The organism is Nocardia pseudovaccinii NBRC 100343 (assembly GCF_001613225.1).
Taxonomy (GTDB): Bacteria; Actinomycetota; Actinomycetes; order Mycobacteriales; family Mycobacteriaceae; genus Nocardia; species Nocardia pseudovaccinii.
Map to the genome: position 1 here is coordinate 1 of NZ_BDBY01000121.1, position 114225 is coordinate 114225.

Below are 114225 nucleotides of genomic sequence, written 5' to 3' on the forward strand. Positions count from 1 at the left end.
ACCCTGCGACGCACCCGAGATCAGGAGCACCTTTCCCGCTAGTAGCCCCTCGGGAATTATTGCCGACCATTCGCTGTACACCGACGCCTCCGAATTGCGTGCTTCCTACTGCGTGATCCTCGCCACGCTGACTATCGGTTACCAATGTAGACTATGTTGTCAAGTACGACCCATGAGGTGAGCAGCTCCGTGGCGGGCCAGGCTCCCTACGTTCTTGAATTCAAGGACGTGACCTGTGGTTATACGAAACGAAACCCGCCCACTCAGCCCGCTGGTCATCGCCGTCGTCAACGCGGCCGGCTCCGGCTGATTTGGACTCGTCCCGGGTGATCGACTGAGTACGGGTCGCGCCGCGAGGACATACGATCTGGGCCACACTGCGCCCCGGGTTCGTTTTTAACTGTCGGTACGCAACGCTGAACCGCCACTAGTAGTACTTTGTTAGGTTGGTCACGGAGGGGTGTGTCAGCTCGAGTTCTGGCGGGATTCTCGAGACCATGCTGGGGTGGATACCGCGGCGTTGTCGGATGTCGATGAGCAGCTCGATTCCTTTGCGGACGAGGTGTTTTCGTCGTTGAGTCGTAAGGATCGGGTGGCGACGGCGGGAGTGTATGTGCGTGGGCTGATGTTGGAGGGCAAGCGCAAGTCGATGCAGCCGATGGCCGAGCGGCTCGGGGTGGACCACCAGCGGTTGCAGCAGTTCGTCACCACCTCGCCGTGGGATGTGGTCCCGGTTCGGAAAGTGTTGTCCCGCAAGGCATGTGATCTGATCGAGCCGCATGCGTGGGCTGTGGACGACACCGGGTTCGCCAAGGACGGCGATGCGTCGCCGTGCGTGGCGCGGCAGTATTCGGGCACGCTGGGCAAGGTCGGCAACTGCCAGGTCGCCGTCAGCGTGCACGCGGTGACCGATGCCGCGTCGTGCCCTCTGAACTGGCGGTTGTTCGTGCCCGAGAGCTGGGACGACCGCTGCGCCAGCGACCCTGCAACCGCCGCGTCAACCACCGAGCGCCGCGCCAAGGCCGCGATCCCCGGCGATGAGCGCTACCGCCCGAAATGGGAGATGGCGCTCGAGTCCATCGACGAACTGATCGCATGGGGCCGGTCTCGGCCGCCGGTCATGGTGGCCGACGCCGGCTACGGGCAGACCGCCGAGTTCCGCCAGGGCCTGACCGACCGTGACCTGCCCTATGTCGTCGCAGTGCCCGCCACCACGACCGCCCGCCCCGGGCATGCCGTGCCCGAGACCCCGCCCTACGGCGGCCGTGGCCCGCGTCCCAAACCCCGCTACCGCACACCGCATTCCACCGTCAAACAGCTCGTGCTCGACGCCGGGGAACATCAGCTGCAGCACCTGACCTGGCGCCACGGTACCCGCACCAGCCCGCACAACCCCACCGCAGCCATGACCTCACGATTCCTGACGCTGCGCATCCGGCCCGCAAGCCGCTGGCTGACCCCCGCCGCCGACGGCGCCATCCCGCAGCAGTGGCTACTGGCCGAATGGCCCGACGGCGCAACCGAACCCACCGACTACTGGCTGTCCACCCTCCCGGCCGACACCCCCATCGAAGAACTCGTCCGGCTCGCGAAGATCCGCTGGCGCATCGAACACGACTACCGCGAACTCAAACACGCTCTCGGCCTGGACCACTTCGAAGGCCGCTCCTGGCTCGGCTGGCACCACCACGCCACCCTCGTCACCGCCGCCCACCTGTTCCTCACCACCCTGCGACTCACCGGCCCAAAAGCCGGTGGGCAGGGCTGACCCTCTACGGCATCCTCCGCAAAATCCAACGCGCACTAGCCATCTGGATCGGCACCTGCCCGCTCTGCCACCCACACCTTCCCGACCTAACAAAGTCCTACTAGGACGCTGCTGAATAACGTGGCGTGTTGACCCCGGTCCTTTGGGCCGGGGTCAACGAGGATGGTGGGGTGCAAGGTGAGGGCAAGTCGGATCCGGAGTTGATGGATGCGGCGGCGTTGGTGGGGCATCTGGTTCCGGCGGGCAGTGTGTTCGCGTCCCTGGCTGAGCATCGCCGGGAGGTGTTCCCGGCGGTGATGTTCGAGGATCTGTTCCCGTCGCGGACGGGGCGGCCGAGTCTGCCGTGCGAGGTCGCCGCGTCGGTGCTGGTGTTGCAGGCGCTGCACGACCTGTCCGACCGTGAGACGGTGGCCGCGGTGCGGTGCGACCTGCGGTGGAAGGTTGCGTGCGGGCTGGCGTTGGATAACGGGGGCTTCGATCCGTCGACGTTGACGTATTGGCGGCGGCGGTTGGCGAACTCGGACAGTCCGAACCGGATCTTCGATGCGGTCCGTGTGGTGGTTTCCGAAACCGGTGTGCTGCAAGGTAAGACGCGACGAGCCCTGGATTCGGTGGTCCTCGACGCCGCGGTCGCCACCGGAGGACACCGTCACCCAGTTGATCGCCGCGATCCGCCGGGTCCGCCGCGAGGTGCCCGGCGCTGCGAGCATTGTCGCTGAACTGTGCACGGCCCATGACTACGACGATCCCGGCAAGCCAGCCATCGCGTGGGACGATAAGCCCGCCCGCGAAGCGTTGGTGTCGGCACTGGTCAACGACGCGACGCCGGTAGTTAATGCGTTGTCGGGCAACGAGTTCGACGAGGAAGCCCGCGACAAGGCCGAGCAGGCGTTGGCGTTGCTGGCGTTGATCGCCGGACAGGACGTCGAACCCGCCGAGGGCTCCGACGGAACGGATGGACGCTGGCGTATCGCCCGCAAGGTCGCCAAGGACCGGGTGATCTCGGTGGTCGACCCCGACACCCGCCATGTCCACAAGTCCGTGGCTTCCCGTCAGGATGGCTACAAGGCCCACCTCGCCGTCGAACCCGACACCGGCCTGGTCACCGCCGCCCGGCTCACCAAGGGCACCGGAACCGACAACCACGAAGCCACCGTCGCCGGATCATTGCTCGACACCGACACCGCTCTACGGGAAGTGCGAGAAGTATTGGGCGACAGCGCATACGGCACCGGAGAGTTCCGTGCCGACCTGGCACGACGCGAACTCACCGCAGTCATCAAACCACTGCCGCTGCGTCCGGCGGTCGAGGGCGGGGTCACCATGGACGACTTCCTAGTCGACGAAGTCGCCGGGTCGGTGACCTGCCCGAACGGTGTCACCAAACACATCACCGCCAAACGTGCGGTGACCTTCGGGGTCGCATGCCGCAACTGCCCGCTGCGCACCCGCTGCACCACCAGCGAACAGGGCCGAATCCTGCGCCTGCACGAACATGACGCCCTACTCCGTCAAGCCCGCCACCACTGGCGCAGCGACCCGGACCTGCGCGCCACCTACCGACAACACCGACCGATGGTCGAACGCAGCATCTCCTGGCTCATCGGTCCCAAGGGCCGCTGCCGCAAACTGCGCTACCGCGGCATCGACGCCAGTAACCAGTGGCTGCACCGCCGCGCTGCCGCTCTCAACCTGCGCCGCCTGCTCAACCTCGGCCTCACCCGGACCGCCGGCACCTGGGCCATCGCCTGAACCGAGGCGATGGCCCACCAGCAGACACCACCGCCCATCACACTCACACGATTCCAGGGGATCCGCTGCGCAACAGCGGAACCCCGGAATCAACCTTATTCAGCAGCGTCCTAGCCCCAATGCCGCTCAGTTTGGTTCCGCTGCCCGGTTATCAACCGAGCAGCAGCTGGCAGTACCGCACGAAGTCGTGGGTGCGGCCAGAATCGGTGCGCGCCAAGACTTTGCAGTGACACGCTAGCCGGGTCGCCACGGCAGGAGTACCAGCGCGCCGCCCAGGACCCATTTGCGGTCGGCGACGATATTCGATCCGGCATTCCCGGCCACCGCATCACCCCCGCGAGCTCGCCGGCGCCGGTAGATCCATGGTCGTTCCACAACCGAGCGGGTGGTAACCGAAGGTCTACTTGTACGTCGCGGCGCACGTTCCTTGTCCGAGTGCGCGATCGCGATCTGCGCGTCCAGGGCGATCATGAGCGGATGGTCGGAGTCGATCCCGTCGGGACACTGCACACCCTCCACCGACCACGCCACAGCTGGGGGCCAACGCAGGTCGTATGGCGGACAGGGCTTTCGGTACATCCGAGGCCAGCGCGACGATCGCGCGTGACACTGGAGGATCCGTACTTGACCGGCGATCCGCAAGACGCTTATTGTCAACATAGTTATCTACGTCGACCAAGTGGAGGATGTCGTGGGGACACTAGATGGCAAGGTCGCCTTCATCACCGGCGCTGGGCGCGGACAAGGTCGCGCCCACGCCGTGCGCCTAGCCGAGGAGGGTGCCGACATCATCGCAGTCGACATCTGCCGTGACATTCCGTCGATGGACTATCCCAACGCCTCTAACGACGATCTGACCGAGACCGTCAAACTCGTCGAGAGCACGGGACGACGGATCGTCGCACGCGAAGGTGACGTTCGTGACAGGTCAGCGATGGAGACGATTGTCGCCGACGGTGTCGCGGCGTTCGGGCGTCTCGACATCGTCATCGCCAACGCAGGAATAGTCCGGCTTTCGAAAGGCGGTGATGACCAGCAGGTGTTCCGGGACATCATCGATGTCAACCTGATCGGCGCGTGGAATACGGTCGAGGCGGCCATTCCTCATCTCATCGAGGGTGGTCGCGGGGGCTCCATCGTAATCACGAGTTCCAGTTCTGGCTTGCGAGGTACCGGTTCGGATGCGACGGGAGCCCAGGCTTATACCGCGTCCAAGCGCGGACTCGTGGGCCTGATGCAGGTCTGGGCGAATCTACTTGCTAGTCACTCGATTCGGGTGAATACGATTCATCCGACCGGTGTCGCCACCGGGATGGTGCTCAATGAGGCCATGGCGGCGTTGTTCGCCGCCAACGACCCCGGGCTGGCGACGATGCAGAACGCCCTGCCCATCCAGATGCTGCAGCCTGAAGACATTGCCAACGCGGTGGCGTTCCTGGTGTCTGACGAGGCTCATTTCATCACCGGCACCACTTGGCCGCTGGATGCCGGCTTCACCGTGCGCTGAGCCACGAGTGAACGGAATCCAAACCGTGGTGACCAAGATGCAGCGTCATTGAGCCAAACTATGCACTGGCCAGGACGCACCGCACGGGCCGTCGAAGTCGAACACAAGGCGCACTCGAACCGACCTCGCACCAGACCACCGACCGGCGGCGGTTGCTGTTGCGCCTTGCCGACCTGATCGAACGGCACCGCGAGGATTTCACGATGTTCGCACGACAGTTGTATTTCGTTGTCTGGTAATCATCTTCGCTGGCGGCCGAGCTGGCAGACGTGTGCCTGGTGGTCTCTGCACAGACGTAGTGCGGAATTCTCAATCGGTCTTCGAGGCCCTCTGTCCTAGCCTGCCGGTCCAGGCGGACGTGGGGTGATCACGATGTCGATTCGCTGGATCTGACACGCGCTGTTGAAGGCAAATGTTTCGTCGACCGCTGCGGTGGTCAACGGTACCGGCGCAGCTGGTGTACGCAGTGCGTAGTCGGCGTCGTACTGCACCCGCACCGTGCGTGCGTCGGTGTTTTGGGTCCAGGAGTGCACACGCTCATCGGTGATCGTGGTGAGGCCGGTCTGTGATGCTCCTTCGATTTCGCGGCCATCTACGCGGATGCCGTTGATCGTACGGTAGGAGTCGGGTGCGAACGGAATGTCTCCTGCCAGGCCGCGATCGGTGTGCGCCTCGAGGTAGAGATGGGCGACAGCCGCCTGCTGTTGTGCAGCGCACGGTGGGGTCTCGGCCTCGGCCGAGGTCGCGGTGCTGACGCCGGCGATCGTGCTCGCAAGGACAGCGACGATGATGCAGCCTTGCTCGGGCCTGATGAGAGCAGACATCAGATGGTGTCCTCCTTCAAGATGGTGTCCATGTTGTGCTCGGCGAGCGCCGCGATCGTCATGGACGGGTTACAGGCGCCGCTGTATCCCGGGATCAGGGCCCCGTCCATCACATAGAGCCCCTTTTGCCCCAGCACGCGGCCTGCGGTATCGCAGACGGAGCCGATGGCGGCTCCACCGAGGGGGTGATAGGTGGTGGTATCGAGTGTGTTGGTGTCGAGCAGCACAGATCCTGCGCCGACGATATTTTGCAGCCTTGCTTGAATGGCTGCGGTGACGGCGGCGTCGTCGCCCTGGCTCCAATGCAGCACCGCGTCGTCGATATCGTTGTCGTATACGAAACGGCCTGCGGGCGTGCCGATTCCGAACCCGATCAGACTGGTGGTTCGAATATCGACCGGGAACGGGACGTTGCCGTTGATGAGGGTGATCGGCCCCTGTGGGTTGTCCCAGTCGGCCACCGCAACCGACGCCGGCCCGCCCTGCTCGGCACCGGGGGATTCGCCGGATGTGGTCCAGGAGAAGATGCGGTCGCCATTGTTGCCCCACCGCGTTCCGACATCCTCGGGCAGGTCCGGGATCAGTCCCTTGGCGTGGGCTTTCACCAGCAAGCGGCTTGTGCCGGCCGAGCCCGCACCGAGAAAAAGTGCGTCGGTGGTGATTTCTTTACGGGTGCGCACGTCTCCATCAGTGGTGATCTCGTCGACGAAGACTCGCCATGCACCATCCGCGGTGCGTGCGATGTCGCGCACGGCGTGCAGGATCGCCACCTCCACGTGGCCGGAGTTCTCGGCTTCCGCAATGTAGGTCTTGTCCACGGTGTTCTTTCCGGGGCTGTTGGCTCCGTAGAGAATGTCTCCGTTGGAAAAAGAAGGCGGGAGTTCGCCACGAAGTTCCTTGCGCACATAGTCCCAGTCGACTGGAAGCGGCACTCGCCACGGCTGCATTCCCGCCGCGCGGATCGCGTCGGCCCAGATCCGAGAGCCCTTGTATTGCGGGGTGTTGAGGATGTCGTCAGGGATTCCGCTGGGTTTCAGTACCCGTGCGACGCGTGGGTAGTACTCCCGATCGAAGGCATCGAAATCGAGACCCGATGGCATCGACATAGTGAACAGCCGTTCGTTGGGCTGAATGGTGGTGCCACCGTAGACCAGCGAGCCGCCGCCGACGCCGGCGCCGCACAGGATGTCGATTCCCTGACCACGGACCCGATCCAAGATTCCGGTGAAAGGCTTCCACCGAGTGGGAGGCGATCCGGTGAACACCGGCTCGGGAGACAACCACGCAGCGCGGCGGTCGGGGTGAGTGTAGTGCGGGAAGGTGTCGGTCCCAGGTCCCACAGTCCAGCGGATTCCGCGTTCCAGAACCAGCGTGTCGATCCCGGCGCGACCCAGCCGTGCGGCCGTGACACCGCCCCCGAAACCGGTGCCGATCACGACCGCGCGGCGCCGGTCCTGAACCGCGGGCACAGTCGGCGCCGCGGTCGCCATCCCCGGACGACCGGCCAGTCCCGCAGCGATCACCGTCGCGGCGGCTTTGAACGCCGTGCGTCTGGACAGCTGCCGACTCGAGCCAGTGGTTGCGGGGTCGTCGGTCGGGCCGTCCGCGAGCTTCACCATCGATGCATCCTTCGTCTCACCGCCTGGGCCGCCGATGGGGTCGCCAGCGAAAACACGGCGACCGAGTAGCTCACCGGCGCTGGTGGTGCGCATGGGTTGGCTCACGGTGATCGGACGTTTTCGCGGGTCCCGACTCTCCGTCGAGGAGCCGCTCAGGTTTAGTCAACAACGTTGGCGTAATTCTGCACACTCGGAGCGATTCAGTCAACGTCGTTGGCAATATATGCTCTCTGCGAGACTGGAGTCATGGAACCGACTACGAGCGCCCCCCGCCGCGGCCCTGGACGTCCGCGTTCCTCTAGTACGCCGGATGCCATTCGCCGCGCTGCAGCGGCGTTATTCGCAGAACGCGGCTTCACAGGCACGTCGGTGCGTGATATCGCGACCCGGGCCGGAAGCGATCCGGCTGTGGTCATCCGCCACTTCGGCACCAAGGAGAAGTTATTTCTCGAGGTGGTTCCGGTCGCCCCCCACTTCCGCGCCTTGACCGAGGGGCCATTGGAAACCCTCGGTCGATCGATCCTCGACAGACTCGTCGGAAGTGGCGACTCGACCCTGCGGGTCCTGGCGACCGCGCTCGGCGCCCTCGACCGGCCCGAAGTTCACCACTATCTGGAACAGACCACTGTTCGCAACATTGTCGAACCCCTGGCGGCCCGCTTGTCCGGGCCCCGGGCAGGCCTACGTGCGTACTTGGTCGCCGCCCAGATCGGGGGGCTCCTACTCGCGGTCGACCTGTTCGCCTCGGCCCCTGTCGAACTGGCCGATGCCGAGGCGCTGGACTGCTACGCCGAGGCGATCCAGGCTCTGATCGACGATCCGGCGGCCGACCGAGCGTGAGTATTCATCGCAGCGATTCGGCCTAACGCAGCGGTCCGGCTCAGCAGAGGAGCCGCTCCAGGCGGACACCCGGGGTGCGATCAGGAAGCCTTTCCCGTTTGACAGACTTGCTCACCGAAAAATAGGTATACCCCCTGTCACTCGACCGTCGCTGAACAGACCAGGGCGGGCGAGAGTGGTGCGACATCCATCAGCATCATGTCGCGGAGGTTTCAGTGTCGGAGTACGAACGACATTCAGCCAACACCGGTGAGGATCGTCTACCGTGCGCGGAAAATACATTGATGATCCAGCGTTGCGGAGATTGCGACAAACTTTTCGCACCGCTCGCCGCCGGATGTTCCTCCTGCGCAACCGACGAGCTCGAGTGGGTGAGCTCGTCAGGACTCGGATACATTATTTCGTGGCGAGTGGTGGAACGCGCTTCAATCAGCATAAAGGGCGAGTCCGGCCAATTGACTATTGCCATCGTCGAACTCGACGATGGCCCGTGGCTCTATACCGCTATCGAGGGGCAGGTGCCCTTGCTGCCGAGTCGACCGGTACGAGTTCGCTTCGTGCGGCGCCCTGGGAAGGACGGCTTCCCTGTTTTTGCGCCCGACGCCGATGCAGGAAGGTGAGCCGCCACGGGTCGTCGGCTTCCATGGACCAACGACGGATCAGGCAGGGCGAGCAGAAGACTAGGCCATCCCGTGAGCTGTAACCTCGGTCAGCGCGTCGCCAGGATTTGAGGGATGACGCCACCGGCACGAAGCCATTCATTCTCGGTCGCGGTGTCGACACGGGTGTGACCTTTCGCCGTGTGGACAATTTTCTCACCGCGGCGGGCAATCACTGTAACCTCTGCGTTGACAGTCCGGGCGGGGTTCAGACCGAGTATGTCGAATTGGTCGGCGTCGATTTCGCTCAGGCCACCGCACTCGATGGGCAGAATCCCCATCGCCACCAGGTTGGTGCGGTGGATTCGTTCGAAGCCGGCCGCGATTACCGCTTTGATCCCGAGCAGTCGGGTCACCTTGGCTGCCCAGTCGCGGGCTGACCCAGCTCCGTAGGACTGGCCTGCCACGATCACAGTTGCTACACCGCGGCGGCGGTATTCGGCGGCTGCGGCATGCACCGGCATCGCTTCTCCGTCGGGCAGCAGGCGTGTCCAGCCACCGTCGCGATCGATGAGTTTGTTGCGCAACCGTGGGTTGGCGAATCCGCCGCGCAGCATGACGTCGTGGTTGAGTCGACGCGAGCTGTAAGTACCGAGTTCGGTTGCGGGGACGCCGCTTTGGTGCAGCCATGCTCCTGCCGCCGACATCGGAGAGATGCGCGAAACCGGCGAGATGTGGTCGGTGGTGATGTCGTCGCCGAGTATGAGTAAGGGACGAGCACGGAGAATGTCGCCGGTGACGACGGGGCGGCACAGCGGTGCGTCGGCGAACGGCGGTCGGCGGATCGTGCCGGTATCACCTTGCCAGGTATAGCGGGGGCCGGCCGGGTAGGGAATCTCATCCCAGTGGTGTTGCGCTCGCGACGTCAAGTCCGGGTCGCGGGTTGGTTGGTGCCCGAAGTCGCGGATTGTGGAATCGATGTCTTGTTGGCTGGGCCAGATATCGGAGAGCATGACCGGTTCCCCGTTGTCGCCGAGGCCGAGAGGTTCGCGATCCAGGTCGATCGTGGTGCGGCCGGCGATGGCGAATGCCACCACGAGCGGTGGCGAAGCGAGGTAGGCGTCGGTCACGTCGGGATGAATGCGGCCAGGAAAATTTCTGTTGCCCGACAAAACTGCCGACGTTCGGATTTCCCGGCTCTGAATGGCACGAGTGACTTCTGGTGACAGCGGTCCGGAATTCCCCATGCATGTCCCGCAGCCAAAGCCCGCAATATGGAAGCCGAACCTGTCGAGGTGCCCCTGGAGATCGCTGCCACTCAACAGTTCCGCTGTGCTGCGCGAGCCCGGGGTAAATGAGGTCTTCGTCCATTTCGCGGTCGTCAACCCGCGAGCGGCGGCATTGCGCGCGAGTAGACCCGCAGCGGCGATAGCTCGCGGATTGGACGTGTTGGTGCAACTGGTAATCGCCGCGATGACCACAGCTCCTTCGGCGGGCATACCTACGCCGACATTGACGTCGCGGCGCCCGAGAGCGGCGATCGGGCCTACTTGATGAGGCCGGCTGGGGCCCGCTATGACGCGCTCTACTGTGCCGAGGTCGAATTCGATGACATCGTCGTAGTCGGGTTCGGAGCTGTACAGCATCCCTTGCGCCGAAAGGTAAGCCTCGACCGGTTGGTGAGGGCGTCCGGTCGTTGCCAAATAGTCGAGAGTGCGGTGATCGGCCGGAAAAAAGCCCATGGTGGAGCCATATTCCGGTGCCATATTCGCGATCGTTGCACGGTCGGGCACCGATAGGCTCGACAAGGCGGGGCCGTAGAACTCCACTATTCGTTGCACAACGCCGTACTCGCGAAGCAGTGCCGTAAGAGTCAGAGCGATGTCGGTAGCGAGAACACCGGGACGGACGGTACCTGTGAGGCGGACACCGACGACTTCCGGAATCCGCAGAAGGATCGGTTCACCGAGAGCGGCGGCTGTCGCTTCGATCCCGCCGACTCCCCATCCGACGACGGAGAGGCCATTGATCATCGTTGTGTGACTGTCGGTCCCGACGACGGTGTCGAAAGCTGCCAGCGGAGCATCGGAAATGACATCCGCGAGCGTTTCCAAGTTCAGTTGGTGGCAAATCCCGACACCCGGTGGCACCACTCTCAGTTGTGGGAATCGCTGCTGCGCCCATCGCAGGAACTGATAGCGGTCCGCATGGCGTCGGTATTCGCGTTTCAGGTTGGCCGCTGCGGCTGTCGGGGTGGACCAGGCGTCCAATTCGAGTGCGTGGTCGACAACGAGGTCCATGCGTCGCTGCGGTGCGACCGAATCCGCATCCCGGCCTAGTTCCTCCGCGCGTTCGGCGAGGGTAACCATGTCGGCGAGCACCGGCAGTCCAGAAGCATCCTGCAGCAGAACACGCTGAGGAAAGAAGGGCACCGAAACAGCGGTGTCGCGAGCGACCAGAGCACGCACATGGTCCGCGGTCACCGTGCTGCTGTTCTCATGCCGCAGAACGTTTTCCACGAGCACTCGAGTCGCGTATGGCAGCTGCTGCAACGGACCGGCCCCCGCTTGCTCGGCGGCCGGAAGGCTGAAGTAGCTGCGGCCGTCCGGTAGTACACGCATCGCGGCGAAGGTATCGACCGTCACGAACGCGGTACCTCTCGTTCGGGGTGCCCCCCGTAGGCCGGCAGCAACCGCCGCGGGATCGGGCCTTTGATCCGACGGCCCGATTGCAACTCTTCCCACGAATGAGCAAGGATGCCAACGGATCTCGACAATATGAAAAGGCCACGCCCCAGCTCCGGTGGGAAACCCAGTTCGCAATACACCACCGCGGTGGCACCGTCGATATTCATCGGTACGGGTCTGGACCGTCCTTGGGCCAGTTGACGTTCGAGTTCCTCGGCGATCGCAAGGTAGCGCCCTTCGACCACACCACGCGAGGCGTGCTCGGCAACGGCCTGCAGCAGGGGATCGCGACGCGGATCCCGTGGATGGAAGCGATGGCCGAATCCGGGTACATGTCGGCCGGTGCGGCGAAGTTCGGCCAGTGACCGCGCGACAGCATCCTTCATCCCGACGCTGTCGGAGGCGGAATCGATCGATTCGAGCAGATGCATAGATTGCTGGCCGGCGCCACCGTGCACGTCGCCGAGCATTCCGACGCCGGTGGACACCGCGCCTTGGAGTCCCACTCCGCACGTCGCGGCCATGCGGGCAGCCGCAATCGACGGAGCCTGCGGACCGTGGTCCACCGCAGCGACCAAAGCTTTCTCGAGCAGGCTGGCCTGATCTCGACTAGGCAGTTCGCCGCGCACCATCAGCCAGATGGTGCGGACGAATCCGGCGCGGTCGATCAGATCTTGCACCGGATAGCCGCGCAAGCGAATGAGGCCGGGTTCGATGTCGGATATATCGGTCGACCACCAATCCACCACATCATCAATGGCGGTATCTTGCATTGCCTGTCGGCGCGCTGGGGTCATACCGCACCCTCCTGGCTCAGTCGTGTGATGTCGCTGTGGCTGTAGCCCAATTCGGCGAGGACCTCGGTGGTATGTTCGCCGAGCCTGGGCGGTCGTCCGCTCGGCGCCACTGCGGCGCCGTCGACTCGGGTCGGCGCGCCGAGTATCCGGAATTGGCGTCCGTCTTCGGCTGGGGAAGGGACTGCGGTGACGAGTTCGCGGTGGGCGATCTGCGCGGAGGAAAGCGCCTGTGGCACCGAGATAACCGGCGCGGCCGGTACGCCGGTATCGAGGAGGATCTCGTCCCATTCGGCGGCGGTCTTCTCTTTCAAAGAGCGTTCCAGCTCTGCCCGCAACTCCTCGCGATTGCGTTTGCGGTCCTCACGTCGCTGGAACCGAGGATCATCGATCAACTCCCCGCGGCCGAGCACCTGACACAGCGTTTCGTACTGTTCTTGTTTGTTCGCCGCAATATTCAGCTCGCCGTCGGCAGTCTCGAAGGTTCCCGATGGAGCGGAGGTGATGTTCTCGTTCGCCATCGGTTCGGGGGTACCTCCGGCGATGAGATGGTCCGACACGACCCACCCCATCGAGGTGACGGCCGCATCGAGCATGGAGGTGTCGAGGTAGGCCCCTTGCCCGGTACGGTGCTGGCGCACCAGTGCTGCGGCGATCGCGAACGCGGCAGCGAGCCCACCGAAGCTGTCACAGACCGGATACCCGACCCGCAGCGGCGCGGTTTCCTTGGTACCCGTGACGCTCATGATGCCCGATAGTCCTTGAATTACCTGGTCGTAGGCGGGTCTTGTGCGCATCGGCCCGGTGGCGCCGAAGCCGGAGACGGCGCAATAGATCAGGGCGGGGTTGATCTCCCGTAGCCTGTCCCAGCTGAATCCAAGTCGCTCGAGGACGCCAGGTCGGAAGTTCTCCACCAAGACATCTGCTGTCGCGACCATCTTGGCGAAAACTTCTGCGCCACCGGCTGTTTTGAGGTTGATGGTGATGGATTTCTTGCCAGCGTTCTGAGCCAGGAACGACACGCCGAGCCCATCGGCGGACAGTGCTGGGTCAGCGCCGAGTTGACGCGCGAGGTCTCCCGTGCCGGGAGTCTCGATCTTCACGACATCGGCGCCCATCAGAGCGAGTTGATAGCCGGCGAACGGACCGGCGAGAACGTTTGTCAGATCTAGCACTCGCACACCGTCGAGGAGGTTGGCGGTCACAGGAACACCTCCACCGGCCCCAGGCCGTTCTCGCTGACTTGGCGGGCCGCAGCAATGACGGCATCGACGTAATGCGCGACACGTTCGGCACTGAATCGAGAGGTGGGACCGCTGATCGACATCGCGGCGATGACTCGGCCGTCCGGCCCCAGGATCGGCGCGGCTACAGCGGACGCTCCCAGTTCGCGTTCACCGTGAGTGACGGCATAGCCCGCGTCGCGGACGGCGTCGATCTCCTGCTCGAGTTCTTCCCTCGTCCGGTCCGAATGATGCTCGGCGACATCATGCAGTACACCTTCGGGCGCATCGATGAGCAGTATCTTCGCGGAGGCTCCTGTCGCCAGCGGATAGGGCACACCCACTTCCACCACACTGCGGACGGTCGCTGTCCCCTCGATCTGCGCTACTGCGACACGGTTGATGCCCTGCCGGATGTAGATGTTGACAGTTTCGCCGTAGGCGTCCACAAGGCTCGACATAGCCTTCTTAGCTTGTTCACCAACTTCCCACAATGAATCGGCGAGCTTCACCCAGCGCAGAAATCCGGGCCCCGGGCCGTAGGTGGAGTCGCTGCGTCCAACGATCAACCCGAGCGATTCGAGGGTGGCCAGCAGACGTACCACTGTGGTCTTGGGCAGTTCTGTCGACGCGACGATCTCGCGGAGCTGCCTGCTCGGATGGTGCTCGTCGAATAGTTCCAGCACCTCGACAGCGCGCGCGATGCTGCGCACGGCGCCGTCAACCCGCGTCGCCGCGGTCGCAGTCTCAACCATGAGGCCCACTCTAGACCGCTTAGCGGTTTTCTGAAACCGCATAGTGGGTTGACAGGTTGGAGTGCACATGTTTCGCTGGTCACGTACCGAACCGCATAGCGGAACTCGCAAACCGCTCAATGGTGCGCTCGGATTCAGAAAGGGAGTTTCGTGAGCGATAGCGCGCGACGTCAGCAAGCCGACCTGATCGTGGTCGGGTGTGGGGCAGGTGGCCTCGCCACGGCTACCCAATTCCTCCAGTCGTCCCCCGGCGGGCGCGTGATCGTTCTCGAGCGAACAGGCGAGGGTCAACGCGGAGGCAACACAGCGTGGACCGGCGCTTTCTTCCGACTCGAGCCCGACGGTTCGCCAGCGGCGGACTTCACCGAACGCATGCACAGCCTAAGCGAGGGCAAGACCGAATCAGCGATCATCGACCGCCTCGCGGGTGCCGCCCAGTCCGCTGTACAGTGGCTCGCTCAAAACGGAGTGGCAACAAAAACAGACCACACCTATTTCCTGACCTCGCAGGGCCCACGCTTGATGCCTGAGGGTGGAGGTGCGGCCATCGTGGAAAGGCTAGCGGTCCGAGTTCTCGAGCTGGGTGGCGAAATCCGATACAACACCACCGCGCAACTTCTCGAACGCGACGAGAGGGGTGCGGTTACCGCTGTCGTGGCCGAAGACGGGACGCGATACGAGGCGCCCACCGTCGTGCTCGCGTGCGGCGGATTCGAAGGTAGCCCAGATCTGCTCGACCGGCATCTCGGCGAGAACGGGCACGAACTCACCCCCATCGCACCGGGAGGCCGATCCAACCGAGGTGAGGGAATCACCATGGGGACAGCCGTAGGGGCTGCCACCGACGGCCAGTTCGAACGGTTCCATGGCGAGCCTGTCGATGCCCGCACCTCGGCCCCGGAAGCGCTGGTGATGGTCTATCCTTTCGGAATCCTTGTCGATCACCGCGGCCGCCGCTTCCTCGACGAAGGATCCGACACACCCGACAACACCTTCGAGTCGGTGGCCTACCATATCTGGCGCGATGCCGATCAATTCGCCTACGTCATCGCGGATCAGAGGCTGATGCGACAGAACATCGCACGCGCGGTGCTGACAGACCGGGCCCCGGAGTCCGCTGACACAATCGCCCAGCTGGCCGAGCGACTCGGCATCGACGCTCAGGCACTGGTCTCGACGGTCGAGCAGTACAACAAAGCAGCAGAACCCGGGCCCCTGGATGTCACCCGACTGGACGGCGTCGCAACCAAGGGACTCGAACCGCCGAAATCCAACTGGGCGCGGCCGTTGGATGAACCACCGTATGTCGCTTGGCCGGTTCGATGCGCGATCACTTTCACCTTCGGTGGCCTGAAAACCAACGAAGACGCGGAAGTAATCGATCGATTGGGTGTCCCAATCCCCGGCCTCTACGCGGTCGGCGAGGTCGCCGGCATCTATCACCACAAATACCCCGGAGCGACCTCGGTACTACGTGCCCTCGTGTTCGGACGTATAGCAGGCGAAGCGGCCGCTAGTCGAGCTAGCTACACCACCTCGACCTCCTGATCCCATAGTGAAATTCCCGTCGCGCGAATCCGAGAACAGGAGAAGCAAACTCTGATGACCACACTCGAGAGCTACCAGATGCTCATCGACGGCCAATGGCGCGCTGCCTCCGATGGGGGCAGCTTCGCCTCGATCAATCCATTCGATGCCAAGGCGTGGGCCCACGTGCCGGCCGCAACATCCACAGATGTGGACGACGCGGTAAAGGCGGCCCGGCGAGCCTTCGAGGACGGCCCGTGGTCGCAGTCGACTCCCCTGCACCGAGCTACTTTGCTACGGCGTCTGGGCGACCTGATCAAAGACAACGCAGACGAACTCGCTCGAATCCAGATTCTCGAGAACGGCAAGCTGATCCGCGAAGTAGCCGGTCAGACCAACGCACTGGCGAACCATTGTTACTTCTTCGCCGGTGCCGCCGAAGCGCCTCTCGGGGAAACGCTGGCCACTAGCGTACCCAATATGCAGGCCTTCACTGTTCGTGAGCCGATCGGCGTCGTTGCCGCCATCACGCCATGGAACAGCCCCTTGGCACTGCTGTTGTGGAAGCTGTGCCCCGCATTGGCCGCAGGCAACACCGTCGTCATCAAGCCATCGGAAGTCACGCCTGTGTCCACTCTGGTGCTGGCGCGACTGTTCCACGAAGCCGGCTTTCCGGACGGAGTCGTCAACGTCGTCACCGGAGCTGGACCGGTCGGTGCAGAGCTCAGCGCCCACCCCGGGGTCGACAAAATCGCTTTCACCGGATCCACCGCAGTCGGCAAGAAGATCGCGGCCACCGCCGCAGAACGACTGGCCAGAGTCTCGCTGGAACTCGGTGGAAAATCACCGAACATCGTGTTTCCCGACGCCGACCTGCCCGTGGCGGTACGTGGCGTCATCTCCGGGATCTTCGCCGCGACCGGACAAACCTGCATGGCCGGATCCCGCGTGCTCGTGCATACCGACATCTACGACGAGTTCGTCCAAGCGCTGGCTGAACGCACCCGGCAAATCAAACTCGGTAATCCGCTGGACCCGGAAACCGAGATGGGCACCGTCGCCTGCCAGGCCCAGTACGATAAAGTGCTGTCCTACATCGAGGTAGCCAAATCCGAAGGCGCGCGCCTTGTCACCGGTGGCTCCCGGCCCGAGGATCCCGACCTGGCCGACGGCCTGTTCGTCCAGCCGACAGTCTTCAGCGACGTCACCAACGACATGCGCATCGCACGCGAAGAGGTATTCGGGCCGGTTGCTGTCGTCATCCGATTCGCAGACGAAGATGATGCCGTATCGATCGCCAACGACACAGCCTTCGGTCTCGCAGCCGGTGTCTGGACCCGCGACATCGCCCGCGCACACCGCATGATTCGCCGGCTGCGCGCAGGAACTGTGTGGATCAACAATTACCGCAAGACCAACCATGTCGCCCCATTCGGTGGCTTCAAGGAAAGCGGGATCGGCCGCGAGAACGGAATCCACGCCATCGAGGAGTACACCGAGACGAAAACCGCATGGATCGACACGGGAAATGCCATCGCAGATCCATTCAATCCGCGGGCATGAATTGATCCACTCACCTGCGGCTCACTGACCCCGAAGACAGGCCTTGCGCGATCAGCGAACGCGCGAGTTGCAGTTCTCGCGGCCTAGTGCAGCATGGTCGACGTGATTCAGCGGTTGGTGATCGGTACCAGATGTCGACCGAGGCGCAATCCCTAGTACGGTCGCGACCGACCGGCCTCGAATGTCCCGTCGCTCAGTTCTTTTCGGCTGAGCCGGCAACGGCGATCACGAACTCTCCTGATAGGCCCGGTCCGTGATCCAGGCGGCGATCTGGGCGCGGGAGGTGAAGCCGAGTTTGGTCAGGATGTGTTCGACGTGGCCTTGGGCGGTGCGTTGGGAAATCACCAAATTCGTGGCGATCTGCTTGTTGGTGAGTCCTCGGGCGATCAGCTCCGCGACCTGCCGCTCGCGCTTGGTCAGTTCCGCTGTCCCGGCTGGGGTAGGAGCCACCTCGCTCGGCTGCTCACCGAGCGCGTAGGCCACCGCGCCATTCATCGCCATCGCCCGCCCGCGGCGGAACGCCACCTTGAACCGTCGCTCACCGAGCGTTTGCCGCACCATGCGCTCGCATTCCTCGTGCGACCGTGACATCTCGGGGAAGAAGATCGAGAACCCGGAGCCGGACCGCAGCAGACTTTGCGTAGCGCCCATCAGCACCGCCGCCCGCTCACCGTCCTCCTCGGCGACGATCCAGGCCAGCCCCTCGAGATCGAGCACCGCGACAACAGGACTACGGACACGCCGGTTGAGCCGCAACGACTGTTCCAGCATCTCCTGCGCACGGGATCGCGCTCCCTGTTGCCATACGAGGATGCCCAGTCCCCACAACGTGCTTGACCGGAACAACGACTCGCCGGTCGAGTCGGTGATGGATAGAGCTTGCTCGTAATATTCGATCGCCTGCCGGACTTTGCCCTGTGCCGCATACGCCCAGCCGAGCGACGTCATCGTGATGACTTGGAGATATCCGCTACGGTTCGCGCCGAACATCTCGAGCGCGCGTTCACCGCAGGAGACCGCACGAGCGGTGTCACCTTGATACAAAGCCAGCATGCAGCCGGCGGAGCCGACGAGTGCCTGATGCAGGGGGGCAGGGTCTTGGTCGGCGAGGGCACCCGCCTGCTCCAGTAAGGTCTCCGCCGCCGGGAAATCCTGTTGTTCCGCGGCCATCACAGTGCCGATGTGCAGCGTCCGGATGCGGTCCGGCAGCGAGTCCGCCCTGGGGTGTGCCAGGACGCGGTCGATCCAGCGACGACCCTCTCCGTACAAACCCCGAAAGGTCCAGAACAGCCATAAGCCGCCCGTGACGGTGCGCAACCCTGCCTCGCCCGACTCCGCCGTGGTGTCGGACAGGCAGAATTCGAGCGCTTCACGCATGTTCAGTTGCTCGCGCTCGAGCCGGGCCAACCAGTCGGGCTGGCGTTCGCTGATCCAGTCGGCTTCGGCATCCAGCGCCAACTGCTGGCACCAATCGCGGTGACGCCGACGCTGCTCCCGATCTTCACCGGCCTCATGCAGCTGATCGCGCCCGTACTCGCGCACGGTCTCGAACATCCGGAACCGGACAACACCCCGGAGTTCCTCCCGGATCACGATCGACTTATCCACCAGCGAAGACAACGCATCCAGCAGACTTCCCTCCGATTCGAAACTGCAGACTCGTTCGACCGCGTCCATTTCGAAACCACCGGCGAAGACGGACAATTGGGCCCACAGCCGCTGTTCGATGGGCGTGCACAACCGGTAACTCCAGTCGATGCACCACCGCAGCGTCTGCTGCCGCTGCGGCGCGGTGCGGTGACCGCGAGTGAGCAGTGCGTAGCGATCGGTCAACCGAGCCAGGATCTGCTCGGGCGACATCGTGCGGATCCGCGCCGCGGCGAGTTCGATCGCCAGCGGCAGCCCCTCCAGGCGGGCACAGATCCCCGCCACTGCGGCCATATTGTCCTCGGTGACCTCGAAACCGGGTACCAGTGCAGCGGCACGCTCGGCAAACAGTGTCACCGCGTCGTATCGAGGCAGTCCCCGCAGCGTCGGCTCACTTCCGGAGCACGGAACGGTCAATGGGGAGACCCGCAGCACCGATTCTCCGGCAATGTCCAGCGGCTCCCGGGAGGTCACCAGGATCCGCAGGTCGGCACAGGCCAGCAACAGTGTTTCGACCACATCTGCCAAGGCATCCACGATCTGCTCGCCGTTGTCCAGAACCAGCAGCGCTTCCCGCGAATGCAGGAATTCGACCAGCGCGTCGCGCATCGGCCATGCCGAATCGTCCCGTAAGCCCAGACCTCCCGCCACGACGTCGATCAGCAATGCCGGATCGGTCACGTCGGCGAGTTCGATCAGCCATACCCCGTCGGCGAAATCGCGTCGAACAGTCGACGCCGCCCGCAACGCCAGCCGGGTCTTGCCGACGCCACCGACTCCGGTCAATGTCACCAGCCGCCCCGCCGCCAACAAGCTCTTGATCTCGGACGTCTCGGCGCGGCGGTCGATGAAACTGGTCAGCTCGAGCGGCAACTCGCCGGTGCTGCGGCCTCGGGCCTGCGGTGGCGGAGCCGATTCCGGTCTCGTCCTGTGGGGCTGCCCCGGCGAGGTTGCCGGTTGACCGTGTAGGGCCATCTCGCCGACCCGGTATCCGCGACTGCGTTGCACCTCCTGGATTGCCTCGCCCAACTCCCGCGCCGACGGCCGTACTTGTCGATCCCGATTCATCGCCGACTCCACCACCGCCGCGACATCCTCGGGGATACCACCTTCTCGCAGGTCGGGCAGCGGCTGACTGGTAATCCGCAAGAACTGCGCCACGACCTGCTCACCACTGCGCCGCTCGAACGCGGCGTGACCCGTCAACGCGGCGAACAAGGTCGCACCCAGTCCGTACACATCCGCGGCCGGTGTCGCTGCCTCGCCTGCGAGCACCTCGGGCGCGGTGAAGGCGGGCGATGCGGTCACCACCCCCGTGGCCGTGTGGAAGCCCCCGGCGATACGGGCGATACCGAAGTCGGTCAACGCCGGCTCCCCGTACTCGCTCAGCAGAATATTGCCCGGCTTCACGTCCCGATGCATGATCCCAAGCCGATGCGCCGTCTCCAGCGCACCCGCGATCTTCACTCCCACCCACAGCGCCGTCTCGACCGGCAACGGCCCCTCCCGGCGAACCCACGCATCCAGGGAATCCAGCGGGTGATACGGCATCACCAAATACGGCCGGCCACTCGCGGTCACTCCCACCTGCAACACCGTGACGATATTCGGATGCCCGGTCAGCCGGCCCATCGCCTTCTGCTCGCGGAAGAACCGCGCCTGATTCTCGGCGTCCAGTTCCGCGATCAGCACCTTCACCGCCACCGTGCGATCCAGCGCCGACTGGACGCACCGGAACACTACGCCGAACCCGCCGTGGCCGATCTCCTCGACATCCTCGAAACCCGACGCGCTCAGTTCCATCGCAACGGGCATATTCACATCGCGGCCGGTCTGCAGCGGATCCTCGCCGACCATCAGTCGCTCGCGATCCACTGAGCACGGGCACGCACACCGAGCACCATGCGCTCACCTTCCGACGCCACCAGCGTATCGCCAGCAAGCTAAGAAGGGAGGGCTGTACGCTTCCGCAGCGCGAACACGCACTGGCCCGAACATCCTTGGTCGACATCCATGCTGCCTCCTCAGGAATGAAGCTCTGGACACAGCGACTTACTGGACCAACGAGTTGCATCCACCCCTTTGCTGCGGCACTTGCCGGATATCGCGGCCCGCGCATGGCATCTACGCCGGACGACGTCCCAGGGATGTGTTCGATTTCCCGTCAGCGAGGTAGGCGGTGTCGAGGGTGCGGGGATGAGTGGTCAAGCCGGGAAGAACGAGGCTGAGCCAACGCGCGCGCACGGTTGGGGGCTGGTCGGCCGGGGCGCTGGCGAAGAGGAGATACAGATCGTCGACGGTGACGTCCGCGAGGATGTCGCCAGCGGCTTTCCCGGCCTGGATGAGTTCGGCCAGGGCGGCGGTCGCCCGGTGCTCCGAGGTCTTGTCCGATGCTGCGGCGCCGAGGGCATGGGCGGCCGCTTTGGCGGCGTGACTGACGGCAGACGCCTCCACGACGCGGCCGAGAAACGCGGTGATCTCGTCCAGCGCCCGGGTACCGGATGCCGCGCGTATGCGGGCGGCCTCGGACTCGTCGGCCAGGTGGGACATGTGCTCGTCGATGATGGCAGTGACCAGGTCGGCTTTGGTGGGGAAGTGTCGGTACAAGGTACCGACGGCCACGCCAGCCGCTTTGGCGATCTCATCCATCCCTGCATCTGGCCCGCACCGGGTGATCTGGTCGCGGGCGGCTTCGAGGATCTTGTTGCGGTTGCGGACCGCATCGGCGCGCGGGGCGCGAGCAGGGGGCATGTGACTCTCCGAACAGGCGAAGCGCGGCGCTTGCATGAACATGAACTCTAGTTCACCATAAATCATGAACTAGAGTTCACCTTATCTCGAATACTTGACACGGAGGTAACCGATGACCACACCCCTCACCTTCAGCGTTGGTGGCGATCTGACCGTGCACCGGCTCGGCTACGGCGCCATGTGGCTCACCGGGCCCGGCGTGTGGGGCGAACCCGCCGACCGCCCGGCAGCAGTGCGTGTCGTGCGAGCTGCCGTCGAGCAGGGCGTCGATTTCATCGACACCGCAGATTCCTATGGCCCTGCGGTCAGTGAGCAGATCATCGCCGACGCGCTGCACCCCTACCCGCCGGGTGTAGTGGTGGCGACCAAGGTTGGAAACACCCGCCCGGGCCCGAACGTGTTCGTGCCGCTGGGTCGCCCTGACTACCTCAAACAACAGGTCGAGCTGTCGCTTCGGAACCTGAAACTCGACCGCATCGACCTCATCCAGTTGCATCGGATCGACCCGGACGTGCCCCTGGCCGACCAGATCGGTGCTCTGGCCGAACTCCAAGAGCAAGGCAAAGTGCGCCATATCGGCCTGTCCGAGGTGACCGTGGAGCAACTGCAGCAAGCGCGGAGCATCACCGAGATCGCCAGCGTCCAGAATCTCTACAATCTGGTTAACCGCGCATCTCAGGGTGTACTCGATTACGCCACCGCACACGGTATCGCGTTCATCCCCTGGTTCCCGATCGCCACCGGGGCCCTCGCCCGCCCGGGCAGCCCAGTCTCCGACATCGCCGCGGATCTTGGGGCCACGCCGGCCCAAGTCTCTCTGGCCTGGCTCCTGCAAACCTCCCCCGTGATCTTGCCGATCCCCGGTACCACATCGGTCGCCCACCTGAATGAAAACCTGGAAGCAGCAAAGCTTTCCCTGTCTGAAGAACACATGGCAAAGCTTGACGCGCTGGCCTGACCACGCTCCCTCGCCACCTGGTGCGACCAACGCCGGGCGCGCACCATTGTCCGAGTCGGCTCGGCGATGAACGTGTTCGCCGGAGGTTGTTCCGGACACCTGGTCCTACCGATCCGGTCGTCCGCCGTATGCATAATCTGGCGAAGGACCCGTCGGGGACGGACCGGTCGAACAAGTGAACAGCACAGCATTCGAGCGGGCGGGCACCACCCTCAGCGGCGACACAACCGTCGCCGGAGAAATTCATGTTCTGCCTCTGTCCGGCGTCGCCTACCACGTGGACGGCGCCGGACTAGCCTCAACGCATGTCGAACGGCTGCCCGAGGACCTCTATGCCACAGTTACGGGCAGGGACTCCGGCATTTCACGCCAAGTCAACTTAGAGCTGGATTTCAACCCAACGGTGAAGGATTGGGCAGATTCGGTGCTATGACGATCAGCGGTCGCCTCGCCGGTCCGCCGTCGGTAGCGCCCGGATTCGCCGCATCTGCAACGCGCGCCGCACCTGCGTTTTTCCGCAGCGGTCTGGCGCGCATGGGCCCCGCAGTGGTTACGCGACCGTCGTTCGTGACCGATCGAGGTGACCAGTACCTGGCGTCCGTCGACAGCGCGGACTGCGAACTGCTCTATCCCTACGCCTCTCTCCGGGCCGCGGGCGTTCGCCTCGCCAGTCGAGCGACGGTCCCTTTGGGGAGTCCGACCCGTGGCACACGATCCGATCGGCAGTGCATCGCATGACGGCAGGCCGCCTCGACGGATACGCATCGGGTCCCCCACAGATCTGCGCCTGCTGGCCGAACCCCTCGCGGGCGCTCTGCCCCATCCCAACGCCCATTTGGTCCGAGCGTTCGTCCAAGACGGAGCGATCGTCTGGCCGGCAGCCATGAATCCTACGACCGCACCCGGTCGACCAGGCCCCAGCGCGCGGCAGTCTCCACATCGATCGGCTCACCGGTAAGCATCATCCATGCCGCCCTCCATCGGCCTATCCGCTGCGGCACACTGACCGTGCCCCCGGCGCCAGGAACCAACCCCATTCCGATCTCGGGTAGCCGGAAGAATGTATCGGAATCCGCGATTACCTGTCCGGCGAAGGCCGCCATTTCCACCCCGGCACCGATGCAAGCCCCGTGCAGATACGCCGTCACCTTGCTGCGCAGCCGGTGAATGATCCGCCAGGGCGCCCGCTCCAAGCGCACAAGATACGCTGCCACCAGATCGTTGGCGATACCGAACTCGTCGAGATCCCCGCCACTACAGAATGCGGGGCCGGAGCCTCGCAACTCGACCCGGGCAATCGACGGATCGAACTCGGCGACCTGAAACGCCTCGAGCAGAGATTCCCGCATGCGAGTACTCAGCGCATTGCGGCGTCGGGGATTGTCCAGGACGATGGCAAGCGCATCATCGGTTCGCTCGAGCCGGACCATCTGCCGTTCCTCGACAGCCATTCGCCTCACTGGACGCTCGGTGCGCCATCGCCGAAACTCGTTGCCACCCAGCAGCATCGAGTACACAGCTGCTTCCGCAGCCAAGCCGGCGTCGGTGTCGAGCGCCTCCGTCTGGCGCAAGAGGCCGGCCAAGGCCACACTTGCCCGCGGATTTTCACCGACGGCGCCCGAGAGCCGCCGCAAAGCCGCGCCAATGTCGCGACAGCCGACTATGTACGGACGTGGCTTCGGCTCCGGCGCCGACGACAGAGTCACTGTCAGAGCCCGCAGCAAAGGCTCCAGAGCGGGGAGCGCCCCCGACTCGAGCACACCTACCGGGATTCGATGAGTGCGCGCCGTTAATTCCGCCATTCGACGGACGCGGCCCGGCGGAGCGTCTCGCCACCGATCCAGGGGGATTACCCAAAGTGGTGCCTCCGGATCGCCCTGCGGGTTCAGTCGCAGTTCCACATCGTCGGGCGTCAACGACAACTGCTCGTAGTGCACCTCTCGATCCTGGCGCCGATCGCGATCGTCGCGGCCTGTTACGCGCACGTACGTTCCCCTTGTTGCTGAATTCGGACGTCTTCTTGCAGCGCGGGCATCGAGAGAGCTTCGCCCTTAAGATAGATTACATAGTGAACTATGTTGATGTGATGAATCACCATCACGAAAGGACACACACTGATGCAGATCAGCAATAGCGTCGCCGTCGTCACCGGCGGTGCCTCCGGCCTCGGCCTGGCTACCACAAAGGCTCTGGTCGCCGACGGTGCATACGTCGTGATCATCGATCTCTCCACCTCGAACGGTGAAGCCGTCGCCAAGGAGCTCGGCGACCGGGTGCGCTTCGTCGCCGCCGACGTCACCGACCAGAATGCGGTCGCCGCGGCGCTCGACGTCGCCGAATCCCTCGGCCCATTGCGGGTCGCGGTCAACTGTGCCGGTATCGGCAATGCGATCAAGACCGTCAGCAAGAATGGGCCGTATCCGCTGGATGCGTTCACCAAGGTGATCAGCGTCAACCTCGTCGGCACGTTCAACGTGATCCGGCTCGCCGCCGAACGTATAGCCAAGACCGAACCCGTCGACGGTGAACGCGGCGTCATCATCAACACCGCTTCGGTAGCGGCTTTCGAGGGCCAGATCGGCCAGGCGGCCTACTCGGCTTCCAAGGGGGGCGTCGTAGGTATGACCCTGCCCATCGCGCGTGACCTCGCCTCGCTGCTCATCCGTGTCAACACCATCGCGCCAGGCTTGTTCAAGACGCCTCTCCTGGGGACGCTCCCCGAGGAAGCACAGAAGTCGCTCGGTGCGCAGGTGCCCCATCCATCCCGACTCGGCGACCCGTCCGAATACGGCGCTCTCGCCGCTCACATCGTCGCGAACCCCATGCTCAACGGCGAAACAATCCGGCTTGATGGCGCCATCCGAATGGCGCCGCGCTGACAACTGATCCAGGGAGCGGTTGGTCCAGCTGCTCTGGGAGTCGGTGGATTCCACACCGACTCCCAGAGCAGAATTGCTCGGGTTCGCGAGGTTTCACGCTGCGCCGGAGCATGCCAGTCCGCCGGGCAACGCCCGATGAGCGGACGGCGGCAGCTCCCAGCGCCTGTCGTTATCGGGCGCTCTTTGTCATCGCATCGGCGACATTCCGAAAGTCGTCACCGACCAGCAGACCGCCCTGAATCGCACCGAGCGCGGACAGCTCAGCGTCGAAGGGGGTGGACCCAGCCCGCCGAAGCGACGCCTTGCTGCTCTCGACTGCCGGGCGACTGAACGCGGCCAAGCGAGCGGCGATCGAATCGACCTCGCCGCGCAGCGCATCAGGAGCGACAACAGAATTCACCAGACCCCACGAATACGCCGTGGCGGCATCGACCGTGCGCCCGAGGAGGACCATCTCGGCAGCTCGCGTACTGCCGATAGCCCGAGTGAGCAGGTGCGCGCCGCCCATGCCCGGAACGAGTCCTACATTGATCCAGGAACTCGCGAACTTCGCCGTCGAACTGGAGACCCGAAGGTCGCAGGCCATTGCCAGGTCGAGTCCTGCTCCCATCGCCGGGCCATTGATAGCCGCGATCACGGGAAACGCAACCGAACCGAGCACACCGACCATGCGGTGGAACCGGCTGTATATTGCGTCGGTTGCGGCACGCGGCCCACCGGCGGCCACCGCAGCGAGGCTCGGCAGATCGCCGCCTGCACAAAAGGCGGTTCCGGCGCCGGTCAAGACCGCCACACGGACGGTTTTTCCCCGATCCGCATCAACCAATGCATCGCCGATGACCTCGACTAGATTGACTGTGAGAGCATTGCGCCGAGCGGCGCGGTTGAGTGTCATCCAGAGGACATCCCCCCGGTGCTCGACAAGCAGTTCGTCCATCGTTTCCGACATTTGCTCCTCCATCGTCGTGAGCGGACCACATCCCCGCGAGAGCAAAAGCCGCCCGACAACCGGTCAACTGCTTGCGCACGGCTTATACATTTGATTCCTTAGCTGCGGGAATACTGGTTTCAGTGCTGCCCCTCCGCCGTTCCGGTGTTCCCGAGACCGCCGATCAGACTGCGTCGCAGGATCTTTCCACTCGGGAGCCGCGGAATCCCGCCGAAAGCAATCGACCGCGGAGCCTTGAAGTGTGCCAGTCTTGTTCGGCAGTAGTCGATCAACTCGCGCTCGAGATCGTGGCCTGGTGTAATCCCCGGTGCAGGCTGAACGACCGCATGCACGCGTTGTCCCATCTCCTCGTCCGGCAATCCGATTACCGCCACATCGCTCACAGCAGGGTGCAGGATCAATGCGTCCTCGATTTCCTGCGGATAGATGTTCACCCCACCGGACAAAATCAGATCGGATCGCCGGGCCGAAAGGTACAGATACCCGTCCTCGTCGACATGACCGAGGTCCCCAAGCGTATTCCATCCCTTGTCGTTGAACGCCTGCGCAGTTTTGGCTGCGTCACCGAGATACTCGAACCGCTGAACGTCGCTAAACCACACGGTTCCCACCTCACCCGGCGCGAGTTCCTTCCCAGCGTCGTCGCAGATGTGCACGATGCCCTGGACCGCCTTGCCGACCGAACCGCGATGAGCGAGCCAGTCCGGGCTGTCGATCATGAAAAAGCCGGTTCCCTCACTCCCGGAATAGAATTCGGTCAGTTTGGGGCCGAACCACTCGATCATGCGCTCTTTGACCTCCACCGGGCACGGGGCCGCCGAATGAACCACGAGCCGAATGCTCGCTACGTCGTATCGATCTCTGGCCGCCTCAGGCAATTTGAGCATCCGCACGAACATGGTGGGCACGAACTGCGCATGAGTCACCGCGAATTCATCGATCAGCCGCAGCGTCTGCTCGGCATCGAACCTCTCCATCACCACTGCGGTTCCACCGTTGCGGATCGTGCCCATGGTCCAGCCCAGCGGCGCCGCGTGGTAGAGCGGACCGGTGCTGAGATAGACAGTGTCGGCCCCGAAGCCGAAGGCAGTTCTCATCAAATGGTCGATCCCGAGCCCGGATCCGAACGCCCTGACGGCCAGATTCGGCAGTATCCCCTTGGGGCGCCCCGTCGTCCCGGACGAGTACAGCATGTAATAGCCCTCGGACTGGTCTGCGATGGGCGTGCCTGGAAGCTGCGCGACCGCTTGCTCCAGTGAATCGACCACCGCCGCGTTCCCGCCGACCGTCACTCGCGATTCGAGCCCAGGTGCCGCAGCTTCGGCTACCGCTGCGAGGCCGGCCAAGGGTGCCGAGTGAACAAGCATGCGTGCGCCGCAGTTCGCGACGATATACGCCGCCTCGTCCGCACTCAGATGCCAATTGACCGGCGTGTACAGCAGCCCTGATCGCTGTGCGGCCCAGACCACCGGGAAGACCTCGAGCTGATTCTGCATCAGGATCGCTATGTGGTCACCGGGCGCGAGCCCACGGGACCGGAACAGGTGGGCAATCTGATTCGAACGTTGCTCGAGCTCACGGTAAGTCAATATCTCACCGCTACCCGCCATGACGATCGCGGCCTTGTCCTCGTACCGAGCGGCCAATTCCGTGAGATCCATTTCGCTCCCCGTTCTCATCTTGCAGGGATCGACGGCCGGTCAGGTGTTATCCACCAACGTCTTTCGCCATTCACCTGGCATGCGCGCAGCAACAAGTTCGTCGGCAAGCCGATCCACCACGGCCTGGACGGGTGGCACATCGTCGATCAGGCCGGTCGAGTGCCCCGCGCTCCACACCGTCTTCCACGGCTTCACCCCTTCAGGGAGGTTCGGGCGGTGTTTGCCGGTTGGCTGCGGAAGGTTCCGGGGGTCCAGGCCGGCCCGCACGATGGACGGCTCGAGGAAACTGGCGGGCAGGCCCGCGATCGCGTCGGTGAACAGGACATCCTCACTCTCCGAGGTGACCAGCATATCTTTCTGATCATCGAACGCACCCGACTCGGCAGTCGCGATGAACCGCGTTCCCATGACGACGATATCCGCCCCGAGAGCCAGGGCCGCCGCGATCCCGTTACCGTCGGCGATGCCACCGGCCAGCATGATCCGTCCATCGAAGAAGCGTCGTACCTTGGGCAGGAACGAGAACGGCGACAGCGTTCCCGCATGCCCGCCCGCGCCCGCGCAGACCAGCATCAGCCCGTCCACGCCCGCTTCGACGGCCTTCTCGGCGTGCCGGATAGTCGTCACGTCGTGAAAGACTTCGCCGCCCCACTCGTGGGCGGCATCCACGACCTCGCGGGGGTCTCCCATATTGGTCAGGATGAGCGGTGCCTGGTGCTTGCGCACTGTGGCCAGGGCCTGATTACGCGCCTGCTTGTCGAGGGCTGCCGAGGCAAGCATATTCACGCAGAACGGCGCGAATTCGCCTCCGGCATCCAGTGTTTCGTTCTCTGCCTCGCGGATGGCGTGCAGCCATGTCTCCAGAGTCTCGGGTCGGCGCGGATTGGCAGAGGGGAACGATCCGATTACGCCCGCCCGGCAGGATGCGATGACCAGGTCGAGACTGGAGACGATGAACATCGGTGCCGCCATGACGGGGATCCGCAGCGAGTTCCATTTGATCATGTGTTGTCCACCTCGATGAAGTATTTTCTCCGCAGTTCGCTTTTGCGGATCTTGCCCACAGCTGTGCGCGGCAGTTCGTCGACCGTCGCCAGCCTTTCGGGGGTTTTCTGTTTCGCCAGACCGGATGCCGCGAAGTGGCGACGTACTTCGTCCAGGTCGAGTTCCCCGCCGGGGGTGAGCACGACGACCGCTGCGGCGACTTCGCCGTATCGCTGATCGGGTGCCGCAACCACTACGCATTCGGCCACATTCGGGTGCGAGCTCAGCACGTCTTCGATCTGGCCGGATGAGATCGTTTCGCCCCCGCGAATGATTACGTCCTTGATCCGGTCGGTCACCGAGAGTCTGCCGTCGGTATCGAAGTGGCCGAGGTCGCCGGTACGCAGCCAGCCGTCCTCGGTGAACGCGGCACCATCCAGCGCCGAGTCGCGGTATCCGATGAATTGGTCGGGCCCCCGCGTGACAATCTCACCGTCGACACCGACCGGCACGTCGTAGCCATTTCGATCCACGATCCGCACCTCGACACCTGGCAGAGGTGCACCGTCTGTGTGGATCCGCGCTTCTTGCGGATCGCGCACGTTGCAGACGGTGATCGTCGGATGTTCGGTAGCGCCGTAGCACCGGTAGGTGGTGATGCCGGCCGCCGCGGCCCGCCTGCCGAGTTCCTCGGGGACCGTAGCTGCACCCACCATCAATTCAGTCAGACTCGCCAGCTTGTCGCCCCGATCCTCGAGATCGAGAATTCCGGCGAGGTGGAAGGGCGTCGCAACGGTAGACGTGACACCGTACCGAGAGATCAGCTCCACAGCCGCACGCGGATCCCAATCCTTCATGTAGACGGTCGTTGTCCCGTGCAGAATCGGGCACAGCATGCTCGCGACACCCGCTATATGACCGGGGGGAAAAGCGACCAGATGCACTGAGCCCGCGCGCGTGTCCTGCAGTTTCGGGATGGTGCGCTGCTCGGCGAGCACCGAATTGTGGCTGTGCTGAACGCCTTTCGGTGCCGAGGTGGTCCCGGAAGTGTAGGTGAGCAAACAGACGTCGTCCGAACTCACCAGCGGCTTGTGGTACACGGCACTCCCACCGAGCTCCGACCATGCGGTTGCGCCGGCGCATTCCGCTCCGACGACGATGATCCGCTCGAGCGTAGGCACGGCGGACAGCGTTGCTATTCGGTCGGTGTAACGGGTGGTACGCACCCGTTCCGGCATAATCAGTACCTTCGCCGCAGACTGCTCGAGAATGAAGGACAGCTCCGCGGAGCCGTAGATGTGCACAACCGGTACGAGTGTTGCCCCGGTAAGAAGGACCGCCTCATAGGCGACCGAACACTCGAACTGGTTGGGCAACTGGACGACTACCGAGTCTCCTGGGCCGATCCCCATACTCTGCAGACTGGCGGCAACACGCTCGGCTTCCCGATGGATCTCACCGACCGAGGTCTCGATCAACGCACTGTTCTCAGCGAAGACCACCGCTGTGCGCGCGTTTTCCCGGCCGCGTTCGGCAAAAGTATCTATGAGGGTCCGCTCCGAATACCAGCCGTCTCGATACCACCTGGCGCGCAACGCTTCCCGTCCGCACGTCGAGGGGCGGGGGGTCGTCATCGTCTGGCTCCGGCCCGTCGCGGGGATCTGCGCAAGTGCTTGTGTCGGACCGCCCGCGGCTCATAGGCGATATCCGCCCGTGCGATGGTCACCCCCGGTGCGACCACCTCGTCGAGGAGATCGAGTACATCGTCGGACAAGACCGTGTCGACCACGTTCAGTTGGCTTTCCAGCTGATCCATTGTGCGTGGACCGATAATCGTCGCAGTAACCGCCGGATGCGCGAGGGTGAACCCGAGTGCCAGCGTGATCAAGTCGATACCCGCCTCGGCGGCTATACCATCGAGCCGATCCAGGAGGTCGAGTTTTCGCTGTGCGCCATAGGAATCGACACGCCATGACCCAGTGGCAAGGCGACTGAATCGTGCGTGGTCGCCGGGTTGGTGATCGCGGCGGTACTTACCGGTCAACCATCCACCGTTGAGAGGGCTCCAGACGATCGCGCCCATACCGTACCGCTGACAAGTGGGAAATACGTCGCGTTCGGCACCGCGGACGAATATCGAATAGGGCGGCTGCTCACAGCGCGGTTTGATGTGGCCATGGTCTGCGGCGACCCACTGTGCCTCCACGATCGCTTCCGCAGGAAATGTCGACGTGCCGACTACACGGACTTTGCCATCGTGCACCAGGTCCGACATTGCACCGAGCGTTTCGTCCAGATCGGTAGCTTCGTCGAGCCGGTGCACCTGGTACAGGTCGATGTAATCGGTGCCCAGCCGACGCAGACTGTCCTCGCAGGCCCGCACGATCCATCGCCTCGATGCCCCACGGTGATTGGGGTCTCGGCTCATAGGATTGAAGAACTTGGTAGCCAAGACGACTTCGTCCCGGCGGTCTGCGATTGCTTTTCCGATGATCTCCTCGGACTCGCCATGCGAGTAGATATCGGCAGTATCAATGAAGTTGATGCCGGCGTCGAGGGCCCGGTGGACGATTTTGCGGCATTCGTTGTGATCGCTATTGCCTGCCCCTCCGAACGACATTGCGCCCAGACACAACCGCGAGACCATCACGCCACTGCGCCCGAGAGATTCGAACTCCATGTTCAGTGTCCCTTCATACGGGTGCGCGCTTCTCGATGAAAGCGCGGCCCTTCCTCGGTTTCCTCAGTACGGTGGATGCGATCGCGTTTGTCGCGATTGCGTCCCAAGTCCTCTGGAGCGGAACGGAATCGCGAATGGCCCGAGACTGCAACGAGGCGTCGTTGGCTTGGACCGCCCCGGCGCGTTGGCGCCGATCATGACAAAGCGTCTTCGCGCTGTCGGTAACACGCGCCGAGCAACGCCGCCGATGCAATGAGACCGAGCACTGCCGACACGGCTAATCCTGCCCATCCATTGAGGATGTTTCGACCGAACAGAGCCCAGTCCAGGCTCAGGCGACCCGCACCGCCGACTGCGATCGCGATAGCGGCGACCGCCAGGATCAGGTTGTATTCCCAGCCGTTTCCGGCAATGAAGAATCCGTGACCACGGTGCACAGTCCATGCCGCCACCATCATCAGAGACACGAACGCCGCCGCGGCGAAGGGAGTGAGCAGACCGAGCGCGAGCATGATCCCGGCACCCAGTTCTGTCGAGGCGGCGAGCCATGCGTGTATTTTTCCGGGACGCATACCGATGCTGTCGAACCAGCGTGCGGTTCCAGGGATCCGCCCGCCACGGAAGAGCTTTCCGTAGCCGTGCGCGGCCATCGTCACACCGAGCAATACGCGGAGCAGTGCCGATGCTGCGTCGATCGAAGTCATGAGATCTCCTGGCTGGGGCTGGTCACGACAGTCGGGCCACAACCGCGCCGGCAACGCGGTCACGCAGATTCTCGGGACGTCCGAGGGCCACCTGGTTGGCGATCGCCCGGCGCAGCAGCACGTGTGCCGGATGTTCCCATGTGAAGCCGATCCCGCCGTGGACCTGAATGCAGCTTTCCGCGGTCGAGACCGCCGCGTCGAGGGCGGCCGCCAGCGCGACATCCGCGGTGAGCTGCACATCCGGATGATCGGCCTCGAGTTCGGCAGCAGACAAGACCTGCGCACGCGCGCCTTCTGCGGCAACCAGCATGTCAGCGCAACGATGCGAAACAGCCTGGTAAGAGCCGATCGGATGGCCGAACTGCTCGCGCTGCCCGGCCCAGTCGACCGCCATGGCCAGCGCCCTGTTCGCAACGCCGACGGAGTCCGCCGCCAGGACCAGTTCGGCGCCCCGGCGCGAGAGGTCGAGGATTCGAGTCACCTCGTCTCCGCGGGCGATGATTTGCGGCGCAACTCCGTCCAATACGACCACACCCGCCGTGCTGGTGAGATCGATCGACTCCTGCGGATCGGTCTCTACTTCGTTTGCTTTGGCGATGCCCAATACCAGCTCCCCGGTCACGGCATCGCGAGCGACGACAACCAGGCGGTCGGCAACCGGCGCGCCAGGCACCTGCCCTACCGCACCCGTCAGCTTTGTTCCGCGCAAGGTGGGCAACCGCTCGTCGAGAACCCAGCCATCGTCATCAATCGGTACGACAAATGCGGCTATTGCCCCGTCACATACGGCCCGCACGGCATCGACCGCCTCGGCGTGCCGCAGCACCTCGAGCGCGATGAGCGTCGGAACCAAAGGCACCGGTCCCGCCGCGTACCCCGCTTCTTCCACTGCGGCGGCCAGTAGCCGCAAATCAGCGCCGCCTCCACCGAGCTCTTCGGGCACGGCAAGGCCCGGCAGGCCGAAGCGCACCAATTCGTCCCAGAGACCGATGTCGTAGTCCGCCTTCTTCGGCGCCCACGACAAGAGTTGTTCGGTGCTGGTATGGATAGCCAACGCCTTACCCAGGACTTGTCGAAGCGCGACCTCGTCATCTCCCGGTTGGCTCAGCGGTCGTCCGGGATCGACGGCGGCGGGCCGTGTGCCCTCGCCGCGGTGCGAAGGCAATCCGAGCACCTGTTCAGCGATCGCATTGCGCTGGATTTCCGCTGTTCCGGCACCGATCGTGGAGGCCCGAGTCATCAGATAGCCGTAGGTCCACCGACCTCCGTCGACGGCTCCCTCCGACCGGCTGCGCAGCGCTGCGCCCGGACCCGTCAATCGTTGCGCGAGCCGATGCAATTGCTGTTCGAACTCCGACTTGACCAGTCGATTCACGGATGCGACCCCGCCTGGGTCCGCCTGGCGCAGAACGGCGTCGAGAGCGCGGGCGCTATTGGCGGCAATCGCTCGTACACCGGTTTCGATGTACGCGAGTTGCTGACGAATTAGGGCATCGTCAGCGTAGCCCTGATCGATCGCGAGGGTGAACACCTTGTCGACCAAGCCGCGATAGCGGAATTCGTCGGCGAGGAACGCGGTGGCGCGTTCATGGCCGAGCGAAGTGCGCATCACCGACCATCCCTCACCCTCCTCTCCGACCAGATTCTCCACCGGCACTACGACATCGTCGAAGAACACTTCGGCGAAGTGATATCCGCCGGCCGCATCCCGGAGGGGACGAACGTCGATTCCGGGCGAGTCCATCTGGATCAGGAGATAGCTGATGCCCGAGGTACCTCGCCCCGCTGGACCGGTGCGCACCAGCGCGAACATCCAGTCGGCCCGAGACGCCTGACTGGTCCAGATCTTCTGACCGGTCACACGGTAGCTATTTCCGTCACGTACGGCCCTGGTGGACAACGACGCGAGGTCGCTGCCCGCACCGGGCTCTGAAAAGCCCTGGCACCATACTACTTCCGCGCGCAGCAGAGGTTCGAGAAAGCGCGTCTTCTGCGCCTCTGTTCCGTAGACGATCAGCGTGGGGGCGACGATGAACCCAATCGGATCCGGATGTTTGGGTGCACCTGCCGCCGTCGTCATCCGGTAGTAGTCGAGCTGATCTTCCAGCCCGAGCTCGAGACCCCCGACGGATTTCGGCCATCCGGGGGCGGCAACGCCGGCGTCGACCAGTTCCGATTGAAACGCACGGGCAGCCGCGGCACGTTCCTGTGAGGTCGCCGGTCGCGGTCGCTTCGCGTAGGCAGCGAGCAGCACGGACAAGCGGTTACGCCAGTCGCCTGTACCGTTCGGGCCCTCCAGCGGGCCCGTCGTCGATCCCTCCACCACATCTCCTCAGCGCTCTTCTATCTTCACTAGGTTAACTTAGTGACACATTACAGACAGGTCTACCGAATCGGAAGTAGAGCGACAAAGGAAGTGTTCAACGGCGCACCTCAACGTGCCCGAGTCAGGAACCGGGCAGAAGCAACTTCCGTGCCACGGCTCGATACTCTTCAGTCAGTGCTTCAGCGCCGGCTCGCCCCGCGATGGTGTTGACATTGACCGAGCGGGAGACTGCCACCGGCCGACCGCGTTGGAACAGCCCTGCCCTGTGTTCGATCGACGTCCGACCGACTCGATGCAGCCCGATCCCGAGCTGCACCTGCCCGGGATATTCGATCTCAGCCAGGTAGTCGATCTCGACGTGGACCAGAACCATCCGCAAAGGCTCTCCGGAAAGCCTCAATTCGTCGATCGTCCGTTCCACGATGACGCGACCCTCTTCGAAAAAACGGGCGATCGCAACATTGTTCACGTGACCGATGGTGTCCATATCGCCGAATATCAGACTGATCTCGCGTTGGCACGGATAGGCGTCCAGCGGCAATGCCTCGATCATGCGTTGCCCGCTACAACAGCCGGCTGCTCCAGGTCATCGGCGAGCGCAGGTAATCGGCCCGCGAGTCCCATCGGGCGTGGTTGATGTCGGGAAGGGATCTCAGCCGCCACGAATGATGCTGGGGTGTTCACAAGTAGGACGCCTCCGTTTGGTGGTGGAACATCGAAAATCAGCTGCCGCGGGAATACGCCATTTCCTGAACCAGACTCGCCACGACGTGACCGTTGTGGACGATCGTGCCCGGGTACCAGCCCCTCATGCCCGCCGAGACACCCGGGCGATGATCGACGAAGATCCAGTCGTCCCATCGTGGCAAGCGATGGAACCATAGGGCGTGATCGAGACTCGGTCCGAGCTGCTCGGTACCGACCCGGCGACGAAGCCCGGTCGAGAAGTCCGACATGTAGGCAATCGCAGCGGCGTGAACAAGCGGTTCACCTTGCGGCAGCGCGCAGTTCGGACGCACCCAGAATCTGGCGGGGAAGAACTTCTCCGCGCTCGACCAATCTTGAACCCGAACCTGGAGAGCCAGTTCCGGCCGCGGGTCGATAGCCAGGCACTGTTCCGGCGAGCGAACCGGCAACACCTCGGCGGTGGTGTGCTCCTCCCCTGCGACCGCAGCCCGGAAGGACGCCGCCATGCTGAAGATGACCTCCCCGTCCTGCAACGCGACCACCCGCCGAGCCGAGTACGACCGTCCGTCCCGGTCGTTCTCGACACGGAACATCACGGATGTTGCGCTATTGCCCTTACGGAGGAAGTAACCATGCAACGAATGCGGGAGGCGATCAGCGTCGACAGTGGCGCCGCAGGCCATCAACGCCTGCGCCAAGACCTGCCCCCCGTACAGCGGTCGCTCGACTGCGACGCGGTGTACGGAGCGAAAGAAACCGCGGTCGATCCGCTCCAGTTCGAGCACCTCTGTGAGGGGGGCCGCTCGAAGCCCCGCCCGGCCTGTGGACATGGCCATCTCAGACATCGGGGCTCTGCTTCGCCGACCGTTTGCCGAAACGGTCGCCGACATCCTTGCCGTCCGATCGCCAGGCTGCCGAAGCCTCGGCCTCGAGTCCGAGCGCATGCGCGACCGAGGCACCGGCGCCTTCCTTCAGCAAGCGCAACATTCGTTGCACCGCAGCAGGATGACTGGCCGCAATCGAGCCGGCGATCGCTAGACTGCGCTCCATCAGCTGTTCGTGCGGCACGACCTCGTTGGCCAGACCGATGCGCAGAGCGGTCGCGGCATCGATGGGATCACCGCTGAGGATGATCTGGATGGCCGCGGGCAATCCAACCGTCCGCGGCAGCATGGCGCTACCTCCCCAACCGTTGAGCAGGCCGATCGAGGCGTGCGTGTCGGCGAAGACCGCTTGCTCCGAGGCGATGATGAACGAGCAGTTCACGGCAAGTTCGAATGCGCCGGTGTAGCAAGGACCATTCACAGCCGCGATCACGGGTTTGCCGATAGCGCGGAGAACCTGGGTGGGTGTTGTGCCCTCGGTGCGTGGCGGGGGTCCGGTCAGCGCTTCGGGGAGGTCGACCCCCGACGAGAACGCAGTTCCGGCACCGCTGATCACTACGACCCGAACGTCGTCATCCGCGTCGGCCTTCCAGAGCTCACGCTTGATCGCCTTGCGCATCGCGCGATTGATCGCATTACGCCGATCCGGACGGTTCAGCGTCAGAATCCTGACATTGCCCTCATGTGTCACCAGGACGGGATCGGCTTCGCTCCCGTCGTTATTGTCTGCCATAGGTCTCCTTATATTCAAACGAATTCGACTACGGCGTTGGTGAACGCATCGTTATCGTCGCCCGCCGCGGTATGACCGGCTCCGCCGAGTTCCACCAACTGCGCGGTCGGCACGACGGCCAGAAACTGCTCCACGGCCTCCCTGCTGACCACATCCGATACGGCACCCCGCACGACGAGTATCGGGATTCCCAGCTCTCTCGCAGCAGCTTCGAGTTTGGGCACCCAGGCGTGCAGGTCCTGCTCCGGCTTGCGGAGGAACTGCGGATCCCAGTGCCAGTGCCAGCGCCCGTCGGAACGCAGCTTCAGATTGCGCCGCAGACCTTCCGGGCTGCGCGGACGGGTCCGGTGCGGTAGATATGCCGCGATCGCGTCTGCTGCTTCCTCCAGGCTTACAAAGCCGCCGGGGTTTCCCTCCATGAAGGATCGGATCCGCCGGCTACCTTGTCCCCTCTCGATTCGCGGGACGACGTCGACCAGCACGAGTTTGCGTACTCGAGTGGCACCGAGTTCACCGGCAACCTGAAGCCCGGTCAGCCCGCCGAGACTTGCCCCGACGATCGTGACCGGCTCACCCATCTCGTCGATGACCGAACACACGTCGGCGGCGAGAGTGTCCATTGTGTACTCGGCGGCGGTCCGGGCCCAGCCGCTGTCACCATGCCCACGAGTATCGAGCGCGACGACACGGAAACCATTGGCGGCCAGGCGGATACCCGTCTGTTTCCACGAATGCCGGGTCTGCCCCGTTCCGTGAAGCAGCAGGACAGCAGGGTCGCCCGCCTTTCCCCAAGAGTCTCCGGCAAGCCGTAGTCCCCGGTAACCCCGGAAGGCCACAGCCTGTGCCGTGCTGATGGTGGTTGCGATGCTCATCGTGATCCTCGCTCGCTGACCTCAGAGAACCGAGACCGGATCCGAAATCAACGCCGAGTTCCGGCGTAGAACGGTCTCGGCCTCAGCGGCAATCCGGGCGACCAGCTCACCAGCGGACGGGACGTCGTTGATAAGGCCCTGCACCATCCCGACGGTCCAGATTCCGGCCTCGGGATCACCGTTCTCGTAGACCTTGCGGCCTCGGGTACCGGCAACGAGTTCCTGAACATCCTTGAACCGGCCGCCTCTGCCCAGGATGTCGACAACTTCTTCGCTGACCGAATTCTTCGCGGCACGCATGGTGTTTCGGAGTTGCCGGAAGATCAGTTGAGTGTCGAGTTCGCTCGCCTCGACGATCTGCTCCTTGATCTTCGGATGGATCGGACTCTCGACGGTACACATGAACCGCGTGCCCATATTGATCCCGTCCGCGCCGAGTGCCAGCGCGGCCGCGAGCCCGCGACCGTCCGCAAAGCCACCGGACGCAAGGATAGGCACGGTCAGTTTGTCCGCCGCGGCGGGAATCAGGACCAGACCCGGTACGTCGTCCTCACCTGGATGTCCGGCGCATTCGAAGCCGTCGATGCTCACGGCGTCGACGCCGAGGCTCTGCGCTTTGAGGGCATGCCGCACGCTGGTGCACTTGTGGATCACCTTGATGCCGTGCTGTTTGAAATGCTCTACGTGCACCTGCGGGTTCGACCCGGCGGTCTCGACGATCGTCACACCGGAGTCGATGATCGCGTGCCGGTACTCCTCGTACGGCGGCGGATTGATCGACAACGTCAGAGTGAGATTCACCGCGAACGGCTTGTCCGTCATCTCCCGGACGCGCGCAATTTCCTTCGCGAGCTCTTCCGGTGTGGGCTGGGTAAGCCCGGTAATGATGCCGAGGCCGCCGGCCTCGGAAACAGCGGCAGCGAGCTCGGCGCGGCCGACCCACATCATTCCGCCCTGGACAATAGGGTGATCGACACCGAACTCCTCGGTGAAGCGGGTCTTCAACATAGTGCGACTCTCCTAAGCGGGTGCAGTGGCGGAATGAAGATCGGCTCGATAGAAGACAGCCTCGCGCCGCTCCATGAAGGCCGCCCTCGCCTCCGCGGCGTCCGCGCCGACAATGTTGTTGGCCTGGGCATGATTCTCCCGCTGCAGTGCGGCTTCGATGCTGCCGCCGTCAGCGGCGGCGTCCAGCAACTGCTTGGTCAGCGACAACGCCTGGGCCGGTGCACGAACCAACCGACGTGCCATCGATTCGACCACGTCGTCGAGCTCGTCGGGGCCCACGATGCGCGTCACCAGACCCAACTCCGAAGCCGCTGCGGCCGAGAGGATCTCGCCGAAGAAGGCGATTTCCTTCGCCTTCTGCAAACCGACCACTCGAGGTAGGAGCCAGCTTCCGCCGAAGTCCAGTGAGAGCGCACGACGGATGAAGATCTGCGAAAATCTCGCTCGGTCGGTGGCGACGACGAGATCGCAACCCAAAGCGAGATTCCAGCCGGCTCCGACCGCAACGCCGTCCACCTTGGCGATGGTGGGGATCGTCAATTGCGACAGCGCCTCGGCGGCTTGGCTGGCGCGCTTCATGTAGTCGAGAGCATCGCCCGACAGGGCCTCGAGGTCGGCTCCGGAACAGAAGTCGCCACCGGCGCCGGTCAAAACCATCACACGGTCGTCGGACCTTCGCTCGATCTCGCGGAAAGTCTGGGCGAGTTCTCGCCACATCGTCGGACTACCGGCGTTCTTCTTCTCGGGCCGTGACATGACCACGGTGACCACGCCGTCGTTCCGTTCGACTGCGACCGTTTCCATGCTGTCCACCTCTCCGCCGGTAGCACCGGCAGCGACTCAACGGTCCAACATAGATAACATAGTTCACTACGTTGATTCGAGCAAATCTCACAACCGCATGGTCTGGACCGCCACGCGCGCGACGAGATCATTAGCCTTTCTCAGCAGTTTTGCGTCCTTACGCCACATTTCCGCCAAAACGGCCAGAAACCAATGACGACCGCCGACCACCTGGTGGATTGAATTCACAAGGCCACGTCTGTCAACTAAGTAAACCTAGATTGCTTATTGACACATCTTCTTTCCGCATCTACGTTTACCTGACCTTCGGCATGTGACCTACATCACCGCCAAGTGGTGCGACTCATCAGCGAGCTACCCGAGAGAAGAAACCTATGTTCGACAGGCGCAACACTCGACCGTCCATCCCTGCCCGGGCCGGACGGCTCGGCTTGATCGCACTGGTCCCCGCGATCGCGCTCGCTACTGCGTGTAGCAGCGGCAACGACTCCACCGGCTCGTCGGCCGAAGCGCCGAGCAGCGCCTTCCCGGACAAGCCGGCTGCCGGGAGCCCGATCAAGATCGGCCTGATCAACCCCGAGGGCGGGCCCGCGGTATCGCAACCGTCGAACCGTGAGGCCGCCGAAGCGGCCGTCAAGTACACGAACGCGAACCTGGGTGGAATCGCCGGTCATCCGATCGAACTCGTGACCTGCGCGAGTAAGGAAGACCCGGCCTCGAACCGCGACTGCGCGAACCAGATGGTGGAGGCGAAGGTTTCGGCCGTCGTCGTCACCACCACCGCGTTCGGCGACACCATGGTTCCGGTCATCACCGGAGCAGGCATCCCCTACGTCACCCCGTCCGGTGGTAGCGCGGCGGAATTGACCAGCCCCAACGCATTCGCTCTCACCGGCGGATTCCCGAGCAGTCTGAAGTCGATGGCTACCTACGCCGCAGGAAAGAACTACAAAAAGGTCACTCTCTTCGTGGTCGACTCCGGTGCGGTCACGGCGACTGCCAAGACAATGGGCGGCGCTGCATTCTCCGCCGCCGGAATCGATATGCGGGTCGTGCCGATCACGCCCGGAACACCGGACGCGACGCCCCAGGTTAGTTCCGGCCTCTCCAACGGCGTGGAGGCCATCGGGGTCGTCGGCGACGCGACCATGTGTACCTCGGTGCTCAAGTCACTGGGCACCCTCGGCGCCGGCCAGGACAAGATGTTGATCCAACCGTGCCTGGATCCCGCAACCATCGAGGCCGCCGGCGCCGCGATGGAAGGCAGTCACGTCGTCACGACCGCCGATATCGTGTCCGACGACCCGGACGCGGTGCTCTACCGGAGTGTGATGAAGAAATACGCACCCGGCACCGACATCGGGGGCTACACCTACACCGGTTATCAAGGCATGCTCGGCCTCGTGCGTGCAGCGCAGGGAGTGACGGGTGACCCGACAGCCGCCGCGATCGCCAACTCGATCAAGACGACCAAGAATGTGGCGCTGCCCGCCGGTCACGGCATCACTTTCACCTGCGACGGCAACGCAATCGCACAGTTGCCCGCCATCTGCAGTACGGAAGTGGTCATGGTGACCGTCAGCGACGGCAAGCCTACCGACCCCCAGGTCACCAAGTAGACAGCGGCTTGGTCGAAATATCCTTCACCCGAGGAGCTTTCCGTGACTGATCACTTCGTCTTTCTGACGCTGGGACTGGGCAACGGGGCCGTGTACGCCGCCCTGGGCCTCGCCTTGGTCTTGACCTATCGAAGTTCCGGAGTCGTGAACTTCAGTACTGGTGCGGTGGCCTTGTATGTGGCGTACACCTACGGGTTCCTGCGCAAGGGGCAGCTACTCAATCCCGTTCCCGGCATGCGCAAGTCCATCGATCTCGGCGAGCACCTCGGTCTCGTTCCTGCGATGGTGATATCCCTGGCCGTCGCCGCCCTGCTGGGTGCACTGATCTATGCCGTCGTGTTCCGCCCGTTGCGTACCGCGCCTCCGGTGGCGAAAGCGGTGGCCTCGATCGGCGTGATGCTGTTCGTTCAGGCATTGCTGGCGCTGCGGGTCGGGACCACCCCGGTGTCTGTCAAGGCGATTCTCCCGTCGGGAGTCGTGTCGGTCGGCGGCGCCCGCATTCCGGAGGACCGGTTGTGGTTCGCGGCCGTAGTACTGATCTTGGCGGTCGCGCTCGGCCTGCTATTTCGCTGGACCCGTTTCGGTTTGGCCACCCGTGCGGCCGCCGAAACGGAGAAAGGAGCCCTGGTCACAGGGCTTTCCCCGGAACGGATCGCCTTCGGGAACTGGGCCCTCAGCACGATGGTGGCGGGTTTGAGCGGAATCCTGATCGCGCCGATCGTGCCCCTCGTCCCGGTCTCCTACACACTGTTCATAGTGCCCGCGCTCGCGGCCGCGCTGGTAGGCAACTTCAATGCGCTCGGACTCACGGTGGCAGCCGGACTGGGTATCGGGATGTTGCAGTCGGAGACAACCCATCTCCAGACCACGATCAGCTGGTTCCCGCAGACCGGCGTGGCCGAGCTCATTCCGCTCATCCTCATCCTCATTTTCTTGGTAATTCGGGGTAAGCCACTCCCCACACGAGGCGCCATAAACCGGCAGACTCTCGGCCGGGCGCCCCGCCCCCGCAGGGTGGTGGTGCCGACGGTGGTCGCGGCCACGGCCGCACTCGCGGCTCTGCTACTGACCTCAGGCGGCTATCGAGCCGCCATCATCACGACTCTGATTCTTGCCGTGATCGCGCTGTCCCAAGTGGTTGTGACCGGTTTCGCCGGGCAGATTTCACTCGCTCAGCTCACCTTGGCGGGGGTCGGCGCGTTCACTCTGAGCCGCCTGACCAGTGATCTGGGTGTGCCGTTTCCGATCGCTGTCCTTCTTGCTGCGCTCGCGGCCACCGTTATCGGGGTTATCGTCGGGCTTCCGGCCCTGCGCATCCGCGGGCTACCGGTCGCCGTCGTAACCTTGGCGTTGGCGGTCTTTCTGGAAGCCTTCTGGTTCCGCAACACCAACCTGAACGGTGGGCTGGGCGGGGCGCACATCGAGAATCCGCGGCTGTTCGGCATCGATCTGGGAATCGGTGGTGGCGAAGGATATCCGCGCATTTCTTTCGGTGTCTTCTGCCTCGTCATCCTGGTTCTGGTCGCCCTTGGTGTCGTGAGGCTGCGCACCAGCCGACTCGGTGCCTCGATGCTCGCGGTCCGGGCCAACGAGCGCTCGGCAGCAGCGTGCGGAGTCGACGTGGCCCGGACCAAAATCAAGGCCTTCGCAATCGGCGCGTTCGTTGCCGGGCTGGGTGGAGCGCTGATGGGCTACCAGCAGACGGTTGCGACAGCCGAAACGTTCTCCACCATCGCCGGAATCGCATTGTTCGCCATCGTCTACATCGCCGGGATCACCTGCGTCTCCGGCGGAATTCTCGCGGGCGTCATCGGACCGGGCAGCATTCTGTTCATTGTGATGGACCGTTTCCTGCACCTCGGGGACTACTACGCTGTTCTGTCCGGAGTCTTGTTGGTACTCACCGTCATCCGATACCCGGAAGGTCTCGTCGGCCACTTCCACGAGAACAGTGATCGAATCAGCAGATTGCTCAGCCGTTTTCGCCCAGTCCGAGCCGACGTCGCGAACCTTGCATCACCTCCCACTGCGAGCGAACCGCCGGTCCGCCGACCATCCGGTGACATCCTGTTGTCCGCCAAAGGAATCGGTGTCCGATACGGCGGTGTCGTCGCCTTGGAGGACGTCAGCTTCGACGTGCGGGCCGGCGAAATCATTGGGCTCATCGGACCCAACGGGGCAGGCAAGACCACCTGTATCGATGCAATCAGCGGGTTCACGAGGGCCTCGGGCAACATCACCCTCGGAGACGAGCGGATCGACGGGCACGAACCGCACAAGCGAAGCAGGTCGGGGCTGGGCCGCACCTTCCAAGGAATCGAATTGTACGACGATCTGACGGTACGCGAGAACGTCGCGGTCGGGGTCGTCGCGGCAGCCGAGCGGCCGGGCGGTGTGGCGCCGACGAGTGAGGAGATCGACTTTCTGTTCGGCGTCCTTCACCTCGCCGAAGTCGCCGACCGAACTGTCAGCGAGCTGTCCCAGGGCCAGCGCCAATTGGTCTCTGTCGCGCGCGCGCTCGCCGGTCGTCCGCGAATCGTCCTGCTCGACGAGCCCGCAGCTGGGCTGGACAGCACCGAAAGCCAATGGCTCGGTGAGCGTTTGAAAGGAGTACGAAATGCCGGCGTAACCGTGCTGATAGTCGATCATGACATGGAGTTGGTCCTCGATCTCTGCGATCGAATCGTCGTCCTCGACCTCGGCCGGGTGATCGCGGAGGGCACGCCAGGGCAAATCCAATCGAATCCCGACGTCGTTCGCGCGTATTTGGGCGACGCCGTAACTCCCACGGAGGTACCGGCATGACTACCGTTCTCGAATGCCGGGGAATCGACGCCGGCTACACGGCGGCGAGTCCGTGCGTGCGCGGCATCGACATCACACTGGCCGAAGGCGAAGTGCTCTCGTTGGTCGGTCCGAACGGCGCGGGCAAGACCACGTTGCTGATGACTCTGGCCGGGCTCATGCCAAGCCTCGGCGGCACTATTTCCATCGTGGGCGCAAGAGTAAAGCCAGGGCGGGCGCGGGCCTCATCGCGGGCAGGGCTCGTTTTGGTGCCGGACGACCGGGCTCTTTTTACCGGGCTCACCGTACGTGAGAACCTCGAACTCGCGCGCCACCGGTCGGGCCCCGCCGTCTCCGACATGATCGAGTACTTCCCGAGACTCGGCGAGCGGATCAAGATCGCTGCGGGCATGCTTTCCGGTGGTGAGCAACAGATGCTGGCGATCGGGCGGGCGTTGATGCAGAGCCCGAAGGTCCTTCTGATCGACGAGCTGAGCATGGGGCTGGCCCCGGTGATCGTCCAGTCACTACTGCCGGTCATTCGCCGCGTCGCCGATGAGAAGGGCACTGCGATCGTTCTGGTCGAGCAACATGTGCGGCTGGCGCTCAAAATCTCCGACAACGCAATCGTTCTCGCACATGGGAGCGATGTATTGCGCGGCAGCGCAGCGGAACTGGCGGCCGATCCGGACAAGATCGAGCACGCATACCTCGGATCGAAACAGAGCACCGACGGGGTCTGACCACACCAGAACCCCGATGTCGCCCCGCGGTCACAGGTGCGGCGACATCGGCGTCGGCCCAGGTGCAAAGCCTCACCTGAACGAACGCGAACCGGATCTGGGTCGCGATCGCCGCGCTCGCCCTGGACCTGACCGCCTGGCTGCAGACTATTGGCCTGCATGGTCGTCGCGCCCGCCGCTGGGAACCGAAAACACTGCGCTTGCAGCTATTCTCGATCCCAGCAAGGATCGCTCGTCACGCCCGACGCATCCACCTCCGCTTATCACGACATCACCACCGCACCGGCCTGCTCCTGCCCGCCCTGGACCGCCTGCAACCAGGCTGACCAGCAAAACCAACCCCTACAACCAAGAAAGACTTCTCATCCGGGCCCGTGGGACCCGGCAGCCACGCCGTGGGGTGTGCACCGACATCTCCTGCGGCAGCCGCGACCTCGATGTCGCCGAGCCGCGTAACACCATCAGTTCGTCTTGGTATTTTTCAAGTGGCGGCCGATGTAGCCGATATAGATCTTGCGGTCTTGGGACCAGCGGTCGAGGTAGTGCATGCGTGGGCTGATCGTGCCGTTTGTGCCGATCTTGAAGTGGGCTTGCATCTCAATCTTTCCCGTGGATGAGACTTCCAACGGGACCGGGAACCGCCGTTGATCACCCCACTGCTGCATCGTTACCGCGGTTTCTCTACGCCCGTGCTTCTTCGCCGAAATCGCTCGATAGCCATCGGGAGGTTGCATCAGATAGTCATGTACCCCACTGGACCAGGCACCGTCAGAGCGGGCACGGATGTAGCCCAGCAGCGCGAGCACAGCCTCCCAGCAGGTGCGGGCAGATGTGCACAGTGGGTCGTGGTCTGCTAAGGATTGGCATTCCTCCGGATTACCGGTGAACACGATGCCTTCGCTTTCGACGTCCCGCAAAAGTCTCAACAGATCGTGATAATCGTTCGGGTATTCGGTGATTTCCGAATCGGGCGTGAGCGAGTTGGCTACCTCGAAGGCCTTGACCTCTCGGAGTTTCCCACGTAGCCAGCGAGTTTCATCCGAGAGTCGCTGTCGCTCGTCCTGTGCCTCACCCGCCTCGAGCTGCCAGCCCTGAACTTCTTCGTGAAGTTCGGCGAGCTCGTCTCTCAGCTCATCGATCTCTTCCTGCTTCTGGTTCACCAGCTGCACGGCGGCCCCACGTAGTTCGTCCCGGTCTGTGCTTTGCTCGGCCCGTTGTCTGATGGACTCGAGCTCTGTCCGGTTGATACTCGTCAGACCCAACACCTCCATCACGAGGTGCAGAGCTTGCTCCGGCGCCGCGTCGGCCTTGTCCGGCATCTCTTCCGGAGTACGAGGCGGGGCGGTAGCCGTTTCGATGCCGGTATCGCGGCGGGTGTCGTCGACCGGCACAAGGGTTTCAACAGCCACCGGAGGGCGTGAGGTCGAAACCTCAGGTGGCGCAGGATTTTCGATCGGAGCTGTGTGCTTGTCCGGTGTGGGCTTCGCAAGCAGGCCTGTCAGAGCTTCATTGTTTTCGACTCGGTTCAGAGTCCGGACATACTTCAAAATATCCGGCGGCAACCTGCGCTGCATCGCATTGCGGCGAGCAGTGCGGCCGAGTATCCGCTGTAGTGCGTGCGTCGAGAGATCGGCGAGCGGCCCCGGGCCGAGATACCTGTGTTGCCGATGGTTTCCGGGTTCGGCCGGATCGGCACCCGGCATGAAAGTCCGTATGGTCCAAGGAGATACGGCATGCGAGTCGCCGATAACATTGCGTAATTCAGCAGTCGCGAGGGGGTCGAGCACGGCAACTTCGGCTTGCCCGACAACCTGCTGGGTCCACAGAGCGACCTTCTCGTAGAACCGATCGAAATCCAGCCGCTCATCGGTGCCCGCGACCACGATCAACCCGTGGCGGTCGGGATCGGTGATACGAGCAGCGAGCTCCTCCACACTGTGGATACCTATCCGCGCAGGCTGCGGTGTCAACTGCAGTGATTCATCCGGGCACACAGGTAGCAGGTCGACCAGAGTTGTGACCACGCGAGGGGCCTGCACCCAATTCCTACGGCTGTTTCCGACTTCGAGAAGGAACCACCCGCTGCCGCCGTGCGCCGAAGCGCAGGCGGAGAACTCGGTTGTCCACGTGCCGGTGCCCGGCTGCTCCTCGGTGAGCCGGAAACGCAGGAGATCTGCGCTTCCGACCGAATGACGGACAATCGTCAGAGACCGAGTGCCGTCGATCTGCGTGCCGGTCGAACTCAGATCGACGCCCCACCTCTTCTGCCGTTCCAGCCACCCCTCGAACTCCCGTGTAATGATCGACAGTGACGAACCATCCGTATCAAAGTGGGCGAACGACCGGTAAGGCTGGTTGTCGGCACTGGGTCCCGAAAGACGCGATTTCGTAGCGAGAGCGAGGGGAGTCGGAGCCACTGGAATCACCTGTCCCATAGTCGATTCGGACCGTAGACACAACTTTCGTCGAAAACCTGGCGCAGTACCGCGAGAACAAGGAAATCTCGGCAACCTCACCCCAATTACGTCGAGGTGCCGGCGGATGACGGGACGACGCTGCGCGTGCATTACCCAGAAGATCCGGCCGCACGCGCGATCCGGGCCGCGTGGGCAGTCCTGGCGACGTCCGAGCGGCCGTTCCTCTGTGCATTCCGGGACTCGAATCCGATCACGCGCGGCGGGGTGCAGTTCGCGAAAATCCTGGCGCCGCAGTGCGTTCACCGGTGACCATCACCTCGGCCGGAGACACCGAAGAATCCGCAGTCCCGCCTGCGGGGTCGGCGGATCTTCGCCACAGGCGAGTGAAAAACTGCAACGCGTGTCAGTATGTGTGTCATGTTCTCTGTCCGCGCACACGGTGGTGTGCTCAGCATCATCCTGACGGTCGCCTGCGTGATCGCGGCCTTCGGCGTGGCGCCTCGTGCCGCCGCCACTCCCGCGGTGGTCGCCCCAGCCAGTCCAATCGGGCATGCGGGCCGGTGGATCACCGATGCCACCGGGCGGGTAGTGCTGGTGACAGGGGTGAACATGGTGAACAAGCTCACCCCGTACACGCCGGCGGCCGCGGGGTTCAACGATGCGGATGCGGCGTTCCTGGCCGATAACGGGTTCAGCGCGGTCCGCGTGGGGGTGCTGTGGGAGGCCGTCGAGCCGCAGGCGGGGGTGTTCGACGACAACTATCTCGCGAGCATCGCGGCGACAGTCACGGTGCTCGGCTCACACGGGATCGTGTCGCTACTCGATTTCCATCAGGACATGTACAACGAGACATTCCAGGGCGAGGGCGAGCCGGCCTGGGCGATCGACGACAACGGCCTGCCTCCGAAACCGCAGCTGGGCTTCCCGGGCAACTACTTCTCCCAGCCTGCGCTGCAGACGGCGTACGACAACTTCTGGAACAACGCGACCGTGAACGGCAAAGGCCTGCAGGACTGGTATGCCGCGGCGGTCGAGCATGTGGCCGGGTATTTCAACGGCAACCGACTCGTGCTCGGCTACGACCTGTTCAACGAGCCCTTCCCCGGCAGCAAGTACAGCGTGTGCTTCGCCCCGGGTGGCTGCCCGGCCCAGGACGCCGAACTCACCGCGTTCTTCAGCAAGGTCAACACGGCGGTGCGCCAGGCCAACTCGGGTGCGCTGCTGTTCGGCGAGCCGTGGCTGCCCTTCGACGTCGGGACTCCGTCCGCGATCGGCTCGACCGGTGATGCCAACGCGGGCTTGTCGTTTCATGACTACTGCCCGTTCGACAGCGTCGCTGCCCAGCTGAATATCGCCTGTCCCCCTTTCAATACCGCCACGTTCGACAATGCCGAGAAGGTCAGCGCCCGGACCGGTGATGCGCTGCTGCTGACCGAGTTCGGCGCCTCCACCGACGCGGGGGTGCTCTCCAGCGTGGTGGCTGCCGCGAATACCGCCCGGGTGGGCTGGATGATGTGGGCGTTCTGCAACTGCGGCGACCCGACCACCTCGGGCTCAGCCGAAGGCCTGGTGAACGACCCCGCGGCAGCTCCCACCGGGAACAACGTCAACGCCACGATGCTTAAAGCGCTGGCCGTCCCGCACCCCGAGCTGGTCTCGGGGACGCCGCAAACATACAGATACGACACCTCGTCCAGTGTCTTCACGCTCGCCTACAGCACCGCCCACGCCAATGGCAGCGGGAACTTCGATGCGGGCGCGGAGACCACGATCGCGGTCCCCGCCGTGCAATACCCCAGCGGCTACCAGGTATCAGTGACCGGCGGCAAAGTCGTCTCAACGGGTCCAGTCCTCGTCGTCGCCAGTTGCTCGGACAACAGTACCGTGAACGTCACGATCCGACCGGGGTCAGGAACCTCGGGTTCATGCTAGTGCTGCGTCACGCAACGTTCGGTAGGTAATCGGGACGTCGGATTTTGGAGCCGACGGCGAAGTCGCAGACTGGTCCGGGATGCTGGCTACGCTGGCGGACGTACTCGCCGATCACCGCATCCTGCTCGTCGTGGCCGCGGTGATCGGTGCCGTTCAACCAGGAGGGACAGGCCGGTAGGAAGACCAGCTCGATCTGGTTGGCCGTGCCCCATGGCCGAACCTCACGACGCTTGCTCAAGGGTGCGGTTTCGACAATGGTGCGGGTTCGACCGCGAAAGCCTTTGGCGTCCTTCCGGTTCAATCCGATGGTCGCCACCGTCGACCGCCCCGGACCCGCCGGTGAACCCGTGCTGCCAGGCGTCGGCTGCGCGCGAAGCGGAAGAATCGGCGCAGCACGGTGACGTCGCTGGCGAGACTTGGGCCGGGTATTCAGGAACGCCTCGATGTCGCCGATCTCGACTTGCATCGCCGGGTGCAGTTCGCGCTCACGCTGGGCCGCCGTCCCGTCCTCTCCAGCCAGCTCAGCCAGGATTGTGGTGACCGACCGCTGACAGGCGTCCGTGACTTCATCCTCGATGAACATCGCCGAGAGCCGGACATACCGCATTGCCGATCCGACGGTCCAATTGCCTAAAGGTTGTTGAATGGCAACGAGATCCACGCCGCGTTCGGTTGCTATGGGTCGCGCACGCGCGGCCGCAATGCTTGCGAGCTGAACCGCTTGGCCCGGACACCTTCGCGCCCTTGCCGAACCGCACACGCACCTTCCCGAACGGGCCACGATCGAAATGAATATCCGGAAGCTCCAGCAGCGCAGCCTCTTCCGACCGCAGCCCAGCATGATAGAGCATCCGGAACAACGCGTAGTCCCTTGCCGCAGGCGAGTATTTGCGGGCAGTCGCGATCCGGGCCCTCATGATCTCGAAGAATCGCTCACCTGTTCCGGCGTCGGCAGCGGCAACAGATCAGGCGAATCATTACCCACATGACGAGAGACATTGAACTCGTCGACCGGGCAGAGCAGCCTCACCCCGAACGCGGCCTCGATCTCGGCGCCCTTGCGGACCTCGCCGTCGGCACGGAGGCGGGAGTCCACACCTGGTCCGGGATCAGGTTGACCGCTTCGACGATGGTGTCGGTGAGGGTGAACGCCAGCCAGTACTGGCCCTGGCGGGCGGTGCAGTAGTCGAGGAAATCATGGTTCCGCCGCCGTAATCGGTGCGCACCAGCACTGTGCGGCCCACCCGATAGCCCGGCTGCCACGGCAGCTGCGCCGACGCGGCAGCCAGGACCGTTAGTGATCGACCGCGGTATTCGCGCCGGCGTTCCCGGGCCGCAGCAGCTCGGCCAGGGGTTCACCGGGGCCGCCGGGCCGTGATCGACGAACGCCAGCAACGGGTGAAAGCCTTACCCTTCATCGATGCAGCGAATTCAACTTGGACGAGTCGAATTATCGCAGCTCAGAGCACCCTTCGCCGTTCCAAGATCATCAAAAGCCCACTATGCATGATAGGCCGAGGCTAGCGCGACTTCCATACGGGGGCACGCTTCTCGGCGAATGCCATGGGTCCTTCCTTGGCATCCTCACTGTCCATCAGTTCCTGCCATTCGGCTTCCGACTGGGTCCACCCCTCGTTCTCGGAGGGGCGGTCGCCGGACTGGATGCCGAGTGCGATCCGCTTGCTGGCTTGAACCGACAGTGGAGCGTTGACCGCGATGCGCTCAGCCAGCGCGAGCGCGGCCTCGACGACGGTGCCGTCCGGCACCACATGATTGATCAGACCATACTCGCAGGCAGTGGCCGCCGAGATCGGATCGCCGGTGAGGATCATCTCCATGGCCAGCCGCTGCGGGATCTGCGCCGGCAGCCGGAAGACCCCGCCCGCCCCCGCGAGCAGTCCGCGCTTCACCTCGGGCAACCCGAAGCTCGCGCTTTCCGCGGCAACAATGAGGTCGGCAGCGAGGGCGAGCTCGGTTCCGCCGCCCAGCGCCGTACCGTTCACAGCGGCGATGGTGGGTTTACTCACGACATGGCGAACGAACCCCGCGAAACCCCATTGCTCGTTACCTGGAGCGAATAGGCTCTCGCCACGCGAGATCGCCTTCAGATCCGCACCGGCACAGAAAGATTTGTCACCTGCCCCGGTGATGACAATGCAACGGACTTCCGGATCGTTCTCAGCTTCGACGAGCGCGCCGCCGACGGCCGCGCTCACGGCCGAATTGACCGCATTGCGTGCCTCCGGCCGGTTGATCGTGATCAGCAGGACATTGTCCCTGCGCTCGGTCAGTGCGCCGGCTTCGGTTGCGGCAGTCATTATTTCACCAACTCGAGTATCGTAGCGTTGGCTTGGCCGCCGCCTTCACACATCGTCTGCAGGCCATAGCGAATATCGTTACGGCGCATATGGAAGATCATGTCGGTGAGAATGCGGGCGCCCGATCCGCCCAAGGGATGGCCCAGCGCGATCGCACCACCATTGGGGTTCAACTTTTCGTCGGGCGCGCCGATCTCCTTCTGCCACGCCATCGGTACCGGAGCGAAGGCCTCGTTGACTTCGAAGACACCGATATCCCCGACCTGCAGGCCGGACCGCGCCAACACCTTCTCCGTTGCCGGGATCGGCGCACCGAGCATCATGACGGGATCCGCACCTGCCACAGCCACGGTGTGCACGCGGGCAATCGGCGTCAATCCGTGGCTGTTCGCGAACTCGTCGCTGACGATCAGCAATGCCGCGGCACCATCAGAGATCTGCGAGGCGTTACCCGCATGGATGACGCCATCCTCTTTGAAGACCGTTTTCAGACCGGCCAGCTTCTCGACGGTCGTTCCGCGACGGATGCCCTCGTCCTTCGACACCACGGTCCCGTCAGGAAGAGTGACGGGCACGATCTGTGCGTCGAACACGCCGGCGTCCTGCGCTGCGGCGGCACGATCGTGGGAGCGAGCGGCGAACGCGTCCACCTCCGCCCGCGACAGGGCCCATTTCTCGGCCATCATCTCGGCTCCGAGGCCCTGGTTCGGCTCGGCGTTGCGGTAGCGCTCAGAGAACCGTGGGCTCAGCGGGCTGCCGCCAACGCCGGCCGAAGTTCCGATCGGGACCCGCGACATCGACTCGACACCGCCGGCCACCACGGCGTCGTAGTGTCCGGCGAGCACGCTCGCGACGGCAAAATTCAGCGACTGCTGCGACGAACCGCACTGGCGGTCAACAGTGACGCCCGGCACCGACTCGGGCCAACCCGCGGCTAGCACCGCATTGCGAGCGATGTCATGCGCCTGCTCACCGACCTGCCCGACGCAGCCCCAGATGACATCCTCGATCAGCGCAGGATCGATACCCGCCCGCTTGACCAACTCCTGCAGTACGACCGCCGAAAGATCGGCGGGATGAATTCCGGACAAGCCGCCGTTACGTTTCCCCACCGGGGTCCGTACAGCCTCGACAATTACTGCACCCATAGGGCTTTCCTTTCTACAGTCCGAGCGAGCGGCCGATGATTTCTTTCATGATCTGAGTCGAGCCGCCGTATATCGTCTGGATCCGAGCATCGGCGTACGCCTTGGTGATTGGGTACTCCATCATGTATCCGTAGCCGCCGTGCATTTGCTGGCAGGTGTAGATCAGCCGCTGCTGCAGTTCGGTGGTCCACCACTTCGCCTTCGCCGCATCGACACCATCGAGGGTGCTTGCATTCAGCGACGTGATACACCGGTCGAGGTACACCTGAGCGAGATCGACCTCCGTCTCCAGAGTCGCGAGCTCGAATTTATTGGACTGGAACGAACCGATCGGCGCACCGAATGCCTTGCGGGACTTGACATATTCGAGGGTCATATCCAGCGCGGCGCGGCAGGATGCCACCGCTGTCACCGCGATGGACAGGCGCTCCATCGGCAAATTCCGCATCAAGTGCAAGAATCCTTTACCGACCTCGCCGATCACGTTTGCGGAGGGGACCCGAACCGCGTCGAAGTTGAGTTCAGCTGTGTCGTGGGCGCGCAGACCGAGCTTTTCCAATTTGCGACCGCGGGTGAAGCCCGCCATCCCGCGTTCGACCCCCAGCAGGGTGAACGCGCTGCTCGCCTTGGCATCCGGATCGGTGCGGGCTACCACGATGACCAGGTCGGCATGGATACCCGATGAGATGAACGTCTTCGCACCGGACAGCACCCAGTCGTCACCGTCCCGATACGCAGAGGTGCGAATACCCTGCAGGTCGCTTCCCGCGCCCGGCTCGGTCATGGCGACCGCCGCGATCAGCTCGCCCCGCGCGAACCGGGGCAGCCACCGCGCCTTCTGCTCGTCGTTGGTAAGGTCGAGCAAGTAAGGCGCAAGGATGTCGTTCTGCAATGTGAACGCAGGTGCACCCGAGGATGCGCGAGCCAATTCTTCTGCGACGATCGCGTTGTAACGGAAATCGCCCGCTACACCACCTCCGCCGAACTCCTCCGGCACCGAGAAACCGAGCACTCCGAACTTGGCGGCATCGACGTAGAGTTGCCTGTCGACGATGCCGTCCTTTTCCCACTGCCCCTGATGCGGAGTCACATAGCGGGCCAGGAACTCGCGAACGGTGTCCCGGTATTGATCGTGTTCTACGTCGAAAATCTCGCGTTGCATCTGTCGTCTACCTTCCCGACGGCACCGCGGCCGTTGCGGCTTCGTCTATCTCCGAGACCATTTCGATCAAGCGCCGGCGATCCACCTTCAGCGAGACGCTTCTCGGCAGCTCCGGAACCGAATAAATGCGAACAGGGATCTCATAGGCCGTCAGCTGACCGCGGCAGAATGCCTTCAGCTCGTCCTCGGCGACGGGGCCGGAACCGTTGAGAAATTCGACAACCGCGACCGGTACCTTGCCCAGCCGCTCGTCGTCGCGGCCATACACCGTCGCGTCCAAGACCGCGTCGTGGGCGCGAAGCGCTTCCGCGACCGTCTCGGGGTGCACCTTGAAGCCACCGCGGATGATCGTGTCGTCCGCGCGCCCGTCGATATATAGAAACCCGTCCTCGTCGACATGGCCCAGGTCCGACGTACGGACCCAATCGCCTTTGCCGGTCCCGGTTTGGCTGGAGCTCACCTCGAGGCGTCCGGACTCCCCGAGCGGCCGAACCGAGCCGTCGTCGCCCACCACCCGCAGTTCGACGCCGGGCATTGCCCTCCCGACGCTGCCGCGTTTCTCGGCCCACCACTGCGCATGCATGGGCTTGGTCCACCCCGCAATCGCACCGGCGAATTCGGTCGCGCCGTACATGATGAGCACCGGAATGCCGTACTTCGCGGTGAACTCGTCCGCGAGGTCCGGATTGACGAAAGTTGTTCCGGCGGTGATGGCCCGCAAACTCGCCAGATCCGCAGCCGGCACGTCGGCGCTGATCACCGCACGCATCGCGGCGGGCGGCAGACCCGCGATCTTCGGCTGATGTTCGCGCACCGCCGTACACCAACCCTCGACGGTGAACCGCGGCAGCATCACGAAGGGCCGTGCCTCGGCCAGATTTTGCAGCACGCCCCAGAGGCCGCCGATATGCACGATCGGCAGGGTGACCAGCGCGACGCGGCCTGTGAGCGGTTTCCGGTCCGCGGGCCCGGCCGCGCCGGTATGTCCGTGAACCGCGGTCAGCGCAGCCTCGAGCTGGCGCCAAGTCAGCGGAATTCGCTTGGGCGGTCCTGTTGTACCGGAGGTGAACATCTCCACGCCCACCGGCTCTGCGACCGCATCGTTTGAACGCGCCGTGCCGTCGAGGGCCGGGTCGGTCGTCGCGACCACTTCGGCTCCGTCGACCGCGAAGCCGATCATCCCGCCCGCCTCCGCAGCGGCGCGGAACACCGGCTCACTCCACATTTCGGCCGACGCGAGAACGGCATCAGGGTGAGCACCGGTCATATCATTACTCAGTCGCGTCACCGGCTGCATCGGATTCAGGGTGATAACAGTGCGGCCGTTACCGAGGAGGGCGACCACGGCAGCGATCGATTCCATGCGGTTGTCGAGCACCACACCGATCCTGCTGCCCGCGTGGCAGCCGGCGCCGATCAGTGCGGCATCGAGACTTTCCGCCAGCACACGGACTTGTCCCCAAGTAAACCAAGTCTCACCCTGCTGGATCATGGCAGCGTCGTCGTCAGCCTCCCATAGCCGCGCCAACGCCCCTCTGATGGTCGTCATTCGTTTCCTCCCACTCATGCGGTGGCGGGCCACCGAGCTGGGACACCACATTCCAGCGCCCCGGCCGTATCGATCGCCATGATCACGCATTCCGATATCCCGGCTGTCGTATGCTCTACCCAGAAGATAGCTGACATGGTTAACTAGGTCAATATTCACGAGGAGGAATGCTGTGGACTTCGCCCTGAGCGCCGAACAAGAAGAGTTGGCCGCAAGCGAGCGCGCCTGGTTGGGTAAACACGACCCGATCGCAGCACGCCGGCGCTACATCGACTCCGGTCCGGCACGACTGACCGACGCCGACGTAAAGCACCTGGCGGACTCCGGGTTGGTCGGTCTGCTCACCGGCGATATCGGAGGCACTCATGTTGACCTCGCCGTGCTCGTCGAAGAACACGGCCGCGCTTGCAGCCCCGCACCGCTGGCCGAGCTCGCCCTGGCCACCGCCGCGCTGGACAAGCTGGATCCTTCTCTCGCGACACTGGGGCACGCGAATACCGTTGGGGCAGAACGAATCCTGCTCGCACTTTCGTCACCCACGGGTGTCTCGCCGAAGGCCGATATCGCTGGCACTGAGCTACGTATAACCGGCATCACGGGTCCTACGACAGCAGCGCTCGATGCGACCGGCTTTCTACTCGCGACTCAGGCGTCGGACGGTAGCGAGATTCTCGCGCATGTGCCACGGGCTACCGATGGACTCCACTTGCGGACACTGGAGACTCTCGATCTGACCAGATCATGGGGCGTTCTCGATCTCGAGGTGACGGTGTCGGCCGCCAACTGGACCACCGTGCCGGCCGGCACTATTTCCTATCTTTCGGATGCCCTGGCTTTCTACCGCAAGATGGACGCGCTCGGCGCCGCCAGGCGGCTCGTCGAGCAGACAGTCGAGTACGCCCAGCAACGCACCCAGTTCGGTCAGCCGATCGGCGGTTTCCAGGCCGTCAAACACCACTGCGCAAATATGGCACTGCAGACCGAAGCTTCGCAGGCCTCGCTATGGGCCGCAGCGGTTGCCCTCGACGACAACGACCCGGCACGACGCGCGACAGCTGTGTCGGCCGCGGCCGCTTACGCCGGCGACGCAACCAGCACTGTCGCATCGACCGCCCTACAGGTACACGGCGGCATCGGGTTCACCTGGGAGCACGATCTGCATCTGCTGATCCGTCGAATCAAGGTCGACGAACTGCTGAACGGCTCGGTGATGTGGCATCGGAGACGTCTCGCCGCAGTGTAAGGACGTCGCGATCCGCAGCCCTGGGACGTCATGGAGTCAACATTTGCCTGCCATGATCTACCAGGGCTGTAGCGGATGTCCCGGCTTGTCGTCGGAAGTCAAAGCGTCTGGATCGACTGACTGCATTGTCGACTACGGGGCGCCGACGCCCCCTTTCGATGCCCCAGAATCTGCAAGGTGAACCAGCACATTTCGAATCAGCCATGCCGCTGTCCGGAAAATCTGGTCGGCCGGGTAAAAGCTTGGATTTCCGAGTCGACTTCCCCCCAACAGACCGCTGACGGCGACGTTTATACTCGCCGGGCGAGAACCGGGCGCGCCCATAGTCCCGCCAGCCACATGCCGAAGAAACAAACCCCGGATCGAGTCACCGACGAGGCACTCTTACACCCGTTTTCGACCCACCATTTCCGGCTCGGCATGACGATGCCCGAAAGATCGCGCTCCGTAGTTGCATTTGACAGGAACCCAGGAAGTCCGCGCATGGCGCATTCGGGTGTGCCGAGCAGGCATTGTCGCATCGCCACACCGAGTCCGTTCATGGTGGCGCGCACATTCTCACCCCCAAGCAGAGATCAGCGGGGCAGCTTCAGTCCACGCTCGGCAATAATGTTGCGCATGATCTCGGAGCTGCCACCTGCGATTGTGTATGCGCGAGCATAGAGAAACTCGTCTTGCCATCGGCCGTTGTCGACGGCGCCGGGGTCGCCCTCGACCAGGATGCCCGCCTCCCCGCTCAGTTCCAACGCGAACCGAGCGATTTCGACTCCCAGTTCGCTGAACATCAATTTAGCCATGGGTGCATCGTGAACTCGTTCGGTCCCCCGCGACCACCGACTGATGTTCGCGTAGACGAGCGCGGACAGCGCCTCGACCTCGGCGGTGAACTTCCCCAGCGTCTCCTGTACCGCACCGTCTTCGATGGCCGGCCGTCCGCCGCGGTGAACGCTCTTCGCCAAATCTGTGAGCGCACCGATACTCTGGCGCAGTCGAACCACGGTGGTGGCGGTGCTACTTCTTTCGTGCACGAGGCTCGAATTGGCAATGCTCCAGCCGGAATTCAGTTCACCGATCAACGCATCGGCCGGCAGTTCCACGTTGTCGAGGAACACCTCGTTGAAGTCCGACGTGCCGGTCATCTCGCGCAGGGGCCGCACATCTACCCCGGGCAGGGTCATATCCACGACCAATGCGCTGATGCCCTTGTGTTTGGGCGCATCCGGATCGGTGCGGGCCAGCAGATAGCCGTAATCGGCCCAGTGGCCGTTGGTAGTCCACACCTTCTGCCCGTTGATGCGAAAGCCGCCATTCTCCGTGCGAACCGCCTTGGTACGCAGTGAGGCCAGGTCGCTTCCGGAACTCGGTTCGCTGAACAGCTGACACCACGTATCCCGCCCGGATCGGATGCCCGGCAGATACCGCTGACACTGATCCTCGGTTCCGAAGTCGATCAGGGCATGCGAAATCAGCTCCCCCGCACCCGCGAAATACGGGGCACGAGCGCGCGCGAGTTCCTCGCCCACCACGACATCACGCTCGCTGGAGTAAGCGCTGCCCCGTCCGCCGTATTGTTCGGGCCAATCGCCACCCATATAGCCGGCGGCATAGAGTTTGCCCATCCATTCCATTATCAGAGCGTGCTCTGCACGGTTCTCCGCACTACGCACTCCGGCCTTCGGCGGGATCGCGGGCGCATTGGCCTCGATAAACGCGCGCACCTCCAACCGAAATTGTTCGAGCTCCGGGCCCATTCCGTAGTCCATGTCAGCTACTCCTTCTGCGAACGCGCTTCGGCCGTCCGCTCGTCAGCGAACCTCGTACTCGCGGGTCGATACTTCCGACCGCACGACCTGCGCCTGTCCGACAGGATTGCCGATTGTCGTGTATGCCATCGCGGTGGCGAGAGCATGCGAGCGCCCGGTGTCGCGCGACTCCCAAATCGCGCGGATGCTGCCCTGAATCGCAGCGGGCGGCTTGGCGGCGATTCGGGCGGCGAGTTCCTGAGCCCGAGCTCGAAGGCGGTCATACGGCACCACCTCACTGACGAAACCGATCTCGCGAGCTCGTGCTGCGGACATCCTTTCGTCCAAACCGAGGAGAACCATGCGCAGCACCTCACCGATCGGGATACGGTGGGCGAGACCGATCGGCTCCAGCGCCGCGACCATCCCGTAGGAAACGTGGGGATCGAAGAACTGGGCGTCGTCGCTCGATACGATGACATCGGCCTCGTTAAGCCAGTAGAGGGCGCCACCCGCAACCATGCCGTGCACCGCGCAGATCAACGGCTTCCAGCAGCCGTTCTGCTTGGGTGACAGATCGATGCCCGGGTCCTGCCTGCTGAACGGATTGTCGGCCAGATAGGTCCCCTCTCGCACGTCCACCCCGGTACAGAAGGCGCGATCTCCGTTGGCCTGCAGCACGATGACGTGCACATCGTCCTCGTCGTCGGCGAACCGCCACAGCGCCTTGAACTCCTCACGCATTGCGTCATTGAAGGAGTTCAAACGATCTGGTCGATTGAGGGTGATGGTCAGGACGTGGTTGTTCAACTCCGCGATGACCGTGGCCAACCCGTTCAGATCCATCGTTCCTCCTTTTGTCGGCGGTGACTTACCAGACTTACCTATATAACTAAGTAACTTACCTTAGCTGAGTCCTCGGGACTACACCCATCCCGGTACGATCCCACTGCACCAGATCACCGATGAAACCTTCACAGGTCGCACGAGATTGCGCAGACACGCTGCGCGGTGCGCGCCTTCTACGCCACATAGTCAGCCCCCACGTACGGCGGTCACTTCACATACAGCAGAGCGATCGAGTTCCAACTCGGCGCAGGAGCACCTTCGGTCCGGCCGTACGTATAGCCGGACCGTCGACGTCCATCGCGACGGTCCGGCAGCAACGATTCAATCGTCACAGACGATGACGCCCTTCGCCACCAGCTCGTCGATACGCTCATCCCCAACGCCGATCTCGCGCAGCACCGAGCGAGTGTGCTGGCCGATGGTGCAGCCCGCGTCAGCTTTGGTACGCGAGCGGGAGAACCGAGTGAGCGGGGCTAGTCTGCGGTGCTCGTCGAAGATCGGACTGACCGCTTCGACGCAGTAACCAGCCTCGAAGAAGGCATCGGATTGCAGCGCCAACTCGGAATTGCGTTCGAGCACAGCCACACAACCGACGTCGAGCGCGGTCAACTCATCCTCCCACTGCTGCTTCCCCTTGCCCGCGAACATGCCGGCAAGTACCTCGGCGAGCGCCGCATCGTTATCGCGACGGCTTGCCACAGTGGAAAATCGAGCGTCTGCGGCCAGATCTGTGTACGACGACAACGCCTTCACTACCGCTTCCCATTCACTGGGCAGCGGCGCGGCCAAGAACACCCAACCATCTGCAGCCCGATACATCCGGTACAGCGCATCGATTCCGTAGAACTCCGCATCCGCCCGGGGGATCTCCGGCCTGCCCTCGTAGTTGGTGTTATATCCGATCAGCGCCTGGTGCACGGTGCCGAGCATGGTGGTCACCATGTTCGAAAGTGCGCGCCCCGTCCGTTTGGCGTAGAGGCCCACCAACATCGCCGAAGCGACACCGAGCGCAGCGATGCCGTCGGACTGCACTGCGGACACTGCACCAGCAGCGTGCAAGGTGCGCGCGCCGGCCCGCACCGCTTCTGGGTCACTCGGCGCGTCAGAGGCATCGCGACCGTCGACGGCCGACAATCCGGACGCCGCGCTTATCGAGGGCGCGTAGGCAGGCCGGGCCGCGTACGGTCCTTCCACGCCGTAGCCTGGGGTACTCAGGTAGACCAGGTCCGGATTGATCCCCTTGAGCGTCGCCTCATCGATCTGCGCCCGCTCAGCGGCCGAGCCTCGGAAACACTGCAGAACGATATCGCTACGGTGGACGAGTTCGTAGACGAGCCGAAGCCCTTCGGGCGCCGTGATATCGAGCGCGACACTTTCCTTGCCCTGCAGCACTTTCGCGCCACCGGCTTCAGGGAACGCCACCAGGTTGCGAATATTGTCACCTTGCACCGGTTCGATCTTGATCACCCTGGCGCCGAGGTCCCCCAGCAGAGTCGCACCGTACGGTCCAGCGAACATGGTTCCGAATTCGAGGACGGTGATGCCACGCAGCGGCAACTCCTCCGGCGCGACGGCATCGGTAGCCTGGGGCGGCAAGATTCCGGAGAGAGAGGCGCGCACCTCCTCGTCGTGCTGGCCGGGTAACGGCGCTGCCCGCAAGGCCGTTAGTGGTTTCCCGTCCGCATGGATGAGGGTGGACGGTTGCCGCACTGGACCGATCCCAGGATTGTCGACCGTCACGACCCGGCCCTCTGCCACAACCTGTGGATGGTCCAGCGCATCGTCGGGCGTGCGGAAGGCCTCGGCGCTGATGTCGTGGTTCTCTTCGAAAACCTGCTGCCACTCCTCGAACGAGCGCGCACCCACGCGGTCGAGCATGATCTGCCAGAATTCCGTTCGGAGTTCGGCGGTCGGCAGCATCGGGAACCCGGCCCATTTCGGATCCGCCAGTTCCTTCACCAGATCGAGTTCGGTCAGCCATGCCTGCATCAGCCGCGGCGCTGTCTGCGCGAACTGCAGCCAGCGACCATCCTTGGTCGCCGCGATCAAGAGCGCATAAATCAGGTATGCCTGTGGGTGCCCGTCATCGTCGTAGGCCACGTCCATCGGGCTGAACGCGTCGGGGTAGCGCTCGAGGACCATCTCGTAGAACCAGTTGTATGGATCCATGGAGCCCATCCCGGTCACCAGATTGGACTCGACAGCCTGACCACGTCCGCTCGACATGCGCTCGATCAGTGCCGCCAGTACACCGTGGATCGCAGCCTGCGCCGCCGCGAAGGACGCGTACGGCGCGGTAACGAACGCCGGCCCGGGCCGCGTTGTCAACTGGCGCTTCTCGAACATCACACCAGTCTTGGCCATGACCAGGCCTTCCCAGCCCTTGTAATCCTTCCATGGGCCGGTGCTGCCCCAGCCCGTGATCGACGCCCAAATCAGCCGGGGGTACTTCTCACCCACGGACTCAGCGGTGAGCCCGATCCGCGCCGCCGAGGTCGGACGCACCGTCGTGATCAGCACATCTGCGGTACGCAGCAACTCCCGCAGCGCGGCGAGATCGTTCTCGACATGCAGGTCCAGGGTGACGCTACGTTTCCCGCGCAGCAGCCCAGGCCACCCCGCGATGCTGCGCAGGGCGCTGCCACCGGGCGGCTCGACCATGATGACGTCTGCGCCGCAGTCGGCCAGGAACTGGCTTGCCTGCGCCCCGGGCAACGTGGTCGAGAGATCAACCACGATCAAGCCCGCCAGCGGACCCGAGCTCTTTGCGTGGTCCGGTTCTGCCGCCACGGTGAATCCTTTCGTTACAGAAACTGGCCGGCACCGAGGTGCCGCGCCGTGCGCGGGCACGGCGAAAATCAGGCGATGGCGATGCTCTTGAACCGCAGGAACTCCTCGATCCCTTGGCGGCCACCTTCCTTACCGAGACCACTCAGGCCGATCCCGCCGAACGGCCGGTTGACGCCGAGGTTCGTGGCGCCGTTGATCAGAACCTCGCCGGTGGTCAGCTCCTCTGCGACCCGGTGCGCGCGACGAAGGTCGTTGGTCTGGATGTAGCCCGAAAGCCCGTACTCACTGGCGTTGGCGATGTCGATCGCTTCCTGCTCCGTCGCGAACGGAGTGATAGCCAACACGGGACCGAATACTTCCTTTTGAGCGAGCTCCGACTGTGGATCGACGTCGGCGAACACAGTTGGTTCGATGAAGAAGCCGTCGGCGAGGGCCCCTTCGATGCGGTGACCGCCGGTTACCAGCCGCGCGCCGTCGCTCTGGGCTCGCTCGATCATCCCGAGGATCCGGTGCAACGCAACCTCATTGACTACCGGACCCGATACAGTTCCGGCATCCAGCGGATCGCCGACCGCAATCAACCCGGTGATCGCCTTTACGCGGCCGACCACCTCCTCGTAAATGCTGTCCTGCACCAGCATTCGGGTCGGCAGCGCGCAGCCCTGGCCACTGAGCACACCGATGGACCACATCGTGCCGTGCGAACACGCCTGGTCGAGGTCGGCATCAGCGAACACGATGTTGGCGGACTTACCGCCGAGCTCGAGCACAGACGGCTTCATCAGGTCGGCACAGCTGTGCAGAATCTTGCGCGCGGTATCCGGACCGCCGGTGAAGGTCACCTTCTTGACCAGCGGATGTTCCACCAGCGCAGCTCCGGCTTCGGGCGCGCCGGGCAGGACATTGACCACGCCTGCCGGTATACCGGCCTGTTCGACCAGATCGGCGAAGAGTTCACCGGTGAAGGGAGTCAGCTCGGACGGTTTGACCACGACCGTATTTCCCGCGGCGAGCGCGGCCGGAATTTTCATCGCGAGCGAGATCAGCGGGCCGTTCCAGGTAATGATCACACCGATCACGCCATAAGGCTGGCCGAGCGTGTAGGAGAACTCACCATCTGCCGCGAACGATCCGGTGACCTCGGAGGCGAGCTTGTCCGCCCAACCCGCATAGTACCGCGTCCACTCGATCGACGACGCCACCAAACCGGCTGTAGCCGAAAGCGGAGTGCCATTGTCGAGTGTGCCCAGACGACCAAGCTCTTCGGCGTTGGCCTCGAGCAGGTCGGCGAGCTTGGTCAACATCCGCCGTCGCTCGGCAGGACGAGTACGACGCCACTCGGCGAAGGCATCGTGGGCCGTGCGCACCGCGCGGTCTACCTCGGCTGAACCCGCGAGCGGGATTTGCGCATCCACCGTGCCGTCGACAGGGTTGACGTGCTCATGCACTCCGCCCGAGCCCGTCGCGATCCGCTCGGCACCAATTCGGAGGTGTACAGCGGGCCTGGTCGTGTCGACTGACTGACTGGTCATGGATCCGTCACTTTCGCTTGCGATCAGAAGAGAAGCAACAACGTCATCTTAGTTAGCGATGTTGCGCAGCTCACACGATATTACGGACCCCAAGTGTCCGCAAGTAGCAAGATTCGGCTACTACCGAAGGTCTCAAGTAACCGCCTTGTGGTTGGTTGATTCGAGACCACCGCACGGACCGTCAGAGCAAGGAGCGAGATCGCATGCCCCGGCAAGCCACACCCCACGGGCGCCCGCGCAACCCCGAACTGGACGAGAAGCTGATGACCGCAGCACTACTCGAATACGCGCAACTGGGCCGGGGCGCATTCACAATGCAGGGCGTTGCCAGACGCGCTGGAGTCGGCAAATCAGCGTTGTATCTGCGATGGGAGAACAAGGAACAACTCCTACTCGACAGCGTCGAATCCGTGGCGCTGAACTTGCGGGTGAATGTGGACACCGGTTCACTGACCGGCGATTTGACCGCACTTGCCACCGCGCTGCTCGATCATTTCCTCGATCCGATCGGCTGGGCGACGCTCCGGATCACCATCGACGTCACCGCCGACAGCACCGACCTGCAGCCCACCCTGGGGCGCATCGCGAGAACTCTGCGCTCAGCCGCTGCAGAGGCCTTTAAACGGGCCGTTGCACGCGGCGAGATGGCCCCCGAAACCGCGCACGAACCTCTGATTCAGTCCCTATTCGGCGCGGTGCTCATGCACCGACTCTCGCAGCCTCGGGAGGCATGTGCTCATACCCGAGCGCATCTGGCCGAACAGGTCGGCCCGCTCGTCGACGTGGTCGTGCGCTCGGCCCAGCAGCAGAAGAAGTGATTGCACATAGATAACTCAGTGCGTTAACTTGGACCCGCCATACCGACACGTTTACATGCACACGGGCCCGATTGGCGGGAAACCCGTGTCGATTCGACGGAGGACCACCATGACCGGTCTCGAAGGCAAGGTCGCTTTGATCACCGGAGCCGCACGTGGACAAGGGCGCTCACACGCTGTGCGGCTGGCCGAGGCCGGCGCCGACATCATCGCCATCGATATCTGCGCGAATATCGAGACGATGGATTACCCCAACGCCAGCCCAGAGGACTTGAAGGAAACAGCCGCTCAGGTAGAAGCACTCGGACGCCGAATCCTCACCGTCGAGGCGGACGTCCGTGATGCTGCCGCGACGCGCGCGGCTGTCGACCGCGGCCACGAGATTTTCGGGCGGATCGACATCGTCCTGTCCAATGCCGGCATCGTGCGACTGAGCGACGATCCTGAGGATTACGCACAGATGTGGGATGACGTGGTGTCGACGAATCTCAGCGGCGGCTTCCACGTAGTGAATGCTGCTGTGCCGCATATTATTTCAGGCGGACACGGCGGCTCGATCGTGTTCACCGGCTCGACCGCCGGCGTGCGCCCGACCGCGAACCTGAACACCGCCGCACTGGCCTACACTGCGTCGAAATGGGGTCTGGTCGGTATCTGCAAGCAGTACGCAGCGTCACTGGCCGAACACTCGATCAGAGTCAACATCGTGCATCCGACAGGCGTCGCGTCGGGCATGACGATGAACGAGGCCATGGGTCGCCTCGTCGAGGAGGCCGCCGCGGGAGGCAAGAACTCCATCGCGGAGATGCAGAATGCAATGCCGATCGATATCCTGCAGCCGAGCGATATCTCCGATGCCATCGCATTTCTGGTCTCCGATCAGGCGAAGTGGATTACGGGCGTCTCCCTCCCCGTGGACGCCGGCTTCTCCGTCCGCTGACTCCGATCCCTGCGACGGCGGTCAGTACAGGCCGCCGTCCACCCGGATCAGCGAGGCCGTGGTGTAACTCGACGCCGGGCTGGCCAGATACATCGCGGTGGTGATTATCTCGGACGGGGCGCCCGGGCGCCCGGCGGCGCTGCGAATGACGTGTCTGGCCTTCTCGGGCCACGATTGGGCGATGTCGGTCAAGAACGGACCGGCGGAGATGGTGTTCACCCTGACCTTCGGAGCGTACTCACGGGCGAACACGTGGGTCAACGCGTTCAGACCGGCCTTCGCGCCGGAGTACGGGCCGAAGCCCGGCACCGGCATCAGCGCCCCCGAGGAGGAGATGTTGATGATCGAGCCACCCTCGCCCGCTGCCATCCGCTCACCGATCAAAGCGCAGAGCCGAAACGGCCCTTTGAAATTCACATCGATGATCTTGTCGAACAACGCCTCTCCCGTCTGCGCGGAAGACGGCGCCAATGGCGACATGCCAGCGTTGTTGACGAGCACGTCAACCTTTCCGAACTCAGCGTAAGCGGCTTCGACCAGAGAGTCGATGTCGTCCCATTTCCCGACATGACATCGCACCGGTAGCGATCGACGCCCCAGCGCCTCGACGTCTTTCGCCACCTCTTGACACGCCTCTATCTTGCGGCTCGCGATCACGACGTCGGCTCCTGCCGCCGCGAAGGCGAGGACCATCTGTCGTCCCAGACCTCGACTGCCGCCTGTGACAAGTGCGACTTTCCCCTCGAGCGAGAATAGATCGGTCATTGTCCGTACTCCTTCAAAGTATCCGCGTACTTCGCGCGGGCGGCGTTCCGCCGCGTCGGAATGTGCTCGGTGGGAAAGAGTCCCGCGGCCGGCCGATAGCGCTTCAACACCTGCTTCGCGACAGTCGCCTTGTGTACCTCGGTGGGACCGTCGGCCAGCGCCAGCGACGGAACGGTGGCCCACCAGTCATATAGGGGCAGTTCGGTTGTCACACCGAGAGATCCGTGAATTTGCACCGCACGGCTGATGATGGCATGGAAGATCTCGGCCATAGCGACTTTGCACATCGCGATATTCGTCCGAGCTGCCCCGTGCGGTTCGTTATCGATGATCCACGCCGTCTGCATCACCAGTAGGCGGAATTGAGCCAGTTCGATCCACGAATCCGCGATGAACTGCTGGACCATTTGCTTCTCGGCCAGCAATTCACCCTGCGTGCGGCGAGATAATACTCGCTCGGCCATCATGTCGAAGGCCCGCTGGCATTTGCCGACCGTACGCATAGCGTGGTGCACCCGTCCCCCACCGAGCCGGGCCTGAGCAACCTCGAACCCTTGACCGGGCCCACCGAGGATCGCGTCGGCGGGCACTCGGACATCGTTGTACCGGATGTAGGCATGTGTGCCCTCGTCGAGTTCCTCGCGGTCCGGTATCACCGCAACGTTGCGAATGATCTCGATCCCCGGCGTATCAGCGGGAATCACGAACATCGACATCCGGCGATAAGGGGAAGCGTCCGGGGCTGTAACAGCCATGACGATGAAGAAGGCGGCGTAGCGAGCGTTCGAGGAGAACCATTTTTCCCCGCTGATGATCCAGTCGTGACCGTCGCGACGTGCGGCGCAAACGAATTCCTTCGGATCGGCCCCTGCCTGCGGCTCGGTCATCGAGAAACAGGACGCGATCTCGCCGTCGAGTAGCGGCTGAAGATATCGCGCTTTCTGTTCCTCGGTGCCGAACATTGCCAGGATCTCGGCATTGCCGGTGTCCGGGGCGGCGGTGCCGAAAACGGTGGGTGCCCACATGGATCTGCCGATGATCTCGTTCATCAAAGCCAGTTTGAGTTGCCCGTAGCCCTGGCCGCCCAGTTCAGGGCCGAGGTGGCAGGCCCACAGGCCCTGCTGACGAACTTTGTCCTGTAGTGGCTTCACGATCGCACGCGCCGCCATGTTGTGGGGGTTATACGGCTGGCCGATATGCGGAAACAAAAGATCCAGCGGCTCGCACTCCTCGCGAACGAAGGCGTTCATCCAATCCAGTTTGGCTTGAAAGTCGGAGTCCGTCTTGAAGTCCCACATGTAGTTCGAATCCTTTGTCTAGGAACAGAAGTATGGTGATGGCTGCGCGATCAACGCCCGAGTAAGGCCATCGCCTCGTCGACCATGCTCGGCAACGTAGGTTCCATCCGCGCGAAGGCCGCGGGCATAGCACCTCTCTTGCGGGCACGCTTGATCAGCAGCCCGGTGGCCGCTGCCTCCTTGTACCTTGTCAATGCGTCGAACCAGGTCAGGTCCGAGACCGACCATCCAAGGGCCTGCTCATATTCTTCGACAACTTCCGTGACGGTCGGCGTTCCACACGGCTGGACGGTGGGTGCTGCCGGGTGCCGCGCCTCATCGGTGAAATAGGTCAGCCAGCTGAGATCGATGCGCGGGTCTCCGACCGACCAGATCTCCCAATCGATGATCGCTGTCACCTGGCCCCCTGCACACAGCGTGTTGCCGAGCCGATAGTCCCCGTGGACAACCGCCGGGCCGGTCGGCTCCGGCATAGTCTCGTGCAGCGCCTGTGCACAGGTTCGGAAATCTCCGCGCAGGTCGTCGGGCACCGTCTCGAGAGCGCGCGTCCACCGGTCGATCTCGGTGGCGAGGGTTACAACGGGCTCGTCACCGAGTCCGACTTCCGCCGGCCGCAAGCTGTGCAGATGACCGAGCATGCGGGCGGCGTCGAGGTATCGGGCACGAATCCGAGGTGCGTCGGCAGCGTCCCGGTTGTCCGCCAGAAGGGGCTCATCACATTCTCCGGCGACCAGCTCCATAGCCACGAAGGGCGGAGTTTCGGGCGGGCAACCGGCGTCGTCGAACAGAACGGCAGGAACCCGGACGCCGGCAACGTCGGACAGTGCAACCATCAGTCGCGCCTGTCGCAGCACATCGCGGTTGCGGACTGGAGCCAGGCCGGGCGGGGCAACTTTGAGCACCACCGGTACCGATGTCCTGGAAGCGGTCAGCTCTGCAATGAAGGTGAGGCTCGACGTCCCGCCGGTCAACGCTTGCACGCCGGACACTTCCGCGCCCGGCTCCACCTGTGCCGCCGCCGCAGTCGCACGGAACTCGAGTTCCGCAACAAAGCCTTCCTCTTCGAGCTGAGCAGCGCCGTCGGAGTGTTGCACTGGCGTCGTCCTTTCGAGGCGGAACCGCCGCCTCCAACAGCGAGCAGGCGATCCATATCAGAACCTTATTCTCAGAATATTATTCTGACTATAAAGCAGAGTCAATCCCCGAAAATGCGCAACGCGGGGCCCGAACCACGGAACCCGCGTTGCAGCACTTGATAATTGACGATCAGACCGCCGGGTCGCTCATCGCCGCAGCGGGCGGAATATGGGAAGCTGCCAGCCGTCCGAAATCGGCGAGAACGCGACCTCCAATTCCATGCCGATACACACCTCGCTAGGGTCCACATCGACGACATTGGTCACCAAACGCGCCTCACCGGCACCTTCCAGCGAAACCACAGCGCCGACGAGGGTGATGTCCGGGATGCCAGGGAAGCCGTGAATGACCGCGTAACTGTAGACGCTGCCGCGCCCGGACAGCTCCTTCCAGTTCTTGTCGGTCGACTGACATTCCGGACAGAACGGCGTGGGTGGCATGCGGAAGTGGCCACACGAACCACATTGCAGCGCAACGAGTTTCCCATCCCTCGCATACCGCCAGAAGGGCTCGGTATGGCTATTGGTCGTGATATGGACCACCTCGGCCGGCAACGTGGTCGCGCGTATGTCACTCATGCCACCCTCCCGAGAATCAAGCCGCTGACCGGAAGGGACGCGGGTCCGCCTGTGGCGAGTGCGAATTCAGCGTCCTCCACCTGGTTTATGGCAGTGCCGCGCATCTGCTCCACCGCCTCCTTCACATGGGTCATTCCGATGATGTACGCCTCGGACAGCTGACCGCCGTGGGTGTTGACCGGAATCGAGCCACTCCGATAACGGATGGCGCCGCTCTCGACGAATTCGCCGCCCTCACCTTTGGCGCAGAATCCGTAGTCCTCGAGTTGCATGAGCACCATTGGCGTGAAGTGGTCGTAGAGCAACGCCACGTCGATGTCCTTCGCGGTCAGGCCCGACTGTTTCCAGAGCCGCTCGGCAATTGGAGCATTGCCCGAGGAAGCGAAGTATTCGTCGGGCATCCCGTACCACGCGAATGCGCGGCCCCACTCACGACGCCCACCGTGCGCTACTGCAACGACCGGCACCGGCTTCTGCCGGAGATCCTTCGCCCGTTCCGCTCCCGTGGTGATTACCGCGACAGCCCCCTCGGTCTCGAGGCAGAAGTCGTAGAGACACAACGGATCCGCGATCATGCGGCCCTGGAAGTATTCCTCCTTCGTCAGGGGCGTCTTCTGCAGCGCCTTCGGACGGGTCAGCGCGTTCTCACGGGTTGAAATGGCGATCTCGGCGAAGGCATCGCGCCGGGTGCCGTAGAGGTGCATATGCCGACGGGCCAACACCGACATCAGATGTCCCGGACCCGACAACCCGGACGGCTGGATGAAGGAGTTCATCGGATCCGGCGCGCTAGCGGCGAAGACAGAGCCTAGGCGCTGCTTTTGCTGCTGCAGCGTCATCACCGTAACCACGGTCGTAGCGTCACCGGCGACAATCGCCGCGCGCGCGAGTCCGATCGAACCGGCCGCACCGCCCCCACCCGAAGTCAACGAAGCAGTGAAGGTAACCTCGGGAATACCCAGGGTCTCCATGAATTCGGCCGTATCCATCTTGTCGCCGTATCCGGCACCGGCGCCGGAGTAGTAGGCGAACCCGTCGATCTCCTTCACCGAGATTCCAGCGTCCTCACACGCCGCCAGGATCGCCTTCCCCGCCAACTCCAAATTGGTCTGCGGAGCAGATCCCCCTCGTTTGTAATAGGGCGTCGCCCCCACGCCCACTATCGCCACGTCACTCAAGCCGTTGGACACATCAACACTCCGTTCTGTTGCCACCGAGGCCGACCATGATCCATGCCCGGCCGGGCCCGGCCCTCTCGCGACGAGTATGCACCAACCCAGACCACCTATATCACATAGTAACCTATCGCATAGCTCCAGCTCAGATGCAATAAGAGCCGCAGCGTCGCTACTGATGACTATTTTAACCTTGTTAACTACGTGTTCTATGCTCGCCTTGAGATTCAGATCACATTCAACCTGCGTCATCTCAGACATCCTGTGCCGCCGATTTGTACGGCGGACCACTTCACCGCGTACGGGGGAGCCCCAGTGACTGCTGGCCTGTCCGGAAACACCCGTCCCACCAACCTCGGCGCTCTCAATCGCCTCACCGTGATCGATCTGTCGACCACGCTGCCCGGCGGCCAAGCCACCATGTTTCTGGCCGACGCGGGAACGGAGGTGATTTTCGTCGAGCCCCTGCGGGAAGCCGCCTCCGGGCATTGTCGGGGTGGCCCGCTCTCGGCCGCGGAAAAAGGAGCATCACTCGCGATCTGCACGAGGACGACGGCATCGAAATGGTTGCGAACCGCTGGCCCGACGCGTTTGTTCCAGCAGCCGCGTTCGACGACGAAGGACACCCGAGCGGGCACTTGATCTACCCCTTGTTGGCGACGCCTACGAAGGACGGCCACTTCATCCAGTTCGCCCAGACCGAGCCGCGCCTGTTCCTCGCGCTGATGAAGGAACTCGACCTGATGTGGATGTTCACAGACCCGAAATGGGCAGGGCTTCCGCAACTCTACGATGCTGCCCTGCGGATCGAGCTGTGGGAGATCATGCTCGAGCGGGCATCCGCCCGCGGTGCCAAGGTGATCAAAGTGGAACCTCTCGACGGCGATACCATCCGAGGTCTCGTACCGTTTCCCGAGGCCGGCGGAGCAAAGGTGATGCAGGGCAAGGAATCCATCGCGCTCGATATGCGCTCACCCGAGGGCCTGGCGATCGTGCACCAGCTCGCGAGGCAGGCCGACGTAGTACTACAGACCTACCGCGCAGGCGCCGCCGTGCGGGCCGCGGTCGATGCCCGCACATCGAAAGCACTGAATCCCGACCTCGTCTACTTGTGCGCACCCGGGTACGGCACAGACGGTCCATACGGAGCTAGACCTGCCTATGCCCCATCGATCGGGGCTGCGACCGGTCTCGCCCTGACCGACATGCCGGACATGACAGAAGGCGTGGATACGCTCGACCAGGTCAACGGTAATCCCCCTCGCCGCCAATCTTTCCGTGCATGCGGACGGTAGCAGCGCTCGGTGCGGCGTCCGCGATGCTGCTCGGATTGTTGGCCCGCCGGCGCGGCCGCCCGCTCGCGACCATGACCACAACAATGATCGCCACCGGCACCTGCGCACTGGTCATACCGGAATATCAACTATCCCGGTATGACCGAACCACGACGACCCGACCGCGCCCTTTCCGGGTACGGCGATCTCTAGCGCCTCTACGAAGCCTATGACGGCTGGATCTTCCTGGCCGCGCCACTCGAGCATGAATGGACCGACCTGGTTTCAGCGGCGAGCCATACGCACGACTGGCCGACGACCCGCGCTTCGCAACGGCGAAGACGCGCGCAGACAACGACGACGCCCTGGCCGAGACACTATCTGCAGTTTCTCTTCCCGCACAAAGACCTTGTGGGAAAGAGAATTGGGTGCGGCGGATGTCGGTTGTGTGGCAGTTGCCGAAACAGGTAGCAGAGAAGACCCTCCGGGAGGACGAATTCTTCGAGGCGGGCTACATTGGCGAGGTCTCGTCGCGAGCCGACATGCATTCACTTGTCAAACTTAGTATCCTACATTCGACGATCAAGGAACCTCCGGAAACGGTGAACATGAAGCCGAGCCCGCTGCAAGGCGTAGGACCAGATGGCTCACTTGGCCGACGAAGACGATACAACGGGAGGTAACAAGAAGTGGCCGATAGAGCCCTGGCACCGATCTTCGACTCGCGCGGCGCGGCTTCGCGCCCGATCAGGACGCCGAAGACCGCGCAGCTCGTCGCACGCAGCCTTCGCCGCATGATCATCGACGGCACGCTTAAAGACGGCGACCACCTCCCCCACGAAGCCGAGCTGATGGAGCACTTCTCGGTCAGCCGTCCCACACTTCGCGAGGCCGTGCGGGTCCTCGAATCCGAACGTCTCGTCGAGGTACGCCGCGGATCCCGCTCCGGCGCACGGGTGTGCGTTCCCGGTCCCGAGATCGTTGCAAGGCCCGCATCGCTGCTACTCGAACTCTCGGGCGCAACCGTGGCCGATGTGTTCGTCGCCCGAGAGGCTATCGAGCCTGACGCCGCCCGCCTCCTTGCCCTCACCGGCACCGAGGAGGACTTCGACGAACTCGAACGCATCGTGGATGAAGAGTTTCCCGCAGCCTTCGCCTCCGACAATCTCGCAGCGGGAACATCCGCTTTCCACCTGCGAATGGTGCAACTGTCCGGGAATGCCACGCTCGCCATCATCGCCGGGATGCTGCACGAGATCACCGAGCGTCACACCGGCGCCGTCCTTCTGGAGACTCGCGCGGACAAGGAGCAACAAGAGTCTGCCTACAAACTCGAGATTCGATCCTGTCGGCGGCTCATCAAGCTACTGCGTGCACGTGATGCGGACGGGGCAATGGAGCACTGGCAGAAGCACATGGTCAACGCCCGCCTCTCGCTGATGGAAGGCCGCGAGAATGTGCAGGTCCGCGACCTCCTCGAATAAGGATTACACAGCGCTCGGAGACGTCCTTCGGACCACAAGCGGGCGAGTTCGCTGCAGTGGCTGTAGCTCCACTCCAGCGAACTCGCCCGGTTTCGGTATGCGGAGAACAGGATTCAGTCGCGAGACGCACGTGCGGCATGACGCAGCTCGCCGTGGCGAGCGAGAATTCGCGTGGCTGTTGCGTCGAGTTCCTTGGGAGCCGTAGGCAGCACGACCAGACCTCCCTCCCGGCTGGGCAGGGCCACTGCAGCGGTCGCCGGACAGGTGACTTCGCCGCGCTGGCTGGTTCCCCGGAACTCGATGTCGACCAGGTAGCGGCCGTGCTCGACGCGCTTACCTACCACCTCGCCGGTGATGGTGTGAACATCGCCCTCGTAGTTGAACTTTCGCATCTGGCTCGACATCGTCACCAACCATGCGTCATCGCCCATCCAGTCGGTGAGGTAGTGCGACAGCCAGCAGTCCCGCATCATGCCGTAGTCGTAAGCGGCCGGCAAACCGATCGACCGCGCGTAAGCGCTGTCCCAGTGAATGCGTTGCGCTACATCGGGCACACCCTGTTCGTTCGGGATGTAGAACGCTGCTATTCGCTGGCGATTCTGGTACGCCAAGCGGCTCGTGCACGGCGTATACGGCGCGAAACCGTAACCGCCGGAATGGAATACAACCATATCGGTCGTCGTCAGCGGCCCCTTGACCATGACGCCGAGGCTTTCGCCGACCTGAACATCCTCGTAGTACCGAGTCTTCGCACCCCGGCGCTGCTCAGCGGCGTAGATCTCGTCGATCTTCGCGATATCGTCCGGCGTATAGGAGGCCGGTTCGATGTCCTGATACTTGTTCCGCTTCTTCGACTCGTGACGCTCGGTGTGGATCGTGATGACTTTTTGAACCTGCACAACCTCGGCACGCTGGTTCATCTGCACGTGCGACCGGGTGACGATGAGGGAACGGCCGGCGAACTCGGACTCCTTCAGTTCGACATCGCTGAAGCCTTGGAACGAATACAGCGTGTCGCCGTCGTAGACCGGGCGATACCAGTCGGTAGTGGTGCCCGAAACGAAGACATGGATCCCACGAAACGACGGACGGCGCTGCTCCTTGGGGATCGGATCCGCAAGGAGGTCACGAGTTAGCGCGATATTGATCATCGGCGGCGCGATCTGCCCGCCCCAACGAGTATCGAGGCCGTAACCCTCGTCCACGAACAGCGGATTGTCGTCGCCATAGCTGCGTGCGAAATTGCGCATGACGTCCGGAGTCGCTCGGGTGAACTGCTCGCGCTGGGTCACAGCATGGTAAATGCCGACCAAGTCGTGCGCACGCTGAATGTCCTCGTCACGGAAGGTGTACACCTGCTGTGTGTCCTTCTGCTGCTCTTGCGTCGTCATCCATACCTCCGTGTCATGAGCCGATCAGGGCCGGAGCGGCGGTCTCGCCGATCGAGCCCGCACTCGAAGTGCCCAACCCCACCTTACCGAGAAGGTTTACTAAGTGAAAGAGGTGGTTGCTAGCTAGCTGCGGAGTTACATCCAAGTCACGAGGTAATAGGCCTCGGTGTGTGCAATCGATGCTCTACGTGCTCACACCTTGAGTGCGCGCCGAAGACGACGGAACTCTTGGCCATGCATTTGGGGGCAAATCGCGCACGCCGAGCATTGCTTCGGCGACGTGCTCCCTGAATCGTTGGACAGCGGTCACCGCGAACTCGCGGGATGCGCAGGTGACGGCGCCGGAGATCGACGTCGAAAAGCTCGTGGGGTCACTACCGCCAACATGGCAGAGCATATGAGGGTGGGGAGCTGTGTCAGGACAGCGTGGCCGAGACCGTCATAACCGCCTCCACCTGAAAGCAGGCATATGCAATGACACCCCTGCTGCGGAATATGGCGCCCGAACCTGTCCGGCGGCAGTGTCATGGTTCGGGCACACACCGCCGCCAGCCGGCAATTCAGACCGCTATGTCGTCGGCTACGATCCGTTCGAGCACGTGGCGTCGCACGAGCTTACCGGTCTCGGTTCGGGGCAACTCGTCCCAATAGACGATCCGTTCAGGAGTCTTGCTGCTGCGCAGAACACCACGCACGAAGGTCCGCAATTCTTCCGGATCAAGCTGCATTCCCGCCCGCACCACGACCGCAGCCTCGATCCGATGTCCCCACTCGTCATCCGGCACGCCGACGACCGCTGTGTCGAGCACCGCGGGATGGCGGAGAATGACCTCTTCGATTTCTGCGGGAGCGATATTCTCGGCGCCACGGATGATCGTGTCGTCCACACGCCCGCCGATGTACAAGTAACCAGCCTCGTCTACGTGCCCTTGGTCGCGGGTGTTGAAGAACCCCTGGTCGTCGACCATCCGCCCGATACCCGCGTACTCGGCCGATACCTGTTCGCCGCGCACATGGATACTGCCTGTGACACCAGGCCCTACGACGGCACCGTTTTCATCCCGGATCTCGAGATCGATACCCGGAACCGCCCTGCCGACCGAGCTCAGGCGGGCGCGCATCGCCGGCTCGTCGGCCTCGAGTGCCTGCCGATGATCTTCCGGTCCGAGTACCGCGACGGTGGAGCTGGTCTCGGTGAGTCCGTAGGCATTGACAAACCCGACCTCCGGCCACATCCGCAAGGCTCGCTCGATGACGGCGGCCGGCATGGGCGCCCCACCATAGGCGAGACTGCGCAACGACGGGACAGACTTGTCCTCGCCTGATTCGACGATGCGCGCGAGCATTGTCGGAACGACCAACGCATTGGTGATCTGTTCTTCGCGGGCGAGCTGGAGCCACTGCGCCGGGGTGAAGCGTTCAAGCACAAGTGTGCGACGGCCGGAATATAGGCTCGTGATCGTATTTGCCACTGCCGCAATGTGATACGGCGGGACACTGATCAGTGCCGCGTCCGTCGACTCGGCGGATCCGAACTCGACTGAACCGAATACGTACGAGGTGAGATTCTCATGACGAAGTAGCACACCCTTGGGCGCCGACGTGGTCCCACTGGTGTAAATGACAACGGCAGGTGCGTCGTCCCCGTCCGGATCCGGAAGGATCTCGCCGCTCGACACGACCGGTCCAGCACATCGAGCCAACCACTGCTCCGGAGTGGAAACAGCGAGTCCTGCACCGCGCAGGATCGGTGCTTGCGCCTCGTCGGCAATGCCGATCGCGCGCGGGTGATGGGCCAGTAGCGACTGCAGCTGTTGCACCCCGAGCCGATAGTTAACAGGCACCAAGGGGACACCCGCCCGGGCCGCAGCGAACAGCGCGACCGGAAACGCTGGTCCATTTACGGCGAGGTAAACCACCGAGTCCGCACCGGACTCGCGAATCACGGCTGCGCCCGCCTCAGCCATCTCGCCGAGCCGCGCCGCGGTGATGCCGCCCTCCCGACGACCGATCACCACACGGTCACCGAAGCCGTCGATTGCCATATCGAGCAGCATCGTCACATTCATTCAAAACTCCACTAGTACGGTTAAACGGTCGAGCCGGTGGTCAGTCCGACGAAGGCAACGGCTTAGCTTGCTTGACCTCCAGCGGACGGTCACTGACAGCCAGCGAGGCTTGGCCGGCCTTGGTGCACAGCACCTCCAGCCCGGTCTCGTCGTCGACATAGCGCTTGCCGAGCAGAGTTCCCGAGCTGTGCGCCGGGTCGACGGCGCTCCCGTCACCGACTCCAGCCTTGCCCGCCACCATCTCGGCGCCGCCGCAGGTCAGTGCAACCTCTCCAGACGGAGCCCGAACGACGATGAGCACAGTCGCGTCGGTGGTGCTTGCCAGCGACTGGCCTACTTTGAGAATCACAGTTCCTCCATTTGAGCCTGTTGCCGGATCGGCTTCAGGTCCTCGGATCTTTCCATTAGCCCATCGATCCGCGCTCCTGTCACATAGTTAAGATAGTACTATAAGTGAGCGAAGCAAAGCGTACATCCATCGGCGCGGAAACCAGTCGTTACGGAGCCCTCACAGCGGCGCGGGCGAACAACCCTTCAGACAGGAAGAGCACATGCAGATCAATGGCAAGAAAGCAGTCGTCGTGGGCGGCGCGTCCGGCATGGGCAAGGCCACCGCGGAAGCACTTGCGGCAGCGGGAGCGACCGTCGCGATTCTCGACCGCGAAGCCAGCGAAGGCAAGGAGATTGCCAACCAGATAGGCGGCGTCTTTCACGCCATCGACATTACAGATTTCGAGGGCGCCGAGCAGGCACTCGGGGCCGCAGTCGCCGATCTGGGCAGCTTGCACATCGCCGTGAACACCGCAGGTGGCGGCACAGTGAAAAAGACTCTCGGACGCAGCGGCCCTCACGACCTCGAGACCTTCCGGCAAGTCGTCGACCTGAACCTGATCTCGACCTTCAATCTCAATCGCTTGCAGGCCTTCCACATGAGTAAGAACGACGCAGAGGATTCCGAACGTGGCGTCATCGTCAACACCTCATCTATCGCAGCTTTCGAAGGGCAGATCGGCCAGGTCGCCTACACCGCCTCAAAGGCGGGTATCGCGGGCATGGCGCTGGTAATGGCGCGCGACCTCGGCCCCCAAGGCATCCGCGTGCTGGCAATTGCACCTAGTCTGTTTGCGACCGGCGCCACTGCCGCATTCACCGACGAGCAGGTCGCCCCCCTCGTCGAGGACGCAGCATTCCCCAAGCGGATGGGACGCCCCGAGGAATACGCGAAGCTCGCGCTGGCCATCATCGACAATCAAATGCTAAACGGTCAGTGCCTACGACTGGACGCCGGCCAGCGTTTCGCCCCTCGCTGACCAAAACCCATACAGCTAGGAGAAACCTATGCCGTTGGCACTGACCGACGACCATATTGCTATCGGCGACGCGGTCAGATCGTTCCTGGCCGATCAGAAGGCGCGTGAACTCGCCCGCCGAGTGTTCGACGATCCGGACCCTGACGTCACCGCACTATGGAAGCGGTTGGCCGGTCTCGGCTGGATGGGGCTGCATCTGCCTACCGAGTTCGGCGGGGACGCTTACGATTTGCCCGAGCTGGCAATCGTCGCCGAGGAGCTCGGCGCGGCCCTCGCGCCGATCCCCTTCGTACCGACAGTTGTCGCCTCCTCACTGCTCGCCGCGTTCGGCACCGACGAACGCACACTGCTATCCGGATTCGCGGACGGCTCCGAGATAGCCGGTCTCGGTTTACGAGGCGATGTGGTAGCTGACGCCGCGGGAACTCTCAGCGGTGACGCCGGCCCGATCGTCGGCGCCTCCGCGGCAACACTGCTGGCGGTGCGAGTAGGAGCCGATTTCGCGCTGGTCCGCGCGGACGCAGACGGAGTCGATTCGACCCCCGTCGACGCCCTCGACCCAACTCTGCATATCCGCGCTGTGACCTTCACGGATGTTCGTCCCACAGCGCTGCTACGTGGGGGCGCGGAGGCCGCAGCGCGGTCAGCCCAAATCCTTTACGCAGCGGAGGCTGCCGGTGGGGCGCGGGCAACCCTCGAGGATGCACTCGATTATGCCAAGATCCGCGAGCAATTCGGCCGCGCTATCGGATCTTTCCAAGCAGTGAAGCATCATTTGGCAAACATGCTGGCCGGGTCCGAGCTTGCGGTCGCAACAGCATGGGATGCCGCCCGTGCCGGGACGTGCGGCGAGCAAGCCAGGCTCGCCTCCAGCACCGCCGGCGTGATCGCCTACGACGAGTTCGTGCACAATGCCGAGAAGAGCCTCCAGATCCACGGCGGAGTCGGCTTCACGTGGGAACACGACTGTCACCTGTACCTTCGCCGCGCGCAAAGTATTCGAGCACTGTTCAGCGATAGTGTCCGCGCGAAGGATTCCCTGTACGCCGACGCAGCGGCAGGATTGCGCCGGGAATACGCCGTGGAACTCCCGCCTGAGGCGCAGAACTTTCGCACCGAGGCATCGACCTTCGTAGCCGACCTACTCTCGGCAGCCGAGTCGGACAGACGCCGGATGCTGGTCGACTCCGGCTATCTCGTGCCGCACTGGCCCAAACCTTTCGGCCGCGCGGCAAGTCCGGTCGAGCAACTCGTGATCGAGGAGAAGTTTGCCGACATCGACGTGCCCGACTTGGGTATCGGAGCATGGGTGACTCTCACGTTGAGTCAACATGGCACGGACGAACAGGTCGAGCGTTGGATCCGGCCCAGTCTGCTCGGCGAACTCGTCTGGTGCCAACTCTTCTCCGAGCCCGGCGCCGGCTCGGACGCAGCAGCCGTGAGTACCCGAGGCGTCCGCGTCGACGGGGGCTGGCGAGTCACCGGCCAGAAGGTGTGGACGTCGAACGCGCAGAACTGCAACCGTGGCCTGGCTACTATTCGTACCGATCGCGAGGCACCCAAACACAAGGGCATCACCGCGATGGTGATCGACCTGGAGGCGCCAGGTGTCGAAATCCGCCCGCTGCGGGAGATCACCGGTGACGCGGTATTCAACGAAGTGTTCTTCGAGAGTGTCTTCGTTCCGGATGACGACGTCGTGGGCGAAGTGAACAATGGATGGACCGTGGCCCGCGCGACCCTCGGCAACGAGCGAATCTCAATCGGCGGCATGGCGCGCGCACGCACACCATTCGACCTCATCGACCTGGTTCGGATCGGTGGGGGCAACGATGCGGACGTGCGGGAGGTCGCCGCACTCCTCGCCAAAGAACAGGCATTGCGCGTACTGAACTCGAGACAGGTTGCGCGAGCGGTCAGCGGCACAACCCCGGGCCCCGAAGGCAGTATCACCAAGATGCTGTCGGCCGAACACGTGCAACAAACGGCCGAGGCAGGGATGCGACTCGCCCGCGAGGCCGCGGTGACCGGCCAGCTGCCGGAGGTCTGCCGGGACTATTTGTTCGGCCGCGCTCACACAATCGCGGGCGGCACTTCCGAGATCAACCGCAATGTCATCGCCGAACGGGTGCTGGGGCTTCCGCGAGAGCCCATCGCACGGTAACGCCGCTCATCCCGGGACAGGCCCCGGCATCGTGAACGCTCGATGCCGGGGCTATCACCTTCTCAGGGTGCCCTGACCACAAGTATTACCTAGTAATATAATCAACCGTATGTCTATCGCTGTCGAGACCAGAGTGCCCGATCCGTCGCCCGGACAGCGTCCGAAACTCGGGCGTGTCCTACAGCTCGAAAAGGTCGACACCGATCTCTTTCGGGGACGCTCCTACAACGACGCCGCTCACCGTATCTATGGTGGCCAGGCAGTCGCGCAGGCGCTGGTCGCCGCGGGACTGACAGTGCCCCCCGAGCGACGTACCCACTCTCTGCACGGCCACTTCATCCGTCCCGGCGATCCCAAAGAGCCGGTGTGGTACCACGTCGAACGCGTAAGAGACGGTGGCAGTTTCACGACACGGTCGGTGCGCGCGACCCAGGGGGAGGCCACAATCTTCCTGTTAACCGCGTCCTTCCAAACGCCAGAGGAGGGCCTGTCGCACCAAGCGCATCACACGCATGCACCGACCCCGGAGCAACTGCCGGTTTTCGAGGATTCCGTCGACCCGGACTACCTGGCCGATGCCGCATGGCTACCGCACCTACGCGCGAATATCGCGGTCGACTTCCGATTCCCCGAGGAGTATCCACGAGTTGCCAATTCGCGCGGCGAAGCGCGGCCTCCGCGGCAGCGAGCCTGGGTACGCACTGCCGACCGTCTCGAGGACGATCCACTCGTCCAGGCCGCAGGCTTCGCCTACACCTCGGATCTGTTCCTCCTGTCGTCGGCGTTGCCGCCACATGCAATCACCATCGACAAACCCGGTATGCAGCTTGCCAGTCTCGACCACTCCGTATGGCTGCACGAAAGCTTCCGCGCCGACGAGTGGCATCTGTACGAACAGGAGGGCGTCTGGACAGGAGGTGGCCGCGGTTTCGCCCGCGGCCACCTCTACGACCGCAGCGGCGTCCTGGTGGCGAGCACCGTGCAGGAGGGTCTGCTGCGGTTGCGCAAATAGCCGCGAAAAAGAGCGGGTTACCTGCGCTCCACATCTCCATTCTGAGCGCGGCCGCGACGGATGACGCCTACGCGGCGGTCGGCTACGCGAGACGGGTGGAAGTCAGCCATCCACGCGCGGGAGGTCGCTTCCTCCACTGTCAGCGCCGGGCCGACGAGATGGTCCTCCGCACGCCGGTACGATTCCAGCAGAGTACGTACGCCTACCTGATCGTTTCCAACGATCGATACCGCAACCTCTATCGCCGTCGGTAAGAGCTGGTCGTGGGACACCACCTCGGCCACCAGACCGACCCGAAGTGCCGTCGCGGCGTCGACGAAGTCACCGGACAGGCTCATCCTGCGGGCGAAGCCGCGACCGACCGCTTCGGGTAACCGAGAAGTCAAGCCCCAACCAGGAAGAACGCCGACCCGGGCGTGGGTGTCAGCGAAGCGAGCGCGATCGGAAGCGATCAGAAAGTCGCACGAAAGAGCCACTTCCAAACCACCAGTGATCGCCGCGCCGTTCACGGCTCCGATAATCGGTTTCGAGATCGGACGCCAGGGATAGCCGATTGGAACCTCCGCATCAGCGATATGCCTTGCATTCTCCCCAGTCGAACCCAGCTCGCGCAGATCCAGCCCGGCACAGAACGCCGGATCTGCACCCGTCAAGATCACCACATCTACCCCAGCAGCACGGTCTGCAGCGGCCAGCTCACGACGCAGCGCACGAATCAGGCTGCTACTCAGCGCATTTCGCGCGGAGGGCCGGTTCAGCGTGATAATTCGGACTCGACCTCGCTGTTCGGTGAGCAGAGTCGCCTCGCTTACTGTTCGCTTGCCGGTCATTTACACTCCTCGACCAGTCGGCGGCAACCCTGCCCCCACACTCTAGTTACTTATCAATCTAGGTTACCTATGTATCGAGGCGGTGCCCAGCGCCGACGTAGGTTCGCCCTGTCACGGCACGGATGCCCCCCGGGTTGCATTGTCTTGGAAGAGATTACGGACATGTCGATGTGTCGCGCACGCCCATCGATGTCCTTGGCGGTGAGCTGATCCTGATTCGTTACACCGGCTGCACGCACGATCTCTGCGACCGTCGGTAACTCCGTCCGCCCCTTATCTAGCATCACGCCTTGGGTGACCTCGATTAATTTGTCGACTTCCTCGTCGTACTGCGCTTGCCGCACCGGATTCGCGATTCGACGGCGAAGATACCGTCCACCCGACAGCACCGATTCCGTTCGATCACGGTCGGTCACCAGCCACTCCTGATATCAGAACAACGATTTCGAAACAACATTCTAACATTACCCTTGGGTTGCCAGTATCGCGCAACGTTCTCGTGGCTGCCACGCGAAAAAAGTAAATATCTCTGCGCAATGTTGTCGGCGCTAAAGAGAATTGCCCGTAATGCCAGAGGCCATGGGCGCGTTCACCGATCGGTGTGGCCACGTATCGCGGCGCGAAAGGCTATCGGTGTCTGACTCGTTCGCTGGTGGAAATATTTGCTGAAATGGGTGGGGCTGGCAAAGCCGAGGTGGTCGGCGATGGCCGAGGCGGTCTGGTCGCTGTGCGCAAGTAGGCGTTTGGCCTCCAGCACCACCCGGCGGTCGATGAACTCCTTGGCGCCCAGTCCAGCGGCAGCGAGGCTGGCGCGGGCGAGGGTTCGTGGCGAGTACCCGAGAATGCGGGCGTAGTCCTCCACGCGCCGGGTGCGTGTGAAGTTCTTCTCAACCGCGTCGCGGAAACGCAGGTAAGTGGGATCGAAGGGGGCACCGGACTGTTTGTCGGGCGAGGCGAGGCTCGACAGACGTAGTACGAGAATCGACAGTAGGTGTCGCAGCGTGGCGGTGTGGACTTGGAGCGGCAGGTGGCCGAGCGCCTGAGACTCGGTGCGGAGGTGCTCGGCGGTCTGGTTCAGCGGAACAGCGTCCGTCGGAGACGGGCGGCGCAGAACAGGGGCGTGCGGATCGCCGAGGCGGGCGATAGCGATCGTGTCCGGGCTCAGGAAACCTTGCTGGAACAGGATCAGTGTGCCGTCGGCGCTCGTAAGGTCGCCCCACTGGTTGACTTGACCGGGCCGTACCCAGAGCCATGAGCCGGGATCAAGGGTGTAGCTGGCGAAGTCCACAGTGTGTTGAAGGGCGCCACGAGTCAGATTGAGCAGATTGTGGAAGTTCGGACGCTGCGGGATCGACAGGTGCTTGGTCGGCACCCGCCGGCGCAAGTCGCCCAGGGACAACACCTCGACTCCGGCCGGGGTGCCGACAGGTGCAGTGAAGGGGATCTCGCGGATCGCTCGCGTAGAGGTGTGTCGGTTTTTGACCATAACTAGTCGCAAGTGTATACGCCAGCCATTAGTTTTCGTTCATATTCTGGAGGCGTAGTTCAGTCGGTACCTCGTCGGTGTCGGAAAGCAACAAGGAATTCTGCCCGATGAAGATCAACACTCGCAGCAGCAGTATGCGCCGGCCTCGGTTGTCGGCCGCTACGACGACGACTGCCGGTGCCAGGATTCGCCGCCGCGCATGCGGTCACGAAGAGACCACCAACCAGATCGACCACGTCTGAGGGAGCAACAATATGGGCAACGCTAAGAACACCGTCCTGTCCGCCGCCGCCGAGCTGTTCGGCAAGAAGGATCCGGCCGCGGTTGATCGCTGGGTCGCCCCCACCTACAAGCAGCACAGCGCCTTGGCCGCGGACGGCCCCGAGGCCCTGCGCCAGTTGGTCACCGGACTGGGCCCTGACTTCCATTACGAGGGCTCCCGTGTCATCGCAGCTGGCGACCTGGTCGCCCTGCACGGCACCTATTACGGATTCGGCCCCGACCCGCTGGTCGGCTTCGATATCTTCCGCGTCGACGACGACGGCAAACTCGCCGAGCACTGGGATGCCATGGCCCCCGTGGTCAAGGACACCGCCTCCGGCCGCACCCAGACCGACGGTCCGACTCAGGTCATCGACTTGGAGAAGACCGAAGAAAACCGCGCCCTGGTCACCGAGTTCGCGCGGAAGGTCCTCGTCGGCGCCGACTACTCGGTGCTGACCGACTTCATTTCCACCGAGACCTATGCCCAGCACAACCCGGAGGCCGCTGACGGCCTGGACGGGTTCGGTGCTGCGGCCGCGAAATGGGCCGGGCAGGGTAAGAACCTGGTGTACAAGAAGGTTCACAAGGTGATCGCCGAGGGTGACTTCGTGCTGGTGCAATCCGAGGGCGAATTCGGCGGGCCTGCTGCCTACTACGACCTGTTCCGTGTCCAGAACGGCAAGATCGTCGAGCACTGGGACGTCATTGCTCCCGTTCCGGCCCAGCTGCCCCACGGTAACGGCCTGTTTTGATGAACGTGCGGCCGTTCGCCGGCCACACCATCGCGCCCACATGACCCTCTTGGCCACCGCCGCCCATTCAACCAGCCGGGACTCTGGGACGGCGGTGCGGCCGATCGGAGAACCCACCGTGTGCACAGAACTGCCACTCGACGGCTACCGCTCCGCTATCTCGCTTGACGAACCGTTCCTGTTCACCTCAAGGCGAACCCTCACCACCAGCTCTACCGACCTGATCCGTTCTGCGCTGACTCTGCTATGCACCGATCCTGTTGCGACACAAGCCCGGATGCGCCCCAGCGATATCGACCGACTCGACGACAACTCGGCCCGGCGGCTGCTACGTGCTGTGCTGACCGTCCGCCAACCGGGCCCGCTGCCCATCGGCGCCGACGAGATCCTCGATGATCTCCTTGCCCACGAGAGTCGTACTCGCAATGTGGTGGAGACGGCTAGCCTCCCGACAATTGCCGACGCGTTTCCTCATTTTCCTCATCCCGCCGCGGATCGGATTACGCTGTGGAAAGGCGACATCACCGCGCTCCGCGCGGACGCGATAATTAACGCCGCGAACAATGCGCTGCTCGGCTGCTTCCAACCGATGCATCAGTGTGTTGACAATGCCATCCACTCCGTGGCGGGTCCCCGCCTGCGCGAAGACTGCCACATGATCATGAACCGACAGGGTCATCCGGAGCCGACCGGCACAGCGAAGATTACTCGTGGCTACCACCTGCCGGCCCGCTACGTCCTGCACACCGTCGGCCCTGTGGTCGACGGCCTGCCGTACGCCGCCGATAGATTGGCGCTGGCCTCGGCCTATCGGTCGTGCCTCGACCTGGCCGCGGAAATAGCCGATATACATACCATCGCTTTCTGCGGGATCAGTACCGGCGTCTTCGGCTATCCCAAAACGCCTGCTGCCCATGTGGCCTTGGACACCGTCGCGGAATGGCTCGGCCGCTATTCCAGGTTCGACCGCGTGATCTTCACCGTGTACTCGAACGACGATTACCGCGTGTACCGTCGTGCATTGAGCGAACGAGCCGGATTCCGTTGAACCGCAATCTTTTCCAGCTTCAGAGCGCCGTCGACACGCTGGGTGGTTGGCTAACCGACGCCGACAGGGTGCTGGTCACCGCCGGCGCGGGACTCACCGCCGCAGCCGGATACGACTACGGCGACGCTGACCGATTTCGCGAGCTCTTTCCGGCGCTGTTTCGAATGGGTCTGCGATCACGCTATACCGTCGGTGTACGACTGCCCCCGGCACTGCGGTGGGGTTATTGGGCCGTACACATCAACGATATTCGATTCGCCCCTGCCCCGAATCCGCTCTACCAGCGGCTGCGTGTATTGATCGGTGACAAGGACCACTGGGCGGTGACGTCGAATGTGGACGCCCTGTTCGCACGCAATGGGTTTGCTGCCGATCGGATCCTCACGCGGCAGGGCGATTACGGCCGCTACCAGTGCAGTGTGCCCTGCACGTCGGCGACCTGGGACAGCAAGGCCCTGGTCGACAGACTCCTCACCGCATACGACCCGGCCACCGGCACCGTCGATCCGACCGCCGTGCCGCTATGCCCGAATTGCGCTTCGGAGGTTGAGATAAATGTCCGCGTCGGCCCCCAATTCGTGGACGCCCCATACGTTTCCGCTCGCCGCCGCCTCAGCAGATGGCTTCACACAGCGCCCGCCGACACGAAGCTGTTGATCATGGAATTCGGCGCTGGGTTCAATACTCCCGGGGTTATCCGCTGGCCCGGCGAACAGCTCGCCCGCGACTTCCCATACTCACGCTTCGCCCGAATCAATCCCAGCGACGCGGAAACTCCAGCCGAACTCGCTGGGCGGGCACTGCCGGTGCGCGCCGGCGCAGCCGAATTGCTTGAAGCACTCACAATCTTTGACCGGTGATACGCGGCGGGGCGGGTCTGCTGAAGTGGCCCGCTTCGACAGTCGGCACAACTCGCTGCCGACACCCGGCTCTAATCAATCCCACAACCGGCCACAGGGCAATACAGGCAGGTCAGGACTCACTTCAGAATCCAGCAGCACCTGCAATTCAGACGGCGACCCACGCACGGCCGCCTCGAAGTTTCGTCCTCGAGTCAAGGTCGCCCGGAACTCCAGTAACAGCCCGTTGGCCAGCAGCCGAACCCGACATTGTTCGGCACCGAGTCGGCGTTCCCGACCTCGCATGACGTCTCCGTCTTCACGGGCGAATATGTGCGCCGCTTCGCTTTCTGAGGCCATACAGCATCTTCCGATCGGTACTTGCGTCTATCTTAGAGGTAGACGACTAAGTATACCAAGTTGCACTAGATGGGGAGTGAGTTCCCGGCTTATGCGGGCGGTTTTGTCTAGCGATGCCCAAGGCGACCACCTCCTGCCGACAGGAGTCGGCGCCAGCTGTGAGAGCAGCTTGCCGACAGCCCGGAGCGTTACGAAGTTGGATCAGCTGCCGCGAGCCGGGATCAAACCCAGACCGTGTCTCGCATCGAGGCATCGACCGATGAGCGAGTAGGTTCACCGCTGTGGTGTATGTGCCGACAAGCGGTTCTGCGTGGCAGATGTTGCGACCGTCGTTCGGGGTAACGGTTCCGACGGCACATCGAAGATTCACCGCGTGGACCGAGGCAGCACACCGTCGAGGCTGGCGACATTAGAGTAGTTGTTGCGTTCCGGCGCCCTCGCCCGGCACAGCCCTAGCGGTAGCAGCGACATAGGCGCCGGCCCTCCCATCTCCGCCGGGGCCATGTGCCGACGCGCGCGGCCAGGCCCGCCGAGGTGCGATCACAATTACTCCCTCAACTATAACTATGTGCACCTAGGCGTCTTATTGACTTAGGTCAGCTCTCCGAATACATTGAGCAGACCTTCAATTCGTGACACACATCACGTAGGTAGCGCCGCCGGGTCGGCCCCACACGTTTCCGACCCGAGAAGAGGAATCCCCAATGACCATCCAGCTCAAGGACTCCCGGCGACGCGGGCGGAAGCTAATCAGGCGTCTCAGCTTGCTCGCCCTCGTGGACACTACGATTCCGGCGGCATCCTGTAGTAGCGACAGCTCCAGCTGCTCGGGATGGGCAGCGCTTCCGCGCCCTTCCCCAAAACCCTTGCCACCGGCACCACGATCAACATCCACGTGATTCACGCGGAAGGTCCGGCAAACTTCCCGGTGTGACACCCGGAAAGCCGCTGGGTGCCGGAAGGTACGCCGACGTCAGCCCTCGCGGGCATCGCTGGCCATCTAAGCGTCAGCGCACTGTGAGTCCAGGAATGCTAATGCGCGAGCACTCTCGGCCTGGCCTGGTGATGACGTTGGGCTGTTCCGGCGACGTCAATTTCAGCATCGGCGGGCTACAAATTCTGAACCCGTTTCCGGCATGCCAAATTGGGGCGGCGTCGGGTGGCGGTAGTCCGCAGCGGCGACGATTGCGACCGAGGCGGACGTCGGAGCCCTACTTTTACAGATCTTTTCGGCTTACCACCGGTCGGGAAGCCTGCCGCCTCGATCGGCGTCATCCTGTTCGTACGGCACCCGGCCCAGCACCGTGCGCTGCTCACACCTGAAGCTGCCCACACCGTCGTAACCTCGCCGCACGGTCGAGGACGTATTGCGCGCAAGAACTGATCGTCGCCGTGGCGGAGTTCGGGAATTGCTTCAAAGAACACATATTTCGATCCGCATCAGAAAGTAGAGAACTATGCGTCATTTCACCCGTTTGGCTGCTCTCGCAACCCTTGCCGCGACCGTGACCGTGGTAGCCGCACAACCCGCTATCGCGGGTGCAGAACAGCTGGGCGCTGGCGCGGTAACAGAACAGCAGAATGGAGTTCCGCCGGCAGTCGGTAACGATTCCAACAGTCCATCGGATCCGGCCCGAACGCCGGTCGACCCGGGAGCCGAATACTTACAGGCCTTCGACGCCATCGCAGGGGCTTGGGCGGGTACCTCCATCGTCGGTCAGGTTGTCGGAACGGCCTCCGGTATTGCGGTGGGGTGCCCGTTGGGAGCGGTGACCGGCGGTACGTTGACCCTGCCCACACTTGTGCTGACTCCGGTCGGAGTCGTGGGCGGCTGTGTCGTCGGCGCGGCAGCTCTGGGCTTTCTCGGCGGAGTGGTCGGCGGAATTGTCAGCGGCGGTCCGAGTTTGGCCAACGCAATCGGCGAGCAATATAGCTCGCTGCGCTCTAAAGGCCTTGTTTCGCAGCAGATTCCATCTGATGACTCGGCGCAATAAGCCGATGTTTGCACACGAAACCCACAGAATGAGAGAAAGACGATGAAACTCACCACACAGGGCGCCGCCGTGACCGCGCTCGTCGCCGCAGCCGTCGCAGCCGCTACGGGTGCAGCCCAAGCCGACTCATCTGCTATTGCGTCGCAATCGGATTGGACCAGCACGGAGCTCGCGCCTGGTATCCGCTACACGGACAGCACGGCGACCGGTGTTGCGGCCATACGCACACCGGTCGGGTCCGTCGCACTGCGGGCCGGGCAGTTCGATATTCGTGACACCGTGGGGAACACCGTGCTGGGAACCCCCATCGATCTGCCTGAGGCCACTGCCGCCAATACCGCGGCCACGAACGGAAGTCCAGTATCGGCTGCAACAGGCGAGGAGATGGAACCTGTTGCAGCACAACCGCAGCCGGTAGCAGGCGATCTGATTTCGGATCTCAACCAAGCCGTGGCCGTGGCCGCACCTCATATGGGATTGGCGATGGCGGTCGGCGCGGTGGGCGGATCGATCGTTGGTGCGGCTCTCGGCTGCCCCTTCGGCATCGCTACCGGGGGCACCCTCATGTCATTGGCCACTGTCGGGACCATGACTGTTCCAGCCATAGCGGCGTCCTGCCTGGTTGGCGCGGTAGCGGTTGGCGGTTTGGGCGCAAGCCTGGGTGGTGTCGCCGTAGCCATTCCGGTCGGAATCGCCGCCGGTACACAGAAATTCAATCAACTTCAGGCACAGAGAGCACAGCCTGGGCCCGAACCGCACGTCCAGTGACGTACGCGCAAGTCTCGTCCCCCAATAGATGACAGGGCTACCAATGCTCGACCACTTCGGAAAATGTCCCGACTGCGGATGCCCGGCAGAGGCCTCTCAGTAAATGACTCGAGCCCGGGAGATATTCAATCTCATTGCGGGACATTTCAATTCGGCGGCGATCATCCTGTGTCGGAGGCTGCGCATCTCACGATACTTCCCGCTTGAAAGGGGCGGTGCCGCCACGCAATCTTCCTTCGTCACCAACGGGGCGACCGCTGCCTCGTCGACAGCGATGACTGCGAATTAGCCGACCCGTGGTCCTCACTTTGGCTACGAGTGTTCACCCCGCCCGCCGTCGAGCAACGCCCTCTTCGGCGGGGCCGACCCGTGCACTCGATCTACTGGGCAGTTCATCGGACCACACCGCGAAGCACGAGAGTAGTTGCAGCAGAAGATATTTCGTCCAGCGCGGGTTGCGCTGGACGGATTTCTCTCCGGAGAGATCACCTTCCGCCGACAATGACCACTACGACTCGACCAGATCGACCAATCCCCAACGTAATGCGGTCTCGACGTCGATCCGTTCCCGGTGAGCATCATCCATGCCGCCGTTCGGTGCGGCAGGTCGCCAGGCTCTGGCAGACCGACCCACACAGCGACTGACATCCTCGAACTACCCGCCTAAGTCGTCTTCTCCGGCCTGCTCGACCGTCACCCGGCCTCCGGTCTGGTCGGCGCACAGCGGGGCGCTGCGCGGCAGACTCGTTGCGCACCATCCTCCGACCGTGGTGGCCTTGGGCAACGAAACGGCGCACCAAGGCTGTATCCGCGAGCGCCGAAAACTAGCATTCGGATGAGACCATCTCCGTTTCAGTCGGATTGCGTACCCCACTTGCCGCCGGGGCGACCGACGGCTACGGTTATAGAACTAGTGTAACCTAGTTAACTTACATGTTGGCGATTCCAAATCGGCACGTGACAACCTGCATCTGCAGTGATGTATTTCGTATGCTGTCGCCGCGTCTCCAGGAGTTCACGTGACCGATCCGCTGACCACCCGGCTCACGACGGCCATTGCTACCCCGGCGTCGAACGATGGGTTCGATCCGCTCGGGGAACTCGCCGATGTGCTCGACCCACTCGGGATGTCTGCCAGCGACGCCGGCGGTTCCGTGACGTTCCACGGCGCCGACCCGATCGTCCCGAGTACGCTGCGCCTCGGTGGCGCGGCCGCCATCGCACTAGCGGCCAAATCGGTGGCAGTCGCAAAGTTGTGGCGTCTACGGGGCGGAGACGAGCAGGACATCACCATAGATCTGCGGTCCGCACCGCGGCGGCTCTGCCCGATGTACGAAAAGAAGTGGGAACTGCTCAGCGGCTATGCCCCTGGCATGAACGCGATCGCAGGCAACGGCCTGACGCTCACCTTCCACCGGACCGCCGACGACCGATGGGTGATGCCGGTCAATCTCTATCCCAAATTGAACGTCGCGGCGCAACGATTACTCGGCACTCCAGACGACCGGTCAGCGGTAGCCGCGGCCATCGCCAAGTGGAACGCAAGGCAACTCGAGGTCGCCGCGGAAGAGGCCGGCGTGGTGATCCCCATGGTCCGCAGTACCACCGAGTTTCTCGAAGAAGCCCAGTACCGCGACGTACTGGCGGTGACGCCGCTGATCGAGATCACCAAGATCGGCGACAGCTCCCCTGAGTCGTTGTCCACGGGAGTTTCCGATCCACTATTGGGAATTCGCGCACTGGGTATGGGGCACGTCATCGCCGGCGCCGGGGCGGGGCGGGCGCTGGCGCTGCACGGCGCGGACGTCCTGAATCTGTGGCGCCCCAACGAAATCGAGCACGATGCGACCTATTGCACAGCCAACGTCGGCATGCGCTCGTCGACCGTCGACCCCTATTCCGCGGACGGCGCCGCACGGATCCGGTCACTTCTCGTTGACGCCGACGTGTTCTTCGCGAACCGGCGTCCCGGCTACCTTGAGAAGATCGGGCTGTCCGCGGCCGAATGCGCGCAGCTGCGGCCCGGCATCGTGCACGCGACGGTGTCACTGCATGGAGACAGCGGACCGTGGGCACAACGTATCGGGTTCGACCAGGTCGCTGGCGCTGTCAGCGGGATGATGGAACTCGAAGGAACCGAAGGCAGACCCGCGTTACCGCCGATCGGAGTGGTCAACGACTACATCGTGGCGTGGCTGCTGGCAGCGGGCGTGACCGAGGCGTTGATGCGCCGCGCCCGGCACGGCGGAAGCTATAGCGTCCACGTGTCGCTGACCCGAGTCGCCCTCTGGGTCCTCGGTCTCGGAATCTTCGACCATGACTACGCCCAGCACACAGCGGGCACCGGCACACTACACGCATACCTGCCGCCGAAAACCTTCACAGCGGACACCCCGTTGGGGCCGTATCAGGGCGTCACCGACCAAGTGGAGATGTCGCGAACGCCCGGCCACTACAGGACAGTCCTGGTCCCCCGCGGATCGAGCCGACCCGAATGGCTACCACGTAATCTCACGAGCCGAAAGCCGTTGACATGAGCGAAAAGTCCGTACGGATAGCGAACTTCTCCGGTTACCTTGGCGACCGCTTCACCGCCTTGGATGAAGCACTGGCCGGTGATCCGGTCGACGTCCTCGTCGGCGACTATCTGGCCGAGATCACGATGGCCGCAGTCTCCGCCGGATTCACCTCGGACCCGAAGGCCCTCGGCGACTTCTTCGCCAAGTACTTTCTCGACCAGATCCGCCCGCACCTGCGTACCATCGAGGAACGTGGCATCAGAGTGGTCGTCAACGCGGGTGCGTTCAATCCTGCCGGATTGGCGGAGGCGGTGCGCGCCGAAATCGACACTGCCGGAGCACATCTCACCGTCGCGCATATCGATGGTGACGATCTGCTCGACTCTCTGGACGAACTTCGCGATACCGGACACCTGTTCGGCCACCTCGATACCGGTGAACCATTCACTGGGCAAGCGGAAACTCCGTTGGCGGCCAACGCCTATCTCGGCGGCTGGGGCATCACCACCGCTCTCGCGGCCGGCGCCGATATCGTGATCTGCGGCCGGGTCACTGACGCTTCCCTCGTCCTCGGACCGGCAGCTTGGTGGCATGGATGGGACCTCGACTCGTGGAACGAGCTCGCAGGTGCGGTGGTGGCCGGTCACGTCATCGAGTGCGGAGCGCAGGCCGTCGGCGGAAATTTCGCGGGATTCACCTCCCTACCGCGATTTCTCACGCCCGGTTTCCCCATCGCCGAAATCGCCGGTGATGGAAGCAGTGTCATTACCAAGCACAGCACCGACGAAGGAACGGTCACCGTCGACACCGTCACCGCACAACTCGTCTACGAGATCCAGGGCCCCCGCTACCTGAATCCCGATGTCACCGTGCACCTCGACACAGTCCAACTCGAACAACTCGGACAAAACCGGGTGCGCGTACATTCTGTCGTCGGCTCTCCCCCGCCACCAACCACCAAGGTGTCGATCTTCACGCCGGGCGGGTACCGCATCGCGATCAACACCTACCTGACTGGTCTTGACATCGACGCCAAGTTCGATCTGTTGGTCGCCCAGCTCGAGGACCTGGCTGAAGATACTGAACTCGACGACCTCGCGGTATCGCGTCTGGGCCAGACCGTCAGCGATCCGCAGAATCAGGACGCCGCGACCGTCTGTGTCCGGATCGCCGCCACCGCCGCGATCCGTGAGCCGCTGTTCCACCTCCAGCGGTCGTTCAATGCCCTCGGCCTCAGCAGCTTTCCTGGATATATGGGCGGAGACTCCAGCGGGCCGAAACCGATTATCGAGTACTGGCCGGGCCTGCTCCCCCAATGGGCAATACACCACAGGGTCGTATTCGCCAACGGTGACCAGAAGACAATCGCACCTCCCGCAAAGACTCAACAGTTCACGGGCCAGCCAGTCCACGCGGAACCCGGCATCTACGAGCCAGGACTGACCGAGCAAGCACCACTGGGGCGCATCGCCTTCGCGCGCAGTGGCGACAAGGGCGGAAACAGTAACGTCGGGATCTGGACGAACGATCCCCGGGCGTGGCCATGGTTGCGGGCGCTGCTGTCCACCGAACGTCTGACGGAATTTCTGCCAGAGGCCGCCAACGCCGGCGCCCTTCGTCACGAGTTCCCGCATCTGCGCGCTGTACATTTCGTGCTCCCCGGACTACTGGGCCGCGGCGGTTCGAGTAACCTCCGGCTTGACAGCATCGGAAAAGCTGTCAGCGAGTACATACGCGCGCGCGTAGTCAACATTCCCGTCGAACTACTCTGAACATCACTGAACCCTACCGAAGTCAACGCCGCAGAGCACCGAACGTTTATGTGAGGACAGCGTCGAAATTCGCCGAGGCGACAGCACAGCGGCCATGATATCTTACTAAGTGTACCTCGTAGCTCCGGCAGTTCGGTCGACGTGGCGAGATCGCGCCCGAACTCCGATGCGAAGATTCGAAGGAGGCATCGACGTGGTCGTCGAGATCCCGATCGGCCTCGTTGCCAGAGGACCAGCCGATGCCACTCCCGCACGCCGACCCGGATCGGTGCGGCGCACATCGACCATCGACATGCACTGGCCCGAGGGTCCCGGCACGCAACTCCGCCTTCTCGGCCGGGCACGAGATCTGCTGACCCCCAACGGCGGTGGCGCGCCGGTAGTTCTTCGAGAGGACACCATGCGAGCGGGGGTCAACTCTGCGACCCGCGTGATCGAAACAATCGAGGCCAATCCGTCTCGTCCGCACCTGAAGAAACTGATCGGCTCACGAGGCGGAAGCAATTCCCGCGCAGTGCTTGCCGAGGCCATCGCCGACGAGGCCGCCGCCGGTACGCCGCTGTACCTGATGCTGGACGACATCGCAGGCTCCTCCCTCATCGCCGGATTCGCCTACTCGCGATGGGTCGACCACGACCTGCTCATGCAGGCGGTCAACGCCCGCCCGGTCCGCAACATGACCGGGATCTGCACCGGATTCCAGCCCGGTTCCGGCGCCCTCATGCCGGATGGCTCCGCCAAATGGAACCACCAGGTCCGGCCGGTCGCACCGCTCCTCCGCGCCGACGATCCGGCGAGTTGGCATGTCCTGGAAGAAATTACGGACATGGCCATGCGCCGGGCACGCCGCATCGATGTCCATGTCGGGGATCTGATCACCATCGACTCGATGTTTCAGGACAGTTCGACAGTGCCGGCCGGAGGCCGAGTCGCAGTGCACGAGTACCGGTTGACCGCAACTGCGGATCCTGACACGGGAGAACTCCTCACGATCGACGCGGACCCGAGGGTGTTGCCCTACGACGAGTGCCCCCTCGCCTCACGCAACGTCGGAAAGATGCTCGGCACACCGCTTTCCGAACTCCGCACCGTCGTACCGGAAAAGCTGGCCGGAACCGAGGGATGCACTCACCTCAACGACGCCATCCGCGCGCTCGCGGAGGTTCCAGTCCTTATCCGCGCACTTCGCGAAAACAACGATCCCCAGCACCGCTGAGTGCCCCTCGACCAGCCGGAAGGGCGAGGCATGAATTCCCTGCTCGAAAAAGCCTGCTACTCAATCTAATCCGATACCACCGAAACAGAACTGCAGCAGCTGCTCCCGGTCGGCCGGTGTCGGTACGGTGCCGCTACCGTGATATCGGGCTGTCATGCCGAGAACCAAGGTCTGGACGAACAATGCGGTGCGCTCATGATCGGCAACACCGGCATCGGCCAGAATCCTGTCGAGAAGGTCCAAAATCCGGGTATAACCGACAGGCTCGATCTCACTCTGGTCCCGGGCGACTTGGCCTACGTTCCACAGGATCACCGCACTGAGTTCCGACAGGCCTGGATCCTCGATCTGTGCCAAGACGCCATCTATCCACGCCCGAATACGGTCGTGGACGTCCGAACACTTCGACACATGGTGTTCGAGATAGCTGTGCAGCGTCAACAGCCCTTGCTCGTACGTTGCAACGATGGCATCGTCCCGACTCCGGAAGTGACGGTAGAACGCCTGGTTGGTCACCCCGGCCGCACGGACGATCTCTGCGACCGTGGGCAACTCCGTCCGCCCTTTGCGGAGCATAACGTCCTGAGTAACGCGGATCAGCTTGTCGACTTCCTCGTCGTACAACGCCTGCCGCACGGGATTCGCAACCCGGCGCAGATGCCGACCGCCGGACAGTACAAATTCTGTCCGATTGCGATCGGTCACCGGCTGCCCCTGATTTCAGAACGAAAGTTTAGAAGCGGCATTCTAACATTGACACCGGGCGCCGGGAGCCGCGCGAGCGATCACCCGGCCGCACCCCGAAGCCGCAAATGCACTCCGTGACGCCACCGGGTGCGCCGCGTTGCACTGCCCGAAAGGAAGTCAGTGCCCGTTGGCTCGCATCGACACGGCTTCCCACTCCTTCCAACTCCGCAATCGCTGCTCGTACAGGTCCGGCACCAGCTGGGTGGGCATCGAACCGAACAACACCCGCAGCGGCGGCTCTGGGGCGTCGACCACCTCGAGCAAGGCTGGACCGACCCCTTTCGGGTTACCGATGAACCCTGACGGTGTGGCCGACTGCCGCTTCTCCGTTGCGCTGCGCAGGAACTCGTAGTTCGGATCGCGATCGGCGTGTACAGCCGAGCTACCGGCCCAGTCAGTGGCGTACGGGCCGGGCTCGACAAGAGTGACCTTGATACCGAACGAGGCAACTTCCTGAGCCAGTGCCTCTGACAGCCCCTCCAATGCCCATTTCGACGCGTGGTAGCCGCCGAGGTTCGGGAAGCTCGCGATGCCGCCGACCGTAGAAATCTGGACAATATGGCCGCCACCCTGTTTCCGCAGCTGCGGCAGTACGGCCTGGGTCACATGAAACGCACCGAACAGATTGACTTCGAGCTGATCCCGCAGCTGCTCCTCCGTGATCTCCTCAACGGTGCCGAACAACCCGTACCCCGCATTGTTCACAATCACATCGAGGCCCCCGAACCGCTCCACCGCTGTACCGACGGCGGCGAATACGGCCTGCCGATCACGGACATCCAACTCGAGCGGCAAGATCCTGTCGCCGAAGGAATCGACCAGGGCTTGCAGCGAGTGGCTCGCGCGGGCGGTGGCGGCCACCCGGTCCCCGCGCTCGAGCGCGGCTGAAACGAACTCCCGCCCAAAACCACGCCCGGCACCTGTGACAAACCAGCTTTTCATTTCACTCTCCCATATCCGTCGAACCATCTGCCGCGCCTCCGGCGGCCGTCGCCCACACGAGCGTGGAGTGGCCCCCGCTCACGCTCTACTAGAGGTTGTTTCGCGCATAGATTATCTAACTAATCTGGTCTATCTCGCTTCACCCCCTTCCCAGGCCTCGCCTGCTGCCATATGTTGTATCGGGTGTTCAAGCGTGCCCACGGCCTTCGGGCCAGGATCATGGCAACAGCGCTCATTCCGAGCCTCGTCTTACTCGCCGTAGGTACCGGAGCTGCGGCTTACCTGGTCACAACCGGCCGCCACAGCAAGAGCTTGTCCACCGAAATCCAGCGTCAGACCGGTCCGGGCATGGACTTCTTGGCCGCGGTTCAGCAAGAGCGCAGCCTGACCTTGCGTAAAATCGTTGGTGGGCAAGCGGTCCCCAACGAGCTTGCAGAGTGTCGGCGAGCGGTCGACGCGGCGGTGAAGGCTGTAACCGAAGCTGTCCGTGCCGTCAATGACATCGACTCGACCGTCATCGAGACGCAAGCGGAAGGGCTGCGACAGCTCGTATCCCAGCTCACATCGATTCGATCGAGCGCCGATGCCCGAACACTGGCGATCCAGGACGGGTATACGTTCTATAACGCGCTGATCGACCTGACCACGTCAAGTATGAATGCCGTCACCAAGCGATCTTCTGCCACCGCCTCCGCACTCCAGCAAGCCGTCGCGAGTCGAGTATTCCGGGCCACGGATGCGCTGGTGCGCGGCCATGCGCTTGCGGCAGCTGTACTGGGTCCTGGCGGCACCAGCGAGCTCACGGCCGAACAACTCCGAGAATTCGTCTACCAAGTCGGCTACTCCCGGACCGAGATCGCAAATTTGATGCCAGCGCTGCGGGCGGATGAGAAGGCGCAACTAGAGCAACTTCAGGCATCGCTGGCCTGGCATCAACTGGCAGTAGTCGAAAACACCATCCTGGAACGCGGGAGCAATTCACCGGTAGACCCCTCCGGCGATCAAGGACGGGCAATCGGAGCTACGGGTCGCACCTTTCGGTCTGACACCACCGCCTCGCCGGTCGGGCCCACGATCATCCCGGTTCCATTCGACGACTGGCAGAGTGCCACCAATGTGGTGAGCGGTGAATTGTTGAGTCTGTGGCGGTCCCACCAGCAGCACGCTCAGCAGTTGGCGACCGATTCGGGATCCCGTGTCGCGCACAACTCGATGCTCGGTGGTGTTGCAATCCTTCTCGTCGCGATCACCGCACTCCTGGTTGCGCTACGGCTGGCCAACCGGATGATCAAGCGGCTCACGCAACTTCGCACCCGGACACTGGCATTGGCCGACGAGCAATTGCCTGCCGTCATGGATCGACTGGGCCGAGGCGAGCTCGTCGATCTCGACGAGGAGATATCGACGCTCGATTTCGGCAGCGACGAAATCGGCCAGGTCGCAGCGGCTTTCAACCGGGCCCAGCTGGCCGCCGTCTCCGCTGCGGCGACCGAGGCCAAGACCCGGGAGGGCGTGAACACCGTCTTCGTCAAGATCGCCCATCGCAGTCAGGTCGTGATGCACCGCCAGTTGGACCTGCTCTACGAAGCAGAATGCGAACACGAGGATCCAGCGCTGCTTGCCATGCTGTTCCAGCTCGATCATCTGGCCACCCGAGAACGACGCAACGCCGAGAATCTGATCATTCTCGGCGGCGAGCAACCGGGGCGTCGGTGGACATCCCCGGTCCCACTGGTCGATCTGGTACGTGGTGCGATTTCCGAGACCCAGGACTACGCCCGTGTTCGCATCGTAAGGCTTCCAGAGGTCCGTATCGTAGGGGATGCGGTCGCCGACACGATGCATCTGCTCGCCGAATTGATCGACAATGCGACGACCTTCTCACCGCCCGAATGCCGAGTCGACGTGTCCGGCAATGTGGTCGGTCGCGGTCTCGCGATCGAGATCACCGACCAGGGACTCGGCATCCCGGAGTCGCAACTCGAGCAGATCAACGAGACCCTTCGGAACCCACCGGATTTCGCTTTGATCGCGCTGACAACCGACTCACGGCTGGGCATCTTCGTGGTTGCCCGCCTGGCCGCTCGCCACCAGATCAACATACATCTGGTCGAATCCGAATACGGGGGAATCAAGGCCATCCTGCTCATCCCCTCGAGCCTGCTCACCTCGAATGCTGATCACCATGATGACGCCGCCCCAACGCATTTCCAGCCGATGGCGGCGCGGCGCGGAACCCTCCGCCAAACGGTCGATATATCCCAAGGATCGAGTTGGTATCTACCCGACATGAGGGACGACGCTGCGCCGCCCGCATCGCCATCCGAGGATATTCCGCTCCGGAACGACTCGATAGAGTCGGGCACTTATCTAGGTCGGCAGCAGTCTTTCGGGGAAGGGCGCCCGCCGCTGCCGCGACGTCGGCGGCAGAACAGCATGGCTCCACAATTGCCGCAGCCCCCCGCGCAGACAAACCGGACAACTGCTGTGAGGATCGAGGGTCGTTCCGCAGAACAGGCCCGAGACCTATTCTCCGCCATCGAAAACGGGACGCGGCGCGGCCGCGATTCTTGGTTCGGTCAGGGTCCTGCACCCCTAGCTTCCGAGGATTGAGAAGGTACCGTGACGTCTTCGAATACAACCAGTCTGGACTGGCTGCTGGACGACCTCGTCGAACGTCTGTCCGGTGTGCGCCACGCCGTTGTGCTTTCCACCGACGGCATGCTGCTGAGCCGATCCAGCGAGCTGTCGCGCGAACAAGCCGAACACTTCTGCGCCCTGTCCTCAGCACTGCACGGCCTCGCACGTAGTGCAGGAAGCCATTTCGACGTCGGTGTGGTCCGGCAGACCGTAATCGAACTCGATCGCGGCATCCTGTTCGTCACGTCGGCCGGCGACAACGCATGCCTGTCTTTGCTCACCGAGGGGACCGCGAATATGGGCATGGTGGCGTACGAGATGAACCAGACAGTTCACCGACTAGGCGCCTTCCTATCGGCCGCACCGCGACCCGGTGGGCACGAATAGACCACGCTGACCACCTCCCGATCGATGTCGAACTCCTCCCGGCCCGGGACAGAAGGCTCCGCTATGTCCTGGTATCACCCGCTCAGTCGTCGCCGATGGAGCGGCACTTTGGCAACGCGTGCCGACTGCCATCGGTGACGGCGCAGCCAATATCGGCGCGTTCCACAAATCACTCAACCTGGCGTCGCTGTGGAAGACCGGGCGCGCGATAGTCGTGCACGAAGCAGTGCGGCGCAATAGATTCGGTGGGTTTCGGTGACGAAAGGGTACGCACAGCACACCCTCACCGTTCGACCACAACCAGATCTCGGCCGTAGCTGATCCCACCCTTTAGCGCCGATACGTGACCAGGCCACCGGATCGCGTATCGGCCGTGTCGGCAGGACACCCGCCGACACGGCCGATAATCGTCACCTGGACTCGCGGGCGTCACCCAGGGACGCAGCCAGCGAATCAAGGGGTTCGGAATCGCCTGCGACGGGTTACGGTTGGCCCGGCCTGAGTTGGATGAACAACCCTTCGGCCTCGGCACATAGCACCTCGCCGTCCCTGATCTCGGCGCGCAGGATTCGCTTGCGTCCTTCCTCACTGACGAACCAACCACGAACCCGCAGTTCAACTCCAACCGGAGTGATCGAACGGTAGTCGGTGTGCAGATAGGCAGTTCGCGAGGGCGCTCGACCACCCGAATTGGACAGACGCCCGAGCACCTCGTCGAACAGCAATGGGATGGCGCCACCATGTACAGCTCCGTTACCGCCGAGAAAATAGCGGCCAAAAGTTACTGTGCCGTATACACTTTCGCGGTCACTGTCGTGGACAACGAACTCTGGCGACATAGTTTGTCCACGTCCGGACAGATCGAGGCGCTTGGCGAAGATCTGACTCCCCTCCCCGACCGCCAGCGGCGTCAGTTTCTCCGACCACGCGGCCAGATCCGCGGCTAGACCCGCACTCGTCGCGATGTCGGGTGCCGCCGCGGCGACAGAGTCGAGGAAGTGCCGCAACGCCGCGATCATGTCGCCATATTCGGTACCACCACTGGGGTTCGGCCCTCCCGGATCCCCGCACGTGCGGGTTACCGGGAAACCGCCGCCCGACCGGGAATGAGCACGAAGCACTCCTTCGGCTGTCATTCGGAAATGCTGCCAGTATGGATCCTGGCCTGGCGCAGGCCATCCTCTTGCGAAGACGCCTGGACCTCCCATTCACCGCAGGTACAGAAGACCCGGTAGTGGTCGCCTTCGGGCAACACCGCCTGACCATCGTGCCACCCGCCGGTATTGGCGATGGCCATGAAGAACTCCAGCGGCTTTTCGTTGAGACCGCTCTCGTCATCGGCTACGGTCGGATTCTCATTCGCCGTTGTCATCGTGTCCTCCGTCAGTTCGCGTCAGCCGGAACCGGTGGGACGTGCGGGAACAGTTCGTAGAACGCACCCTGGGTGATGCGCAGCCGGGTCTCGTCGGAAACGCCGTCGAACAGTCCCTTCAGGGTGTCCTGCGTATGCCCGAAGGTGCCTTCCATGTGCGGGTAATCGCTGCCGAACATGACGTTCTTGTAGCCCATATGGTCGAAGGCGGCTACAGCCGTCTCGTCGTGCTGGAACGACGCGTAGATCTGGGTGAACAAAATCTCCTTCGGATCGCGTGCCAGCTTCGGCCGTACCGCCATGTAGTGCTGGCGGTAGCCCTCGATCATCCGGTCACCGAGGAACGGAACCCACGTTGCGCCACCTTCCGAAATCAGTACTCGCAGATTCGGGTGCCGGTCCAAGGCTCCGGAGGCCACCATCTTCATTGCCGCACGCTGACCGGAGAAGGTGGTTTCGGTGTAGTTCATCACCGCACCGCCGGGACCGCGATAAACCTGGCCCGCGCCACCAGTGGTCATATCTACGGGGTCTGTGCCGATGTGGAAAGCCAGAACTATGCCGGCCTCTTCGGCTGTCGCCCAGAGCGGCTCCCAGCTGTCGCGGTGCCAGTCATCGGCGCTCGGATGCGGGGTGGTCGGCAGAAAGACCGCCTTGAAGCCCTGCTCCGCCGCCCATGTCAGTTCTTCAACCGCATCATCGACATCCAGCGTCGAGATCTGTGCGGTCACGACGTAGCGGTCCGACACCGCCACGATCTCCTCGAGCGCCCACTCGTTGCTGGCGCGCATGCACGCCTTCAGCAGTTCCGGGGTACGAAAGGTCGACGCCCACATGCCGAGCGACGGGAAGATGACCTCGCCCCACACGCCTTCCTTGTCCAGGTCACCGAGTCGGGCACGAGCGTCGCGAACCCCCTGAGGCTTGTGACTCTCCTCCATGAACTTCACCGCAGCCGAGGAAGGCAGCTTGCGGCGGAAGGACTGCCCGTCGACGTGCACGGTTTCCCATTCGCCGTCGGGCTCCTTCTCGGCGCGCGGGGTGAGATCGGCTAGACGCTTGGGCAGTCGCTTCTGCCAGAGGTCGTCTGGCTCCAAGAAGTGCGAGTCGCCAGAGTTGGTCCAGATCTTGCTCATTATGTATCTCCCAATTGGTTCGAGGGCGCTTCCTGGTGCCGTTCGTCGGGCTGGCAGCCACCACCCAGCATGGCACCACCGTGCCCCAACGTCCAGACATTTTTAATAGTCAGTCATTAAATTGTGACGGACTCCCGCGCCGTCTGACATCTGCTACCGCATGTTCGGTGCACATGTAATATCTCAGCATTAGAATCCATGAGATCACGGGAACGAGTGGTTCGATGACAGGAATGACACGAACAGCCGAGCGCCCCGGTAGCCGCAAGCACTCGACGGGCGAGTCGACACGAGTTGCCCTGATGGAAGCGGCGGAGCGCCTCTTCGCAGCGCGCGGCGTCGATGCGGTCACGCTGCGCGAAATCCAGTTGGCCGCCGGCCAATCCAACTCATCGGTGATCGGCTACCATTTCGGGTCCCGGGAAGGTCTGGTCAGAGCGCTCATCGAATACCGACTCGCCGGACTCGACGCGGACCGGCAGGTGATGCTCGACCAGATGCGCACCGAAGGCACCGAGGCCGACCCGCGCGCGGTCGTCTGGCTCATGGTTCGGCCGTTGGCCAATAGCATCCGGGCCGGTGAGATGTTCGTCGCGTTCCTGGCGCGGCTCAGCGAGGATCCCGAGGCTCGCAGCTCTTACTGGCCGGATCACCTCGAGGACACGTGGAGCACCGACCGGATGGAGCAACTGGTCGAAGCGGCCCTGCAGGACTTGCCCGAGCGGATTCGCCGAGGACGCACATTCCAGCTGTACAGCAGTGTGCTGAATCTACTCGGCGCCAGTGCCCGCACCAATCGCATCAGCGAGGCGCAGCTGCATAATTACGTCGACGGCTGGGTCGGAATGCTCACTGCCCCAGTCTCATATCAAACACGCGCTCTGCTGGCGGACTGACTGTGTCCCGACCTACCGATCTGTTACTTCGACAACCATCGCGGCTGCGGTGTCACCGGCGGCGCAGCCGGTGAACAGGCCAACTCCACCACCACGCAGCCGTAGTGTCTCGATCAGCTCGGCAATAGACCGCAATCCGGTGGGGCCGTTGGGATGCCCGAATACCAGGCTGCACCCGAACACATTCATGTCTTCGGGCTTGACGCCGGTCTCACGACAGAAATAGACGTCGTTCACGGCGAACGGGTTGTGTGTCGCAATAGCGTGCACCTCACCGATGCCCAAACCCGCCGCGTCGAGTGCCGCGCGTGCGGCCGGAACGGGAGCCTCCGGCATTCGACTCCTGCCCGCGCGAGCGAATCCGCTGCTGAGGATGCGGACGACACCTTCCGACGATGCCGACCTGGCTTCGGCAGTCGTTGTCACAACGGCGCCAGCGCACCCGTCCGCGGGATGGGTTTGGGACGCGTATGTGTGCACGGCGCCCGGCCCGGCTGGCGGCAAAGCCCCGATTGCGGCGCGTTCCTTCGATCGGGTCCCTTCGTCCGATTCGAGGGTCACTGCGCCCTTGGGCCGTTCGATGTCAACCGGAACCTGGTACCGGCGCTGAAAGCGCCGGTCCTCAGCCAGCGCGGTCTGGTACTGCTCCCAGCGCAGAGCGGTCAGGTCATCCAGTTCTTCGCGCGTTATACCGTTCTCGCCCGCAACCGCCTCGGCGGTGGCAAGCATCGATTCGCCCGCCCACGGGTCTCGGGCGAAGCTGTCCAGTACCCAATGCGACAGCACCGGCGCACCGCCCTGACCACTCGGCTTCGGCCAGCTCAGAGTCGGCCCGTTCGATGTACGATCCGTGACAACCACCAGCTGTCGTGTCGCGCCGGTCATCACCGCTGCCGCGGCGGCGTGTAACGCGGCTACCCCGGTCGCACATGCCTGGCCGACCATTGGGCCGGTGAGGCCCACTGCGCCAAGCCGGGCCGCCAGAGTAGGGGCACCGAAGAACAGATCCTGTTGCGGCACAGTCCATCCCATGACGACACCATCGAACCGCGTCACGTCGACTCCGCGGTCGGCGAGCGCTCGCGACGTGACCGCGACAGCGAGATCGAGGCTGGAGGTTTCCGCGAGCGCCCCTTGCCATTTCGCGAACGGCGACGACCAAGCCTGACCCAGCGGGATCGCAACGTCGTTGTACTGCATCGATTATCTCCTGCTAGTGGTCTTGTGTTGAATTAGTGTTCGACTTGCATTAATCGGCTTCTGACAGCGAATTGAGCTCTCGCGCTGCCGCTTCCACAGCGTCGACGATTCCGGAGTAACCGGTGCACCGGCAGATGTTCCCCGACAGCTCCTCACGAATGTGCTGCCGGCTCGGAGGAGGAACGCGGTGCAGCAGGTCGAGTGCGGACATCAGCATTCCGGGTGTGCAGAAACCGCATTGCAGTCCGTGGTGGTCACAGAACGCCCGCTGCAGGGGATGCATCGCGCCGTCCTCGGCGGCCATCCCCTCCACAGTCGTTACTGACGAGCCATCGGCTTGGACCGCGAACATCAGACATGCGCGTACGGCCCCGCCATCGACGAGCACGGTGCAGACACCGCAGACACCGTGCTCGCATCCGAGGTGGGTTCCGGTGAGCCCCAACTCTTCCCGCAACACATCGGCGAGCGTCCGGCGCGGCTCTACATCAACGGACTCCCGACGGCCGTTAACAGTGAACTCGACCCGCATCACGCAGCTCCCTTCGATACCGAACTTGTCAGCTGCTCCAGCGCCCGGCGAGTGAACTCCTCGGTCATTGCGCGGCGATAGGCTGCCGAAGCGTGAATGTCGGTGCCGACGGTTACAGCCACTGCGGCCGCCTTGGCGGCCTCGGCCAGCCTCGACCGCGCTGCCGATCCGCCGGCCAGAATCTCCTCGGCTTCCCTCGGACGGACGGGCACCGGGCCGACACCACCGATCGCGATCTTGATCTGTCCATCGACCTCTGCCGCAACCACTGTGACGAGCCCGAAATCCCCCTGACGCCGCGATAGTTCGGCAAACCCCCATCGCGTCGGAAGTGGCAGGTCCACGGCGGTGAGGACGTCCGAGTCACCGAGAGAAGTCGCCAGGGGACCGATGAACAACTCTGCGGCGGAAAGCGTTCGTGTTCCGGCCGCACCCGCAACATGGATATTCGCGTCCACCGCCGCCGCTACCACCGGCAGTTCAGCTGCCGGATCAGCATGCGCGATACTGCCGCCTATCGTGCCTCGGGTTCGAATCGCCGTATGCCCGATCCAGGAAGCGGCTTCGGACAGCAGCGGCATCGCGCGCTGCTCTACGAGACTGCGGTGTCGAACCAATGCCCCGACTCGAATGGTGCGATCGTCGATCGACTCGATGCGCGCAAGTCCCGGAATGCGATTGATATCGACCAGGACCGAAGGGCGACCCAAACGCATCGCCAGCACGGGAACGAGGCTCTGGCCTCCAGCGATGATCTTCCCGTCGCCACCGGAGGTCCGTAACGCGTCCACCGCAGCGCGGACACTTCCCGGACGGCAGTATTCGAACTGCGCAGCCTTCACCGTGGGTGCCTCACTTTCCGGTGAACCTTGGTTTCCGACCATCGGCGCGAGCTCGCCGAGCTTCATCGAAATCTGAACTGTTCCAGCACTTTCCGAACTCTTCGTGCAGCGCATCGCTCCAATCGTCGAGTTCGAGCTCGCCCAGCACCCGCTTGGAGTAGGTCAACGACAGCGGAGCACAGATCGCGATCTCATGTGCCAAGTCCACAGCGTCCCCGATGGTGCCGAGCCGGTCGGCCAACCCGCGGCCGAGCGCCCGCTCGGCGTCGAATGTTTCACATGCCAGCAGCAGTGCCCGAGCGGTTCCACCACCAGCGAGCAGCGCCAACCGGCGGATTGTCCACGGGTCCACTGCGAGACCGTTACGCGCCGTCGGAACGGCGAATACCGCCTCCGGTGCCGCAACACGAAGGTCGCACGCTATCGCGAGCTGCGTCCCCGCGCCGATGGCCGGGCCGTTCACTGCCGCGATCACCGGGACCGGCGCCGCCGTCAGCAAGCTCAGCATGCTGTACAGAGTGGTGCGAAACGTATGGGAGTACACACTGTCGAGGTCGGCGCCTGCGCAGAAGCTGCTGCCGGAGCCTGTGATGACAACGGCGCGAGTGCCCGTCCCCAGACACGCCGCTACCGCGGACTCGAGCAGCTCGAGGTGCTCGAGGTCCAGGGCATTGCGCTTCTCTTGCCGGGCGATGGTGATCACGGCGACACCCCCGTCCAGCTTGGTTGTGATCATTGCAGCGCTTCCCAGATTCGGTCCGGTGTGATCGGCAGGTCGAGCATCTCGACGCCGAGGGCGTTGCGCACGGCACCGGCCAGCACCGCGTTCGGGCCGAGGGTGCCGCCCTCGCCGACGCCCCGCACGCCGAGCGGATTGTCGGCAGGCTGGGAGACATGCTCGATCGTGAGTTCGGGCACTTCGTGGCTGGTTGGCATCAGATAGTCCATGAGGGTGCCAGTGGACAGGTTGCCGAGATCGTCGTAAACCAGATGCTCGTACATGGCTCCACCGATGCCCTGGGCGATCGAGCCGGCAATCTGCCCATCGACGATCCGAGGGTTGATCACTCGTCCCGCGTCCTCGGCGCACACCCACCGTAGAATGGTGAGTTCACCTGTCGCGCGGTCGATTTCGATGATCGCCGCCTGTGCGCCTGCCGCGAATGCACCGCGGATGGGATCGTAGAACCGGGTAGCCTCGAGTCCCGGCTCGATGCCTTCGGGCAACTTGTTCGACTCGAGGTATGCGATACGGGCCAGCTCGGCGAGCGTCCCGAGCGGCTTTTCGCCCTCGGATCCCCACAACCGGCCGTCCGCGATATTCACCTCGGCAACGTCGTACACCGCCGACGCCAGTCGAAGAATCTTGTCTCGCACTGTCTGTCCCGCTTGATGTGCGGCGCCGCCTCCGATCACGGCTTGTCGCGACGAAAAGGCCCCGAAGCCCCAGAGAGATTCGTTGGTGTCACCGATGCGCACGTTCACCGAGTCGTACTCGACACCGACCGCGTCCGCAACGACTTGCGCGATCGTGGTCTCGAGCCCCTGCCCCTGTGCGGTCACCCCGCTCAACACTGTCACCGTACCGTCCGGTTCTATACGAACCGTGCAGGCTTCGTGGCCGGTCCGGAATGGCATGCGCGGTCCGGCCGCCGCCGCACGCCCTAGTCCGGTCAGCTCGTTGTAACAGGCGAATCCGACCCCGATCGGGTTCTCCGACGTCGCGGATCGGCGTTGCTGTTCGATCACAAAGGCGTCGTAATCGATTGCTGCGACACATTTTTCGAGACATTCGCCGTACCACCCTGAGTCGTCGATCAGCCGGCTCGGCATACGGTAGGGAATGTCGGCGGGCCGCACCAGGTTCTTGCGCCGAATCTCCAGGTCGGACAGGGCGAGTTCGGCGGCCGCCGCGTTGAGCACGGTCTCCATGGCGAACACGGTTGCCGGCCGGGCGACGCCGCGGTAAGGACCGGCGTACGCCGTGTTCGTCGCGACGCCGCGGACAGTGCATCGGTAGTTGTCGAGGCGGTAGGGCCCCGACAGAAGCCCACCCGCCATCAATGGTTCGATTCCTGCCGTCCAGGGATACACCGAATAGGCACCGACATTGCATGAGACGTCGGCATCGAGCGCCAAAAGGGTTCCGTCCGAAGCGAATCCGGCCTTCATTCGATACCTGTGGTCGCGGGCGTGTGCGGCGGCCTGCAAATGCTCGGCGCGATCCTCGACCCATTTCACCGGATAGCCGCGCATCGCCCGGGCCATAAGACACAACGCGACGTCTTCGGGATAGAGCACACCCTTGGTTCCGAATCCGCCGCCGACATCCGGCGCCACCACTCGGACGTTGCCCTCAGCCAACCCGAGCAGTTCTGCGAGCATGTTTCGCACCAGGTGTGGAATCTGGGTGCCCGACCAGAGCGTAACTTTGTCCTCATACGCGTCCCACACCGCCACTCCCGCACGGCACTCCATCGGATTGCCGGCGTGGCGATTCGTGGTGAGCTCTCGCTCCACCACGACCGCCGCAACGTCGAAGGCCGCGTCCACATCGCCCGCGGTAAAAGTGCGGTGAAGCAACACATTGTCGGGTGCCTCATCGTGTACAGGGACCGCGGGTACGACTCCGGTCCGCACAGTGGCAGGCAGTTCCTCGTACGTCACATCGATGTGCTCGAGAGCATCCTCGGCAAGATACCGGCTGTCCGCAACGACAGCCGCGACTGCTTCACCCGCGAATCGCGCCTTCTCCCATGCGAGAATCGGCTGAGCCGTCTCGATATAACTCGGCAATGCCGACTGCGCGACGAGTCGAGCCGACCGGAACTCGGACATGTCACCGGTGAAAACGGCATGGACTCCCGGCATGCGGGATGCCGCAGACACGTCGACCGACCGGATCGCGGCGTGGCCGTAGGGACTGCGCAGGAAAGCGACGTGCCGCATCCTCGGGAGGTCGATATCGGACACATACCGCCCGTGGCCGGTGACCAGCCGACCGTCTTCTTTGCGACGGACGCTGCGGCCGACCGCTTTCGCACCGTGCACAGGGATCCGGGAACTCACGGCATCGCATACCCGCCGTTGACCGACAGCACCTGACCAGTGGTCCACGACGACAGCGGCGAGGCGAGCAGAAGAATGGTCGGAGTTACGTCTTCGGGCCGACCAAAACGTCGCAACGGGTACGCCGAGAGGATCCGCTTCATCTTCTCGTCGTCCGCATTACCTGTGTGCTCGTCCAAGCTTCCGGTCTGCACGAGCGCGATGGATACCGCGTTGGCACGAATCTTGTATCGCGCCAACTCTTTTGCGAGCGACTTGGTCAAGCCCAGTGTCGTTGAACGAGTGGTTGCGGTGACCAGCAAGCGCGATTCACCGACGCGTCCGGAATCGCCCATCAGGCTGATGATCGATCCTTCGACCTTGTTGTCCACCATTTGCTGAGCAACCGCCTGGGTGATACGAAGCGTGCCAGTAACCGTAATACCGACCTGCGGTGCCCAATCATCCTCGGTCGACTCCAGAAACGGTTTGCTCTGCGTCACTGCAGAGTTGTTGACAAGGATGTCGATCGGCCCCAGCTGAGCCTTCACCGAATCGACCGCGGCCCGCACCGCATTGCCGTCGGCAAGATCGGCGCCAACCGCGATGGCTCGAACCCCCAGTGCGGCGGCTTCTTTCGCAGCCTCCTCGGCCCCCGCCGCGGACGAGTTGTAGTGGAAGGCGACGTTGGCACCCTCGGCCGCGAACGCCATGCCGATCGCACTGCCCAATCCGCGACCGGCTCCGGTCACCAGGACGGTCTTGTCACTAAGCTTGAAATCCATTGTCAGACGGTCTCTTCCATATCGTATGTCCATTCGATTCGGCCTGCTCGGGTGACCAAACGACCAGCGCGCAGGCCCGGAAAGTGCGCCGCCAACACCGCTGTGCCGGTGTCAGCGAACTCGGCAACGAATTCGGCACGGGTCGCCGTCGCTTGCTCAGGATCGAAGTCGAATGCAAATTGCCAGTTCGACTCAGTGAATTCCATGGGCGCGTGGGCAAGGTCGCCGACCAGCGCGGCACGCTCCCGGCCCATCGACACGATCAAGACCGTCGATCCCGGTGTGTGACCGGGAGCATGCCTCACATCGATTCCCGGCGCCAGGGTCGTGTCACCGCCGAAGAGCTCCAACCGATCGGACAGCGGCGCAAGCTTGCGAACCGCCCCCGGCTCGGCATCAGGGCTTTCCACGAAATGCTCCCAATCCGCCTGATGCACACGGTAAGTCGCATTCTCGAAGACGGTCATCCCCTTCTTCGTAGCCCACCCGACATGATCGAAGTGCAGGTGAGTAAGGACCACGTCGGTGACATCCGTCGGTTCGACCCCCTGCAATTTCAGGCTCTCCAGAAACTGTCCGCCGCGATATTTTCCGTTGTCGATGGTGCCGACTCCGGTGTCCACCAAGATCGTGCGGTCACCGGCACGGATCAGGTAGCCGCCGACTTGCAGTTCGAGATTGCCCTGCGAATCGAGCAAATCCTCGTGGGCGAGCCAGGGATCTCGCTGCTCACCTGTCCTCGACAAGACTTCTCGGGCAATCTCACGCCCGGAACCATCCAGCACGGGCACGATGCCGATCGAACCCACCTTCATGCCGGTACCCCCGAGCTGAAGGTAACGATCACGTGCGGAATTGCGAGCGAAACTTCCGGACCGCAAGCCCGCGGGACCCCGTAGGTCCGGTTCGGCTGCACGGTTCGCGTCAGTAGACGCACAAGCAGCACCGAGGCCGCCACCGCGATCCCCGCTCCCACCACAGGCAGCAGATACTTCGCTACCACGCCATTCATCGTGTCCATGACGTTCAGTGGCTCGACATCGTCAATCGCACCCGACCGTGCCGACACCGAAGGACGCTCCGCACCCGACCCCGACACTTCGGCCTCGAGATTCCGGACGAACTGATCCAGCACCTTGTTCGTTACGTCGGCGATCACGCCGCGCCCGAATTGCGCCGCACGACCGGACAGGGCAAAGTCGGTCCGAACGCGACCTTCCGTCCCAGCCCCTTGCTCGGACAATGTGAGGGTGATGGTCACGGCGACGTTGCCCTGGCCCCGGACGTCCTTCCCCTCGCCTCGAATCACCACCGTCCAACTGTCGGCATCTCGTTCGAGGAATCGTCCGATCCCGGCGTATTGCAGCGACACCGGGCCCAGTTTGATCTTGATGGCGCCTTCGAATTCGTCGCCATTCACCGACACCAGCACCGCCCCCGGCAGGCAGGGGATGACGCGCCCGGCATCGGTCAGAACATCCCATGCCCGATCCAGCGGACAATCCACCGCGAACGTGTTGAGTAGTTCCACCAGTGCCCCTAACTAATATTCGTTAGTACAACGTACGACGGTCGACGCGGCCGTGTCAACCGGCGGGTTGCGACTACCTCGAGAGCGCGCGGGCGCAGGCGCCACGGCGCAAGAATATATATTAACTAAATGCAATGGGACAGAATTCGCCAGCGACTCGGCCGTCCGGCACCCCATGGCATGATGAACGGCAGACATGGCAATGATCTATCCGAACTAGCGAATCGCGATCGATGCTGGACGCCGTCACGCTAAGGCTGCCGCCGCTCACGCCACCGGCCAGTCGGCACCAGATGAGCTATATTCAGCTCCCGGCCCCGATCGGGTCGGCGCGGACGAAGATCAAGGGCGTTGGGAGGCACGGGTGACGACGGCAAAGAAGATCGTCACACGCTCGGAGCGAGATCGCGTGCGCCCGAAGAAGGTTCCCGAGATGATCGCCAACCGGATCCGTCAGATGATCGCCCGAGGAGAGATCAGCGACGGTGAATGGCTACCCACCGAACCTCAACTGATCGAGATGTTCGGAGTATCGCGCCCCACCCTCCGAGAGGCATTCCGACTACTCGAGGCAGACTCGCTTGTGACGATCCGGCGGGGCCCACCCGGCGGCGCCCGCGTAACGATCCCCGGCCCCGAGGCCGCCGCATCCCAATTCGGCCTTCTACTCACACTATCGGGCACGAGCCTGCAGGACGTGTACGAAGCAAGAATGCTGATCGAACCGTCCGCAGCCCGCGTCCTGGCCGAACGCGGCAATGCCGCAGCACGCAAAGCCTTGGCGGCCGAAGTCGATCAAATCAAGATGCTGGTCGACTCCCCCGCCGAGTTCACTGCAGCATCGGTGCGGTTTCACCTTCACCTGGTCGACTTGGCGGGCAACAAAACACTCACCGCCGTAGTCAGCATGCTGACCGAGATCCTCACCCAGCACATGGCCAAGGTCATCCACGACAACCCGACGAAACACGCCGAATTCACCACGCAAGACCAACGCGCCCTCCGCGCGTACCAGAAACTGGTCGCACTCATACAGGCCAAGGACGGCGAAGGCGCCGAAAAATTCTGGATAAAACACATGAAGGCAGCTCGCGAATACATGTTGCATGTCGACGACACCACCCAAATCGTCGACCTACTGGACTAACCAAAGCCGTTCGGATCGACCCGCACACCGAAGATGCCCGCGCACAACAGGATGCATCGTCGTGCACGCGCATAGCTTTGCCCGCGTATGTGATTGACGCACACTACCCACGAATCGCTGACGCCCGACCCCCGGGTTCCACGCTGGGCTGCGCGGCTTCACTCCGATAATCCGACCAGGCGCATCATGTAACTTCTTCAGTTCGAATCAACTAACTAATCATCGTTAGCATTGTAGACTGACTTGCGGGTGGCACATCAGCTCAGGACCGCCCAACGAGAAGAAACAGGTGGATCCATGACATCAACCGCGGAGCGCGACGATAGCGCCCTGCGTATCGCAGACTTCTCCGTCACCCGCGAGATGACCACGCGGTGGTCCGACAACGATATGTACGGCCACCTCAACAATGCGGTCTACTACGAACTGTTCGATGCCGCGATCAACAGCTGGATCATCGAACAGACCGGGTTCGATGCCACGAGTTCCGACGTCCTCGGCGTTGTCGCGGAATCCGGATGCCGCTACTTTCAGCAGGTCACCTACCCGAACGATGTTCTCGTCGCCTTGCGCATCGCTCGACTGGGTCATAGCAGCGTGGCCTATGACCTCGGACTGTTCGAGATCACCAGTCACGTCGACTCCGCATCGCTCCCAATCGCAGCTCGTGGCCGTTGGGTTCACGTATATGTCGACAGGCGATCGCGCCAGCCCACCGCCGTACCGACCCAGATCCGGGCACTACTCGAGGAATACGCACCATAGCGACGAGGCGACGCTCGCAGGCCGTTCCAGCTCGGAATCCGGCACGAGCTTCGACCACCCGTAGACTAATTACCACTAATTAGTACAGAGAATTGATGATCCACACCGACGTGATCGCACCCATCCCCACACTTCTGAAACAACATACGGCGTTGCGCCCGAATGACATCGCGTTCGTGGACGAGCGCAAGGCCGTCTCCTACAGCGAAGTCGATAGCCGAACTGCACATCTGGCGGGTCACCTTATCGAGGCAGGTGTCACCGACGGCGACCGGATGGTGATGTACCTGGACAACTGCATCGAAGCCGCCGAGGGGTATCTGGTTGCGCCACGAGCCGGGATCGTCGCAACCTGCGACGCCACCTCTTGAAGTGGGTTGGGCCCGCAGGAACGGAGAACTGATGAAGATACGCGGCGCGGTGCTCGAGCAGATCGGTCGGAGTCGTCCTTATGCACAGTCGAAACCGATCGTGGTGGGTGAACTCGACCTCGAACCACCCGGCTCGGGAGAAATTCTGGTCCGCGTCGAGGCCGCCGGCGTCTGCCACTCCGATTTGTCGGTCGTCGATGGCAACCGAGTCCGGCCGACTCCGATGCTGCTCGGACACGAGGCCGCCGGACGCATAGAACGGCTGGGACCCGGCGTAGATGATCTGACCGTCGGACAACGGGTGGTCATGACGTTCTTACCCCGTTGCGGTAGGTGTCGGGCCTGTGACACTGACGGACGCCTGCCTTGCACACCCGGCACAGTTGCCAACAACGAGGGAACACTCCTCGGCGGCGGAGTCCGACTGCATCGCAACGGCATTGCGGTCAAACACCATCTCGGCATTTCCGGGTTCGCAACACACACTGTCGTGGACCGCCGCTCTGTGGTGCCCGTCGATGACGATGTGCCACCCGACGTCGCCGCTGTCCTCGGCTGCGCGGTGTTGACCGGTGGTGGCGCGATCATCAATGCGGCACAACCCCGACCGGACGACACGGTAATGGTTGTCGGACTCGGTGGCGTCGGAATGGCAGCGCTGCTTACTGCCGTCGCAGCTGGACATGGCGAAGTCATCGGCGTCGACGCGATCCCGGACAAACTCGACCATGCGCGCATGGCGGGGGCGATCGGATACTCTCCCCAGGAGATCGCCGAACGCGGGATCACGGCGGCGGTCGTGATCGAA

Annotated in this window: 96 protein-coding genes and 4 pseudogenes; 42 read left to right on the forward strand and 58 right to left on the reverse strand. The window is 63.3% G+C overall.

Going from position 1 to position 114225, the window contains the following annotated elements:
- Positions 1-505 precede the first annotated feature (505 nt).
- On the forward strand, positions 506-1768 hold the full coding sequence (locus NP3_RS14275) for an IS701 family transposase (protein WP_063041491.1): 1263 nt from the start codon (positions 506-508) through the stop codon (positions 1766-1768).
- A gap of 170 nt (positions 1769-1938) precedes the next feature.
- Positions 1939-3520, forward strand: a pseudogene (locus tag NP3_RS14280) (IS1182 family transposase).
- 234 nt (positions 3521-3754) lie between these two features.
- Here NP3_RS14280 and NP3_RS14285 read toward each other — a convergent pair.
- Complete coding sequence (locus NP3_RS14285; RefSeq protein WP_157124305.1) at positions 3755-3991, reverse strand: hypothetical protein; 237 nt, start codon at positions 3989-3991, stop codon at positions 3755-3757.
- Between the two features lie 220 nt (positions 3992-4211).
- On the opposite strand from NP3_RS14285, the gene NP3_RS14290 reads away from it, so the two are divergent.
- Positions 4212-5027, forward strand: a complete 816-nt coding sequence (locus NP3_RS14290; RefSeq protein ID WP_063041635.1) for a mycofactocin-coupled SDR family oxidoreductase — start codon at positions 4212-4214, stop codon at positions 5025-5027.
- Between the two features lie 335 nt (positions 5028-5362).
- Here NP3_RS14290 and NP3_RS14295 read toward each other — a convergent pair whose 3' ends face one another.
- Both NP3_RS14295 and NP3_RS14300 read right to left on the reverse strand, forming a co-directional pair.
- Positions 5363-5851: a hypothetical protein gene (locus NP3_RS14295; RefSeq protein ID WP_063041494.1), complete on the reverse strand. Its 489-nt coding sequence runs from the start codon at positions 5849-5851 to the stop codon at positions 5363-5365.
- On the reverse strand, positions 5851-7287 hold the full coding sequence (locus NP3_RS14300; RefSeq protein WP_218024854.1) for a GMC oxidoreductase: 1437 nt from the start codon (positions 7285-7287) through the stop codon (positions 5851-5853). The genes NP3_RS14295 and NP3_RS14300 overlap by 1 nt, the downstream gene beginning before the upstream one ends.
- Positions 7288-7716: 429 nt before the next feature.
- Between NP3_RS14300 and NP3_RS14305 the strand changes: the two genes are divergently transcribed.
- Positions 7717-8310 carry a TetR/AcrR family transcriptional regulator gene (locus NP3_RS14305; RefSeq protein WP_063824767.1) on the forward strand — a complete coding sequence of 198 codons (594 nt, stop codon included), beginning with the start codon at positions 7717-7719 and terminating at the stop codon, positions 8308-8310.
- Positions 8311-8525: 215 nt separating this feature from the next.
- Positions 8526-8930 carry a Zn-ribbon domain-containing OB-fold protein gene (locus NP3_RS46720; RefSeq protein ID WP_157124306.1) on the forward strand — a complete coding sequence of 135 codons (405 nt, stop codon included), beginning with the start codon at positions 8526-8528 and terminating at the stop codon, positions 8928-8930.
- Between the two features lie 89 nt (positions 8931-9019).
- On the opposite strand, the gene acnA is transcribed toward NP3_RS46720, so the two are convergent.
- Genes acnA through NP3_RS14325 form a run of 4 tightly spaced genes read right to left on the reverse strand, consistent with a single transcriptional unit; the run spans position 9020 to position 14368 of the window.
- Positions 9020-11530: an aconitate hydratase AcnA gene (gene acnA / locus NP3_RS14310; protein WP_063041639.1), complete on the reverse strand. Its 2511-nt coding sequence runs from the start codon at positions 11528-11530 to the stop codon at positions 9020-9022.
- Positions 11531-11550: 20 nt separating this feature from the next.
- Entirely contained in the window at positions 11551-12393 is an 843-nt protein-coding gene (locus tag NP3_RS14315; RefSeq protein WP_063041498.1) for a citryl-CoA lyase, read from the reverse strand.
- Positions 12390-13595: a CaiB/BaiF CoA transferase family protein gene (locus NP3_RS14320; protein ID WP_063041500.1), complete on the reverse strand. Its 1206-nt coding sequence runs from the start codon at positions 13593-13595 to the stop codon at positions 12390-12392. Before NP3_RS14320 ends, NP3_RS14315 begins: the two co-directional genes overlap by 4 nt.
- Positions 13592-14368, reverse strand: a complete 777-nt coding sequence (locus NP3_RS14325; RefSeq protein WP_063041502.1) for an IclR family transcriptional regulator — start codon at positions 14366-14368, stop codon at positions 13592-13594. Before NP3_RS14325 ends, NP3_RS14320 begins: the two co-directional genes overlap by 4 nt.
- A 189-nt stretch (positions 14369-14557) precedes the next feature.
- Here NP3_RS14325 and NP3_RS14330 point away from each other — a divergent pair, with 189 nt between their 5' ends.
- Both NP3_RS14330 and NP3_RS14335 read left to right on the forward strand, forming a co-directional pair.
- Positions 14558-15916 carry an FAD-binding protein gene (locus NP3_RS14330; RefSeq protein WP_245720939.1) on the forward strand — a complete coding sequence of 453 codons (1359 nt, stop codon included), beginning with the start codon at positions 14558-14560 and terminating at the stop codon, positions 15914-15916.
- A 54-nt stretch (positions 15917-15970) separates the two neighbouring features.
- Entirely contained in the window at positions 15971-17458 is a 1488-nt protein-coding gene (locus tag NP3_RS14335; protein WP_063041506.1) for an aldehyde dehydrogenase, read from the forward strand.
- A gap of 225 nt (positions 17459-17683) precedes the next feature.
- On the opposite strand, the gene NP3_RS14340 is transcribed toward NP3_RS14335, so the two are convergent.
- Positions 17684-20980: a protein kinase domain-containing protein gene (locus NP3_RS14340; protein ID WP_307677716.1), complete on the reverse strand. Its 3297-nt coding sequence runs from the start codon at positions 20978-20980 to the stop codon at positions 17684-17686.
- A gap of 249 nt (positions 20981-21229) precedes the next feature.
- On the reverse strand, positions 21230-21856 hold the full coding sequence (locus tag NP3_RS14345) for a TetR/AcrR family transcriptional regulator (RefSeq protein ID WP_063041643.1): 627 nt from the start codon (positions 21854-21856) through the stop codon (positions 21230-21232).
- A 112-nt stretch (positions 21857-21968) separates the two neighbouring features.
- Between NP3_RS14345 and NP3_RS14350 the strand changes: the two genes are divergently transcribed.
- The gene (locus NP3_RS14350; RefSeq protein ID WP_063041508.1) at positions 21969-22814 is read left to right on the forward strand and encodes an aldo/keto reductase; all 846 of its coding nucleotides are present in this window, start codon (positions 21969-21971) and stop codon (positions 22812-22814) included.
- A 175-nt stretch (positions 22815-22989) separates the two neighbouring features.
- Complete coding sequence (locus NP3_RS14355; RefSeq protein WP_063041510.1) at positions 22990-23247, forward strand: hypothetical protein; 258 nt, start codon at positions 22990-22992, stop codon at positions 23245-23247.
- Positions 23248-23704: 457 nt separating this feature from the next.
- Here NP3_RS14355 and NP3_RS50400 read toward each other — a convergent pair whose 3' ends face one another.
- Positions 23705-24265: an enoyl-CoA hydratase/isomerase family protein gene (locus NP3_RS50400; protein ID WP_245720935.1), complete on the reverse strand. Its 561-nt coding sequence runs from the start codon at positions 24263-24265 to the stop codon at positions 23705-23707.
- 666 nt (positions 24266-24931) lie between these two features.
- Between NP3_RS50400 and NP3_RS14370 the strand changes: the two genes are divergently transcribed.
- Complete coding sequence (locus NP3_RS14370) at positions 24932-25693, forward strand: 3-hydroxyacyl-CoA dehydrogenase (protein ID WP_063041514.1); 762 nt, start codon at positions 24932-24934, stop codon at positions 25691-25693.
- Positions 25694-25862: 169 nt separating this feature from the next.
- Here NP3_RS14370 and NP3_RS14375 read toward each other — a convergent pair whose 3' ends face one another.
- The 13 genes from NP3_RS14375 to NP3_RS14435 all read right to left on the reverse strand — a co-directional run bounded on the left by NP3_RS14375 (position 25863) and on the right by NP3_RS14435 (position 39985).
- On the reverse strand, positions 25863-26642 hold the full coding sequence (locus NP3_RS14375) for an enoyl-CoA hydratase/isomerase family protein (protein WP_169814500.1): 780 nt from the start codon (positions 26640-26642) through the stop codon (positions 25863-25865).
- A gap of 119 nt (positions 26643-26761) precedes the next feature.
- On the reverse strand, positions 26762-28303 hold the full coding sequence (locus NP3_RS14380; protein WP_063041517.1) for an acyl-CoA synthetase: 1542 nt from the start codon (positions 28301-28303) through the stop codon (positions 26762-26764).
- Positions 28304-28342: 39 nt separating this feature from the next.
- Positions 28343-29308 (reverse strand): NAD(P)H-dependent flavin oxidoreductase, encoded by a 966-nt coding sequence (locus tag NP3_RS14385; RefSeq protein WP_063041519.1) that lies wholly within the window; start codon positions 29306-29308, stop codon positions 28343-28345.
- Entirely contained in the window at positions 29305-30921 is a 1617-nt protein-coding gene (locus tag NP3_RS14390; RefSeq protein ID WP_063041521.1) for an AMP-binding protein, read from the reverse strand. Before NP3_RS14390 ends, NP3_RS14385 begins: the two co-directional genes overlap by 4 nt.
- On the reverse strand, positions 30918-31967 hold the full coding sequence (locus NP3_RS14395) for an aldo/keto reductase (RefSeq protein ID WP_063041523.1): 1050 nt from the start codon (positions 31965-31967) through the stop codon (positions 30918-30920). The genes NP3_RS14390 and NP3_RS14395 overlap by 4 nt, the downstream gene beginning before the upstream one ends.
- Positions 31968-32161: 194 nt before the next feature.
- Complete coding sequence (locus NP3_RS14400; protein ID WP_063041525.1) at positions 32162-32671, reverse strand: DoxX family protein; 510 nt, start codon at positions 32669-32671, stop codon at positions 32162-32164.
- Positions 32672-32693: 22 nt separating this feature from the next.
- Entirely contained in the window at positions 32694-34997 is a 2304-nt protein-coding gene (locus NP3_RS14405; protein ID WP_373864757.1) for an acyl-CoA dehydrogenase family protein, read from the reverse strand.
- A gap of 121 nt (positions 34998-35118) precedes the next feature.
- Positions 35119-35550: an acyl-CoA thioesterase gene (locus NP3_RS14410; protein WP_063041528.1), complete on the reverse strand. Its 432-nt coding sequence runs from the start codon at positions 35548-35550 to the stop codon at positions 35119-35121.
- Between the two features lie 169 nt (positions 35551-35719).
- Positions 35720-36529: an acyl-CoA thioesterase gene (locus NP3_RS14415; protein ID WP_063041530.1), complete on the reverse strand. Its 810-nt coding sequence runs from the start codon at positions 36527-36529 to the stop codon at positions 35720-35722.
- Positions 36522-37301: an enoyl-CoA hydratase-related protein gene (locus NP3_RS14420; protein WP_084508587.1), complete on the reverse strand. Its 780-nt coding sequence runs from the start codon at positions 37299-37301 to the stop codon at positions 36522-36524. The genes NP3_RS14415 and NP3_RS14420 overlap by 8 nt, the downstream gene beginning before the upstream one ends.
- A gap of 14 nt (positions 37302-37315) precedes the next feature.
- Entirely contained in the window at positions 37316-38167 is an 852-nt protein-coding gene (locus NP3_RS14425; protein ID WP_063041652.1) for an alpha/beta fold hydrolase, read from the reverse strand.
- A 27-nt stretch (positions 38168-38194) separates the two neighbouring features.
- A complete protein-coding gene (locus NP3_RS14430; RefSeq protein ID WP_063041532.1) occupies positions 38195-39181 on the reverse strand; it encodes an NAD(P)H-dependent flavin oxidoreductase in 987 nt (328 codons plus the stop codon).
- A 12-nt stretch (positions 39182-39193) separates the two neighbouring features.
- Positions 39194-39985 carry an enoyl-CoA hydratase/isomerase family protein gene (locus NP3_RS14435; RefSeq protein ID WP_063041534.1) on the reverse strand — a complete coding sequence of 264 codons (792 nt, stop codon included), beginning with the start codon at positions 39983-39985 and terminating at the stop codon, positions 39194-39196.
- Between the two features lie 374 nt (positions 39986-40359).
- On the opposite strand from NP3_RS14435, the gene NP3_RS14440 reads away from it, so the two are divergent.
- The 4 genes from NP3_RS14440 to NP3_RS46725 all read left to right on the forward strand — a co-directional run bounded on the left by NP3_RS14440 (position 40360) and on the right by NP3_RS46725 (position 45457).
- Complete coding sequence (locus NP3_RS14440) at positions 40360-41604, forward strand: ABC transporter substrate-binding protein (RefSeq protein ID WP_063041536.1); 1245 nt, start codon at positions 40360-40362, stop codon at positions 41602-41604.
- Between the two features lie 42 nt (positions 41605-41646).
- Complete coding sequence (locus NP3_RS14445; protein WP_063041538.1) at positions 41647-44409, forward strand: branched-chain amino acid ABC transporter permease/ATP-binding protein; 2763 nt, start codon at positions 41647-41649, stop codon at positions 44407-44409.
- Complete coding sequence (locus NP3_RS14450) at positions 44406-45131, forward strand: ABC transporter ATP-binding protein (RefSeq protein ID WP_063041540.1); 726 nt, start codon at positions 44406-44408, stop codon at positions 45129-45131. Before NP3_RS14445 ends, NP3_RS14450 begins: the two co-directional genes overlap by 4 nt.
- 95 nt (positions 45132-45226) lie before the next feature.
- On the forward strand, positions 45227-45457 hold the full coding sequence (locus NP3_RS46725) for a transposase (protein ID WP_084508588.1): 231 nt from the start codon (positions 45227-45229) through the stop codon (positions 45455-45457).
- Between the two features lie 135 nt (positions 45458-45592).
- On the opposite strand, the gene NP3_RS14455 is transcribed toward NP3_RS46725, so the two are convergent.
- A complete protein-coding gene (locus NP3_RS14455) occupies positions 45593-47566 on the reverse strand; it encodes a hypothetical protein (RefSeq protein WP_063041542.1) in 1974 nt (657 codons plus the stop codon).
- Between the two features lie 399 nt (positions 47567-47965).
- Here NP3_RS14455 and NP3_RS14465 point away from each other — a divergent pair, with 399 nt between their 5' ends.
- On the forward strand, positions 47966-49480 hold the full coding sequence (locus NP3_RS14465) for a cellulase family glycosylhydrolase (RefSeq protein WP_063041546.1): 1515 nt from the start codon (positions 47966-47968) through the stop codon (positions 49478-49480).
- 505 nt (positions 49481-49985) lie between these two features.
- Here NP3_RS14465 and NP3_RS51820 read toward each other — a convergent pair.
- A pseudogene (locus NP3_RS51820) lies at positions 49986-50549 on the reverse strand (site-specific integrase); the annotation flags it as partial.
- Between NP3_RS51820 and NP3_RS14475 the strand changes: the two are divergent.
- Positions 50466-50666 (forward strand): hypothetical protein, encoded by a 201-nt coding sequence (locus tag NP3_RS14475; protein WP_063041549.1) that lies wholly within the window; start codon positions 50466-50468, stop codon positions 50664-50666. The pseudogene NP3_RS51820 and the gene NP3_RS14475 overlap by 84 nt on opposite strands.
- 34 nt (positions 50667-50700) lie before the next feature.
- Here NP3_RS14475 and NP3_RS51825 read toward each other — a convergent pair.
- From NP3_RS51825 to NP3_RS14495, 5 genes and pseudogenes are all read right to left on the reverse strand, one after another.
- A pseudogene (locus NP3_RS51825) lies at positions 50701-50887 on the reverse strand (IS1380 family transposase); the annotation flags it as partial.
- A 113-nt stretch (positions 50888-51000) separates the two neighbouring features.
- Entirely contained in the window at positions 51001-51798 is a 798-nt protein-coding gene (locus NP3_RS14480; RefSeq protein WP_063041551.1) for a crotonase/enoyl-CoA hydratase family protein, read from the reverse strand.
- Positions 51798-52946: a thiolase family protein gene (locus NP3_RS14485; RefSeq protein WP_063041553.1), complete on the reverse strand. Its 1149-nt coding sequence runs from the start codon at positions 52944-52946 to the stop codon at positions 51798-51800. The genes NP3_RS14480 and NP3_RS14485 overlap by 1 nt, the downstream gene beginning before the upstream one ends.
- 13 nt (positions 52947-52959) lie before the next feature.
- Positions 52960-54108 carry an acyl-CoA dehydrogenase family protein gene (locus tag NP3_RS14490; RefSeq protein WP_063041555.1) on the reverse strand — a complete coding sequence of 383 codons (1149 nt, stop codon included), beginning with the start codon at positions 54106-54108 and terminating at the stop codon, positions 52960-52962.
- Between the two features lie 7 nt (positions 54109-54115).
- Entirely contained in the window at positions 54116-55657 is a 1542-nt protein-coding gene (locus tag NP3_RS14495; RefSeq protein WP_063041557.1) for a class I adenylate-forming enzyme family protein, read from the reverse strand.
- A 172-nt stretch (positions 55658-55829) separates the two neighbouring features.
- Between NP3_RS14495 and NP3_RS14500 the strand changes: the two genes are divergently transcribed.
- Positions 55830-56900 carry an acyl-CoA dehydrogenase family protein gene (locus NP3_RS14500; protein ID WP_063041559.1) on the forward strand — a complete coding sequence of 357 codons (1071 nt, stop codon included), beginning with the start codon at positions 55830-55832 and terminating at the stop codon, positions 56898-56900.
- Between the two features lie 575 nt (positions 56901-57475).
- Here the strand turns inward: NP3_RS14500 and NP3_RS14505 are convergent.
- The 4 genes from NP3_RS14505 to NP3_RS14520 form a co-directional block, all read right to left on the reverse strand.
- The gene (locus NP3_RS14505; RefSeq protein ID WP_063041561.1) at positions 57476-58663 is read right to left on the reverse strand and encodes an acyl-CoA dehydrogenase family protein; all 1188 of its coding nucleotides are present in this window, start codon (positions 58661-58663) and stop codon (positions 57476-57478) included.
- Positions 58664-58705: 42 nt separating this feature from the next.
- Entirely contained in the window at positions 58706-59488 is a 783-nt protein-coding gene (locus NP3_RS14510; RefSeq protein WP_084508591.1) for an enoyl-CoA hydratase/isomerase family protein, read from the reverse strand.
- A gap of 324 nt (positions 59489-59812) precedes the next feature.
- Entirely contained in the window at positions 59813-62281 is a 2469-nt protein-coding gene (locus tag NP3_RS14515; RefSeq protein ID WP_245720936.1) for a CaiB/BaiF CoA transferase family protein, read from the reverse strand.
- Between the two features lie 68 nt (positions 62282-62349).
- On the reverse strand, positions 62350-63813 hold the full coding sequence (locus NP3_RS14520; RefSeq protein ID WP_063041563.1) for an aldehyde dehydrogenase family protein: 1464 nt from the start codon (positions 63811-63813) through the stop codon (positions 62350-62352).
- Positions 63814-64016: 203 nt separating this feature from the next.
- Between NP3_RS14520 and NP3_RS14525 the strand changes: the two genes are divergently transcribed.
- Together NP3_RS14525 and NP3_RS14530 are read left to right on the forward strand one after the other, a co-directional pair.
- Positions 64017-64631, forward strand: coding sequence for a TetR/AcrR family transcriptional regulator (locus NP3_RS14525; protein ID WP_063041565.1), 615 nt, complete (start codon positions 64017-64019; stop codon positions 64629-64631).
- 109 nt (positions 64632-64740) lie between these two features.
- The gene (locus NP3_RS14530; RefSeq protein ID WP_063041567.1) at positions 64741-65571 is read left to right on the forward strand and encodes a mycofactocin-coupled SDR family oxidoreductase; all 831 of its coding nucleotides are present in this window, start codon (positions 64741-64743) and stop codon (positions 65569-65571) included.
- A gap of 21 nt (positions 65572-65592) precedes the next feature.
- Here the strand turns inward: NP3_RS14530 and NP3_RS14535 are convergent, their stop codons facing one another.
- The 5 genes from NP3_RS14535 to NP3_RS14555 all read right to left on the reverse strand — a co-directional run bounded on the left by NP3_RS14535 (position 65593) and on the right by NP3_RS14555 (position 70509).
- On the reverse strand, positions 65593-66336 hold the full coding sequence (locus NP3_RS14535) for an SDR family NAD(P)-dependent oxidoreductase (protein WP_063041569.1): 744 nt from the start codon (positions 66334-66336) through the stop codon (positions 65593-65595).
- Positions 66333-67634 carry an acyl-CoA dehydrogenase family protein gene (locus NP3_RS14540; RefSeq protein ID WP_063041571.1) on the reverse strand — a complete coding sequence of 434 codons (1302 nt, stop codon included), beginning with the start codon at positions 67632-67634 and terminating at the stop codon, positions 66333-66335. Before NP3_RS14540 ends, NP3_RS14535 begins: the two co-directional genes overlap by 4 nt.
- Positions 67635-67684: 50 nt before the next feature.
- On the reverse strand, positions 67685-68728 hold the full coding sequence (locus NP3_RS14545) for a phosphotransferase family protein (protein ID WP_063041573.1): 1044 nt from the start codon (positions 68726-68728) through the stop codon (positions 67685-67687).
- A gap of 189 nt (positions 68729-68917) precedes the next feature.
- Positions 68918-69349, reverse strand: a complete 432-nt coding sequence (locus NP3_RS14550; protein WP_063041575.1) for a Zn-ribbon domain-containing OB-fold protein — start codon at positions 69347-69349, stop codon at positions 68918-68920.
- A complete protein-coding gene (locus tag NP3_RS14555; protein ID WP_063041657.1) occupies positions 69346-70509 on the reverse strand; it encodes a thiolase C-terminal domain-containing protein in 1164 nt (387 codons plus the stop codon). The genes NP3_RS14550 and NP3_RS14555 overlap by 4 nt, the downstream gene beginning before the upstream one ends.
- 393 nt (positions 70510-70902) lie before the next feature.
- Between NP3_RS14555 and NP3_RS51495 the strand changes: the two genes are divergently transcribed.
- From NP3_RS51495 to NP3_RS14565, 3 genes are all read left to right on the forward strand, one after another.
- Entirely contained in the window at positions 70903-71166 is a 264-nt protein-coding gene (locus NP3_RS51495) for a hypothetical protein (RefSeq protein ID WP_373864758.1), read from the forward strand.
- The gene (locus NP3_RS14560) at positions 71088-71819 is read left to right on the forward strand and encodes a CoA transferase (protein ID WP_157124308.1); all 732 of its coding nucleotides are present in this window, start codon (positions 71088-71090) and stop codon (positions 71817-71819) included. Before NP3_RS51495 ends, NP3_RS14560 begins: the two co-directional genes overlap by 79 nt.
- Before the next feature lie 668 nt (positions 71820-72487).
- Complete coding sequence (locus NP3_RS14565; protein WP_063041579.1) at positions 72488-73282, forward strand: FadR/GntR family transcriptional regulator; 795 nt, start codon at positions 72488-72490, stop codon at positions 73280-73282.
- Between the two features lie 113 nt (positions 73283-73395).
- Here the strand turns inward: NP3_RS14565 and NP3_RS14570 are convergent, their stop codons facing one another.
- The 3 genes from NP3_RS14570 to NP3_RS14580 all read right to left on the reverse strand — a co-directional run bounded on the left by NP3_RS14570 (position 73396) and on the right by NP3_RS14580 (position 77091).
- A complete protein-coding gene (locus tag NP3_RS14570) occupies positions 73396-74673 on the reverse strand; it encodes an FAS1-like dehydratase domain-containing protein (RefSeq protein WP_063041580.1) in 1278 nt (425 codons plus the stop codon).
- Positions 74674-75233: 560 nt separating this feature from the next.
- Entirely contained in the window at positions 75234-76742 is a 1509-nt protein-coding gene (locus NP3_RS14575; protein ID WP_063041582.1) for a class I adenylate-forming enzyme family protein, read from the reverse strand.
- A 40-nt stretch (positions 76743-76782) separates the two neighbouring features.
- On the reverse strand, positions 76783-77091 hold the full coding sequence (locus tag NP3_RS14580; protein WP_063041584.1) for a hypothetical protein: 309 nt from the start codon (positions 77089-77091) through the stop codon (positions 76783-76785).
- A 202-nt stretch (positions 77092-77293) separates the two neighbouring features.
- On the opposite strand from NP3_RS14580, the gene NP3_RS14585 reads away from it, so the two are divergent.
- From NP3_RS14585 to NP3_RS14595, 3 genes are all read left to right on the forward strand, one after another.
- Positions 77294-78052, forward strand: a complete 759-nt coding sequence (locus NP3_RS14585) for an SDR family NAD(P)-dependent oxidoreductase (RefSeq protein ID WP_063041586.1) — start codon at positions 77294-77296, stop codon at positions 78050-78052.
- Between the two features lie 28 nt (positions 78053-78080).
- On the forward strand, positions 78081-80216 hold the full coding sequence (locus NP3_RS14590) for an acyl-CoA dehydrogenase family protein (protein ID WP_063041588.1): 2136 nt from the start codon (positions 78081-78083) through the stop codon (positions 80214-80216).
- A gap of 109 nt (positions 80217-80325) precedes the next feature.
- Positions 80326-81228, forward strand: coding sequence for an acyl-CoA thioesterase (locus tag NP3_RS14595; RefSeq protein ID WP_157124309.1), 903 nt, complete (start codon positions 80326-80328; stop codon positions 81226-81228).
- A 17-nt stretch (positions 81229-81245) separates the two neighbouring features.
- On the opposite strand, the gene NP3_RS14600 is transcribed toward NP3_RS14595, so the two are convergent.
- From NP3_RS14600 to NP3_RS14605, 3 genes are all read right to left on the reverse strand, one after another.
- Entirely contained in the window at positions 81246-82058 is an 813-nt protein-coding gene (locus NP3_RS14600; RefSeq protein ID WP_063041590.1) for an enoyl-CoA hydratase, read from the reverse strand.
- A 53-nt stretch (positions 82059-82111) separates the two neighbouring features.
- On the reverse strand, positions 82112-82474 hold the full coding sequence (locus NP3_RS47935) for a hypothetical protein (protein WP_157124310.1): 363 nt from the start codon (positions 82472-82474) through the stop codon (positions 82112-82114).
- Positions 82475-82647: 173 nt separating this feature from the next.
- The gene (locus NP3_RS14605) at positions 82648-83544 is read right to left on the reverse strand and encodes a helix-turn-helix domain-containing protein (RefSeq protein WP_063041592.1); all 897 of its coding nucleotides are present in this window, start codon (positions 83542-83544) and stop codon (positions 82648-82650) included.
- 254 nt (positions 83545-83798) lie between these two features.
- On the opposite strand from NP3_RS14605, the gene NP3_RS14610 reads away from it, so the two are divergent.
- The 9 genes and pseudogenes from NP3_RS14610 to NP3_RS14645 all read left to right on the forward strand — a co-directional run bounded on the left by NP3_RS14610 (position 83799) and on the right by NP3_RS14645 (position 95076).
- Positions 83799-84560, forward strand: coding sequence for a nuclear transport factor 2 family protein (locus tag NP3_RS14610; RefSeq protein WP_063041594.1), 762 nt, complete (start codon positions 83799-83801; stop codon positions 84558-84560).
- Between the two features lie 49 nt (positions 84561-84609).
- Complete coding sequence (locus NP3_RS14615) at positions 84610-85608, forward strand: protein-ADP-ribose hydrolase (protein ID WP_218024855.1); 999 nt, start codon at positions 84610-84612, stop codon at positions 85606-85608.
- On the forward strand, positions 85605-86468 hold the full coding sequence (locus tag NP3_RS14620; RefSeq protein ID WP_063041596.1) for an SIR2 family NAD-dependent protein deacylase: 864 nt from the start codon (positions 85605-85607) through the stop codon (positions 86466-86468). The genes NP3_RS14615 and NP3_RS14620 overlap by 4 nt, the downstream gene beginning before the upstream one ends.
- 611 nt (positions 86469-87079) lie before the next feature.
- A pseudogene (locus NP3_RS49650) lies at positions 87080-87193 on the forward strand (IS5/IS1182 family transposase); the annotation flags it as partial.
- Between the two features lie 1071 nt (positions 87194-88264).
- Positions 88265-88801 (forward strand): hypothetical protein, encoded by a 537-nt coding sequence (locus tag NP3_RS14625; protein WP_063041598.1) that lies wholly within the window; start codon positions 88265-88267, stop codon positions 88799-88801.
- Between the two features lie 42 nt (positions 88802-88843).
- Entirely contained in the window at positions 88844-89569 is a 726-nt protein-coding gene (locus NP3_RS14630; protein ID WP_063041600.1) for a hypothetical protein, read from the forward strand.
- A 1019-nt stretch (positions 89570-90588) separates the two neighbouring features.
- Positions 90589-92106: a CoA transferase gene (locus NP3_RS14635; protein ID WP_174566216.1), complete on the forward strand. Its 1518-nt coding sequence runs from the start codon at positions 90589-90591 to the stop codon at positions 92104-92106.
- The gene (locus tag NP3_RS14640) at positions 92103-93860 is read left to right on the forward strand and encodes an acyclic terpene utilization AtuA family protein (RefSeq protein ID WP_063041603.1); all 1758 of its coding nucleotides are present in this window, start codon (positions 92103-92105) and stop codon (positions 93858-93860) included. The genes NP3_RS14635 and NP3_RS14640 overlap by 4 nt, the downstream gene beginning before the upstream one ends.
- Before the next feature lie 193 nt (positions 93861-94053).
- Positions 94054-95076 (forward strand): DUF2889 domain-containing protein, encoded by a 1023-nt coding sequence (locus NP3_RS14645; protein WP_218024856.1) that lies wholly within the window; start codon positions 94054-94056, stop codon positions 95074-95076.
- A 60-nt stretch (positions 95077-95136) separates the two neighbouring features.
- Here NP3_RS14645 and NP3_RS14650 read toward each other — a convergent pair whose 3' ends face one another.
- Positions 95137-95781 (reverse strand): TetR/AcrR family transcriptional regulator, encoded by a 645-nt coding sequence (locus NP3_RS14650; RefSeq protein WP_063041606.1) that lies wholly within the window; start codon positions 95779-95781, stop codon positions 95137-95139.
- 159 nt (positions 95782-95940) lie between these two features.
- Entirely contained in the window at positions 95941-96765 is an 825-nt protein-coding gene (locus NP3_RS14655; RefSeq protein ID WP_063041608.1) for an SDR family NAD(P)-dependent oxidoreductase, read from the reverse strand.
- 183 nt (positions 96766-96948) lie between these two features.
- Between NP3_RS14655 and NP3_RS14660 the strand changes: the two genes are divergently transcribed.
- From NP3_RS14660 to NP3_RS47940, 3 genes are all read left to right on the forward strand, one after another.
- Positions 96949-99378, forward strand: a complete 2430-nt coding sequence (locus tag NP3_RS14660) for a sensor histidine kinase (RefSeq protein ID WP_063824773.1) — start codon at positions 96949-96951, stop codon at positions 99376-99378.
- Between the two features lie 9 nt (positions 99379-99387).
- Entirely contained in the window at positions 99388-99792 is a 405-nt protein-coding gene (locus NP3_RS14665; protein WP_063041612.1) for a roadblock/LC7 domain-containing protein, read from the forward strand.
- Between the two features lie 118 nt (positions 99793-99910).
- A complete protein-coding gene (locus NP3_RS47940; protein WP_245720938.1) occupies positions 99911-100051 on the forward strand; it encodes a thiamine pyrophosphate-dependent enzyme in 141 nt (46 codons plus the stop codon).
- Positions 100052-100274: 223 nt separating this feature from the next.
- On the opposite strand, the gene NP3_RS14670 is transcribed toward NP3_RS47940, so the two are convergent.
- From NP3_RS14670 to NP3_RS14680, 3 genes are all read right to left on the reverse strand, one after another.
- Positions 100275-100811: a PaaI family thioesterase gene (locus tag NP3_RS14670; RefSeq protein WP_063041614.1), complete on the reverse strand. Its 537-nt coding sequence runs from the start codon at positions 100809-100811 to the stop codon at positions 100275-100277.
- A 113-nt stretch (positions 100812-100924) separates the two neighbouring features.
- On the reverse strand, positions 100925-101164 hold the full coding sequence (locus NP3_RS14675) for a hypothetical protein (RefSeq protein ID WP_063041616.1): 240 nt from the start codon (positions 101162-101164) through the stop codon (positions 100925-100927).
- Positions 101165-101175: 11 nt separating this feature from the next.
- A complete protein-coding gene (locus tag NP3_RS14680) occupies positions 101176-102300 on the reverse strand; it encodes an amidohydrolase family protein (protein WP_063041618.1) in 1125 nt (374 codons plus the stop codon).
- Positions 102301-102533: 233 nt separating this feature from the next.
- Between NP3_RS14680 and NP3_RS14685 the strand changes: the two genes are divergently transcribed.
- On the forward strand, positions 102534-103196 hold the full coding sequence (locus NP3_RS14685) for a TetR/AcrR family transcriptional regulator (RefSeq protein ID WP_063041620.1): 663 nt from the start codon (positions 102534-102536) through the stop codon (positions 103194-103196).
- Between the two features lie 12 nt (positions 103197-103208).
- Here NP3_RS14685 and NP3_RS14690 read toward each other — a convergent pair whose 3' ends face one another.
- From NP3_RS14690 to NP3_RS14725, 8 genes are read right to left on the reverse strand one after another with little or no spacing between them, the layout of a single operon-like run.
- Positions 103209-104396 carry a thiolase family protein gene (locus NP3_RS14690; protein ID WP_063041621.1) on the reverse strand — a complete coding sequence of 396 codons (1188 nt, stop codon included), beginning with the start codon at positions 104394-104396 and terminating at the stop codon, positions 103209-103211.
- Between the two features lie 49 nt (positions 104397-104445).
- A complete protein-coding gene (locus NP3_RS14695; RefSeq protein WP_063041622.1) occupies positions 104446-104928 on the reverse strand; it encodes a (2Fe-2S)-binding protein in 483 nt (160 codons plus the stop codon).
- Positions 104928-105770 (reverse strand): FAD binding domain-containing protein, encoded by an 843-nt coding sequence (locus NP3_RS14700; RefSeq protein WP_063041666.1) that lies wholly within the window; start codon positions 105768-105770, stop codon positions 104928-104930. Before NP3_RS14700 ends, NP3_RS14695 begins: the two co-directional genes overlap by 1 nt.
- A 10-nt stretch (positions 105771-105780) precedes the next feature.
- Positions 105781-106506 (reverse strand): enoyl-CoA hydratase, encoded by a 726-nt coding sequence (locus NP3_RS14705; RefSeq protein ID WP_063041623.1) that lies wholly within the window; start codon positions 106504-106506, stop codon positions 105781-105783.
- Positions 106503-108839 (reverse strand): xanthine dehydrogenase family protein molybdopterin-binding subunit, encoded by a 2337-nt coding sequence (locus NP3_RS14710; protein ID WP_063041624.1) that lies wholly within the window; start codon positions 108837-108839, stop codon positions 106503-106505. Before NP3_RS14710 ends, NP3_RS14705 begins: the two co-directional genes overlap by 4 nt.
- On the reverse strand, positions 108836-109603 hold the full coding sequence (locus tag NP3_RS14715) for an SDR family NAD(P)-dependent oxidoreductase (protein ID WP_063041625.1): 768 nt from the start codon (positions 109601-109603) through the stop codon (positions 108836-108838). Before NP3_RS14715 ends, NP3_RS14710 begins: the two co-directional genes overlap by 4 nt.
- A gap of 2 nt (positions 109604-109605) precedes the next feature.
- A complete protein-coding gene (locus NP3_RS14720; protein ID WP_063041626.1) occupies positions 109606-110418 on the reverse strand; it encodes an MBL fold metallo-hydrolase in 813 nt (270 codons plus the stop codon).
- Positions 110415-111134 carry an SRPBCC family protein gene (locus NP3_RS14725; protein WP_063041627.1) on the reverse strand — a complete coding sequence of 240 codons (720 nt, stop codon included), beginning with the start codon at positions 111132-111134 and terminating at the stop codon, positions 110415-110417. The genes NP3_RS14720 and NP3_RS14725 overlap by 4 nt, the downstream gene beginning before the upstream one ends.
- Positions 111135-111498: 364 nt before the next feature.
- Between NP3_RS14725 and NP3_RS14730 the strand changes: the two genes are divergently transcribed.
- The 4 genes from NP3_RS14730 to NP3_RS14745 all read left to right on the forward strand — a co-directional run.
- Positions 111499-112281, forward strand: coding sequence for a FadR/GntR family transcriptional regulator (locus NP3_RS14730; RefSeq protein ID WP_063041629.1), 783 nt, complete (start codon positions 111499-111501; stop codon positions 112279-112281).
- Between the two features lie 297 nt (positions 112282-112578).
- A complete protein-coding gene (locus tag NP3_RS14735; protein WP_063041631.1) occupies positions 112579-113046 on the forward strand; it encodes an acyl-CoA thioesterase in 468 nt (155 codons plus the stop codon).
- 95 nt (positions 113047-113141) lie between these two features.
- On the forward strand, positions 113142-113417 hold the full coding sequence (locus NP3_RS14740) for an AMP-binding protein (protein WP_063041633.1): 276 nt from the start codon (positions 113142-113144) through the stop codon (positions 113415-113417).
- A 31-nt stretch (positions 113418-113448) separates the two neighbouring features.
- Positions 113449-114225: alcohol dehydrogenase catalytic domain-containing protein (locus NP3_RS14745; protein ID WP_063041668.1), on the forward strand; the 777-nt coding region annotated here is incomplete at its 3' end.

Excerpts from the sequence above, each read along its gene's own strand:
- NP3_RS14285 (WP_157124305.1), bottom strand. The coding sequence starts at position 3,991 with ATGATCGCCCTGGACGCGCAGATCGCGATCGCGCACTCGGACAAGGAA.
- NP3_RS14295 (WP_063041494.1), bottom strand. The coding sequence starts at position 5,851 with ATGTCTGCTCTCATCAGGCCCGAGCAAGGCTGCATCATCGTCGCTGTC.
- NP3_RS14305 (WP_063824767.1), top strand. The coding sequence starts at position 7,717 with ATGGAACCGACTACGAGCGCCCCCCGCCGCGGCCCTGGACGTCCGCGT.
- acnA (WP_063041639.1), bottom strand. The coding sequence starts at position 11,530 with ATGCGTGTACTACCGGACGGCCGCAGCTACTTCAGCCTTCCGGCCGCC.
- NP3_RS14315 (WP_063041498.1), bottom strand. The coding sequence starts at position 12,393 with ATGACCCCAGCGCGCCGACAGGCAATGCAAGATACCGCCATTGATGAT.
- NP3_RS14325 (WP_063041502.1), bottom strand. The coding sequence starts at position 14,368 with ATGGTTGAGACTGCGACCGCGGCGACGCGGGTTGACGGCGCCGTGCGC.
- NP3_RS14335 (WP_063041506.1), top strand. The coding sequence starts at position 15,971 with ATGACCACACTCGAGAGCTACCAGATGCTCATCGACGGCCAATGGCGC.
- NP3_RS14345 (WP_063041643.1), bottom strand. The coding sequence starts at position 21,856 with ATGCCCCCTGCTCGCGCCCCGCGCGCCGATGCGGTCCGCAACCGCAAC.
- NP3_RS14350 (WP_063041508.1), top strand. The coding sequence starts at position 21,969 with ATGACCACACCCCTCACCTTCAGCGTTGGTGGCGATCTGACCGTGCAC.
- NP3_RS50400 (WP_245720935.1), bottom strand. The coding sequence starts at position 24,265 with ATGGCTGTCGAGGAACGGCAGATGGTCCGGCTCGAGCGAACCGATGAT.
- NP3_RS14370 (WP_063041514.1), top strand. The coding sequence starts at position 24,932 with ATGCAGATCAGCAATAGCGTCGCCGTCGTCACCGGCGGTGCCTCCGGC.
- NP3_RS14375 (WP_169814500.1), bottom strand. The coding sequence starts at position 26,642 with ATGTCGGAAACGATGGACGAACTGCTTGTCGAGCACCGGGGGGATGTC.
- NP3_RS14380 (WP_063041517.1), bottom strand. The coding sequence starts at position 28,303 with ATGGATCTCACGGAATTGGCCGCTCGGTACGAGGACAAGGCCGCGATC.
- NP3_RS14385 (WP_063041519.1), bottom strand. The coding sequence starts at position 29,308 with ATGATCAAATGGAACTCGCTGCGGATCCCCGTCATGGCGGCACCGATG.
- NP3_RS14390 (WP_063041521.1), bottom strand. The coding sequence starts at position 30,921 with ATGACGACCCCCCGCCCCTCGACGTGCGGACGGGAAGCGTTGCGCGCC.
- NP3_RS14395 (WP_063041523.1), bottom strand. The coding sequence starts at position 31,967 with ATGGAGTTCGAATCTCTCGGGCGCAGTGGCGTGATGGTCTCGCGGTTG.
- NP3_RS14400 (WP_063041525.1), bottom strand. The coding sequence starts at position 32,671 with ATGACTTCGATCGACGCAGCATCGGCACTGCTCCGCGTATTGCTCGGT.
- NP3_RS14410 (WP_063041528.1), bottom strand. The coding sequence starts at position 35,550 with ATGATCGAGGCATTGCCGCTGGACGCCTATCCGTGCCAACGCGAGATC.
- NP3_RS14415 (WP_063041530.1), bottom strand. The coding sequence starts at position 36,529 with ATGTCTGAGATGGCCATGTCCACAGGCCGGGCGGGGCTTCGAGCGGCC.
- NP3_RS14420 (WP_084508587.1), bottom strand. The coding sequence starts at position 37,301 with ATGGCAGACAATAACGACGGGAGCGAAGCCGATCCCGTCCTGGTGACA.
- NP3_RS14430 (WP_063041532.1), bottom strand. The coding sequence starts at position 39,181 with ATGTTGAAGACCCGCTTCACCGAGGAGTTCGGTGTCGATCACCCTATT.
- NP3_RS14435 (WP_063041534.1), bottom strand. The coding sequence starts at position 39,985 with ATGGAAACGGTCGCAGTCGAACGGAACGACGGCGTGGTCACCGTGGTC.
- NP3_RS14440 (WP_063041536.1), top strand. The coding sequence starts at position 40,360 with ATGTTCGACAGGCGCAACACTCGACCGTCCATCCCTGCCCGGGCCGGA.
- NP3_RS14450 (WP_063041540.1), top strand. The coding sequence starts at position 44,406 with ATGACTACCGTTCTCGAATGCCGGGGAATCGACGCCGGCTACACGGCG.
- NP3_RS14455 (WP_063041542.1), bottom strand. The coding sequence starts at position 47,566 with ATGGGACAGGTGATTCCAGTGGCTCCGACTCCCCTCGCTCTCGCTACG.
- NP3_RS14465 (WP_063041546.1), top strand. The coding sequence starts at position 47,966 with ATGTTCTCTGTCCGCGCACACGGTGGTGTGCTCAGCATCATCCTGACG.
- NP3_RS14475 (WP_063041549.1), top strand. The coding sequence starts at position 50,466 with ATGACGAGAGACATTGAACTCGTCGACCGGGCAGAGCAGCCTCACCCC.
- NP3_RS14480 (WP_063041551.1), bottom strand. The coding sequence starts at position 51,798 with ATGACTGCCGCAACCGAAGCCGGCGCACTGACCGAGCGCAGGGACAAT.
- NP3_RS14485 (WP_063041553.1), bottom strand. The coding sequence starts at position 52,946 with ATGGGTGCAGTAATTGTCGAGGCTGTACGGACCCCGGTGGGGAAACGT.
- NP3_RS14490 (WP_063041555.1), bottom strand. The coding sequence starts at position 54,108 with ATGCAACGCGAGATTTTCGACGTAGAACACGATCAATACCGGGACACC.
- NP3_RS14495 (WP_063041557.1), bottom strand. The coding sequence starts at position 55,657 with ATGACGACCATCAGAGGGGCGTTGGCGCGGCTATGGGAGGCTGACGAC.
- NP3_RS14505 (WP_063041561.1), bottom strand. The coding sequence starts at position 58,663 with ATGGACTACGGAATGGGCCCGGAGCTCGAACAATTTCGGTTGGAGGTG.
- NP3_RS14510 (WP_084508591.1), bottom strand. The coding sequence starts at position 59,488 with ATGGATCTGAACGGGTTGGCCACGGTCATCGCGGAGTTGAACAACCAC.
- NP3_RS14520 (WP_063041563.1), bottom strand. The coding sequence starts at position 63,813 with ATGACCAGTCAGTCAGTCGACACGACCAGGCCCGCTGTACACCTCCGA.
- NP3_RS14525 (WP_063041565.1), top strand. The coding sequence starts at position 64,017 with ATGCCCCGGCAAGCCACACCCCACGGGCGCCCGCGCAACCCCGAACTG.
- NP3_RS14530 (WP_063041567.1), top strand. The coding sequence starts at position 64,741 with ATGACCGGTCTCGAAGGCAAGGTCGCTTTGATCACCGGAGCCGCACGT.
- NP3_RS14535 (WP_063041569.1), bottom strand. The coding sequence starts at position 66,336 with ATGACCGATCTATTCTCGCTCGAGGGGAAAGTCGCACTTGTCACAGGC.
- NP3_RS14540 (WP_063041571.1), bottom strand. The coding sequence starts at position 67,634 with ATGTGGGACTTCAAGACGGACTCCGACTTTCAAGCCAAACTGGATTGG.
- NP3_RS14550 (WP_063041575.1), bottom strand. The coding sequence starts at position 69,349 with ATGAGTGACATACGCGCGACCACGTTGCCGGCCGAGGTGGTCCATATC.
- NP3_RS14560 (WP_157124308.1), top strand. The coding sequence starts at position 71,088 with ATGGTTGCGAACCGCTGGCCCGACGCGTTTGTTCCAGCAGCCGCGTTC.
- NP3_RS14570 (WP_063041580.1), bottom strand. The coding sequence starts at position 74,673 with ATGACGACGCAAGAGCAGCAGAAGGACACACAGCAGGTGTACACCTTC.
- NP3_RS14575 (WP_063041582.1), bottom strand. The coding sequence starts at position 76,742 with ATGAATGTGACGATGCTGCTCGATATGGCAATCGACGGCTTCGGTGAC.
- NP3_RS14585 (WP_063041586.1), top strand. The coding sequence starts at position 77,294 with ATGCAGATCAATGGCAAGAAAGCAGTCGTCGTGGGCGGCGCGTCCGGC.
- NP3_RS14590 (WP_063041588.1), top strand. The coding sequence starts at position 78,081 with ATGCCGTTGGCACTGACCGACGACCATATTGCTATCGGCGACGCGGTC.
- NP3_RS14595 (WP_157124309.1), top strand. The coding sequence starts at position 80,326 with ATGTCTATCGCTGTCGAGACCAGAGTGCCCGATCCGTCGCCCGGACAG.
- NP3_RS14600 (WP_063041590.1), bottom strand. The coding sequence starts at position 82,058 with ATGACCGGCAAGCGAACAGTAAGCGAGGCGACTCTGCTCACCGAACAG.
- NP3_RS14605 (WP_063041592.1), bottom strand. The coding sequence starts at position 83,544 with ATGGTCAAAAACCGACACACCTCTACGCGAGCGATCCGCGAGATCCCC.
- NP3_RS14610 (WP_063041594.1), top strand. The coding sequence starts at position 83,799 with ATGGGCAACGCTAAGAACACCGTCCTGTCCGCCGCCGCCGAGCTGTTC.
- NP3_RS14625 (WP_063041598.1), top strand. The coding sequence starts at position 88,265 with ATGCGTCATTTCACCCGTTTGGCTGCTCTCGCAACCCTTGCCGCGACC.
- NP3_RS14630 (WP_063041600.1), top strand. The coding sequence starts at position 88,844 with ATGAAACTCACCACACAGGGCGCCGCCGTGACCGCGCTCGTCGCCGCA.
- NP3_RS14640 (WP_063041603.1), top strand. The coding sequence starts at position 92,103 with ATGAGCGAAAAGTCCGTACGGATAGCGAACTTCTCCGGTTACCTTGGC.
- NP3_RS14655 (WP_063041608.1), bottom strand. The coding sequence starts at position 96,765 with ATGAAAAGCTGGTTTGTCACAGGTGCCGGGCGTGGTTTTGGGCGGGAG.
- NP3_RS14670 (WP_063041614.1), bottom strand. The coding sequence starts at position 100,811 with ATGATCGCGGCGTTGCGGCACTTCCTCGACTCTGTCGCCGCGGCGGCA.
- NP3_RS14675 (WP_063041616.1), bottom strand. The coding sequence starts at position 101,164 with ATGACAACGGCGAATGAGAATCCGACCGTAGCCGATGACGAGAGCGGT.
- NP3_RS14680 (WP_063041618.1), bottom strand. The coding sequence starts at position 102,300 with ATGAGCAAGATCTGGACCAACTCTGGCGACTCGCACTTCTTGGAGCCA.
- NP3_RS14685 (WP_063041620.1), top strand. The coding sequence starts at position 102,534 with ATGACACGAACAGCCGAGCGCCCCGGTAGCCGCAAGCACTCGACGGGC.
- NP3_RS14690 (WP_063041621.1), bottom strand. The coding sequence starts at position 104,396 with ATGCAGTACAACGACGTTGCGATCCCGCTGGGTCAGGCTTGGTCGTCG.
- NP3_RS14695 (WP_063041622.1), bottom strand. The coding sequence starts at position 104,928 with ATGCGGGTCGAGTTCACTGTTAACGGCCGTCGGGAGTCCGTTGATGTA.
- NP3_RS14705 (WP_063041623.1), bottom strand. The coding sequence starts at position 106,506 with ATGATCACAACCAAGCTGGACGGGGGTGTCGCCGTGATCACCATCGCC.
- NP3_RS14715 (WP_063041625.1), bottom strand. The coding sequence starts at position 109,603 with ATGGATTTCAAGCTTAGTGACAAGACCGTCCTGGTGACCGGAGCCGGT.
- NP3_RS14720 (WP_063041626.1), bottom strand. The coding sequence starts at position 110,418 with ATGAAGGTGGGTTCGATCGGCATCGTGCCCGTGCTGGATGGTTCCGGG.
- NP3_RS14735 (WP_063041631.1), top strand. The coding sequence starts at position 112,579 with ATGACATCAACCGCGGAGCGCGACGATAGCGCCCTGCGTATCGCAGAC.
- NP3_RS14740 (WP_063041633.1), top strand. The coding sequence starts at position 113,142 with ATGATCCACACCGACGTGATCGCACCCATCCCCACACTTCTGAAACAA.